Annotated in this window: 101 protein-coding genes, 1 pseudogene and 1 riboswitch (1 of these 103 running past the window's edge); of the genes and pseudogenes, 44 read left to right on the forward strand and 58 right to left on the reverse strand. The window is 60.3% G+C overall.

Annotated elements, in window-relative coordinates; all coding sequences use genetic code 11:
* Positions 1–56: 56 nt before the first annotated feature.
* The 12 genes from H6F58_RS11880 to H6F58_RS11935 all read right to left on the reverse strand — a co-directional run bounded on the left by H6F58_RS11880 (position 57) and on the right by H6F58_RS11935 (position 16,358).
* The gene (locus tag H6F58_RS11880; protein WP_146277809.1) at positions 57–731 is read right to left on the reverse strand and encodes a DedA family protein; all 675 of its coding nucleotides are present in this window, start codon (positions 729–731) and stop codon (positions 57–59) included.
* A 285-nt stretch (positions 732–1,016) separates the two neighbouring features.
* Positions 1,017–2,330 (reverse strand): thymidine phosphorylase, encoded by a 1,314-nt coding sequence (locus H6F58_RS11885; RefSeq protein ID WP_186468020.1) that lies wholly within the window; start codon positions 2,328–2,330, stop codon positions 1,017–1,019.
* Positions 2,331–2,373: 43 nt separating this feature from the next.
* On the reverse strand, positions 2,374–2,784 hold the full coding sequence (locus H6F58_RS11890; RefSeq protein ID WP_146277807.1) for a cytidine deaminase: 411 nt from the start codon (positions 2,782–2,784) through the stop codon (positions 2,374–2,376).
* Between the two features lie 9 nt (positions 2,785–2,793).
* Positions 2,794–4,038 carry an ABC transporter permease gene (locus H6F58_RS11895; protein ID WP_206693670.1) on the reverse strand — a complete coding sequence of 415 codons (1,245 nt, stop codon included), beginning with the start codon at positions 4,036–4,038 and terminating at the stop codon, positions 2,794–2,796.
* Positions 4,039–4,061: 23 nt separating this feature from the next.
* Positions 4,062–5,273: an ABC transporter permease gene (locus H6F58_RS11900; RefSeq protein ID WP_146277805.1), complete on the reverse strand. Its 1,212-nt coding sequence runs from the start codon at positions 5,271–5,273 to the stop codon at positions 4,062–4,064.
* On the reverse strand, positions 5,270–6,871 hold the full coding sequence (locus H6F58_RS11905) for an ABC transporter ATP-binding protein (protein WP_060700831.1): 1,602 nt from the start codon (positions 6,869–6,871) through the stop codon (positions 5,270–5,272). The genes H6F58_RS11900 and H6F58_RS11905 overlap by 4 nt, the downstream gene beginning before the upstream one ends.
* Positions 6,872–7,011: 140 nt before the next feature.
* On the reverse strand, positions 7,012–8,100 hold the full coding sequence (locus H6F58_RS11910; protein WP_146277804.1) for a BMP family ABC transporter substrate-binding protein: 1,089 nt from the start codon (positions 8,098–8,100) through the stop codon (positions 7,012–7,014).
* A gap of 286 nt (positions 8,101–8,386) precedes the next feature.
* Positions 8,387–9,583, reverse strand: coding sequence for an amidohydrolase (locus H6F58_RS11915; RefSeq protein ID WP_195181825.1), 1,197 nt, complete (start codon positions 9,581–9,583; stop codon positions 8,387–8,389).
* A 142-nt stretch (positions 9,584–9,725) separates the two neighbouring features.
* Entirely contained in the window at positions 9,726–11,297 is a 1,572-nt protein-coding gene (locus H6F58_RS11920; RefSeq protein WP_146277802.1) for a GMC family oxidoreductase N-terminal domain-containing protein, read from the reverse strand.
* 16 nt (positions 11,298–11,313) lie between these two features.
* On the reverse strand, positions 11,314–12,864 hold the full coding sequence (locus H6F58_RS11925) for an aldehyde dehydrogenase family protein (protein WP_195181826.1): 1,551 nt from the start codon (positions 12,862–12,864) through the stop codon (positions 11,314–11,316).
* Complete coding sequence (gene betT / locus H6F58_RS11930) at positions 12,857–15,082, reverse strand: choline BCCT transporter BetT (protein WP_195181827.1); 2,226 nt, start codon at positions 15,080–15,082, stop codon at positions 12,857–12,859. The genes H6F58_RS11925 and betT overlap by 8 nt, the downstream gene beginning before the upstream one ends.
* 160 nt (positions 15,083–15,242) lie before the next feature.
* On the reverse strand, positions 15,243–16,358 hold the full coding sequence (locus tag H6F58_RS11935) for a mannose-1-phosphate guanylyltransferase (protein WP_060700827.1): 1,116 nt from the start codon (positions 16,356–16,358) through the stop codon (positions 15,243–15,245).
* A 279-nt stretch (positions 16,359–16,637) separates the two neighbouring features.
* Between H6F58_RS11935 and sdhC the strand changes: the two genes are divergently transcribed.
* Genes sdhC through H6F58_RS11955 form a run of 4 tightly spaced genes read left to right on the forward strand, consistent with a single transcriptional unit; the run spans position 16,638 to position 20,094 of the window.
* On the forward strand, positions 16,638–17,018 hold the full coding sequence (sdhC, locus tag H6F58_RS11940; protein ID WP_075972411.1) for a succinate dehydrogenase, cytochrome b556 subunit: 381 nt from the start codon (positions 16,638–16,640) through the stop codon (positions 17,016–17,018).
* A gap of 3 nt (positions 17,019–17,021) precedes the next feature.
* Complete coding sequence (locus H6F58_RS11945) at positions 17,022–17,468, forward strand: succinate dehydrogenase hydrophobic membrane anchor subunit (RefSeq protein ID WP_060700825.1); 447 nt, start codon at positions 17,022–17,024, stop codon at positions 17,466–17,468.
* Positions 17,469–17,524: 56 nt separating this feature from the next.
* Complete coding sequence (sdhA, locus tag H6F58_RS11950; RefSeq protein WP_171918934.1) at positions 17,525–19,312, forward strand: succinate dehydrogenase flavoprotein subunit; 1,788 nt, start codon at positions 17,525–17,527, stop codon at positions 19,310–19,312.
* Positions 19,312–20,094, forward strand: a complete 783-nt coding sequence (locus H6F58_RS11955) for a succinate dehydrogenase iron-sulfur subunit (protein WP_060700823.1) — start codon at positions 19,312–19,314, stop codon at positions 20,092–20,094. Before sdhA ends, H6F58_RS11955 begins: the two co-directional genes overlap by 1 nt.
* Positions 20,095–20,159: 65 nt before the next feature.
* Here the strand turns inward: H6F58_RS11955 and H6F58_RS11960 are convergent, their stop codons facing one another.
* The 9 genes from H6F58_RS11960 to H6F58_RS11995 form a co-directional block, all read right to left on the reverse strand.
* Positions 20,160–21,233 (reverse strand): cation:dicarboxylase symporter family transporter, encoded by a 1,074-nt coding sequence (locus H6F58_RS11960; protein WP_348536396.1) that lies wholly within the window; start codon positions 21,231–21,233, stop codon positions 20,160–20,162.
* Complete coding sequence (locus H6F58_RS18230) at positions 21,230–21,574, reverse strand: cation:dicarboxylase symporter family transporter (RefSeq protein ID WP_244652563.1); 345 nt, start codon at positions 21,572–21,574, stop codon at positions 21,230–21,232. The genes H6F58_RS11960 and H6F58_RS18230 overlap by 4 nt, the downstream gene beginning before the upstream one ends.
* A 100-nt stretch (positions 21,575–21,674) precedes the next feature.
* A complete protein-coding gene (locus H6F58_RS11965) occupies positions 21,675–22,772 on the reverse strand; it encodes a tartrate dehydrogenase (protein ID WP_195181828.1) in 1,098 nt (365 codons plus the stop codon).
* A 114-nt stretch (positions 22,773–22,886) separates the two neighbouring features.
* Complete coding sequence (locus H6F58_RS11970) at positions 22,887–23,792, reverse strand: LysR family transcriptional regulator (protein ID WP_060700821.1); 906 nt, start codon at positions 23,790–23,792, stop codon at positions 22,887–22,889.
* A gap of 7 nt (positions 23,793–23,799) precedes the next feature.
* On the reverse strand, positions 23,800–24,303 hold the full coding sequence (locus H6F58_RS11975; RefSeq protein WP_060700820.1) for a 2'-5' RNA ligase family protein: 504 nt from the start codon (positions 24,301–24,303) through the stop codon (positions 23,800–23,802).
* Positions 24,303–25,319 carry a tryptophan--tRNA ligase gene (gene trpS / locus H6F58_RS11980; protein WP_195181829.1) on the reverse strand — a complete coding sequence of 339 codons (1,017 nt, stop codon included), beginning with the start codon at positions 25,317–25,319 and terminating at the stop codon, positions 24,303–24,305. Before trpS ends, H6F58_RS11975 begins: the two co-directional genes overlap by 1 nt.
* Positions 25,320–25,329: 10 nt before the next feature.
* Positions 25,330–26,169, reverse strand: a complete 840-nt coding sequence (locus tag H6F58_RS11985; RefSeq protein WP_171918940.1) for an exodeoxyribonuclease III — start codon at positions 26,167–26,169, stop codon at positions 25,330–25,332.
* A 95-nt stretch (positions 26,170–26,264) separates the two neighbouring features.
* On the reverse strand, positions 26,265–26,762 hold the full coding sequence (locus tag H6F58_RS11990; RefSeq protein ID WP_060700817.1) for a hypothetical protein: 498 nt from the start codon (positions 26,760–26,762) through the stop codon (positions 26,265–26,267).
* 69 nt (positions 26,763–26,831) lie between these two features.
* Positions 26,832–27,608, reverse strand: a complete 777-nt coding sequence (locus H6F58_RS11995) for a GAP family protein (RefSeq protein ID WP_195181830.1) — start codon at positions 27,606–27,608, stop codon at positions 26,832–26,834.
* A gap of 110 nt (positions 27,609–27,718) precedes the next feature.
* Here H6F58_RS11995 and H6F58_RS12000 point away from each other — a divergent pair, with 110 nt between their 5' ends.
* The gene (locus H6F58_RS12000; RefSeq protein ID WP_195181831.1) at positions 27,719–28,885 is read left to right on the forward strand and encodes a histidine kinase; all 1,167 of its coding nucleotides are present in this window, start codon (positions 27,719–27,721) and stop codon (positions 28,883–28,885) included.
* The gene (locus H6F58_RS12005; protein ID WP_146277792.1) at positions 28,882–29,550 is read left to right on the forward strand and encodes a response regulator transcription factor; all 669 of its coding nucleotides are present in this window, start codon (positions 28,882–28,884) and stop codon (positions 29,548–29,550) included. Before H6F58_RS12000 ends, H6F58_RS12005 begins: the two co-directional genes overlap by 4 nt.
* Here the strand turns inward: H6F58_RS12005 and H6F58_RS12010 are convergent.
* Positions 29,498–29,854, reverse strand: a complete 357-nt coding sequence (locus H6F58_RS12010) for a VOC family protein (protein ID WP_060700813.1) — start codon at positions 29,852–29,854, stop codon at positions 29,498–29,500. The genes H6F58_RS12005 and H6F58_RS12010 overlap by 53 nt on opposite strands.
* Before the next feature lie 32 nt (positions 29,855–29,886).
* Positions 29,887–30,786, reverse strand: coding sequence for a LysR substrate-binding domain-containing protein (locus tag H6F58_RS12015; RefSeq protein WP_146277791.1), 900 nt, complete (start codon positions 30,784–30,786; stop codon positions 29,887–29,889).
* Positions 30,787–30,909: 123 nt separating this feature from the next.
* Here H6F58_RS12015 and H6F58_RS12020 point away from each other — a divergent pair, with 123 nt between their 5' ends.
* Positions 30,910–32,295 (forward strand): MFS transporter, encoded by a 1,386-nt coding sequence (locus H6F58_RS12020; protein ID WP_195181832.1) that lies wholly within the window; start codon positions 30,910–30,912, stop codon positions 32,293–32,295.
* A gap of 45 nt (positions 32,296–32,340) precedes the next feature.
* On the opposite strand, the gene H6F58_RS12025 is transcribed toward H6F58_RS12020, so the two are convergent.
* The 5 genes from H6F58_RS12025 to H6F58_RS12045 form a co-directional block, all read right to left on the reverse strand.
* Positions 32,341–32,574 (reverse strand): SHOCT domain-containing protein, encoded by a 234-nt coding sequence (locus H6F58_RS12025; protein WP_146277789.1) that lies wholly within the window; start codon positions 32,572–32,574, stop codon positions 32,341–32,343.
* Between the two features lie 135 nt (positions 32,575–32,709).
* Positions 32,710–33,048 carry a TM2 domain-containing protein gene (locus tag H6F58_RS12030; RefSeq protein WP_171918945.1) on the reverse strand — a complete coding sequence of 113 codons (339 nt, stop codon included), beginning with the start codon at positions 33,046–33,048 and terminating at the stop codon, positions 32,710–32,712.
* A 94-nt stretch (positions 33,049–33,142) separates the two neighbouring features.
* Positions 33,143–33,814 (reverse strand): response regulator transcription factor, encoded by a 672-nt coding sequence (locus H6F58_RS12035; protein WP_195181833.1) that lies wholly within the window; start codon positions 33,812–33,814, stop codon positions 33,143–33,145.
* Complete coding sequence (locus H6F58_RS12040; protein ID WP_195181834.1) at positions 33,811–34,902, reverse strand: sensor histidine kinase; 1,092 nt, start codon at positions 34,900–34,902, stop codon at positions 33,811–33,813. Before H6F58_RS12040 ends, H6F58_RS12035 begins: the two co-directional genes overlap by 4 nt.
* A gap of 121 nt (positions 34,903–35,023) precedes the next feature.
* Positions 35,024–35,893, reverse strand: a complete 870-nt coding sequence (locus H6F58_RS12045) for a bifunctional methylenetetrahydrofolate dehydrogenase/methenyltetrahydrofolate cyclohydrolase (RefSeq protein WP_195181894.1) — start codon at positions 35,891–35,893, stop codon at positions 35,024–35,026.
* A 164-nt stretch (positions 35,894–36,057) separates the two neighbouring features.
* Here H6F58_RS12045 and H6F58_RS12050 point away from each other — a divergent pair, with 164 nt between their 5' ends.
* Positions 36,058–37,092: an NAD(P)/FAD-dependent oxidoreductase gene (locus H6F58_RS12050; RefSeq protein WP_195181835.1), complete on the forward strand. Its 1,035-nt coding sequence runs from the start codon at positions 36,058–36,060 to the stop codon at positions 37,090–37,092.
* Positions 37,093–37,101: 9 nt separating this feature from the next.
* Here the strand turns inward: H6F58_RS12050 and H6F58_RS12055 are convergent, their stop codons facing one another.
* Positions 37,102–38,958, reverse strand: a complete 1,857-nt coding sequence (locus H6F58_RS12055; protein WP_195181836.1) for a hypothetical protein — start codon at positions 38,956–38,958, stop codon at positions 37,102–37,104.
* Between the two features lie 216 nt (positions 38,959–39,174).
* Between H6F58_RS12055 and purU the strand changes: the two genes are divergently transcribed.
* Both purU and H6F58_RS12065 read left to right on the forward strand, forming a co-directional pair.
* Positions 39,175–40,017, forward strand: a complete 843-nt coding sequence (gene purU, locus H6F58_RS12060) for a formyltetrahydrofolate deformylase (RefSeq protein ID WP_146277783.1) — start codon at positions 39,175–39,177, stop codon at positions 40,015–40,017.
* 37 nt (positions 40,018–40,054) lie between these two features.
* On the forward strand, positions 40,055–40,573 hold the full coding sequence (locus H6F58_RS12065; RefSeq protein WP_146277782.1) for a gamma carbonic anhydrase family protein: 519 nt from the start codon (positions 40,055–40,057) through the stop codon (positions 40,571–40,573).
* Here the strand turns inward: H6F58_RS12065 and H6F58_RS12070 are convergent.
* The 5 genes from H6F58_RS12070 to H6F58_RS12090 all read right to left on the reverse strand — a co-directional run bounded on the left by H6F58_RS12070 (position 40,570) and on the right by H6F58_RS12090 (position 47,082).
* A complete protein-coding gene (locus H6F58_RS12070) occupies positions 40,570–42,219 on the reverse strand; it encodes an HNH endonuclease signature motif containing protein (protein WP_244652564.1) in 1,650 nt (549 codons plus the stop codon). The two genes, H6F58_RS12065 and H6F58_RS12070, sit on opposite strands and share 4 nt — an antisense overlap.
* A 63-nt stretch (positions 42,220–42,282) precedes the next feature.
* Positions 42,283–43,152 (reverse strand): AraC family transcriptional regulator, encoded by an 870-nt coding sequence (locus H6F58_RS12075; RefSeq protein WP_195181838.1) that lies wholly within the window; start codon positions 43,150–43,152, stop codon positions 42,283–42,285.
* Between the two features lie 71 nt (positions 43,153–43,223).
* Positions 43,224–44,429 (reverse strand): cystathionine gamma-synthase, encoded by a 1,206-nt coding sequence (locus H6F58_RS12080; RefSeq protein WP_195181839.1) that lies wholly within the window; start codon positions 44,427–44,429, stop codon positions 43,224–43,226.
* Entirely contained in the window at positions 44,426–45,730 is a 1,305-nt protein-coding gene (locus H6F58_RS12085; RefSeq protein ID WP_195181840.1) for an aminotransferase class I/II-fold pyridoxal phosphate-dependent enzyme, read from the reverse strand. The genes H6F58_RS12080 and H6F58_RS12085 overlap by 4 nt, the downstream gene beginning before the upstream one ends.
* A gap of 87 nt (positions 45,731–45,817) precedes the next feature.
* Positions 45,818–45,908: riboswitch (SAM riboswitch) on the reverse strand.
* A 232-nt stretch (positions 45,909–46,140) separates the two neighbouring features.
* Positions 46,141–47,082: a LysR family transcriptional regulator gene (locus H6F58_RS12090; protein WP_060700796.1), complete on the reverse strand. Its 942-nt coding sequence runs from the start codon at positions 47,080–47,082 to the stop codon at positions 46,141–46,143.
* A gap of 122 nt (positions 47,083–47,204) precedes the next feature.
* Here H6F58_RS12090 and H6F58_RS12095 point away from each other — a divergent pair, with 122 nt between their 5' ends.
* The 3 genes from H6F58_RS12095 to H6F58_RS12105 are packed head-to-tail and all read left to right on the forward strand — an operon-like array spanning position 47,205 to position 49,792.
* Positions 47,205–48,197 carry a DUF1852 domain-containing protein gene (locus tag H6F58_RS12095; protein ID WP_195181841.1) on the forward strand — a complete coding sequence of 331 codons (993 nt, stop codon included), beginning with the start codon at positions 47,205–47,207 and terminating at the stop codon, positions 48,195–48,197.
* A gap of 19 nt (positions 48,198–48,216) precedes the next feature.
* Entirely contained in the window at positions 48,217–49,257 is a 1,041-nt protein-coding gene (locus H6F58_RS12100) for a methionine synthase (protein WP_195181842.1), read from the forward strand.
* Positions 49,238–49,792 (forward strand): flavin reductase family protein, encoded by a 555-nt coding sequence (locus tag H6F58_RS12105; protein ID WP_195181843.1) that lies wholly within the window; start codon positions 49,238–49,240, stop codon positions 49,790–49,792. Before H6F58_RS12100 ends, H6F58_RS12105 begins: the two co-directional genes overlap by 20 nt.
* Positions 49,793–49,870: 78 nt before the next feature.
* Here the strand turns inward: H6F58_RS12105 and H6F58_RS12110 are convergent, their stop codons facing one another.
* Positions 49,871–51,136, reverse strand: a complete 1,266-nt coding sequence (locus tag H6F58_RS12110; protein ID WP_195181844.1) for a hypothetical protein — start codon at positions 51,134–51,136, stop codon at positions 49,871–49,873.
* Positions 51,137–52,063: 927 nt separating this feature from the next.
* Positions 52,064–52,921 (reverse strand): hypothetical protein, encoded by an 858-nt coding sequence (locus H6F58_RS12115; protein ID WP_195181845.1) that lies wholly within the window; start codon positions 52,919–52,921, stop codon positions 52,064–52,066.
* 266 nt (positions 52,922–53,187) lie between these two features.
* Between H6F58_RS12115 and H6F58_RS12120 the strand changes: the two genes are divergently transcribed.
* From H6F58_RS12120 to H6F58_RS12130, 3 genes and pseudogenes are all read left to right on the forward strand, one after another.
* Complete coding sequence (locus H6F58_RS12120) at positions 53,188–54,684, forward strand: serine/threonine-protein kinase (protein WP_195181846.1); 1,497 nt, start codon at positions 53,188–53,190, stop codon at positions 54,682–54,684.
* A gap of 572 nt (positions 54,685–55,256) precedes the next feature.
* A pseudogene (locus H6F58_RS12125) lies at positions 55,257–55,821 on the forward strand (recombinase family protein).
* Positions 55,822–55,952: 131 nt separating this feature from the next.
* Positions 55,953–56,642: a hypothetical protein gene (locus H6F58_RS12130; RefSeq protein ID WP_195181847.1), complete on the forward strand. Its 690-nt coding sequence runs from the start codon at positions 55,953–55,955 to the stop codon at positions 56,640–56,642.
* A 192-nt stretch (positions 56,643–56,834) separates the two neighbouring features.
* On the opposite strand, the gene H6F58_RS12135 is transcribed toward H6F58_RS12130, so the two are convergent.
* The 3 genes from H6F58_RS12135 to H6F58_RS17990 form a co-directional block, all read right to left on the reverse strand.
* Complete coding sequence (locus tag H6F58_RS12135; RefSeq protein WP_195181848.1) at positions 56,835–61,631, reverse strand: type ISP restriction/modification enzyme; 4,797 nt, start codon at positions 61,629–61,631, stop codon at positions 56,835–56,837.
* 79 nt (positions 61,632–61,710) lie between these two features.
* Positions 61,711–62,481: a protein kinase family protein gene (locus tag H6F58_RS17985; protein ID WP_206693665.1), complete on the reverse strand. Its 771-nt coding sequence runs from the start codon at positions 62,479–62,481 to the stop codon at positions 61,711–61,713.
* Positions 62,450–62,899 (reverse strand): hypothetical protein, encoded by a 450-nt coding sequence (locus H6F58_RS17990; protein ID WP_206693666.1) that lies wholly within the window; start codon positions 62,897–62,899, stop codon positions 62,450–62,452. Before H6F58_RS17990 ends, H6F58_RS17985 begins: the two co-directional genes overlap by 32 nt.
* 325 nt (positions 62,900–63,224) lie before the next feature.
* On the opposite strand from H6F58_RS17990, the gene H6F58_RS12145 reads away from it, so the two are divergent.
* Entirely contained in the window at positions 63,225–63,791 is a 567-nt protein-coding gene (locus tag H6F58_RS12145; protein ID WP_195181895.1) for a YdeI/OmpD-associated family protein, read from the forward strand.
* 278 nt (positions 63,792–64,069) lie between these two features.
* On the opposite strand, the gene H6F58_RS12150 is transcribed toward H6F58_RS12145, so the two are convergent.
* Positions 64,070–64,300: a hypothetical protein gene (locus tag H6F58_RS12150; protein WP_195181849.1), complete on the reverse strand. Its 231-nt coding sequence runs from the start codon at positions 64,298–64,300 to the stop codon at positions 64,070–64,072.
* Positions 64,301–64,432: 132 nt separating this feature from the next.
* Here H6F58_RS12150 and H6F58_RS12155 point away from each other — a divergent pair, with 132 nt between their 5' ends.
* Entirely contained in the window at positions 64,433–65,353 is a 921-nt protein-coding gene (locus tag H6F58_RS12155) for a 2-hydroxyacid dehydrogenase (protein WP_195181850.1), read from the forward strand.
* A 40-nt stretch (positions 65,354–65,393) separates the two neighbouring features.
* Entirely contained in the window at positions 65,394–66,926 is a 1,533-nt protein-coding gene (gene dgt / locus H6F58_RS12160) for a dGTP triphosphohydrolase (protein ID WP_195181851.1), read from the forward strand.
* A gap of 30 nt (positions 66,927–66,956) precedes the next feature.
* Here the strand turns inward: dgt and H6F58_RS12165 are convergent, their stop codons facing one another.
* Together H6F58_RS12165 and H6F58_RS12170 are read right to left on the reverse strand one after the other, a co-directional pair.
* A complete protein-coding gene (locus tag H6F58_RS12165; protein ID WP_195181852.1) occupies positions 66,957–67,988 on the reverse strand; it encodes an RNase H family protein in 1,032 nt (343 codons plus the stop codon).
* Positions 67,989–68,850: 862 nt separating this feature from the next.
* Entirely contained in the window at positions 68,851–69,069 is a 219-nt protein-coding gene (locus H6F58_RS12170; protein WP_195181853.1) for a hypothetical protein, read from the reverse strand.
* A 98-nt stretch (positions 69,070–69,167) separates the two neighbouring features.
* On the opposite strand from H6F58_RS12170, the gene H6F58_RS12175 reads away from it, so the two are divergent.
* Together H6F58_RS12175 and H6F58_RS12180 are read left to right on the forward strand one after the other, a co-directional pair.
* A complete protein-coding gene (locus H6F58_RS12175; RefSeq protein ID WP_195181854.1) occupies positions 69,168–69,422 on the forward strand; it encodes a hypothetical protein in 255 nt (84 codons plus the stop codon).
* Positions 69,395–69,733 carry a hypothetical protein gene (locus H6F58_RS12180; protein ID WP_195181855.1) on the forward strand — a complete coding sequence of 113 codons (339 nt, stop codon included), beginning with the start codon at positions 69,395–69,397 and terminating at the stop codon, positions 69,731–69,733. Before H6F58_RS12175 ends, H6F58_RS12180 begins: the two co-directional genes overlap by 28 nt.
* 55 nt (positions 69,734–69,788) lie before the next feature.
* Here H6F58_RS12180 and H6F58_RS12185 read toward each other — a convergent pair whose 3' ends face one another.
* Both H6F58_RS12185 and H6F58_RS12190 read right to left on the reverse strand, forming a co-directional pair.
* Positions 69,789–72,011, reverse strand: a complete 2,223-nt coding sequence (locus H6F58_RS12185) for an NADP-dependent isocitrate dehydrogenase (RefSeq protein WP_195181856.1) — start codon at positions 72,009–72,011, stop codon at positions 69,789–69,791.
* 219 nt (positions 72,012–72,230) lie between these two features.
* A complete protein-coding gene (locus H6F58_RS12190; protein ID WP_186468015.1) occupies positions 72,231–72,830 on the reverse strand; it encodes a TetR family transcriptional regulator in 600 nt (199 codons plus the stop codon).
* A 146-nt stretch (positions 72,831–72,976) separates the two neighbouring features.
* On the opposite strand from H6F58_RS12190, the gene H6F58_RS12195 reads away from it, so the two are divergent.
* From H6F58_RS12195 to H6F58_RS12225, 7 genes are all read left to right on the forward strand, one after another.
* Positions 72,977–74,443, forward strand: coding sequence for an MDR family MFS transporter (locus H6F58_RS12195; protein ID WP_146277759.1), 1,467 nt, complete (start codon positions 72,977–72,979; stop codon positions 74,441–74,443).
* A 157-nt stretch (positions 74,444–74,600) separates the two neighbouring features.
* The gene (locus H6F58_RS12200; protein WP_146277758.1) at positions 74,601–76,286 is read left to right on the forward strand and encodes a formate--tetrahydrofolate ligase; all 1,686 of its coding nucleotides are present in this window, start codon (positions 74,601–74,603) and stop codon (positions 76,284–76,286) included.
* Positions 76,287–76,396: 110 nt separating this feature from the next.
* Positions 76,397–77,155: a 5-oxoprolinase subunit PxpA gene (locus tag H6F58_RS12205; RefSeq protein WP_195181857.1), complete on the forward strand. Its 759-nt coding sequence runs from the start codon at positions 76,397–76,399 to the stop codon at positions 77,153–77,155.
* Entirely contained in the window at positions 77,152–78,750 is a 1,599-nt protein-coding gene (locus tag H6F58_RS12210) for a carboxyltransferase domain-containing protein (RefSeq protein ID WP_146277756.1), read from the forward strand. Before H6F58_RS12205 ends, H6F58_RS12210 begins: the two co-directional genes overlap by 4 nt.
* A 15-nt stretch (positions 78,751–78,765) precedes the next feature.
* Positions 78,766–80,505, forward strand: a complete 1,740-nt coding sequence (locus H6F58_RS12215) for a biotin carboxylase N-terminal domain-containing protein (RefSeq protein WP_146277755.1) — start codon at positions 78,766–78,768, stop codon at positions 80,503–80,505.
* A 52-nt stretch (positions 80,506–80,557) separates the two neighbouring features.
* A complete protein-coding gene (locus H6F58_RS12220) occupies positions 80,558–81,235 on the forward strand; it encodes a GntR family transcriptional regulator (RefSeq protein ID WP_195181858.1) in 678 nt (225 codons plus the stop codon).
* Between the two features lie 385 nt (positions 81,236–81,620).
* On the forward strand, positions 81,621–82,610 hold the full coding sequence (locus H6F58_RS12225) for an adenosine deaminase (protein WP_146277753.1): 990 nt from the start codon (positions 81,621–81,623) through the stop codon (positions 82,608–82,610).
* A 71-nt stretch (positions 82,611–82,681) separates the two neighbouring features.
* Here H6F58_RS12225 and H6F58_RS12230 read toward each other — a convergent pair whose 3' ends face one another.
* A complete protein-coding gene (locus tag H6F58_RS12230) occupies positions 82,682–83,491 on the reverse strand; it encodes a putative hydro-lyase (RefSeq protein WP_146277752.1) in 810 nt (269 codons plus the stop codon).
* A 12-nt stretch (positions 83,492–83,503) separates the two neighbouring features.
* Positions 83,504–84,724, reverse strand: a complete 1,221-nt coding sequence (locus H6F58_RS12235) for an NRAMP family divalent metal transporter (RefSeq protein ID WP_146277751.1) — start codon at positions 84,722–84,724, stop codon at positions 83,504–83,506.
* A gap of 425 nt (positions 84,725–85,149) precedes the next feature.
* Here H6F58_RS12235 and H6F58_RS12240 point away from each other — a divergent pair, with 425 nt between their 5' ends.
* From H6F58_RS12240 to H6F58_RS12255, 4 genes are read left to right on the forward strand one after another with little or no spacing between them, the layout of a single operon-like run.
* Positions 85,150–85,572, forward strand: coding sequence for a hypothetical protein (locus tag H6F58_RS12240; RefSeq protein ID WP_146277750.1), 423 nt, complete (start codon positions 85,150–85,152; stop codon positions 85,570–85,572).
* Entirely contained in the window at positions 85,572–86,324 is a 753-nt protein-coding gene (locus H6F58_RS12245) for an ATP-binding cassette domain-containing protein (protein ID WP_146277749.1), read from the forward strand. Before H6F58_RS12240 ends, H6F58_RS12245 begins: the two co-directional genes overlap by 1 nt.
* Positions 86,324–87,604: a hypothetical protein gene (locus tag H6F58_RS12250; protein WP_146277748.1), complete on the forward strand. Its 1,281-nt coding sequence runs from the start codon at positions 86,324–86,326 to the stop codon at positions 87,602–87,604. Before H6F58_RS12245 ends, H6F58_RS12250 begins: the two co-directional genes overlap by 1 nt.
* A gap of 35 nt (positions 87,605–87,639) precedes the next feature.
* Positions 87,640–88,197 (forward strand): hypothetical protein, encoded by a 558-nt coding sequence (locus tag H6F58_RS12255; protein ID WP_186468014.1) that lies wholly within the window; start codon positions 87,640–87,642, stop codon positions 88,195–88,197.
* Between the two features lie 89 nt (positions 88,198–88,286).
* Here H6F58_RS12255 and purH read toward each other — a convergent pair whose 3' ends face one another.
* Together purH and H6F58_RS12265 are read right to left on the reverse strand one after the other, a co-directional pair.
* Positions 88,287–89,957: a bifunctional phosphoribosylaminoimidazolecarboxamide formyltransferase/IMP cyclohydrolase gene (gene purH, locus H6F58_RS12260; RefSeq protein WP_146277746.1), complete on the reverse strand. Its 1,671-nt coding sequence runs from the start codon at positions 89,955–89,957 to the stop codon at positions 88,287–88,289.
* 97 nt (positions 89,958–90,054) lie between these two features.
* Complete coding sequence (locus H6F58_RS12265) at positions 90,055–90,831, reverse strand: DUF4303 domain-containing protein (RefSeq protein WP_146277745.1); 777 nt, start codon at positions 90,829–90,831, stop codon at positions 90,055–90,057.
* Between the two features lie 150 nt (positions 90,832–90,981).
* Between H6F58_RS12265 and H6F58_RS12270 the strand changes: the two genes are divergently transcribed.
* Positions 90,982–92,319, forward strand: a complete 1,338-nt coding sequence (locus H6F58_RS12270; RefSeq protein ID WP_146277744.1) for an MFS transporter — start codon at positions 90,982–90,984, stop codon at positions 92,317–92,319.
* A gap of 130 nt (positions 92,320–92,449) precedes the next feature.
* Entirely contained in the window at positions 92,450–92,947 is a 498-nt protein-coding gene (locus H6F58_RS12275; protein WP_195181859.1) for a hypothetical protein, read from the forward strand.
* A gap of 153 nt (positions 92,948–93,100) precedes the next feature.
* On the opposite strand, the gene H6F58_RS12280 is transcribed toward H6F58_RS12275, so the two are convergent.
* Positions 93,101–93,673, reverse strand: a complete 573-nt coding sequence (locus H6F58_RS12280; protein WP_195181860.1) for a TetR/AcrR family transcriptional regulator — start codon at positions 93,671–93,673, stop codon at positions 93,101–93,103.
* Positions 93,674–93,940: 267 nt separating this feature from the next.
* On the opposite strand from H6F58_RS12280, the gene H6F58_RS12285 reads away from it, so the two are divergent.
* On the forward strand, positions 93,941–96,961 hold the full coding sequence (locus H6F58_RS12285; RefSeq protein WP_195181861.1) for a glycoside hydrolase family 38 C-terminal domain-containing protein: 3,021 nt from the start codon (positions 93,941–93,943) through the stop codon (positions 96,959–96,961).
* Between the two features lie 83 nt (positions 96,962–97,044).
* Here the strand turns inward: H6F58_RS12285 and H6F58_RS12290 are convergent, their stop codons facing one another.
* Complete coding sequence (locus H6F58_RS12290) at positions 97,045–97,563, reverse strand: hypothetical protein (protein WP_146277740.1); 519 nt, start codon at positions 97,561–97,563, stop codon at positions 97,045–97,047.
* 169 nt (positions 97,564–97,732) lie between these two features.
* Here H6F58_RS12290 and H6F58_RS12295 point away from each other — a divergent pair, with 169 nt between their 5' ends.
* The gene (locus tag H6F58_RS12295; RefSeq protein WP_244652565.1) at positions 97,733–98,266 is read left to right on the forward strand and encodes a sigma-70 family RNA polymerase sigma factor; all 534 of its coding nucleotides are present in this window, start codon (positions 97,733–97,735) and stop codon (positions 98,264–98,266) included.
* 9 nt (positions 98,267–98,275) lie between these two features.
* On the opposite strand, the gene H6F58_RS12300 is transcribed toward H6F58_RS12295, so the two are convergent.
* Entirely contained in the window at positions 98,276–99,790 is a 1,515-nt protein-coding gene (locus H6F58_RS12300) for an SDR family NAD(P)-dependent oxidoreductase (RefSeq protein WP_195181862.1), read from the reverse strand.
* 61 nt (positions 99,791–99,851) lie between these two features.
* On the reverse strand, positions 99,852–100,421 hold the full coding sequence (gene purN / locus H6F58_RS12305; RefSeq protein WP_195181863.1) for a phosphoribosylglycinamide formyltransferase: 570 nt from the start codon (positions 100,419–100,421) through the stop codon (positions 99,852–99,854).
* Between the two features lie 108 nt (positions 100,422–100,529).
* Here purN and H6F58_RS12310 point away from each other — a divergent pair, with 108 nt between their 5' ends.
* The 6 genes from H6F58_RS12310 to H6F58_RS12335 all read left to right on the forward strand — a co-directional run bounded on the left by H6F58_RS12310 (position 100,530) and on the right by H6F58_RS12335 (position 107,486).
* On the forward strand, positions 100,530–101,060 hold the full coding sequence (locus tag H6F58_RS12310) for a maleylpyruvate isomerase N-terminal domain-containing protein (protein WP_195181864.1): 531 nt from the start codon (positions 100,530–100,532) through the stop codon (positions 101,058–101,060).
* A gap of 152 nt (positions 101,061–101,212) precedes the next feature.
* The gene (locus tag H6F58_RS12315) at positions 101,213–102,256 is read left to right on the forward strand and encodes a LacI family DNA-binding transcriptional regulator (protein ID WP_244652566.1); all 1,044 of its coding nucleotides are present in this window, start codon (positions 101,213–101,215) and stop codon (positions 102,254–102,256) included.
* Entirely contained in the window at positions 102,253–103,224 is a 972-nt protein-coding gene (locus tag H6F58_RS12320; protein WP_195181865.1) for an ABC transporter permease subunit, read from the forward strand. Before H6F58_RS12315 ends, H6F58_RS12320 begins: the two co-directional genes overlap by 4 nt.
* Before the next feature lie 6 nt (positions 103,225–103,230).
* Positions 103,231–104,214, forward strand: coding sequence for a carbohydrate ABC transporter permease (locus tag H6F58_RS12325; protein ID WP_195181866.1), 984 nt, complete (start codon positions 103,231–103,233; stop codon positions 104,212–104,214).
* Positions 104,215–104,270: 56 nt separating this feature from the next.
* The gene (locus tag H6F58_RS12330; protein ID WP_195181867.1) at positions 104,271–105,881 is read left to right on the forward strand and encodes an ABC transporter substrate-binding protein; all 1,611 of its coding nucleotides are present in this window, start codon (positions 104,271–104,273) and stop codon (positions 105,879–105,881) included.
* Between the two features lie 99 nt (positions 105,882–105,980).
* Positions 105,981–107,486 (forward strand): glycoside hydrolase family 32 protein, encoded by a 1,506-nt coding sequence (locus H6F58_RS12335; protein ID WP_195181868.1) that lies wholly within the window; start codon positions 105,981–105,983, stop codon positions 107,484–107,486.
* 127 nt (positions 107,487–107,613) lie between these two features.
* Here H6F58_RS12335 and H6F58_RS12340 read toward each other — a convergent pair whose 3' ends face one another.
* The 4 genes from H6F58_RS12340 to H6F58_RS12355 form a co-directional block, all read right to left on the reverse strand.
* Complete coding sequence (locus H6F58_RS12340; RefSeq protein ID WP_244652567.1) at positions 107,614–108,924, reverse strand: DUF6350 family protein; 1,311 nt, start codon at positions 108,922–108,924, stop codon at positions 107,614–107,616.
* Between the two features lie 84 nt (positions 108,925–109,008).
* Positions 109,009–109,818 carry an aldolase/citrate lyase family protein gene (locus H6F58_RS12345; RefSeq protein WP_195181870.1) on the reverse strand — a complete coding sequence of 270 codons (810 nt, stop codon included), beginning with the start codon at positions 109,816–109,818 and terminating at the stop codon, positions 109,009–109,011.
* Entirely contained in the window at positions 109,803–110,588 is a 786-nt protein-coding gene (gene hpaH, locus H6F58_RS12350; RefSeq protein WP_195181871.1) for a 2-oxo-hept-4-ene-1,7-dioate hydratase, read from the reverse strand. The genes H6F58_RS12345 and hpaH overlap by 16 nt, the downstream gene beginning before the upstream one ends.
* Before the next feature lie 132 nt (positions 110,589–110,720).
* Positions 110,721–111,407 carry a CE1759 family FMN reductase gene (locus H6F58_RS12355; protein WP_195181872.1) on the reverse strand — a complete coding sequence of 229 codons (687 nt, stop codon included), beginning with the start codon at positions 111,405–111,407 and terminating at the stop codon, positions 110,721–110,723.
* A 121-nt stretch (positions 111,408–111,528) separates the two neighbouring features.
* Between H6F58_RS12355 and kynA the strand changes: the two genes are divergently transcribed.
* Both kynA and H6F58_RS12365 read left to right on the forward strand, forming a co-directional pair.
* Positions 111,529–112,395: a tryptophan 2,3-dioxygenase gene (gene kynA, locus H6F58_RS12360; protein WP_146277729.1), complete on the forward strand. Its 867-nt coding sequence runs from the start codon at positions 111,529–111,531 to the stop codon at positions 112,393–112,395.
* Positions 112,385–113,263 (forward strand): PaaX family transcriptional regulator C-terminal domain-containing protein, encoded by an 879-nt coding sequence (locus H6F58_RS12365; RefSeq protein ID WP_195181873.1) that lies wholly within the window; start codon positions 112,385–112,387, stop codon positions 113,261–113,263. The genes kynA and H6F58_RS12365 overlap by 11 nt, the downstream gene beginning before the upstream one ends.
* On the opposite strand, the gene H6F58_RS12370 is transcribed toward H6F58_RS12365, so the two are convergent.
* Entirely contained in the window at positions 113,225–114,595 is a 1,371-nt protein-coding gene (locus H6F58_RS12370) for a CoA transferase (RefSeq protein ID WP_244652568.1), read from the reverse strand. The genes H6F58_RS12365 and H6F58_RS12370 overlap by 39 nt on opposite strands.
* A gap of 112 nt (positions 114,596–114,707) precedes the next feature.
* A protein-coding gene (locus H6F58_RS12375; RefSeq protein ID WP_195181874.1) for a transglycosylase family protein crosses the window boundary here: on the reverse strand, positions 114,708–115,343 show its 3' portion. The gene runs 111 nt beyond the window's last position; 636 of the gene's 747 nt are visible here — the last part of the coding sequence; the start codon falls outside the window, past its right edge; its stop codon occupies positions 114,708–114,710.

Below are 115,343 nucleotides of genomic sequence, written 5' to 3' on the forward strand. Positions count from 1 at the left end.
CTGTTGGAGTCTGGTGGGTTCAGACCGGTGTTACACCCTTGATTGCGAAGAGCCGGTTAACTCTCGTCGGTGCTTGGCGGCACCGTCTCGCGTGCTTCCTGCGCTGCGCGTTGCGCGGCCTTCTCAACGCGCAGGTGGTAGCGATTCAGCGCCCAGCTGACGATTCGGTCAATGATGAACCCGAGCACCACGGCGATCACAATCGACAGCCCGATGCCCAGCAGCTTGTTGTCATGCATCCAGTTGCCGGCCAAAGCGCCGATGCTCACCGAATAGGCGGCCCACGTCAGCACTCCGATGGTGTCGAAGAGCGTGAAGCGCTTGTGGCTGAATCCGGTGGCGCCAGCGGTGAGGTTCACCGCGACGCGGCCGATCGGAATGTAGCGCGCGGTGAAAATCAGCAGCGCGCCGGAGGTTTCAAGCTTCTTTTCTGCGTAGTGCAGTACTCGTTGCGCCCGCTTGCCACGCATCCACTTGAATCCGTGCGAACCGATGCTCCGGCCAATGGCGTAGGTGATCTGGTCCCCCAGCAGCGCTCCGGCGGCACCGAGGGCGCCGACCAGGAAGAGGTTCGGCGATCCTGAATGGATGCCTACTGCGGCGAGTGAAACCAGGAAGGATTCGCTGGGCACGATCGGGAAAAATGCGTCAATCAGGCAAAACAGGAACAAGAGAGGCAGCACCCACCATGCGCTGGCTGCCTGCGTAATGGCCTCGTTAACTAGTTCCATGTGGACTTGCATCTTCTTTCCCCAAAGCGCGTAGCGCGCTGCCTGTCCAACCATTTTCGCTCGAGCAGCTGCAGGGGCGCATCCTACTGATGTGGCAATGTGGACTTCTTTCTACCCCGACCTAGGTAGGAGCTAATCCTCCAACGATTGAACCGGGCCAGATGGTTCCCGGGGCATGTCTTGCGGACCTTGTTGCTTGTCCAGTTTCCTTCGCTTTCAAGGGCGGCAAATGCGAAAAGAACCGGGTCACCAGTGGTGATTCCCGGTTCTTCCCTGGAATATCAGTTACGAAGCGGCGATGCGATCGAGGATCAAGCGCATGTCCGGGCGGTCGTGCTCGGAGCCGATCATGATGGCTCGCTCTGCCAGTTCGATGGCGCGCGGCAGCTTGTCCGGGGTATCGGTCAGCAAGGTGGCGATCGGTTGGCCTCGGCGCACCAAGGCGCCCGGCTTGACGTGCAGGCGCACCCCGGCTCCGGCCTGGACGGTGTCTTCCTTGCGGGCCCGTCCTGCTCCCAGGGTCCAGGCCGCCAGCCCGATATCCATGGCATCCAGCTTGATCAGCACGCCTTCAGCTTCAGCCACCACGGTATGCGATTCCTTGGCCACCGGCAGCTTGGCATCCGGGTCGCCGCCCTGGGCGGCGATCATGGCCCTCCAGCTGTCCATGGCTCTGCCGTTCTTTAGCGCTGCACGCACATCAACGCCGTGAACGCCAGCGCCAGCCAGCATTTCAATGGCCAGGGCCACGGTCAGGTCGACAACGTCCTCGGGTCCGCCACCGGCGAGCACCTCCACCGATTCCTCGACCTCGATGGCGTTGCCAGCGGTCAGGCCCAGTGGCGTTTCCATATTGGTCAGCAGGGCGACAGTGTTCACCCCGGCATCGGTGCCGAGGTTCACCATGGTCTCGGCCAGTTCCCTGGCCATGGCTTCGTCCTTCATGAACGCCCCGGAGCCCACCTTCACGTCAAGCACCAGGCTGCCGGTGCCTTCGGCAATCTTCTTGCTCATGATCGAGGAGGCAATCAGCGGGATGGCCTCCACCGTGGCGGTGACATCGCGCAGCGCATAGAGCTTCTTGTCCGCCGGTGCCAGCCCGGCACCGGCGGCGCAGATGACCGCGCCGACCGAGGAGAGCTGCGAGAAGAGTTCTTCGTTGGACAGGTTGGCCCGCCATCCGGGGATGGCCTCCAGCTTGTCCAGGGTGCCGCCGGTGTGGCCCAAGCCGCGGCCGGACAGCTGCGGCACCGCAACACCGAAGCTGGCCACCAGCGGGGCCAGCGGCAAGGTGATCTTGTCCCCCACGCCTCCGGTGGAATGCTTATCGGTGGTCGCCAGCTTCTGGCCCGACGGGTTGGCTAGGGTGGAGAAGTCCATGCGTTCGCCGGAATTGATCATCGCGGCGGTCCATCGCGAAATCTCGCTGCGGTTCATGCCCTGGAAGTAGATCGCCATATTCAGCGCGGACATCTGCTCTTCGGCAATGACTCCGCGGGTATAGGCATCGATGGTCCAGTCGATCATCTCGTTGCCCAGTTCCGCGCCGTCGCGCTTGGCACGTATGACTTCCACTGCGCTGAATTGTTCGGTAGCCATTAGCGGCACCATCCGTTCTGCTTGTGGCCGGTGATCGCCGGCACTAGGCGTTGAGGTTTTGCGGCCCGAAAGCGTCAGGCAAAAGGTCTTCGATGCCGACGATTCCACGGGCGGTCTTGATCAGCAGGTTGGCTCCGCGGTGCTCGAAGAGGATCTGTCGGCAGCGCCCGCACGGGGTGATCAGTTCCAATTCCCCCTCGGCAAGCTGGCCGAAGCACAGGAAGTACTCCAGGGTTCCGCCGCCGGTGGCGAAAAGCTGGCCGATCATGGAGCATTCGGCACAAAGGGTGACGCCGTAGGCGGCGTTTTCGACATTGCAGCCGGAAATCATGCGGCCGTCGCTGGTCTGGGCTGCAGACCCTACACGGAACTTCGAGTAGGGCGCGTAGGCCTGAGACAGCGCGGCCGCAGCCGCAGCTTCAAGCTGCGACCACGGCGCGGTGTTGGCAGTCATCTGTACCGGTTATTCCTTCACGTAGGGTTCGCCCGCAGCTGCCGGCCCGCGGGAGCGCCCCACGAGTCCAGCCACCGCGAAGATGGTCACCAGGTACGGCATCATGGCCATGAACTGGCTCGGCACGGGGGTGCCGATGATGGTCAGGATGACCTGCAGGTTATCGGCAAAGCCGAAGAGCAGGGCAGCCAGGAAGGCGCCGATCGGGTTCCAGCGCCCGAAGATCACCGCGGCCAAGGCGATGAAGCCGCGGCCGCCGGAGATCTCCTTGGTGAAGGAGTCGATGGCCACCAGGGTGAAGAAGGAGCCGCCGATGCCTGCCACGATGCCGCCGAGGGTGACATTCCAGAAGCGGGTGCGGTTGACCTTGATGCCCAGGGTGTCGGCAGCCTTGGGGTGCTCGCCCACGGCACGCACCCGCAGGCCCCATTTGGTCTTGAACAGCCCGAACCAGACGATGAACACCGCCAGGTACATCAGGTAGCCGATGACCGACTGCTTGAACAGGATCGGTCCGATCACCGGAATGGCTGAGAGCAGCGGAATCTCGATAACCGGCAGGTGCACCGGCGAGTTGAAGAGCTCGGGATCTTCCTGCATCACGGTGGTGAACAGGAATCCGGTGATTCCGGAGACCAGCACGTTGAGCACCACGCCGACAATGATCTGGTTGACCACGTACTTGATGGAGAACAGCGCCAGCACCAGGGAGACCAGGGCGCCGGCAATGCCGGCGGCGATCAGGCCCAGGAACGCGTTCTTGGTCAAGGAGGAAACCAGTGCCGCGGTGAACGCGCCGCCCAGCAGCTGGCCTTCGATGGCGATGTTGACCACGCCGGCTCGTTCGCAGAGCACGCCCGAAAGGGAGCCGAAGACCAGCGGAACAGCCAGCACCACGGCGCCAGCGAGCAGGCTGGCCAGGGAAATGGTGCTGATATCGGCGCCGGAGACCACCCAGATCAGGAAGGAGAGCACAAAGAGGACTGCGGCGATGGCAACCATCCAGGTCGCCAGGGTTAGGCCCTTTTTGCGCTGCATCCAGGAGTAGGCAGCGATGCCCACGAGCAGCAGTCCGATCACGATGTTGCTGGCCCTGCCCGGGAACACCAGTTCCGGCAGCTCAAAAGCATCGCCGGAGCTGTTCAGCTGGAAGTGCGCGCTTTCGCTGTTGCCCAGCAGGCCGAAGCACAAGAAGACGATGACGGCGATCGCCGAAAGGATGATCGAGGTCTTCTTGCTAGGCAATACGCTCATTGCCGGTTGCAAGGTGGAAGAGGTCACTTGGCACCTGCCTGGGTAGTTTCTAGCTTGGGGCTGCGCTTTTTCTTCTTGCGGTTCATGCCGAAGATCGCCTTGACCAGTGGTGGAGCGGCGATGAACAGGACGATCAGCGACTGCACCACCGAAACGATGTCGATCGGGGTGCCGGTGGTGATCTGCATGTTCACCGCACCAGCCTGGAAGGCGCCAAAGAGCAAGCCTGCGAAGAAGGTTCCCCATGGAGTGGAACGGCCCAGCAGCGCCACGGTAATCGCGTCGAAGCCAAGGGATCCGGCGATGCCGCTGGTCAGCACCTTCTCGGTGCCGGCAACCTGGGCGACACCGGCGGCGCCGGCCAAGGCGCCAGCCATGGCCATGGCGATGATGGTGCTGCGGGCGACGTTGATGCCCGCGGTCTGCGCGGCATCGGGGTTATGCCCCACGGCACGGAATTCAAAGCCCACGGTGGAGCGCTTGAACATCCAGGAAACCAGGATGACCAGCAGGAGGGCCATCACGAAGCCCAGGTGCAGGCGGGAACCGGGGATGGAGGGGAAAACTGCCGTCGAATCCAGGATCGGGGAAATCGGGTTGGTTTCGCCCGGACGGCGGAAGGCCTGGGTGTTCATCAGGAAGTCGATGAAGTACACGGCCACGTAGTTGAACATGATCGTCAGGATCACTTCGTGGGCGCCGGTCTTGGCCTTGAGCAAACCGACCAGCCCGCCCCAGATGGCGCCGCCGATCAGGCCGAAGACGATCACCAGCAGCAGGTGCAGCCCCAAGGGCAGGTGCCAGGCGAACCCCACGTAGGCGGCCAGTACCGAACCGATGATGATCTGGCCCTGGGCACCGATGTTGAACAGGCCCGCGCGGAAGGCGACGGCCACACCGAGGCCTGCGCAGATCAGCGGGGTGGAGACCGTCAGGGTTTCCAGGAAGGGCTTGAACCCCTGGGCCGAGTTGTAGATGGCGCCGTTGAACAGCGCCACATAGCTTTCGGTCGCCGCGCGCCATAGCTCGGAGAGGAAGTCGGCAGGACGGGCGAAGAAGTAGCCGGCCGTTTCGGCGACCTTTTCGTCGGTGATGGCAATGAGCAATCCGCCGATCACCAGTGCCACGATCACGCCGAGCACCGAGACCAGTCCCGGGCCCTGGGTGATTTGCTTCAAGAGGTCGTTGCCCGGTTTGCCGGAGTCGGGAATGACCGGTGATTTTTTCTCGCTCACTGGCCTTCTCCTTCCTGGTTTTCGCTGTGCTCGCCAGCCGGTGCTGCTTCCACGGGCTCGTTATCTGACTTGGTAAATTCCGCTTGTTCGGCGGCTTCTTCGGCTGAAACGCCGGCCATCATCAACCCGAGGACTTCGCGCGAGGTATCCCCCGGCACGATCCCGTTGATCCTGCCCTTGTAGAGCACGGCGATGCGGTCGGCCAGCTCCATGACCTCATCGAGCTCGGTGGACACGATCATTACCGGGGTGCCTTTGTCGCGTTCGGCGACGATGCGGCGGTGCAGGAATTCGATGGACCCCACGTCCACGCCGCGCGTTGGCTGCGAGGCGATGAACAGCTTCAGCTCGCGGCTGAGCTCGCGGGCCATGACGACCTTCTGCTGGTTGCCGCCCGAGAGGCTGGAGGCCGGATTCAGCGCATTGTCGGTGCGCACGTCGAAGTCCTTGATCTGCGCGGCCGCGTTCTTCTTGATGGCATCCAGGTTCATCGAGATGCCCTTGCCGAAGGGCGCGCGGTCGTAGAGGTCCAAGACCAGGTTCTCCTCAATGGAGAATTCGGTGACCAGTCCGTGCACCGAGCGGTCTTCGGGAACAAAGCCGACGCCGGTGCGCAGCACCTGCTTGACGGATTTGCCCACCAGTTCTTCGCCGGCAAGCTTGACCGAGCCGCCGGTCACGGCCTGGGTGCCCAGGATGGCTTCGGTCAGTTCGGTCTGGCCGTTGCCCTGCACGCCGGCCACGGCCAGGATCTCGCCTTCGTGGATATCGAAGGTGACCGAGTTCAGCGTGGTCGTGCCTGCATGGTCAACGACCGTCAGGTCCTTGACCTGGAGCACTGCCTCGCCCGGGGTGGCTGGGGCCTTGTTCAGGTTCAGTTCCACGGCGCGGCCCACCATCAGGTTGGCCAGCTCGGTGGTGGAGGATTCCGGTGAGACCGAGTCGATGACTTCGCCGCGGCGGATCACGGTGATCACGTCGGAGACGGCGCGCACCTCGCGCAGCTTGTGCGAGATGAAGACGATGGAGGTGCCGTTGGCCTTGAGCTGGCGCATGATTTCGAGCAGCTCGTCGGTCTCCTGCGGGGTCAGCACGGCGGTTGGCTCATCCAGAATCAGGATTTTGGCCTCGCGCACCAGGGCCTTGATGATTTCAACACGCTGCTGCACGCCGACCGGCAGGTCTTCGACAATGGCGTCCGGGTCCACGTCAAACCCGTAGCGGTCCGAGATTTCGCGGATCTTCTTGCGCGTGACCTGGAGGTCCAGCACGCCGCCGGCCTTGGTGGTTTCAGCGCCGAGGGCAATATTTTCTGCCACGGTGAAGACCGGGACCAGCATGAAGTGCTGGTGCACCATGCCGATGCCGGCGGCCATGGCGTCGCCCGGACCGGAGAACTCGACGGGGTTTCCATCAAGCAGGATTTCGCCCTCGGTCGGCTGGTACAGACCGTAGAGCACGTTCATAAGCGTGGATTTTCCAGCACCGTTTTCGCCGAGCAGACAGTGGATCTGGGCGTCATCAACCAGCAGGTCGATATTTTTATTGGCGTAGAAAGAACCGAAGGCTTTCGAGATTCCCCGTAGTTCGAGTTTCACGATTCCACCATCTTCATAGTTCGTTGTGCGAGGTAGTTTAGCCCGATAGCCGCTTTGGCCTCTAGGCATTCATAAAGCGCGTCACCGGCCCGCCGGATGCCGGCAGGCGGTGACGCGCTGAATGAATTAGGTGCCAAAGCCTACTTTGGGCTTGCTGCCGATTCGACCTTCAGGTCACCGGAGATGATCTGGGCCTTGAGGGCTTCGATCTCCTTCTTGGTGTCCTCGCCGATGGCCGAGTCGAAGTCGTGGAACGGTGCCAGCGCGACACCTTCGTTTTCCAAGGTGCCGACATAAGGAGTAGCGTCGAATTTGCCTTCGGCATCAGCCTTGATGACGTCTTCTACGGCCTTGTCCATGGTCTTGACGACCGAGGTCAGCATGTATTCCTTGTAGTCAGGAGCGGTCAGGTAGCCATCGGAGTCGACCCAGATGAGCTTGGCCTTTTCGCCGCTCTTGTTGGCTTCGGCTACTGCAGCGCCAGCGCCCTTGCCCACTGGACCGGCAACCGGCATGATCACGTCGGCCCCTGCAGAGATGAAGTTCTTGGTGATCTGCTTGCCCTTGTCCTGCTTCTCGAAGTCGCCGGAGAAGGTGCCGTTCTGCTTCTTCTTGTCCCAGCCCAGCAGCTTCACGTTCTCGCCCTTGTCTTCATTGAACTTGGCAACGCCGTCGGCGAAGCCGTCCATGAAGATGGTGACGGTAGGAATCTGGATGCCGCCGAAGGTGGCAACGGTGCCAGTCTCGGAAGCAGCAGCCGCTGCGTAGCCAGCGAGGAAGGCCGCCTGAGCCGTGTCGTAAATGATCGGCTTGACGTTGTCGATGTTCTTCTCGTACTGGTTATCGACGATGGCGAAGTGCGAATCCGGGTTCTTTGCCGCTGCATCAGCAGTAGCGTCGGCCAACAGGAAGCCCACGGTGACGGTCAGGTTGCAGCTAGCGCCCATCATGCCCTGGAGGTTGGTGGCGAAGTCGGCGTTGGACTTCGACTCTGCTTCCTTGATCGTGATGCCCAAGTCCTTTTCGGCGTTCTTCAGGCCGCGGTACGAGGACTCGTTGAAGGACTGGTCGTCGAATCCACCGGAGTCCGAAACAATGCAACCGACGTAGTCCGGGTATTTGCCAGCTGAGCTGGACTCTTCCGGTGCAGCGCCGCAGGCGCTCAAAGCCAAAGCCGAGATGCCGAGCATGGCAGCTGCCACACCGGTCTTGCGCGATACGAAGCGCATCTATTCCTCCAAAAGTCGTGCGAGATCCTGTGGGAGATAAGACACCAGCTACCGTTGTAGAGCACCTTTGCCTGGGCTTTACGCGAGCACGCCTAAAGCCGTAGCTTCCCCATCGTTTCCATAGCCTATCGGAGATACGTCACAGGTAAAGACGATAAAGATTACAAACGGATAACTAAGCGGCCTCGAAACGGCAAGCGCTTAACGTCAAATCCCAAGTCACTCAAACAATTGAGAAAGTGTCAAAGACTAGTTAAAAAGTTTTGAGTTTACTGTGACCAACACGCTATTTGGCGTTGGCTTCGCGCACGGCCTGCATCGCCGCGGCGGTCATTATGCGCACGCCGATGCCAATGCAGGATTCATCTGGCATGTAATCGCCGCGGTGCAGGTCATAGGTCTTCCCGCCCGGAGTTCGCGTGCCCAAGCGCAGCATGGCCCCGGGAACCTTCTGTGTCATCCAGGCAAAATCCTCCCCGCCCATGGACTGCGGGGTCAGCTCGATCGCTTCTGCACCGAACTCGCGACGTGCGGCATCCTCGATCAACGCCGTCTCTGCGGGCGCATTCACGACCGGTGGAACGCCGCGCGTGTGCTGCAGCTTGATTTCCACGCCGTACGGAGCGGCAATCTGGCGCACCACATTATCCAGGAGCTCGCCGGCTTCGTACCAGATATCGCCATCCAGGCAACGCATGGTTCCGGCCAGGTATCCGGTGGCAGGGATCGCGTTGGGCGCGCTGCCGGCATGGATCTGGCCCCACACCACCGAGACCGCCGAGCGCACGTCGACTTTGCGGCCGAGCACTGCGGGAACCTGGGTGGCGATCTGGCTCATCGCAAAAACGATATCTTCGGTCAAGTGCGGCCGGGAGGTATGCCCGCCGTGGCCGTTGACCTCGATGCGGATCGTGTCGCTGGCAGAAGTGATGGCACCGATGCGGGTGCCGATATGCCCGGCGTCGATCCGCGGGTCGCAGTGCAGGGCCAATACCCGTGGCACCTCGTCGAGCAGCCCCTGCTCGATGACCGAGAGCGCTCCCCCGGGAAGCTTTTCCTCGGCTGGCTGGAAGATGACGCGAACCCGGCCATTGAGCAAGCCGGCTTCGTTGAACTTGCCCAGCGACAGGGCGACTCCCAGCATCACCGTGGTGTGGATGTCGTGGCCGCAGGCGTGGGCCACGCCCTCGACCAGCGAGCAATACTCAAGATCGGTTTCCTCGATGACCGGCAGCGCATCAATGTCGGCGCGGAAGGCGATCCGGATCGGCCCTTCGCCAATGTCCACATAGGCGCCGGTATTGGTCATCTTCTGGGGCGAGAGCCCCGCAGAACGCAGCCTTTCAAGGATGCGCTCGGTTGTCTGGTGTTCCGCGAAGGACAGTTCCGGGTTCCGGTGCAGCTCGCGCCGAAAGTCGATCAGCTGACCGATTAACGGCTCGGTGAAGTCGCTGACGGAGGCAACATTGTCATAATCATTCACGGTGGACACCTTTCGAAGATACTCGTCCAACAGCTGCAGATAACAGTTCTTCGTAATGTTTGGCCACAGCGCGAAACAGTTCGGAGCACGCAATCGGTGGTGGCCACCGGTTTCCCGATGGCCACCACCATTGTTTTGCGCCCTAGTTTTCGCGGATCAGCTCGGCACAACGCTCGCCGATCATCATCACCGTGATATTCGGGTTCACGGTCACCAGCTCCGGCATCACCGACGCATCAGCAACACGCAAGCCGCTGACGCCCTTGACCCGCAACTGCGGATCCAGCGGGCTCATCACATCATCCTCGGCGCCCATGCGCACCGAGCCTGCCGGGTGGTAAACGGTGTTGTGGGTGCGGCGCAGGTAATCGAAGATCTCCTCGTCGCTCTGCACATCCTGGCCCGGGAACTGCTCAACGCCGGCCCAGTCAGCCATTGGGGACTGGGCGACGATCTCGCGGGCCTTGCGGATGCCGAAGGTCATCACCCGCTTGTCGTGGCCCTCTGGATCGGTGAAGTAGCGCGGGTCCACCTTCGGCTTGTCGCGGAAGTCGCAACTGCGCAAGCGCACCGTGCCCCGCGACTTCGCATGCGTGACATTCGGAGTCAGGCAGAAGGTGTTCTCGCTGGTCGGGTAGCCCTGGCGCAGGGTATGCATATCGAAAGGCACCGAACCGTAATGCATCATCAGATCCGGGCGATCCAGCCCTTCCTCGGTGGGGGTGAAGATGCCGATTTCCCACCACTGGGTGGAGGATTCCACCATTGGCTTCTTCGCCTCCCACTGGATCACGCCTTCCGGGTGGTCCTGCAGGTGCTCGCCCACGCCCGGGGAGTCGACCAGCACCTCGACGCCGACCTCCTTCAGGTGCTCGGCCGGGCCGATGCCCGAAAGCATCAGCAGCTTCGGCGAATCGATGGCTCCGGCCGAAACGACGACCTCCTTGGCGGCATTCAGGGTCACGGTGCGGCCGAAAGCGCCATCCACCACGTCGACGCCGGTGCAGCGCTTGGACGCATCGAAGTTCAGCTTGCGCGCCTGCAGCCCGGTGAGCAGGAAGAAGTTCTCCCGGCCCTCGATCGGGTGGATGTAGGAGACCGAGGAAGAGGAACGGGTGCCATCTGGCAGGCGGTTGATCTGGAAGAAGTTCGCGCCGTTGATGACCGTCTCGTTGTTGTTGAACTTGGCGCGCGGGATGCCCGCCTGCTGCGCGGCATCCAGGATGGCCACGCCGCAAGGGTCGTTGGCCGGCACGTTCATCAGCTTGACCGGGCCCGAATCGCCGTGGTGCGGAGCTTCCGGTCCTGCGTCCTCATTGGTTTCCAGCTTCTTGTACAGGCGGTAGGCCATCTCGGCGTTCCAGCCGGTGGCGCCGAATTTTGACTCCCACTCGTCGATGTCCTCGCGCGGAGCCCAGAAGGCGATGCACGAGTTGTGGCTGGAGCAGCCGCCCATGACCTTGGCCCGGGCATGGCGCATGAAGGAGTTGCCGTTTTCCTGCGGCTCGATCGGGTAGTCCCAGTCAAGGCCCGATTCGAGCAGCTCCATCCACCGGTCAAGCTGCAGCACCTCGTCATAGCCGCGGTCATCGGGACCGGCCTCGACCAGCGCAACGGAAACGGAGGGATCTTCGCTCAATCGCGATGCTACTGCGGCGCCTGCTGAACCGCCGCCGACAATGATGTAATCGAAGTCTTTTTTGTCAATGCTCATTTTTCTCCCTTTCCCGCTACTTCTCGGCAAACCAGCCGGTAACCTGCGGGTTCAGATTCTGGTAGATGTGCTTTGCTTCCTGGTACTCGCCAAGCCCGGTAGGGCCAAGCTCGCGGCCGTTGCCGGACTGCCCAAAACCTCCCCATTCCGCCTGCGGCAGGTACGGGTGGTAGTCGTTGATCCAGATGGTGCCGTGGCGCAGGCGATTGGCGACGCGCTGGGCCTTGCCGGCGTCCTGGGTCCATACCGCGCCGGCCAAGCCGTAGACGGTGTCGTTGGCAATCTTGATGGCCTCTTCTTCGGTGGTGAAGGTTTCCACCGTCACGGTCGGGCCGAAGGCCTCGTCCTGGGCCACGCTCATGGAACCGGTGACCTGGTCGATCACGGTCGGCAGGTAGAAGTGGCCGGAGCCCAGGCCCGAGCCGTCCTCCTCGGTGGCCTTGCGCCCGCCGCAGCGCACCCGGGCGCCCTCGGCGATGCCGCCCTGCACGTAGGCGTCAACCTTGGCCAGGTGCTCGGCGGAAATCAGCGGCCCGGTCTCGGCCTGCTCATCGAACGGGCCGCCCAGGGTGATCTGCTCGGCCTTGCGCACCAGCGCATCCACGAACTTTTCGGCAATGCTTGCTTCGACCACAAGGCGGGAACCAGCCGAGCAGACCTGGCCCGAATGGACAAACGCGCCGTTCAGGGCGTTGTCCACGGCAGCGTCGAAGTCCGCATCGGCGAAGATCACGTTCGGGTTCTTGCCGCCCAGCTCCAGGGCCACCTTCTTGACCGTCCCGGCGGCCGCCGCGGCGATCTTCCGGCCGGTCACCAGCCCGCCGGTAAAGGACACCAGATCCACCTCCGGGTGCTCCGAAAGCACCGCGCCGGCTTCGGAACCCCGCCCGGTGACCAGGTTGGCCACGCCGTCGGGCAGGCCTTCCTGGCGCAGCACATCCATCATGAGCACCGCGGTGGACGGGGTCAGCTCGGCAGGCTTGAGCACAAAGGAGCAGCCAGCGGCCAGAGCCGGGGCGATCTTCCAGGCTGCCTGCAGCAGCGGGTAGTTCCACGGGGTGATCATGGTCGCCACGCCCACCGGCTCGTAGGCGATGCGGCTGAGCACATTGGCGTCATCCGCGTCGACGATCCGCCCGGCATCCTGCCCGGCTAGCCTTCCGAAATACTCGAAGCAGGCGATGATGTCGTCCATGTCGATCCGGGACTCGATAATCCGCTTTCCGCTGTCCAGGGTTTCGGCCAGCGCGAATTCCTCCTTGCGCTCGGCCAGCCGGGCCGCGACACGCAGCAGGAAGCGTCCGCGTTCCGGTGCCTGCACCGAGCTCCACACCCCCGAGTCGAAGGATTCGCGCGCCGCCTTGATGGCCCGGATGGAATCCGCTTCAGTCCCCTCGGAGGCCAGGGCAACCTGCTCGCCGTTGGCCGGGCAATGGATGGCCCGGGTTTCCCCTGAAGCCGACGGGCCGAAGCTGCCGCCGATGAAAATGGTCTCCCCGCTGGCCAGCAATTGCGGGTTGGGGCTGCCCTTGAGCTGCACCGAGCCCGAATCGAGAGTATTAGTCATTGAGGTTCTCCTTGATTTTTTCGTCGTCTTCGATTGCTTCTAGTTCCTTGTCCAGCTCATCGGCATCCGATGGCGGCTGGATCCGTGGCAGCATGCCGGTGTCAAAATCGCGTTCCCAGTCGGTCTTGGCGCATCCGTCATCGTTGATCTGGCTCTTGGAATCGTGCAGGTTCTGGTGGTGGATGAATTCCATATGCGTCTCGTACTGGTCCAGCACATCGGCGATGACCTGTTCCTGGGACAGCGACATCAGGTCGAACCCGTGGCTGCCTTCCTGATTGAAGGCTTCGAGCCGGAAGTAGACGTCGGCGCTGCTGGAGACGCGGGAATAGGTGGGCAGATCCATGCGCACCGGATAGACCTGGTACTTGAACGGCCGCTGGTCGGCGTGGGTCACGGCGACCAGGTCGATGGAGTTGAGCCTCAGCTCGCCCACCGGCTTGATCTCCAATTCGACCTCAACACCCTGGGCGGCGAATTCGTCATGGACATCGCGCAGGGCCGGCTCGATCACTTCCTGGATGTAGCGGGCGGTCTGCCGGCGTCCTGGATAGACCATCGTGCGCGACAGGCGCTGGCGCCAGTTGCGCTTGTCCCCTGCCGTGCTGCTGCGGCTGGTGAGCATCGCGTGCAGCGACTTGTCGTAGCTGTCGGCCAAGGCGGTCTCGACCCTCAGCGATTTGTACAGGCCCAGCATCACGAATATCAGGACCACGGAGAACGGCAGCCCCATGATCACCGTGGCACCCTGCAAGGTGGGCACTCCGCCGACCAGCAGCATGGCCAGCGTCAGGATGCCGATGGCCAGGGACCAGAACAGCCGGACCGGCTTGGAGCCATCTGCCTCGGAATCCTTCAGATGCGAGGTGAAGTTCGCCATCACCAGCGCGCCCGAGTCGGCGCTGGTGACGTAGAACAGCAGGCCAGTGAAAGTTGCGATGCCTGCCACCAGCGGCACGGCGGGATACTGCTCGAGCAGCGCGTAGAAGGCGCGTTCCGGGGTGTTCATGGCGATTTCGCCGAATTCGGTGTTGCCGTTGATGATCAGCGCCAGCGCGCTGTTGCCGAAGATGGAGATCCAGATCAGGATGAAGGCCATCGGCACGACCAGCACGCCGGTGACGAACTGGCGGATGGTGCGTCCGCGGGAAATGCGGGCGAGGAACAGGCCGACAAAAGGCGCCCAGGCGATCCACCAGGCCCAGAAGAACAGCGTCCAGCTGTTCAGCCAGGCATCAGGGCGGTCATAGGCGAAGGTATCGAGCGCCATGAACGGGAACTGGGCGAGCATGTCTCCCACGTTGCCCACCAGCGCGTCCATCAGGAATGCGGTATTCCCGGTCACCAGGATGTAGCCCAGCAGGACAATGCACAGCACCACATTCAATTCGGAGAGCCGCCGGATGCCCTTTTCAACACCGGTGAGCACCGAGATCGTGGCCATGACCACCGACAGCCCGATCAGGGCAATCTTCCATGCATTGCTCTCCGGAACGCCGAAGATGAAGTGCAAGCCGTAGTTCAGCTGGGCGACGCCGATGCCCAGCGAGGTGGCGATGCCGAAGATCGTTCCCATGACCGCTGCGATATCCACGCCGTGGCCGATGGCGCCGTTGATCTTCTTCCCGAAGATCGGGTACAGGGCCGAGCGGATGCTCAGCGGCATGTTGTGGCGGTAGGCGAAATATCCTAGCGCCATCCCCACCAGCGCGTACAGTCCCCAGCCGATGAGCCCGTAGTGGAACAGCGTCCAGACGAGCGCCTGGCGGGCGGCCTCGGCGGTGGCTCCGTCCCCGCGCGGCGGAGCCAGGTACTGGGTCACCGGTTCGGAAACCGAGAAGAACATCAGGTCGATGCCGATGCCGGCGGCAAAGAGCATCGAGGCCCAGGTGAAGAAGCTGAAGGTCGGACGGGCGTGGTCCGGTCCCAAGCGCGTCTTGCCGACCTTGCTGATGGCTACGAGAATGACAAAAACCAGGACCGAAACGACGACCAGGGTGTAGAACCAGCCCAGATTCTTGCCGACCCAGCCGACTAGGGCGTTGATCGCCAGATCGGCCGATTCCTTGTCGAGTATGGCCCACAGGGCGATGGCCAGCACGCCGGCCGCCGAGCCATAGAAAACTACCTTGTTGATCCGCGTGCGAGGTTCGACTTCATCCGACGAACTCCCCAGCGTCGGCCCACTGCGATCGCTTGACTCGTGTTTGATTGTCATGCCGCTTGACCCTAGCAACGACAACAGATCACATTCAAGGTATTGATATATCAATAATATATGTGCTTCATTTACAGCCATCATTTTTCAAAACAGAAAAATAACAGGTCAAATGCGCATTAGCCACCCGAAGCCTTTGGTGGATCCCGGAAGAAAATTCCTACAAAACGTCTTCGCGACCCTGTTCCTTAAGCCTTTCGACCGTCTGTTTCACCCGCTGCGCGTGCTCTTTTGTGGTCACCAGCAGCGCGTCAGCGGTATCCACCACCACCACGTCCTCGATCCCCACCAGGGCGATGACCCGCGGGCGATCCGAGTAGACCACGCCGGTGGCGTTATCGGCATAGACGCGCACCTGCTTGTCACCGAGGTTGATAATGCCCTCCTCGGCGCTGGCCTTGTTCAGGCGGCCGATCGCGGCGAAATCTCCCACGTCATCCCAGTTGAAGACACCGGGGATCACGGCTACATCGCCGGCAGCAGCGGCAGGCTCCGCCACCGCGTAGTCGATTGCGATCTTCGGCAGCCCTGGCCAGACTTCGCGCATGACCTGATCGCGGCGCCCGGTCTCCCAGGCGTCGGCAATCTTCATCAACCCAGCGTGCAGCTCCGGCTCATTGGATTCGAGGTGCTTGAGCATCAGGCTGACCGGGGCCACAAACATGCCTGCGTTCCAGAAGAAGCCGCCGGAGGCCAGGTACTTGCGCGCGGTATCCTCATCGGGCTTCTCCACGAATTCGACCACGCCGCGCGCGGTCGGCGCATTGGGCACGTCCAGCGGTTCGCCGGTGCGGATGTAGCCGAACCCGGTGGACGGATGGGTGGGGTGAATGCCGATGGTGACGATCTTGCCGGTAGCGGCAGTATGAATCGCTTCGCTCAGCGCAGCCTGGAACACTTCCACCGGCTCGATCACCTGGTCCGCGGCGAAGGACCCCATGATGATGTTGGGGTCGCGGCGGTAGAGGATGGCCGCGGCCAAGCCGATGGCGGCGGCCGAGTCGCGGGGCTCGGGCTCGAGCACCAGATCCTCGTCGCACAGCTCGGGAAGCTGGCTCACCACGGCTCCGCGGTGGGCGCGTCCGGTGACCACCATGATGCGCTCGCCTGCCAACGGCACCAGCCGGTCATAGGTGGCACGGATCAGGGTTGAGCCGGACCCGGTCAGATCGTGCAAAAACTTGGGAGCGGATGCCCTGGACAGGGGCCACAATCGGGTACCGACACCGCCAGCGGGGATCACGCCGTGGAATCTGGATAATAGGTCTGCATTCACGCATTCCAGACTAATTCATCCGGTGGATAATCCGTTCCATTGAAACCGGGCAACCAGTGGAAATAGGGAAGAAATCCATGCGGTATTACGGGCGAAAATTCAGCCTTTCAGCGCTTTTTCACTACTATTCGGTGAACCTCCTCACAGGAGCTCGACACGAAATAGATTGCAGTGCGCCAAGTGGTTTAGACTCGCACAAGGAACGCTCGCACAAGTGCGTCAAATCTCATTGTGTGCAATATACACATGCGCCGTTGCGAGCCTTGGAGGTTTAGTTCAGTGTCGAAGACTTCGTCAGGCACCCTATACCGCGGCCATGAAGGCATGTGGTCCTGGGTGGGACACCGAGTCACCGGTGTCGTTATTTTTCTCTATCTGCTGGTGCACGTGCTGGACACGGCGATGGTCCGCGTTGATGCCAACGCATACAACGCCATCATCAGCACCTATCAGACCCCGTGGATGGCATTGGGTGAAACCGGTCTGGTTGCAGCAATCCTCTTCCACGCATTCAACGGCCTGCGCTTGATCCTGGTCGACTTCTGGAAGCAGGGCACCAAGTACCAGCGCCAGATGCTCTGGGGCGTATTGATCCTCTGGGTTATCGTCTTCGCGGGCTTCGCCATCCGCCACCTGTCGATCGCATTTGGGAGCCACTAAGCCATGAGCGTTTCTATTCCTGCTCCGCGCAGCCAGCGCATTGATCCTAAGTACAACCGCGGCCCCAAGTCCCGCGGCAGCTTCGAAATGCTGGCCTGGCTGTTCATGCGCCTGTCCGGTGTTGTGCTGATCGTCCTGATCTTCGGCCACCTCTTCGCAAACCTCATGGTCGGAGAAGGCATCTCCGGCATCAGCTTCGGCTTTGTCGCCGGCAAGTGGGCTTCGCCAATCTGGCAGTTCTGGGATCTGGCCCTGTTGTGGCTGGCCATGCTGCACGGCACCAACGGCGTGCGCACCATCATCAACGACTACGCAGAGAAGCACGCAACCCGCGCTTGGCTCAAGGGCATCCTGTATGTCGCAACGATCTTCATCATCGTGCTCGGTTCCCTGGTGATCTTCACCTTCGATCCTTGCGTAGCTGGCAGCCAGCTGCAGCAGTGCTTGTGAAACTCCCCCGTTTCAGCCGATAGCCAGATAGATTTTTAGAAAAGAGAGCATCAAGAATGCAGGTACATAAGTACGACGTAGTCATCGTCGGTGCCGGTGGTGCAGGCATGCGTGCAGCGATCGAATCCGGTCAGCGCGCACGCACCGCAGTGCTAACCAAGCTTTACCCAACCCGCTCGCACACCGGTGCAGCCCAGGGCGGCATGTGCGCAGCACTTGCCAACGTCGAGGAAGACAACTGGGAATGGCACACCTTCGACACCATCAAGGGTGGCGACTACCTGGTTGACCAGGACGCAGCCGAGGTCATGGCCAAGGAAGCCATCGACGCCGTGCTCGACCTGGAAAAGATGGGTTTGCCGTTCAACCGCACCCCAGAGGGCAAGATCGACCAGCGCCGTTTCGGTGGCCACACCCGCGACCACGGCAAGGCCGCCGTGCGCCGCGCCTGTTACGCCGCCGACCGCACCGGCCACATGATCCTGCAGACCCTGTACCAAAACTGCGTCAAGCACAACGTCGAGTTCTACAACGAGTACTACGTGCTGGACCTGCTGATGGTTGAAGAGGATGCCTACCGCGAGGACGGCACCGCCTACAAGCAGAAGCGCGTCGCCGGCGTGGTCTCCTACGACCTGGCCACCGGCGAGCTGCACGTCTTCCAGGCCAAGTCCGTGGTCTTCGCCTCGGGCGGCGCCGGCAAGGTCTTCAAGACCACGTCCAACGCGCACACCCTGACCGGCGACGGCATGTCCATCGCCTTCCGTTCGGGCCTGCCGCTGGAGGACATGGAATTCTTCCAGTTCCACCCAACAGGCCTTGCAGGCCTGGGCATTCTGCTCACCGAGGGTGCACGTGGCGAAGGCGCCATCCTGCGCAACTCGGATGGCGAGCGCTTCATGGAGCGCTACGCTCCAACCATCAAGGACCTCGCACCTCGCGACATCGTGGCCCGCGCCATGGCCAACGAGGTTCGCGAAGGCCGCGGTTGCGGTCCAAACAAGGACTATGTCCTCCTTGACCTGACCCACTTGGAACCAGAGCACATCGAATCCAAGCTGCCTGACATCACCGAATTCGCCCGCACCTACCTGGGTGTGGAGCCATTCACCGATCCAGTGCCGGTGTACCCCACCGCTCACTACGCCATGGGCGGCGTGCCAACCAACATCAACACCGAGGTGCTGCAGGACAACGACACCGTCGTTCCAGGCCTGTTCGCTGCCGGCGAGGTTGCCTGCGTTTCGGTGCACGGCTCCAACCGCCTGGGCACCAACTCGCTGCTGGACATCAACGTGTTCGGCAAGCGCGCCGGTGTGGCAGCTGCCGAGTACTCCAAGACTGCCGACTTCGTCGAGCTGCCGGAGAACCCGGAAGCATTTGTCATCGACCAGATCGAAGGAGTGCTCACCGGCAACGGCACCGAGCGCGTTGCCGACCTGCGCTCGACCCTGCAGGAGACCATGGACGCCAACGTCCAGGTGTTCCGCGACGAGCGTTCGCTGAAGGAAGCACGCGACGTGATCGAGGACCTGCGCCGCCGCTACAAGAACATCAGCGTCCAGGACAAGGGCAAGCGCTTCAACCTGGACCTGCTCGAAGCCATCGAACTGGGCTTCCTGCTCGACTTGGCCGAGGTCATCACCGTTGCAGCCCTGCACCGCAAGGAATCCCGCGGCGGCCACTACCGCGAAGACTTCCCGGACCGCGACGACGAGAACTTCATGAAGCACTCGATGTCCTACCGCGATGGCGAAGCCGTCACCGAGGACATCAAGGGCATCCGCATGGAGACCAAGCCAGTGGTCTTTACCCGTTACCAGCCAATGGAGCGTAAGTACTAATGAGCACCGAACTGCCAGAACCAGCGTCAAAGATCGAGCTGAAGCCAGGTGTTGGCGGCGGCGGAGAAATCCCAAGCTTCGACATCACCCTGCGCGTTCGCCGCTACCTGCCAGAAGCCACCGCGGATGCCTATTGGGAAGACTTCAAGCTGACCATGTACGGCACCGACCGCGTGCTCGACGCCCTGCACAAGGTCAAGTGGGAGCAGGACGGCACGCTGTCCTTCCGCCGCTCCTGCGCCCACGGCGTCTGCGGCTCCGATGCCATGCGCATCAACGGCCGCAACCGCCTGGCTTGCAAGACCCTGCTCAAGGACCTGGACACCTCCAAGCCGATCACCGTTGAAGCCATCAAGGGCCTGCCCCTTGAAAAGGACCTCATCGTCGACATGGAACCGTTCTTCCAGTCCTACCGCGAGATCATGCCATTCCTGATCTCCAAGGACCACGAGCCAACCAAGGAGCGCTACCAGTCCGCCGAGGACCGCGAGCGCTTCGACGACACCACCAAGTGCATCCTGTGCGCCGCGTGCACCAGCTCCTGCCCGGTGTTCTGGACCGATGGCCAGTACTTCGGCCCGGCTGCGATCGTGAACGCCCACCGCTTCATCTTCGACTCCCGCGATGATGCCGGCGACATGCGCCTGGAGATCCTGAACGACAAGGAAGGCGTGTGGCGCTGCCGCACCACCTTCAACTGCTCCGAAGCATGCCCACGCGGCATCCAGGTGACCAAGGCCATCGCCGAGGTCAAGCAGGCAATCCTCTCGCGCACCATCTAGGAACGCAGAGCAAAGGCCCGAACCAGTTCAAACTGGTTCGGGCCTTTATTGCATCCCCGGGCTGCCTAGCGGATCACGGCTCCGGTCAGGGCCCCGGGTTGTGCCGGTCCTGCCCGAAGGCCCTGTGGCACGCGCACCGGCTCGGACTCGGCAGTCTCCGCCCCGGTTGCTTCCACAGCCTCCAGCGGCGGTACGTCTTCGCCATTAAAAACTGCTCGCACTCGCTCGATGTCCAAGGACTTGTCCCACCAGGCGATGAACAAGGTCGCCACCGCATTGCCGCAGAAATTCACCAGCGCCCGGCATTCGGACATGAACTTGTCGATGCCGAAGATCAGCATGATTCCGGCGGCCGGAATCGTCCCAAGGGTGCTCAGGGTGGCGGTCAGCGCAATGAATCCCCCTCCGGCCACACCGGCTGCGCCCTTGGAAGTCAAGAGCATCACCGCCAGCATGCCCAGCTGCTGCCCGATGCTCAAATCCGTATTGGTGGCCTGGGCGATGTAAACCGCGGCCAGCGAGAGGTAGATCGCTGCGCCGTCCAGATTGAAGCTGTATCCGGTGGGAACAACCAGGCCGACCGTTTCCTTCTTGACCCCGGCATGCTGCAGCTTTTTCATCAGCCCGGGCAACGCCGGTTCTGCCGTCGAGGTACCGAGGATGAGCAGCAATTCCTCCCTGAAGTGGCGCAGCATCTTGAAGATGTTCAGCCCTAGAAAGGCCATGATGCCGCCGAGGAAGAACACGACAAATACCAGCGAGGTTCCATAGAACAGGAGAATCAGCCAGCCGAGGCTGGAAAGCGTCTCCACGCCATACTTGCCCACCGCGAAGGCCATCGCGCCGAAGGCACCCAGTGGAGCGGCTTTCATGATGAAGTTCAAGACCTTGAAGATCACCGTGGTCAGCCGCTGCACCATCTCCAGCACCGGCTCCCCGATCTTGCCCACGGCGTTGATGGCGATGCCCACCACCACGGCCATGAAGATGATCTGCAGGATATCGCCCTCCACGAAGGGCGAGACCATGGATCCTGGAATGATGTGCGTGATGAATTCCCACCATTGCAGGTTTTGGCCCTGGTCGATCAGGTCGGCGGCTTTGCCGGAGGTTTCGATCTTTGCCGGATCCGCGTTCACTCCATCGCCCAGGCGGAAGATGTTGATGGCACCAAGCCCAGCACCATGGCGCAGATCGTGCCGATCTGGAAATATCCCAGGGCCTTGAGCCCGGTGGCGCCGACCTTCTTCAGGTCGGCGACCCCGGCGATCCCGCCAACGATGGTCAGGAACACGATCGGGCCAATGAGCATCTTCATCGCCTCGACGAAGGTGGTGCCTATCGGCTGCATGGCTTGCCCGGTGTCCGGCGCCAGCCAGCCAACGATAATCCCGGCGACAATCGCCATCAAGACCCAAAAATACAATTGCTTGTACCAGCGCTTGCGCACCGGCACAGTGTGCTCAGTGGTGTTCTGCATTATTCCTACCTCGTTGTTGGAAAGAGCTCGGCGTGGCTGTTCTATGGCGTGGCAGCCGGCCTCGACATGCTGCGGAGGGCCGGCGCCCGCGCCGGTGCTTCTAGACGGCGGCCAGGGTGCTGCTCAGCGCCTCGACAATCGCTTCGGTGACTTCGCTGGTGACCGAGGTGCCGCCGATGTCCGCAGTGAGCCTGCCGGCAGCAGTGGCCGCTTCGATGGCTGCTTCCAGGCGGCGGGCTTCATCGTCCAGGCCGAAATGCTCCAGCATCAGCGCGGCACTGGCAATGGCGCCGATCGGGTTGCAGATTCCCTTGCCGGCAATGTCCGGGGCGGTCCCATGCACCGGTTCGAACATCGAGGGGAAGCGGCGTTCGGGGTTCAGATTTGCGCTCGCTGCCAGTCCCAGGCTTCCGGACAGGGCTGAGCCCAGATCGGACAGGATGTCGGCGTTGAGGTTCGAAGCGACCACCACGGAGAGATCCTCCGGGTTCAGGATGAATTTGGCGCTCATCGCATCGACCAGCACGCTTTCGGTGCGCACGTCCGGGTAGTCGAGCGCCACGCGCTGGAAGACTTCGTCCCAGAGCACCATCCCGTACTGCTGGGCATTGGACTTGGTCACCGACGAGACCTTCTTGACCGTGCGGGTGCGGGCCAGGTCGAAGGCGAAACGAATGATGCGCTCGCATCCCTTGTCGCTGAACAGGGCGGTCTGCAGGGCGATCTCATTGCCCGGGCCACGCCCTGACAGGTTGCGCCCGCCCAGCCCGGCATATTCGCCTTCGCTGTTTTCACGCACGACGATCCAATCCAGCTCCGTGTCATCGGCCTTGCGCAGCGGGGAGGTCACCCCGGGCAGGAATTTCACCGGGCGGATATTCGCCCACTGGTCGAAGTTCTGCGTGATGTTCAGTCGCAGGCCCCAGAGGCTGATGTGGTCGGGAACGTTCTCCCAGCCCACGGCCCCGAAATAGATGGAGTCGAAGTCCTTCAGTGTTTCCAGGCCTGCCGGGTCCATCATCACCCCGTGCTCTGCGTAGTACTCGCAGCCCCAGGGGAATTCTGTCCATTCAAAGGCGAACTTGCCAGCGGATTGCCCGGCCATGGCGTCCAGCACTCGACGCCCAGCGGCAACAGCTTCCTTGCCGACTCCGTCGGCGGGGATTGAAGCTATCTTAAAGGTCCTGGTCGAGCCCATCGGTCTTTCCTCCTGATACAAAGTGTTCCGCGTCACAAGCGGCTTGGTATCAATTAGACCGGCGTGCTTCGAGTACGTCTAAGACCAGGATTGCATCCGCTGGATAGGCAAAACCTATATGGACTGTTCAGACACGGTATCGGCATAGGCGCCGGCAACACCGAGGAACGCTTGCGCCGCGGGAGTCAGGTCGCTCTTCCTGCTGACCAGCGCAACATGCAGTTCAGTGGCCGGCTCCAGGCGCGCAATGCGCAACCCCAATTTGCGAGCCAGGGGCGCCCACGAAATTGGGAGGATGGCATGCCCCGCTCCTGCCAGCACCAGGGGCAGGACCGAGCTTCGATGGGCCACTTCGGCGGCGATTTCAACATCAATCCCGTCGGCCCGCAAATCGTCGACCAGCGCGCGCATGAGCGAGCCACGCTGCGAAATGACAATCCGCTGGCCGCCCAAATCCGCGCCGGCAATCACTTCGCGGTCGCCAAAATCATCAATTTCGGGGTTGATCACCAATACCAATGGCTGGCGCTCGAGCTGCACGACATCCACCTCGGGCGCTGAGATGGGCTTGTCGGAACCGAGCAAGCCGATCTCGGCGCCGCCGCTTCGAACCGCGCTGATGACATCCTCCGCGGTGAAGGCCGCCGAGGTGCTCAGCGCGACCCGCGGATACTGCCGGGAGTAGCTGGCAATCAACGTGGTCAGCGGTTCAACAGCCGGCGAAGGCATGGCGGTGAGTTCCAGCCGGCCATGGCGCACGCCCTTGAGCGAAGCCATCGTTGACTGCGCCGCTTCCAGATCGCGCACTACCAGCCGTGCCGGGCCCACCAGTTCCTTGCCAGCGTCGCTGAGCAGGGAGCGCCGGCCCACCCGGTGGAAAAGCGGGACACCGACTTCGTGCTCCAGGGCCTTGATGGTCTGCGACAACGAGGGCTGGGCGATCATCAATTGCTCGGCAGCCCTGCTGAAGCCTTCGTAATCCACGACCGCCAGAAAATAGCGCAGCTGCCGAACGTCCATGTTCCTCCTAGCCCAGGGCGATGTCCTCGCTGAGGTTCCATTCGCCGCCGCGCGTATCAAAAAGCTGCACCTGGTCGGCCTCGAAGGCCATCTGCACCTGGGCCAATCGGGCCTGCGCGGCATCCAGCTGCTGCGCCGGCACGTTTTGCGCGATGGTCAGGTGCGGATGGTAGGCGAAGCCCGATTCGTGGCGCAGCGCATCGCCCAGCAGCTGCCGATGCAGCGCCCAGCATTGATCGGCCCCGGAGAGCAATGGCAGGTACACCACGTCGCTGGCCGGGCGGAAGGTGCGCGCCGCGCCCAGCTCGATGGTGAACGGCTTCATGCCCGAAGCCACCTGGCGCACCTGCGCGGCGGCCTTCTCCCAGGTATTGAGGTAGGACCCGGAGACCAGGGTGATATGCGGGGCGATCGGCTCGGTGGCCGCTCCCCCGAATTCCTGGCGCCACGCGCGCAAGGCATCCCGGTGCGGCTGCGGCACCGGGATCACTACGCCCAGGGTGTATTCCATCAGATTCCCAGCGGCGGCAGGAAGCCGACCTTCTGGTAGACATCGGCCACGGTCTTCGAGGCCACTTCCCGCGCCTTGGCCGCACCGGCCAGCAGCAGGCGGTCCAGCTCGGCCGGATCGTCGAGCAGCTCCAGGGTGCGGGTGCGGATCGGGGTCAGCCGCTCGACCACGGCGTCGGCCACGGCCACCTTCAGGTGCCCGTACATCTTGCCTTCGAACTCGGTCACCAGTTCCGGCACGTGCTTGCCGGTCACGGCGGCCAGGATGTCCAGCAGGTTCGAAACGCCCGGCTTCTCGGACCGGTCGTAGGCCACCACGGAGCCGGCATCAGTGACCGCGGACTTGATGCGCTTGGCGATCTGCTTCGGGTCGTCCAGCACATTGATCAGGCCCGCCGGGGACTCGGCGGACTTGGACATCTTGGAGGTCGGGTTCTGCAGGTCGTAGATCCGCGCGCCCTCCTTGGGGATGAAGGCCTCGGGCACCACGAAGGTTTCGCCGAAGCGGTGGTTGAAGCGCTTGGCCAGGTCGCGGGCCAGCTCCACGTGCTGGCGCTGGTCATCGCCCACTGGCACGCCCTGCGGCTGGTAGAGCAGGATGTCCGCGGCCATCAGGATCGGGTAGGTGAACAGCCCGACGCTGGCGGCATCCGCGCCGCCCTTGGAGGACTTGTCCTTGAACTGGGTCATGCGGCTGGCTTCGCCGAAACCGGTGATGCAGTTGAGCACCCAGGCCAGCTGCGCGTGCTCGGGCACCTGCGACTGGACGAACAGGGTGGACTTCTGGACGTCGATGCCGCCGGCGATGTACTGGGCGGCGGTGACGCGGGTGCGGTTGCGCAGGTCTTCGGGATCCTGGGCCACGGTGATCGCGTGCATGTCCGGGATGAAGAAGAACGAATCGTGGTCGTCCTGGGTCTTGACCCAGTTGACCAGCGCGCCCAGGTAGTTGCCAAGGTGCAGCGAATCAGCCGATGGCTGCATGCCGGACAGGACGCGGGAACGGGTTGCTTGCATGGGAATCCTTCTAGAACTGGTAGTCGACGACCAGCGGTGCGTGGTCGGAGAAGCGCAAATCGTAGGCCGAGGCACGGTCTACGTGGGACTTGATGGCCTTGCCGGCAAGGGCGGGCGTGGCCATGTGGTAGTCAATGCGCCAACCGGCATCGTTGTCGAAGGCCTGCCCGCGGAAGGACCACCAGGTGTAGGGGCCCTGGGTCTCTCCGGCGAGCTCGCGCGCCACATCCTTGTAGCCGATTTCCGGCCCGAAGAAGCCGTCGAAGTAGGCGATCTCCTCGTCCATCACGCCGGCGCGCTTATTGTGGTTCGGCTTCCAGTTCTTGATGTCCTTTTCGGTGTGCACGACGTTCAAATCGCCCACCACCAGCACATGGTCCTTCTCGTTCTTCAGCTCCACCAGGCGCACGTTCATGCGCTGCAGGAAGCGGTACTTGTCTTCCTGCTTCTGCGTGCCCAGCTCGCCGGAGTGCACGTAGGCGGAGACCACGGTGAAGATCTCGCCGTTGACTTCGAAGTCCGCTTCCACCCAGCGTCCGGCGTCGGCGAAGTAGTCCTCGCCGATATTTTCGCGCACGGCCACCGGCTGCGTGCGCGAGAGCACGGCCACCCCGGCCCGTCCCTTGTCCTTGGCCTCGGCATGCAGGATATGCCAGCCCTCGCCGATCAGCTCGCGCAGGATCGCATCCGGTGCGCGGACCTCCTGCAGGCAGAGGATGTCCACGTCGCGGGCGGCGATCCAGTCGGCCATATTGCGCTTGTAGGCGGCGCGAATGCCGTTGACGTTGACCGACGCGACGCGCAGTGCGCCGGCGTCCTTGCTCAGAATTTCCACGCTGGTAGGTATCACCTAACCAGCTTACAAAATTCTGCGCCCAATTACGCGCTGTTCGCCCCTGCGCCGGGGCAAACAAAAAGGGCAACGCATGTGCGTTGCCCTCGAAGCTAGTCGATGATTTCGCCGTCCATCGGCGTGGCCGGCTTGATCATGTCCCGCGCATTGGCCGCGGTCATCTGGATTGTCTCCAGCGCCCGGTCGATCATCGCCTCGGACTCGGGGCCCTTGGCCTCGCGCTGCTCGGAGACCACCCGGGCCTGGACCTGGACGATCTTGAACGAGTGGTCCAGCTTCATATCGCGCTGGCTGGTGGATTCATCCACCACAACCGTGCCGGACTGGGCCCGCGGGGTGGCCGCGGCGGTCGCCTCGCGCAGCGAGTTGTTGATCTTCTCGGCCCCGCGCTTGAGGCCAAACATCATGAAGGCGGCCAGCAGCAGCCAACCGGCGGAGATGACGACAACAAACCAGCCGACGATCTCATTGGAGTTGGCGGCGAAGACTACCGCCACCAGAAGAACGATGACCATGACGGACATTGCCAAAGTTGAGGCGTTGAGGGTGACTTTTTTGCCCTGCTTCGCGCTGCTGCCTAGAGGTTCCATAGCACCAATTCTCGCACCACCTGCCCACCGCAGGCCAATTGGCGGCCCGCGCTTTCGCCCACAGCGTGGCTAGCCGAACAAGCTGTGCAGGTCCTGCCCGGAAAGCGATGCGCGAATCAGCAGGAATCCGCCAATGCCCACCACCCAGCCCAGGGTTTCCTGGGCGTAGGCGCCTGCTTTGTCCCCGAGCTTTTGCATCCAGAGCTCGATCCGTGCGCCGGCCAGCGCGCGGGCTGACACCAGCAGCAACGCCGGGACGATCATGACCAGGCAGTAGCCAGCCAGCGCCGCCAGCTGCAGGCCGGCACTCCAGCCGGTGCCCTGCATGACGCCCACCGCGGCCAGGTAGGGCAGCATCGTGGGAAGCTCCAAGAGGCCCGCGAACAGGGCCAGGGCGATCAACCCGGTGCGGGTATCCAGCGCTGCGCCCACCCGGCCTCGCAAGCGGCGCGGCAGCGGTGCCGATTCGGAAGCCGGCTCCAGTCCCTGGGCTGGCCCTCCGGCAGGCGCCTTGGCCTTCTTCCGGGCGCTGGCCTCTTTTTGCGCATCGGTGCGATAGGACAGCGCCCAGATGATCATCATCGCACCGGCTGCCACTGCGGCCAGCCTGGAGAACCGGTGCTCGAAGATCCCCGGATCGACCAGCACCAGCCCGCTGCGCAGCAGCACCCCGACGACCCAGTAGAAGACCGCGATCACCCCGAGATAGACCAGCACCTTGACGATGGCCTCGCGCCGCCCGCGCAGCAGCAGCCACAGCGGAATGACCAGGGTGCCGATGCTGGTCGAGTCGATCAGCGCCAGGATGACCAGGGAAAGTTCGGGATTGCCCGTCATGATGTCCATGGCTTCCACTGTTCCGCGGTTGGCTGCCTCGCGGTATCGGCCGGTGGGCTGGGCATTCTCCTCCTTAAGGGGGATACCCGGTGGCTAGCGGATCGGGGATGCTTGAAAGCATGAACTTCATTCGGCGGATGGGCAGCGGCGACAAGGAGCCGGAGGTCGCCGGCACCTACCTGGTTCTGGTCGTCATCCTGCATCTGGCCGGCGTGGCCAATTCGCCGTTGATCCCGGCCAGCGGCGTTGAATGGATCCTTCTGCTGCTGCTTGGCGCGGGCGCGATCCTCATTCGCCGCCGCTGGCTGCTGCCCAGCACCGTGGCCTTGGCGCTGTGCGGGCTGGGGATGCTCGCGGTGGGAAGCATCGGCGGCTATTTCCTGGTCTTTGAATGCATTTTCGGGTCGTTCCTCCTCGGGTCGGCCCGGGTCCGAACCGTGATGTTCTTCACCTTGGCAGCAGCTGCCCTGTCGCTGGCGATCGCCAGCTGGCTGGCGACGCGGAACCTGCAGGAGGTGGTGCTGAGCCTGTTCATGGCCGGCTTCGTCCTGTTCATCCCGATGCTCTGGGCCGAGAATGTGCGCACTGCCAAGGAACTGGCCAGAGCTGAATCCCAGCGGGCGCACGCCCTGCAGACGGCGGCCATGGCGCGTGAAGACCGCCTGGTGGCCGAGCATCATGCTGCGCGGATCGAAGAACGCACCGCCTTGGCCCGCGAGATGCATGATGTGCTTTCGGCCAGGTTCTCTTCCATTGCCTTGCTTTCCGGGGCGCTCTTGCCCGCCGCCTCCCACAGCGCGCGAGGCCCCTTGCAGAGCATCCGCGACGAGTCCGTTTCAGGCCTTGAGGACATGGCGGGCATGGTGCGCATGCTGCATCAAGGCGGCCAGGCATTGCAGGCGCGCATCGAGGATCTGCCCGCAGTGGCTGCGGGCTTCGGCGAGCCGGTGCGCTGGGAGTACCGGGTCGAGGATCCGCAGCGCTTCAGCCCGGCGGTGCATACCGCCGCGCACCGCACGGTGTCCGAGCTGCTGGTCAATCATGCCAAGCATGCCCCCGATACGCTCTTGGAACTGAGCATCGTGCAGCACCACGGGTTGAGCATCGTGGCCAGGAACAGGATGCCCGGTGCGCCGGGATCGGATGCGCCGGGGGCCGGGATCGGCCTGCGCAATATCCGCACCCGCGTGGCAGCCCTGGATGGGCGGTTTGCGCTGCGCACCGGCGACGTGTTTGAAGCGCGGGTCGAATTCCCCGAGATCGCGCAAGGAGCGGCGAAGCCATGAAGGTCCTGATTGTTGACGACCACGCCACCGTCCGCATGGGCATCAGGCTGGTTTTGCAGGCCGCGGAGGATCTGGAAGTGATCGGCGAGGCGGCCGATGGGCGATCGGCCATCTCCATGGCCAAGGCCCTGTCCCCCGATGTCATCCTGATGGACCTGCGCATGCCGGTGCTCGATGGCATCGAGGCGACGAAGGCGCTGCATGGGTCCTGCGCCGTGGTGGTGCTGACAACCTTCGACGACGACGAGTACCTTTTTGGCGCGCTGCAGGCCGGGGCCCACGGCTTTTTGCTCAAAAGCGCGCAACCGCAGGCGATCATCATGGCCGTGCGCGCGGCCGGCCGGGGTGAATCGGTGCTGGATCCCCAGGTGACCTCGCGGATCCTGGCCCGTGCCCTGGCCCCGGAACCCGCAGGGGCGAAGCTGCCCGAGGGGCTGACGGCGCGCGAACGCGAAGTGCTCGACGGGCTGGCTCAGGGATTGAGCAACCCGCAATTGGCCCGGCGCCTGGGCATCGGGCACAGCACGGTGAAGACGCACGTTTCGCAGGTGCTGGCCAAGCTCGGGGTCTCCACCCGGCTTCAGGCGGCAAGAATCGCCTTCGCGGCCGGTGCTACCAGCTCACCAGGCAGAAGGGATGATCCTGCGGATCCAGGTAGACCCTGAAGGTCTTGGAACCTTGGCCGGTGGCTTTGGCCCCCAGGTGCAGCACCTGCTCCTCGGCCAGGTCCAGGTCGGCGACTTTCACGTCGATATGGGCCTGCTGCGGGTGGATGTGCCCGGGCCATTGCGGTGCGACATAGGGGCTGACGGCTTGGAATGCGAGCGCCGGGTGGTCCGGGGCGTCGCCGATCGACACCCAGTCCGGCTCGTTGTCGATGCGTACCATCCCAAGGAGCTGTTCGTAGAATTCGGCCAGTGCATCGGGGTCTTCGCAGTCGAAGACCATGGCCTGCCATGTGCCAATCATGGCCCCATTATGCGCTCGGGTTCCGCCCGCGTCTACCAGGACTCAGCCATTGCGCAGATACAGTGGTCGATCAGCGCCTGCACCCGGGCGGGAATGCGCACCGAGCGCGGGGTGATGGCCACCACCGCGTTGGAATAGTTCGGCGCCTTCAGATCGCGGTAGGCCAGCGGCCGTCCCTCCACGGAGACCGCGGCGTTGTTCGGCCGGCGCATCAGCAGCCCGTAGCCCAGCCCGCGCCCGACCATGGCGGAGACCAGGATCATCTGCGGGACGGCCGCGGCGATTCTGGGTGACAGCCCCTGGGCGGCGAAGAGCTGCATCTGGTGATCAGTGCTCGGCTCCGACTCGTACATGATCAGCGGTTCTGGCGCGAGGTCCGCCAATTCCAGCGGCCGCTTCAGCTTGGCCAGCCGGTGTTCGGGGTGCAGCACCACCTGCATTTCGGTGCGGTAGACCTGCTGCTTGTCCAGGTCCGCGGGCAGCGAGAGGTCGTAGACAAAGGCGACGTCCAGCTCCCCGTTGCGCAGGGCGGGCAGCAGCTCGTCATGGGTGCCCACGCGCACTTCGAGCTGCACTTCGGGGTGGTCGAACCCCTCAAGCGTGGCCGGGATCAGGTGCGGGGAGAGCGAGGCAAAGCATCCGAAGCGCACCGGCCCGCGCAGCCTGCCGCCGGCCTGCGGGAAGGTGGCGCCCAGTTCCCCCACGTCGACCAGGATTTTCCGGGCCATCTGCGCGAAGTGATGCCCGGAGGCGGTGAGGGAAAATCCGTGGGCCTTGCGGCGCAGGCACAGGCTCTCCCCGGCGAGGCGCTCGATCGCGGTAATCGCCTGTGACAGGGCCGATTCGGAGATCCGCAATTCGCTGGCGGCCGATCCAAGCGTGCTGTGCCCGGGCAGCTCGGCCATGATTTCCAGATGGCGCATCGAATACATAAGCCCGCCTTCAGAAGTTCTGCAGATATTTGAAGTTTACCTTACCTGTATCGGCTGTCACACTGAAGTGATCCACAACCCAGGGGCGAGCGGCAGCTGTGCCCCGCTCGCAAGGGAAGCTACATGAGAACAGCACACGCCGCCAAGGCGAACCAACGACGCGTCGCCTTCGCCACCGTCATCGGCACCACCGTGGAGTGGTACGACTTCTTCATCTATGCCACCGCCGCCGGCCTGGTCTTTTCCAAGCTCTTCTTCGAGCCGGCCGGCCAGGAGATCGCGCTGCTGATCTCCTTCGCCTCGGTGGGCCTGTCCTTCCTCTTCCGCCCGCTCGGCGCGTTTTTGGCCGGGCATTTTGGCGACAAGATCGGCCGCCGGGCCATGCTGGTGCTCACCCTGGCCCTGATGGGCGCCTCCACCACCCTGATCGGCGTGCTGCCGACCTACGAAACCGCTGGCCTGTGGGCGCCGGTACTGCTTCTGCTGCTGCGCATCCTGCAGGGCATTTCGGCCGGCGGCGAATGGGGTGGCGCCGTGCTGATGGCCGTCGAGCACGCGCCCGATGGCCACCGCGGCCGCGCCGGCTCCTACCCGCAGGTGGGCGTGCCGCTGGGCATGCTGCTCGCCTCGGGCACCATGGCGCTGATGACCGGCGTGATCTCCCCCGGCGAGGCCTTCATGGCCTGGGGCTGGCGCGTGCCCTTCCTCGTCTCGATCGTGCTGATCCTGGTCGGCTACTTTGTCCGCCGCGCCGTGGACGAGTCCCCGGTCTTCGAGGAGATCGCCGAGCACAAGGCGCAAACCAATGTGCCGATCCTGGTGCTGTTCAAGAAGCACTGGCCGCTGGTGATCGTCGCGGCCCTGGTGTTCGCCGGCAACAATGCCGCCGGGTACATGACCACCGGCGGGTTCTTCCAGTCCTACACCACCAACCCCGAGGGCCCGGTCGGCCTGGAACGCACCGACGTGCTGGTCGCGGTTGCCTTCGGCGCGGCGATCTGGCTGGTCATGACGCTGGTGGCCGGGCTGCTGGCGGACAAGATCGGCCGCAAGCGCACCTACCAGCTGGGCTTCATCATCCTGGCGATCTCGCTGTTCCCGGTGTTCGCCCTGGTGAATTCCGGCTCGCTGGGCCTGCTCTACGTGGCCTTCGGGCTGTTCTCCATCGGCCTGGGCCTGACCTACGGCCCGCAGGCGGCCCTGTACTCCGAGCTCTTCCCTGCCTCGGTGCGCTTCTCCGGGGTCTCGATCTCCTACGCGATCGGCGCGATTGTCGGCGGCGCCTTCGCCCCGACCATTGCCCAGGCCCTGGTGCAGGCCACCGGCGGCACCACCGCGGTGGCCGTGTACCTGCTGATCGTGGTGGCAGTGTCCTTCATCGCGGTCAGCCTGATTCGCGATCGCTCCGGCATCGACTTGTCCTTCCGCAACCAGGCCGAGCAGGAAGTGGGAGCGCTGATCTTCGACAAGCGCGGCGCGGAAGCGGCCAAAACCACCCAGGACGCCTGATAGACAGCCAGGGCCCGCTCAAGCGGGCCCTGGCTTTTCTGGCGGCTATTTCCTGGTGCGCAAGACCTCAAGGCGCTGCCGGTACTCGGTGTCGTCGATCTCCCCGCGGGCGTAGCGCTCGCGCAGGACGCCCTCCGCGCTGGCCGGTCCTTGATGCCGGCGGCGCTTGAAGGAGAAGATCAGCAACCCGATCACCAGGATCCAGAAAATCGGGAAGAACCAGAACGGGCCGGGGCCGTAGCCCCAGGCGTGCGCTGCGATTGCCAGGGTCGGGATCATTGTGGAACTCCTTGGTAGATGTGCGGGACCTCGCGTCCCATGCATCCACTCTCCCGCTCCCGGCGCTTGGGCACATCCGCTCGGGGAAGGCACTTTGATCGAGCGGCGTACTCCCCCGGGCAGACTGCCGGTACGCTATGCCATGTAACGGGTGGTGCCGCGCTGGTTGATGCGCTGCACCGTGCCGGGGATGGTGAAAATGTCGATAATCAGCAAGATCCACAGCACGCCCAAAGGCACCCAGCCGATCAGGATGAAGGTGGTGGCCCAGCCGATGACGCCCAGCGCCAGGTACACGATGCCCGCGGCTACCTGGCCGAGGTAGAACTTGTGGATGCCCAGCTGGCCAAGGAAGAACCACAGCACATAGGCCAGCAGGGTGCTCTTCTGGTTCACGATCACGATGTGGTTGTTGATCTGGATGGGCTGCTGCTCATAGGGGCGTTGCGGCTGGCCGCCAGTATTTTCCGTCATGGGTACCTCGCTAAATTCTCTGTGCTGCGTGCGATGATGCATTCACCACCACTTTATCCGACAACTTGAGAATTGCGTCCCAATCCGGAGTGGGTTACGCGTTGCCCAGCGCTTCGCCGGGGGTGATCAGGCCGGATTCGTAGGCCAGCACCACCAGCGAGGTGCGATCGCGCACCCCGAGCTTGCCGATGATCCGCGAAACATGGGTCTTGGCGGTCAGCGGGGTGATGAAAAGTTCCGCCGCGATCTCCGCGTTGGTTTTCCCGGTGCCGATCTGCACTAGCACTTCGCGTTCCCGGGCGGTCAATTCGGCCAGGCGCGGATCGGCGGGAAGCTTCTTCTGGATCCCGGTGGCGACCTGGCTCAGCAGCGTGCGGGTGACGCTCGGCGAGAGCAGCGAATCGCCTGTGGCCACAATGCGCACCGCCTCGATCAGCTGCGCCGGCTCGGTGTCCTTGACCAGGAACCCGCTGGCTCCGGCGCGGATCGAATCCAGGATGTACTCTTCGAGCTCGAAGGTGGTCAGCATGATCACGCGGGTGGGCAGCTCGGCTGTGATCTGTGCGGTCGCGGAAATCCCGTCGCCGTGGGGCATGCGGATATCCATCAGCACGATATCCGGCTTCGTGGCGCGCGCCAGCTGCACCGCCTCCGTGCCGCTGCCTGCGGTGCCGAGCACCGTCATGTCGGCTTCGGCTTCCAGCAGTGCGCTGAACCCGGCGCGAATCAGCGACTGGTCGTCGACGATCAAGACCCCGATGCTCATGATGCCTCCTGGGGTGCCGGGATCAGTGCGGTGATCCGAGTTCCGGTGGCGCCGGGCAGGTTGCCCGCGCTGAGAGTAACGGTACCGCCTAGGGCCTGAACACGTTCGCGCACCCCGCGAAGGCCGTTGCCTTCTTGTGCACCGCGCAGGCCAATCCCGTCATCGGCCACGCTCACCTGCGCCCGCGTTTCGGTGAGCTGCACGGCGACATCGACCCGGCTGGCCTTGGCATGGCGCACGACGTTGGTCAGCGATTCCTGCACCACCCGGTAGATGGTGTTCTCCACTGCGTCATCCATCCAGGCAGGTTCGCTCTGCGGCGCCGAGTAGTGCGTTTGGAGGCCGGTGAGCTGGGCGAGCAAATCCGGCACCTGTTCCAGGCGCTGGCTGGGTATGCGCGGGGCGTCTTGGCGGAGCACCGAGAGGACCTCGCGCACGTCGTTCAGCGACTGAGCGGACCCGGCTTTGATGTTGGCCAGGGTTTCGAGCAGCTTGGCCGGATCGGGATCCTTTTCGGCCAAATGCAGGGCAACCGAGGCCTGCACGTTGATCATCGACAAGGAATGTGCGACCACGTCGTGGATGTCGCGGGCGATCACCAGCCGTTCCTGGTCGGCCTGGTGCTTGAGCTGCTCGGCTTCGGCGCTGCGGCGCTCAATGCGGCGCAACCTCCCGGCCCGGGCAAGCTCCGCACCCAGCAGGAGCACCACCAGCCAGATCAAGCTGAACAGCGGCGGGGACCCTCGCCACAAAAACAGCCCGGCGACTCCGGCGGCAAAGGCGGCGGCAGATCCCCATGCCCACCACCGCGCCCCGGAAACCAGGGCCAGCACCAGGGCGATTGCCATCGACACGGCGAAGGGGCCCGCCGGGAAGCCGGCGGCCACGTAGCCCAGGGCGACCGCTGCACATCCGGCCGCCGTCAGCCCGGGCGCGCGCCGGCGGAAAACCAGGATCGCCGGCCCGGCCAGCAGCAGCAGCACCGCCGCGGCACTGAGTTCTGCGCCCTGGCGCCACGAAGCCATATGCGTGCCGATGACCTGGATGACGGCGACGGCCACGGGGAGGAACAGCGGTCGTCTTCTCATAGAACCGAGAATACTCCGGCGGGCCGGGCCGGGACATGCGGCCGGCGGGGCAGGTGCGATACTCCCGCGGGAGTACGGCAAAGCCCGCGTCCACAGAGCGGACGCGGGCTTGGCCTGCGGGCTAGCGGGCGTTGCGCTCGGCAGCCTCGACCACATTGTTCAGCAGCATCGCGCGGGTCATCGGGCCCACGCCGCCCGGGTTCGGGCTGATCGCGCTGGCCACTTCGGCGGCGGCCGGGTCCACGTCGCCGGTGACCTTGCCATCCACGCGGGAAACGCCCACATCAAGCACGATCGCGCCGGGCTTGATGGCGTCGGCCTTCACAATATGCGGAACGCCGGCGGCGGCGATGATGACATCGGCCTGGGCGAGCAGTTCGGGAAGGTTGGTGGTGCCGGTGTGCGCCAGGGTGACGGTGGCGTTCACGCTGCGGCGGGTGAGCAGCAGGCCGACCGGGCGGCCGATGGTCACGCCGCGGCCCAGGACCAGCACGTGCTTGCCGTTAAGGTCGATATCGTGGCGGGCCAGCAGGTCCACGCAACCCAGCGGGGTGCACGGCAGCGGCGAGGTCATCGGGCGGTTCACGTTGGCCACCAGGCGGCCGAGGTTCATCGGGTGTAGGCCGTCGGCATCCTTGGAGGGATCCATCGCCTCGAGGATCACATCCTGGTCGATGTGCTTGGGCAGGGGCAGCTGCACGATGTAGCCGGTGCAGTCCGGGTTCTCGTTCAGTTCGCGGACCTTGGCGAGCAGCTCGTCCTGGGTGGTTTCCTCGGGCAGGTCCACGCGGATGGACTCGATGCCGACCTCGGCGCAGTCCTTGTGCTTGCCGCCCACGTACCATGCGGAGCCTGGATCGTTGCCGACCAGAATGGTGCCCAGCCCGGTGGTGTGGCCCGCAGCCTTCAGCTTGGCGACACGTTCAGCCAGTTCCTGCTTGATGGCGGCCGCGGTGGCCTTTCCGTCGAGAATGCGTGCGCTCACGCGTATCCTTCCGTAGGCGCCTCGTTCCCAAGGCGGGTGGTGTGCGGACCCAGGCGCGCGGCTCGCACAATTAGCTCCCCGGTGGTTACCCACCTAACGCCAGTCACGCGTTCCAGTGTAGCGAAAATGCCCTCAGGAATGATCTTGTAGTGCGCAGAGTTACCTTTAGTGTGTACTCGACAATTGTGATCGGCGCCGGGCAAGCCGGGCTCTCAGCCGCCTACCATCTGGCCAAGCGCGGCGTGGACTTCCTGGTGCTCGATGCGAACCCCGGACCCGGTGGCGCGTGGCAGAACCGCTGGGACTCCCTGACCCTGGGCGCCACCCACCATATCCACCCGCTGCCCGGCTTCCCGTTGGAGGACCAGGACTCCACGAGGCCTGCCTCGGGGGTGGTCAAGGAGTACTACGGCGAGTATGAGCGGCGCTTTGCGCTGCCGGTGCGGCACTCCACCACAGTCACCTCGGTGCAGCGGGTGGACGAGCACTTCGAGGTGCACGCCGATCAGCTGTACACCGCGCGCACCCTTATTAACGCGACCGGGACCTGGACCAATCCGTTCTGGCCGGTGTACCCCGGGCATTTTGACGGGCTGCAGGTGCATACCAATGGGTTTGCCTCTCCTGCCCAGTTTGATGGGAAACGAGTCCTGGTGGTCGGTGCCGGGGCCAGCGCCACGCAATTCATCGTGCAGCTGCGCGAGGCCGGGGTCGATACCCTTTGGTCCACTCGGCGAGCGCCGGATTGGCGGGAGTTCACCGGGGCGGAGTGGGGACTGGAGGTGGAGCGCCAGGTCAACGAGCGCACCCGGGCAGGATTGCCGCCCAAATCGGTGGTCGGAACCACCGGGCTGGCGCTGACCGAGAAGATGCGCGCCGGGACCGCTTCCGGGGCGCTGGTCTCGCGCGGGAAGATCGCCCGGCTGGAATCGGATGCGGTGGTCTTTGCCGACGGTTCGCGGGAGAAGATCGACGCGATCCTCTGGGCGACCGGCTTCCGCCATGCCCACCGCCACCTGCGCGACCTCAAGCTGCACACCGAGTCCGGCGGCATCCTCATGGACGACGATGGGGTTTCCGCCACCGCGATGCCCGGGATCTTTTTTGTCGGCTACGGGGCTTCGGCCTCCACACTCGGAGCTACGCGGGCGGGCCGAAAGGCCGCACTGGCGGCGAGCAAGTTCCTGACCTCGGTGGCGGTATAGCCTGCCGAGTTACTTCTTGCTCACCTTGGTGACCACGGTGGTGTAGCCGAGTTTCGATGCGGTCACCCGCACGCTCAAGGTCTTCCGGGCATCGGCTTGCACTACCTTGTAGCTTGGCTTGGTGGCCTTGGGAATGCTCTTCCCCGAGCGCATCCACTGGTAGGAGATCTTCACGTTCTTCGTGCTGTAGCTGCCTGCCGTAGCTTTCAAAGTCTTGCCCGTGGATTTCTTTCCGGTCATCACCGGCTTCTTCAAGACTTTCAGCTTGGCGGCTGCGATCTTCCCGGTCGCAGTGCTGGTCACGGTCTTGGTGGTGTAGTTGGTCTTGGCATAGGTCACCGAGACCGAGATCCGTTGGTTCAGATCTGCCGGTTTGAGCGTGTAGGTCGTTGCCGTGGCGCCCTTGATCTTCTGGCCGCTGCGCAGCCACTGGTACTTAGTGGACTGGGCGGCTGGAGCCGCTGTGGCGGTCTTGGCGGTGAGCTTCGAACCGACTTTTGCGGTTCCGGAGACCTGAGGCCTGGCAACGGTGATCATGCCCTTGACGACCTTGACCGCGGTGCTGTCCGGCAGCCATACCGATTCTCCGTCCGCCGCGTGCAGAGTTGCCCGCACGGCGATCTTGCGGTTGGCATAGGACTGGGGTGGGGTATAGGTTTTCGCGGTAGCCCGCGGAATCTCGAATCCGTCGACTAGCCACTGATAATGGCGTGTGAACTCCGGGAAGTATGCGCCGTCGAGGGAAGCGGTGAGCTTCTCTCCCACGACCTTGCTGCCGCTGATCGTGGCCTTGGCGATCGAGGCCACTGTCGCGGCAATCGGCGCGCCGTACGTCATCGTCCCCTGCGCCGAGGGGACCCATACTTCGCCGTTTTGACGAACTTCTTTCGTCTCAAAATTCAGCGCGATAACTTTCTTGGAGTCTTCGCGCACCAGCTGGTAGCTCTCTCCCACGGCACCGGGGATCGGTGCCCCGTTGCGGGTCCACTGCAGGGCCGTGTATGGGTAGTTGCTTATCGGTGCCAGCAGATCATCTCCCACTACCGCCGCATCGTGTCCCTCCAGCGACGGGTTCCTGTTCAGTGAAATACGGCCAAGCTTCACGGTATCGCGCACGCCCACGTGCCAGCCTGCCGCATAGCTGACAGACCTCAGGTTCTCCTGGCCCGGGATCACTGCCTCGAAATCGTTGAGTTCTGCCTTCAACCCCGCGTACCCGGCCTTGTTCGCGGTGAAGCCTGTGGGGCTGATCTGGCCCAGGATACGTACACTGCTGTATTCCCAAGGTTTGAGCATCGTTCCATCTACGGTGATCAAGGGTTCGATCTGCGCGCTGGCACCGACCTTTAGCTCGATGAGCGGCCTAGTGTAGCTGGCGAGATCCAGTACTTCGAGATTGGTCAGGTCCTTGGCCCAGCGGTAATCGGTCGAACTCGTTGCCACCACTTCAAGTTCCTTCAGGCCCGATAGCTGGCCCAGCCCAGCCAGTTGCACCTGCTTCCCCTTAGGGAAGACTATGGACAGCGATTCCAACTCCGGCAATTTGGCTAGTTCCGGGATGATTTCCTGTGGAGCCTCGCTGATCCGAACCGATTGCAACTGGGGGTTTGCAGCTAGGACTTCCAACCCACCGAGCGTCTGCTCCTTCTGGGTGTCGACGCCAATCCACTGGATATTGCCGGTCATTGGCAGGTCCTGCAACGATGTCACATTCTTGCATGACAGCCCCACGACGACACTGGCGGTCTCATCCGTGTGTTCGAAGCAGTCTGTAGAGCTGATAGCACCGTGGGCCGGGGGCACGAGCCCGGCGAAAACCAAGGCGGCGGCGCCTATAACCGAAGTAAAACGATGCAGCAGCCTCATGTGTTTCCCCAAGCGTGAAAAATACCAGATTTTATAGACATCATGTCATAGCTCTGCCAAGTACGAATTATTGATTCGCAGGATGCCTTTGAGGACGCATCAAGCACTGCCATTGGGTGCGGAATGTGGTTGTTGATCGCTTTTTCGCGACGCATGACTGTGTAACGCCATCGCGACGAATGTGCGTGCAGCGCGCCAGCCGGTTAATCTCAATGCATGAACAATTTCATCGTCACCCTCTCCTGCATCGACCGACCCGGCATCGTCCACGCCATTTCCGGAGGTCTGCTGGGTGCCGGTTGCAATATCACCGAGTCCCAGCAGTTCCTCTCGCCGGAGACCGGCACCTTCTTCATGCGCATCGAGGTCACCACTGAGCAGTCGCTGGTGCAGATCCGCGCGGGGCTCGCACCAATCCGCGACGACTTCCACATGTCCCTGCGCGTGGCTGACGGCGCCAAGCGCACCCGCACCATGCTCATGTGTTCCAAGGCGGGGCATGCGCTCAACGACCTGCTGTTCGCCCAGCGTTCCGGCACCTTGCCCATTGATGTGCCGGTGATCGTTTCCAACCACCTTGATTTGAAGCCGATGGCCGACTTCTACGGCGTGGAATTCGTTCACCTGCCGGTGACTAAGGAGAACAAGTCGCAGTCCGAGGCCGAGCTGCTCAAGCTCGCCGAGGACTACAACATCGAACTGGTGGTGCTGGCCCGCTACATGCAGATCCTCTCCGACTCGCTGTGCGAACGGATGGAAGGCCGCGTCATCAACATCCACCATTCCTTCCTGCCATCCTTCAAGGGTGCCAAGCCCTACCACCAGGCCTATGCACGTGGCGTGAAGCTGATCGGCGCCACAGCGCACTACGTGACCGCCGATCTGGATGAGGGCCCGATCATCGACCAGGAAGTCACCCACGTCTCGCACACCCGCACCGCCGAGCAGCTAGTTGAGCTGGGGCGCAGCGTGGAGGGCCGGACGCTGACCCGTGCGGTGCAGTGGCATGCCGAGCATCGCGTAATGCTCGACGGCCAGCGGACCATCGTCTTCTCATAACTCGCACCGTGCCCCCTCGACAATTAGAGTGGGTGGCATGAGCCACATTATTACTATTGACGGGTCGACCCCGCAGGTCGCCGAGAACGTTTTTGTCGCCCCCACCGCCGTGCTGAGCGGGGACGTGGTGCTGGAGACTCGGGCCAGCGCCTTCTACGGGGTTTCCGTGCGCGGCGACTCGGCTCCGATTCGCGTAGGTGAAGGCACCAATTTGCAGGACAACGTGGTGCTTCACGCGGATGCCGGTTACCCCTGCACGCTGGGCGCCGGAGTGTCGGTCGGCCACTCGGCAGTAGTGCACGGCGCCACCGTGGGCGACGGCTGCTTGGTGGGCATGAGTGCCACCATCATGAACGGCGCGGTGATCGGCGAGCAGTCGCTCGTGGCCGCCGGCGCGCTGGTGCTGGAAGGCACCCAGGTCCCGCCGCGCTCGCTGGTGGCCGGCGTTCCGGCCAAGGTGCGCCGTGAACTCAGCGATGAAGAGGTTGCAGGGTTGAACGTCAACGCCGAGCATTACCTCGAATTGGCGGCCAAGCATTTGGCTGCGAACTCCTAAGCCGCAGCGAACTCTACGGCCATCAGCCCCGAACGCCACTGGGTTGTCATCCGCTCAGCCAGTGCTTCGGCGGCCAGCGCTTCAGTTGGGGTCATGAAGTAGGTATTGATCCTTAGCCGTTGTTCCGGGTCGAGCTCCCTAGACAGTAGTACCAGGGGCCGGCTTCCGGAGACCTTGACGGTCCTAAAGAGTCCGCAGTGCCGGCCGATGTGGTGGATCGGGCAGTTCAGGTCTGCCGAGGCGATGTCGGTGCGCCCGCCCTTCTCCCACGGATCCAGATGGTCGAGTTCGCATCGTTCGGCGGGCATGCTGCAGCCAGGGTAGGAGCAGCCTCTATAGGCGGCGCGGATTGCCCGGCCTTGGGCCTTGGAGAAGAGCCGCTGGGTGCGGCCAAGGTCCAAGGGCAGAGAAGTGCCATTGAGCACCAGCGGGTAAACACCGGCGGTACAGAGTGCGGCTCGTGCTTCACCGGGGGTGAGGGGCAATCCGCTGGAAGTGACAGCAAAGTCCTTGAGTTGCTGTTGCATCTTTTCCCAGTTCAACACGATGCTGACCTGCGCTGCGGGCGGTGTTGACATACCGGAACCGGTGGGAGAACTTCCCATCAACAGAGTTAGCAGTCCCAGTAGCCGGCGGCGTTCGGGCTTCATGTCTTCCCACGGTTTGTGTTCATCCGGTCTCGGCGAACTTGGCGATGTTTCCGGTGGTGCTGATTGCTCCGGCTCGGCGGGTCCAGAACGGTTCCCGCCCTTGGCCCAGTCTGGCATCGACTCCTCATCGTCCCAGTCGCTCCCCGGTTCCCCGGTGAAATGAGCTTCGGCGTCCTTCAAGTGCTCGCGGTTACCGGCCACGGTAGCCGGATTGTCCATCTTGGCGAGGTAGGCCTCGATAAAAGCCGCCTGAGAAGGAAGTAAGCGCAGCACATATTCGACCAGGCCTTGGCGCATGCCGCGTCTAAAAATTCCGATGCACTCAAGCAGGGCCTTGATCGGGCGTTCGCCGGATTTCACCTCGGCTATGAGCGCGTTAATGTGTTTGCGTGCGGACTTCGGTTCGGTGCGCAGGAAAGCCAGTGCGTCGGCTTGGAGTTGTTCTTTCTTTTTACGCCCGGCTTTGCCCTCGCCCAGATCTTTGCGGGCTGAATGCAGTTTCGTGGCCGTGGCAGCGACCGGGCGTGGGTCGACGTCAGGATCCATGAATTGTTCGGCGAGCTGAGGCAACCACGGGGCGATGGGTTGACCTGCCTCATTCACCCCGCCAATCAAGCAGTCGGCTTGGATCAGGCGGGACGAAGCGGTGGCCCGTGGAATATCCAGCCAGTCCTGCAACAACCCGGAGGCACTATTAAAGTGGGTGCGGCCGGCGGTGGTGTGGCCGCGGGCTGCCTCGATCTGCTCGATCGTGGGGTTGGTGCCAGCGTCGGTGATGGCTTGGAACGATTCGCGGTCAATCTTGTGGGCACCGGTGCGGCGCAGCGCGTGGGCAGCCTGGATCTGCGCGCGGGTTTGCTGCTGTCCCAGGTGCTCGGTGAGCAGTGCAAAGTAGGCGGCGTGGCCGGCGGGCAGGTCGCCGGAAAGCACAGCCGTGGCCGAGGCAACGAGCCGGGCCGCCTCGGCCAGATCCTTGAGTGCTTGTGCTGTGCTCATGGGAACGAGCATGCCCCGCAGAAAAGGATCCGCGGGGCATGCAATGACGGTGTGTGGATAAGGCTAGCGGTCGGCCTCCACCGGCAGCCAGAGCTCGCAGGTCGCGGTGCTGAAATCAGCGGCCCGATCGAGCACGGCGACAATGGACGGGCCGGGACGCAAACGCCACGGATTGGACGGGAACCACGCGGTGGCCGTGGAGGCCCAGAGCTCCTGCAGCGCCGCCGGGTAGGGGCCCGACACGCTGAATACCGCCCAGGCCCCGGCTGGAACCTGGATGGAATCCAGGTCCTCGGGCACCGGGGCGTCGGCTGGCACCGCAACTCCGTGCAGGTAGGTCAGCTCGCTGCCTTCGCGGTAGTCCGCATCGACCTGGTCGCTGACCTGCAGCAAGCCGGCAGGATCGGCGGCCGACAGCGCCTTGAGCCGGGCATGCTCGGCCACCGGTATGGAGGCGATGTGCTCCTGGATGTGCGGGTTGGCCCCGTGGTGGATCAGCGGGACGCGTGCGGCGTATCCGATGAGCTTGAAGTTTTCTCTTTGCGCTATTCGTGCATCCATGGGGCGTTTCCCTTCGACGTTCAGGCTGAACCTGATGATTGGCTGGCTTCGAAGGGGGCCGCCATTCTCGCGGATTTCACCCACGGATGCGCCATGCACGGACCGGATGGCCCGGCCGAAAGCTTCGGCCGAGCCGTAGCCGTAGCGGATCGCGATAGCTAAGAGGTCATCCCCGGCGAGCAGGTCCGCGGCGGCCAGGGACATGCGCCGGCGGCGGATGTATTCGGAGACCGGCATGCCGGCCAGCGAGGAGAACATCCTCCGCACGTGGTATTCGGTCGTGCCTTCGCCGCGCAGCAAATCCGCGAGGCTGATCTCGGCGTGCAGGTTCGCCTCGATATGCTCGACGAGCCGATTGAGAATTCCGATCATGTTTCCACCCTTCCCCAATTACTATTCCGTGGAGAAGGGGCGCGCCGCCCGATTATTGCGGTTCGATGCGATCAGGCGTTTTCCAGGGCCTTTTCGCGCACGGTGCTCACAGGCCGGGTGGCCCGGGCGGCGGCCAGGCCGCGTTGAAGATCGGCGATCAGATCCTCGGTCTCTTCGATGCCCACCGAGAGGCGGACCAGGTTGGCCGGGATTTCCAGCTCGGTGCCGATCAGCGAGGCGTGGGTCATTTCTCGCGGATAGCAGACCAGGGATTCCACCCCGCCCAGGGAGACCGAGAGCTGGAAGTACTCCATGGATTGGGCGAAGGCGCGGGCGGCGGCCTCATCTTCCAGGGCCAGCGAGACGATCCCGCCAAAACCGCGCTGCTGGCGGGCGGCCAGCTCGTGCCCGGGGTGGGATTCCAGTCCCGGGTAGTAGACCCGGGTGACTTCGGGCTGCGCATCGAGCCAGCGGGCCAGGGTATCGGCCGAGGCGCAGTGGCGCTCCATGCGCAGGCCCAGGGTTTTCAGCCCGCGGGCGGCCAGGTAGGAATCCTGCGGGCCGGCCACAGCTCCGCCGGCGAACTGCTGGTAGCCCACCGCTTCGGCCAGGGTCTGCCCGCGGAAGATGTGGTCGGCCACGATCACCGCGCCGCCGAGCACATCGGAGTGCCCGCCAATGTATTTGGTGGTGGAGTGGACCACCGCGTGGGCGCCGAAATCCAGCGGGCGCTGCAGATAAGGAGTGGCGAAGGTATTGTCCACCACCAGCAGGGCGCCATGCTCGCGGGCGATGTCCGCCCAGCCGGCCAGGTCGGCGATGCCCAGCAGCGGGTTGGAGGGGGTCTCCACCCAGAGCAGCGCGGTGTTCGGGCGCACCGCGGAGCGCACCGAATCCAGGCTGGTGATATCCACCGCCGAAGAGGTGATCCCCCACTTGCTGTGCAGCTTGGAGATCAGCCGGTTGGTGCCGCCGTAGCCGTCGGCGCCCAGGATGATGTGGTCGCCCGGTTCGAGCACCGCGCGCAGCAGCGCGTCTTCGGCGGCGATGCCGGAGGCGAAGGCGAAGCCGGCGGCCCCGCCTTCCAGGGCGGTGAGCTGGTCCTGGAACCCGTCGCGGGTGGGATTCGAGCCGCGGGAGTATTCATGTCCGGAGCGCAGCACGTTGATGCCGTCCTGGATGAAGGTGCTGGTCTGGTAGATCGGCGGCACGACCGCGCCGGTGTGCGGGTCCTTGTGCTGGCCGGCGTGGACGGCCTGGGTGTTGAAGCCGCTCATGATGCTCCTTGGGTTTGCGGGGCCAGGGCCTTCTCCAGTGCGTGGTCAAGGGCCTGGGTGAGATCGGCGAGCAGGTCGGCGGGGTCTTCCAGGCCGACCGACAGGCGCAGGGTGGCGGTGTTCAGCCCGGCGGCGGCCAGCTGCTGCTCGGAGAGCCGGCAGTGGGTCATGGTGGCCGGGTGGGAGATCATGGTGCGGGTGTCCCCCACATTGGCGGCCAGCGAAATCAGTTTCAGCCCGTCGATCAGCGGGGAGACCAGCGTGGGATGGGCCAGCTCGATGGCCAGCACGCAGCCGGTGCCCTTGGGCGTGATCTTCTTGGCCAGCTCGTGGCTCGGGTGGGTGGACAGCGAGGGGTGGTGGATGGCCACAATGCCCGGGTGCGCCAGGAGCTCGCCGATCAGCGTGGTGACGCTGCGCTGCACATGTGCGGCGCGCACCGGCAGGGTTTCGATGCCGGCGAGGATCCCCTGGGCGCTAGCCGGGGCGAGGGTCGGGCCCAGGTCGTGCAGGAATTTGGAGCGCACCAGCATCGCGTAGGCGGCCGATCCGTGGCGCTCAAGCAGCGAGGTGTTGTTCAGCCGCACGCGCGGGGCGGCGATCTGCGGCCAGCGGGCGGCGTCGGAGAAGTCGAATTTGCCCGAGTCCACGACGATCCCGCCCAAAACAGAACCGTGTCCGGCCAGGCCCTTGGTGGCCGAGTGCACCACGATGTCCGCGCCGAAATCCAGTGGCCGCACATTCAGCGGGGTGGCCAGGGTGTTATCGACCACCACCGGGATGTTGTGCTCATGGGCGATGGCCGCGATGGCGGGAAGATCGGCCACGGTGCACAGCGGGTTGGAGACCGACTCCAGGAAGAACGCCCGGGTGTCTTCCTCGATGGCCCCGGACCAGGCGGCCGGATCGGCCTGGTCGACAAAGCTGATGCGGATGCCGAAGTCGGCGAAGGTGTCGGTGAACAGGTCCACGGTGCCGCCGTAGAGCGAGGAGGAGGCCACGATGTGCTTGGGTCCCTGGGTCAGGGCCAGGAGGGACAGGGCTACCGCGGACTGGCCGGTGGCGGTGGCTACCGCCTGGGCGCCGCCTTCCAGCGCGGCCACTCGCTGCTCGAGGATCGAGACGGTGGGATTGCCGGTGCGCGAGTAGGTGAAACCGGCCTGGCGCAACGCGAACTTCTCGATCGCTTCGGCATGCGACTGGAATTGGTAGGCTGCGGAATTGTGCAGTGGCGGCAGCATCGGGCGGAAGTCTCCGCTCGGGCGATATCCGGCGTGGACCGCGTCGGTTCCTTGGCTCATAGCTCCTCCTCGTTCTCTGCGAGGGAGTGCACCGATAGGCATCGTGTGGCAACACGAAGCACATCACGCAAAAGCGCGTTCGGAACTGCTCCATCGTTCCTGGCATTAGCACCTTTCGGTTTCCCGATGGTTGCTGCGACGTCAACGAGCCAGATCTCTTAGTCGCTCTTGATGGTTTGTTGTTCTTCCATGGTTGGCCACGGGCCGCAAACGGCGCAAGCGCCATCGGGCGGCCAGCTTCATACAAGGCCGCCAAGCTTCATATGTCGTGAACTTGTCATGATGACGCGGTGGCTGGCACCACTTTATGACGCATCACTTTGAGCAGAACCTGCGTGATTTCAAGGTTTTTGCCGAAGTTTATGACGATAGACCGGTACTCGATGACCGGGAGTTACGCCGTGGGCGGCTCAGCCGAGCACCTCGACCCCAAAGCTGGCGACCACCGCACGGACTTCTTGCAGGTAGCGCTGGGCCTGGTCGGTCAGCGGAATGGCTGCGTGGTCAATCCAGCCGATCTCGATGCGCTCCTCGATCGCCAGCGGGATGGCAACGATGGAGGGATCAAGCTCGTCGCTGATGATGCCGGTGGAGATCGTGTACCCGCCCAGGCCGATCATGAGGTTGAAGATGGTGGCGCGGTCCGAAACCTGGATTTCGCGTTGGCTGGAGCGCGTGGAGAGCACCTCCTCGGCGAAGTAGAAGGAATTATTCGCGCCCTGGTCGAAGGTCAGCCGGGGCAGGTCCTCGAGGTCTTCGAGGGTGACCTGGTCCCGGGTGGCCAGCGGGTTGCTGCGCGAGATGAAGATGTGCGGATCAGCCAGGAACAGCGGGTGGAAGGCCAGCCGGGATTCGCGCAGCAGCTTGTCGATGACCTTGCGGTTGAAGTCATTGCGGTACAGGATCCCGATGTCGCTGCGCAGGGTGCGCACGTCCTCGATGATCTGTTCGGTGCGCGTCTCGCGGAGCGAAAACTGGTACTCCTCGGCGCCGCTGGCCTGGACCATCCGGACAAAGGCGTCCACCGAAAATGAGTAGTGCTGGGTGGAGACGCCCAGCAGGCGCCTGGCGGAGGGCCGTCCGAGGTAGCGGTGCTCCAGCAGCTCCACTTGCTCCAGGACCTGCCGGGCGTAGCCAAGGAATTCTGCTCCTTCGGCGGTGAGCGTCACTCCCCTGGCCGAGCGCACCAGCAAGGTGCGCCCCACCCTCGATTCAAGCTCCTTCATCGCCGCCGACATGCTGGGCTGCGCGACGTAAATCAAGTCGGCGGCAGCCGAGATGGACCCCTCGGAGGCTACCGCCACGAAATAGCGCAGCTGCTGCAGTGTCAAGCCATTTGTTCCCTGAACCATAGCCAGAGTCTATATGAATCCATAGTTATATCGAGTTACCTGATATCAAGAATCACCCTGCATGATTGACGCAACGACTTCCCCTCGGCCTGCCCAGGCCTCCCAAATACAGATTGGCCATCATGGCAGACGAATTGAATTTCAGCATTAGCACCACCAGATTTGACGAGAATTACTCCCCTTCGGCGAATTCGCGCACCACGACAAACTTCGCTAATTTGGCACGCGGAGAGCGCCGCGAAGAGAACTTGCGCAACGCCCTGACGATGATCAACCGCCGGTTCAATTCCTTGGCTCACTGGGACAATCCCCAGGGCGACCGCTATTCTCTTGAATTGGAAATCATTTCCGCAAATGTGCATTTTTCTGCCGATAATACCGACCAGCAATTTCCTCTTTTAGAAGTGCTTGAAACCACGATCGTGGATAAACTCACCGGCACTCGGTCCCAGGGCATGGTCGGCAATAATTTTTCTTCTTATGTCCGCGATTACGACTTCAGCGTTGTGCTCCCAGCATCGTGTAATGACAGCGGATCTCCGGTGCTTCCCGAAGATTTTGGTGATCTCCATGGACAGCTCTTCCAGCATTTTTTGAACTCACAGGCATACCGTGAGCGTTTTGCCCAGCTGCCGGTGGTCTGCATCAGCGTCTCCACCTCCAAGACTTATTTCCGCACTGGCAACAGCCATCCAGTGCTCGGCTTGGAATACCAGCAGGACGAGAACTCGCTCACCGATGCGTACTTCGGCAAGATGGGCTTGAGCGTTCGCTACTTCATGCCGCCGGGTGCCGTTGCGCCACTGGCCTTTTACTTCCGTGGCGACCTGCTCAACGATTACACGAACCTGCAGCTGATTAGCCTGATCAGCACCATGGAGACCTTCCAGAAGATCTACCGCCCGGAGATCTACAACGCCAATTCGGCAGCGCCCTCCGTGTACCACCCGAGCCTGGGCGCCGAGGACTTCTCCCCTACACGCGTTTTCTACGACCGCGAAGAACGAGCCCAATTGGGCAGGATCCAAGGCAAGTTCACCGAAGAGCATTTCATCACCCCAAATCGCCAACTGCTCGATCAGTGGTCCTCCTCCTACCAGACTCCCGTCGCCTAAGACTCCGAAAGATTCCTCAATGACTTCACCACTTATCCCCGCGTCGATCGTTGGCAGCCTGCCCAAGCCTTCGTGGCTTGCCGAACCTGAAAAGCTATGGTCCCCATGGAAGCTTGAAGGCGATCAGCTGCGCGAAGGCCAGCAAGACGCCATGCGTGCTGCGGTCCTCGAGCAGACTCAACGCGGCATCGACATCATTAGTGATGGCGAACAGACCCGTCAGCACTTTGTCACCACGTTCATTGAGCACCTGAGCGGTGTTGATTTCGAAAAGCGTGAGACGGTGCGAATCCGCAACCGTTACGACGCGAGCGTGCCTACCGTCGTTAGTGCCGTAGAACGTGAAAAACCGGTTTTTGTCGAGGACGCAAAGGCCATTCGTTCATTCACTGACAAGCAGATCAAGTGGACGTTACCTGGCCCGATGACCATGGTGGACACGTTGTATGACGCTCACTACCAGAGCCGTGAAAAGCTCGCTTGGGAGTTTGCGACCATCCTGAACCAGGAAGCGAAAGAACTCGAAGCTGTTGGTGTGGATGTTATCCAGTTTGACGAGCCAGCCTTTAATGTCTTCTTTGATGAAGTTGCTGACTGGGGCATCGCAGCGCTGGAGCGTGCTTGCGAAGGTTTGAAGGCAGAAACCGTTGCGCACATTTGTTTCGGTTACGGCATCAAGGCCAATAACGATTGGAAGGCCACTCTTGGCGCTCAGTGGCTCCATTATGAGAAGTCCTTCCCACTGTTGCAGGCTTCAACCATTGACACCGTTTCTTTGGAATCTCACCATTCCAACGTGCCGCTTGAAGTAGTTGAGATGGTTCGAGGCAAGAAGGTCATGCTCGGTGCCATCGACGTGGCTAATGATGCCGTAGAGACTCCCGAGGAAGTAGCACAGACCCTGCGCAACGCACTCGAATTTGTCGATGCCGACAAGCTGATTGCCAGCACCAACTGCGGCATGGCACCTTTCCGCCGCGATGTGGCGCTGGCCAAGCTCAGCGCGCTGAGCGCTGGCGCCGGCATCCTGCGCGAGGAGCTTGTTGGTGCACGCGTCTAAAGTGTCGGATTCCGCGACGCCCTCGTTGCCCGCGGAAGACTTCAAAGCAGTCTTTCGTGGGCACCCGGGTGGGGTCAGTGTCATTACTGCCGATGCTGGCCAGGGCCCAGTTGCCCTCACCGCAACATCGGTTGCCTCCATCAGCGTTGATCCGCCATTGCTAGTCTTCTCAATTTCGGCTCACTCTTCTGCCTCTGACGTACTCTCTCGCGCTCAGACGGTCGTGGTTCATTCCTTGGATGTGCATGACATTGAATTGGCAAAGTTGGGTGCTACCAGCGGGGTAGATCGTTTTGCGCAGGACCAGACATGGACTCGATTGAGCACCGGAGAAACGGTCTTTGATAACGTGCGCGCTTGGGTACGGTGTGAGGTTGTGGAACGCATCCAGGCAGGGACCTCAACGGTCATCGTGGCTCGCGGACTGCAGTCACACATTGCACGCGACTCCCAACCGGGCGAGCTTGGTGACGCATTGGTTTACCACAACCGTTCGTGGCACCACTTGAATGCCGACTCGCATCTGGGCCACTGATACACAAATAGCTGACGCTGGGAACCACCCGTTGGTGGTTCCCAGCGTCAGCTGCATGGGACCGTATATCGGCTTAAGCTACTTCGCAGAAGTCTTGCGTGAGCGCGCAATAAATACCATGCCGCCAATGGCTAGCAGTATCCCAACCCCAGCAGCCCAGAAACCATCAAAACCTGTGTTGGCCAGTGCAGGCGCTGAGGCCTCAAAAACCGCTACGGGTTCAGCGGACTTGCTTGCCTTTTGCGCCCTGGTAACGATTGCCTTGCCGATTGAACCTGCGGGCTTGATTTCAGCGTCAGCAACGGGTTGTTCGCTTTCTGAAACGTCAGGTTCGTTCACAGTTTCGGAGCCACCAGTTGAACCACCCGTCGTTTCCGGTGTAATCCCCAAGTACATTTCGAGGTAGTACGCACGTAGCTCAGGATCATCGGCAAAGACTTCTTCAAGGAAAGCCTGAAGATCAGCTGCATCTTCATCGGTTTCTATACTGTCAGCGATGATTGGCAACAACTGCTCGATGAACTCAAGGCCAGCGTCACTGCGGAAGTACTCTTCCCACTGGGAATCATCCCATTCAAGACTGTCCTGTGGGAGGGTATCGAGGATTAAGTCCCAGAAGGCTTGCTCCTCCTCGGAGAGTTCAAAGTCATCCTCGACGGGGTACTCTTCCTCTAGGAGTTCATTGAGCTGTCGAAAGTACTCTTCCCCAGCCTCGGTCTCGGCAAATACTTCCCATTGCTCGGCGCTCCAGTCTTCAGAACCTTCAGGCAAGAGGGCATTGATTTCGTCCCAGCGGTCATCGTTGGAAACTAGACCAAAACTGGTTGATGATTGCTTCGGCGATTCGGGGAGTACGGTAGGCACACTCTTAACTTCCGGATTAACGGATTCCGATTCCTCCTGCACCCGAGCTGGCGTCGGTTCGGTTACTTCTGAGACTGGCTCGGACGCTGGGGCCTCATTTGAGTCCTCAATCTGAGCCTCACTGGCTTCGTGGGTGGCCTTGTCCGACATACTAACTTCAGCAGTGAGCTCAGATGTAGCTTCAGATTCTGCCGAAGCAGCTGATTCCGTCACCGTAGGTTCTGATTCTTCGGACGCATCGGAATCGCCAGCAGCAGCCGAAGACTCAGCTGGAAGAATGCTTTCCTCGGATTCAACAACGTTTACTACAGGAGACTGAGACACAACCGGTTCCGTCTGCGCGTCCGCTGACGTTGATGATTCCGCTGGAGCAGAGACGACCTCCTCCGAAATCACTTCTCCATTTGCTGCAGGGCCGCTAATCACCAATCCCGTGATCAGTGCTGTCGACATTGCCACCGCGCTTAATTTAGTTTTCAATTTTCCTGCTTCAAAGAGTGCGAATCGGCACAAAAACCTCACAACAGAATAAATTAGCGATTATCGCTAAAGTCGTTCTGTCCCGTGCCGAAGAATTGATGATTAGGAATAATGTAGCTCATTACCCGAAGATTCACCAAGAAATCTTTTCACGTAAAACTCGTTTCCTGCGATCCTAGTCAACCAAGGAATATTCGAGATCACTGTTATCTCCTTCTCATGCCTAGTGGGCCACGAGCAAGGTCTCGACCACCGACTAAAAATCTGCCGGAATCTGAGGCTCAATAGAATCCTTTTCACGGGGGAAGATCGACTTGGTCAGCAGTTCTGACTCTGTAATCCTGAACGACATTTCAACCCTCCATTGATCGTGATAAGAACTGATTGCTGAGACCTTGTTATCGCTTTGGAAGCTGGACGGTGCGGCGTTAGCAGAGAGCAAACAAGAAGCCATGCGCGCAGCAATGCTTGATCAGACCCGCCAGCACTTCGTCACCACCCTCATTGATCCTTATACGCACGCCTTTAACGATCGTTAATGACACACTCACCCGGCAGGTTGGGTGAAAATCCTCGACAGTTGAAAACTCAACATATTTTCATGGTCGTATAGTCTCATTGCTCAGTGCCATAAACTTTGCACCGAAACAGTAGCTATTCCACGAGCATTGACACATTTAGACTCAAGAGACACCTCCTCAGATACGCCAGAGTCTCCAACGGCGACCAAGAAACACAACTCCAACTTGACGCACTGGCTAAAGCCAGGTGGTCTCGCATCTTCGCCAGCACACGAACGGGCCGGCCACGCTCATAATTCGCTACGTGAAGCGGGTGCCTAGCTCGGAAAGCACACTGTTCAATTTGGTTTTGGAAGAGCCTGATTACACAGGAACCCTTCGCAACTTTCGGTCGTTCTAGGCCTTGTCACCAGTTACTACGCTTACTCCAACGTTCTTTAAGGACATTAGCCTCCGACAAAACAGATAATTTAGTTGTCTTTTCTGGCGGCCAGACAGACTGGCTTAAAAATGGGAAAAGTAGATATCGCACCGCGGCTGGATGATGCCAAAGGTCGGGACAAGCAGCCGCGCCCATCAACATCAGGATCTCTTCTTTATTTGCTAAAGAGCTAAAATTACCGATAGTAGTGCCCACATGGGTCACGCCAGGGGCCCTAACCTCTGCCAGATTCCGTGGAATTCGCACCTTACGTTCTCGTGGATACGCAATGCTCCCATACCCCGATAATGTTGTGATGACAGATGGAATCGTCGGTGATAAATTGATCGCTTCCGCTACGATGCTGCACCACAAGTGACCATCACAAATATTGTGAGTTTCGACGTCTCCACCGACAACGCGAAAAGCGCCATCTGTCATCTGCTCAACGAAATCTATCCGCATCGCCCGTTCGGTCTCCGACAACCTAACGCTGGAGTTGGCAATTTGAATAAACGCCGCGTGAAGGCCTTCGTCTACGAGCAGAGTCTCCACCCAGGTTGCACCCCTCCCACTCACTAAAGAAATTTTCTCAATTCCTTCATTTTTTCGACGTGAGGGCGTGGAAGAGTCCCGAAAATTATCGTGAAATCCACCGTAAACATCGTCTAGATCTTCGAGCAATCTAGCACGATTATTCTCACCAGATATGGCGCAAGAAACAGCTCGTTTTATGAGATCGAACTGATGCCCAGCGCCATGGCAGTAACAATTGCAGCTAGACAATCGCGCACGCTCACATGCCGAGTTATGCTCTTCAAAAAGGTGAATCTTTGCAGTCAATTCCGACTCCAGATCGTTAAAATGAAAATTCTTATGTCACTTATGAATCATCATACAACTTTAGATTTTTTTCAACACTACCAAAATAGCCTGTTTTCACGGCATCGAAACAGCTTTAACTGATGCAGATTTGTCAGAAAAATTTAGTGGCATCGCAAAAACGGCCGTTATCTCCAGTGAACAGTTCTGCCTTATGACTCCCGAAAGAAATCTCGGTTCTTCCCCTGAGCGCTCTGATTGCCCACGCCCATTGGTAAGCTCCCTTTATGACAGGTACATGGGATGAGAAAGATAACAAAGATCCTTGGGCAATATCTCCCGATAGGTGGCAAGCTGGTAAAGAATGGGAACCTCCCGCTTCCGCCCCTGCAAGATGGGGCGGATGGGAATCACCCGCGGAAAAAGCTTGGGATCCATGGGGCTTCCTGCAGCCAGACACCGACGAGGGTTGGAGTCAACAAACCTCTCAGTACACTAAAAAGCACTTGCTCGCGCGGCACGGACAAGGAGAAGTTTGGCTTGGCGAGTTGCCCGGGACTGAAAAGAAGTTTGCAATAAAGTACCTGCTCACAAATCCCGGCGAATCGATCGATAAGGTCACTATTCGTCGATTCGAACGTGAAGTAAGGGCTCAGTCCACGTTGGATCATCCGGGCATCATGCCGGTCGTTTATTCTAATTTCGATGAGGAACCACCGTGGTTTGTCATGCCGTTGGCGTTAGGATCACTGCGAGATTTTTTCAAACAAATAGCCCCAAACAACGTATCTGCCAAGTTGCCAGAGATGCAGGCAGTGACGCTGATCCTGGAAGTCGCGGAAGCTCTCTCCTATGCTCATAAGGAAGGCGTCATCCATCGAGATGTAAAACCCGAGAATATCCTCAATCTCGACAATAAGTGGGTTCTGTCCGACTTCGGACTATGCAGGGATCACACATCCAATAGCACAACCTATACGCAGGTAGGTGCCTTCGGTACCTACGAATATATGGCACCCGAACAGTACACCGACGCCCACAATGCCACTGCTGCAGCCGATATTTTCGCTATCGGTAAAGTGTTCTTTGAATGTCTCACAGGGGTTCTTCCTTACCCAACCCCAGACATGACTTTGGTGCCGCCTCTCTTCAAGTACATAATCACGAAGTGTCTAAATTCTGAGCCAACTGGTCGGTACGTTTCGGTGGAAGCATTCATTAACGACCTTCAAGCGTTGATGAACTCTCAAAACGATCTAGCACTACCAATTGATCATGCCCAAAAGCTCTCAGCTGCTGTACTCGCCGGAGTTCCTCGCGCAATTAGCCAACTTACTCAGTTCGTCCTAGCTAACTCAGCCGACGAAATTTTCTTAGGCAATTTCCTCCCCTCCGTAGTGCCTCCCGTAATGGCAGCAATCCAGCATGAAAACCGAAACGCCTTCGCTCAAATCGTCCGCGCGTTTGATGAGGTCTGTGCGGGGGATCATCCATTCTCGTGGACAGACTCGGCCGCACGCTTCCTTGAAAGTATCTTCCGAATGTCCAATGACCCCGACATACGACAGATGGTCGTGGCTCGAATTCTTCGACTAGGAACGGAGCATAATCGCTGGGCAGTTCGAGACATCTACGTCAACATCATCAAAGACATCTCATTTGCTCCTGAAGTGCTCATGGTGGCAAACCAATTGGCGGAATACCCCGAAGGGGCAGCCTTTGTACGCCAAGTGGCGGAAGGGATTTCGTTGCCCCTTCGGATTCAGCAGGTCCTAGCGGCCTAAAAGCGGCAGGGCTGACCCACTAGAGTCTGCCCTGCCTAATTGATTCGTCTAACCAGGCACTCCCGAGAGGAATAGCAGGCGACTAAGAAATTTCTAGGCGAGTATTTTTAGTACTCTGCTGAACTCGAAACTCGGCTACGCGTTTCAGCTATCTTTGAAACTTCAGTCTCCCGAAACTTTCTCCTCGTTGTTCTTTTGACAGCCCATTGACCAGTAATGACGGGCGAATGCCCATCGAGCTTTAGCATGGCGTCTTGTCGCTCGTTTCTGATGATCCGAACCTGCTATATCCGTCAAACCGCTAGAATCTGTGTTTCAGAAGCAGCCTGGACGGCAATAAGTAGGCGATACGGCCGTCTAATCAAATACCTAGACCGTATTCCTGCACTAACATTCGAGGTCGCCAGCCCGCGTCTCACTTCCAATTAGTTGCAAGACGTCGCATCGAGCACTACTCCCCCACGGAGAATCCGCGGAATCTCAATGGTCCAAAAATCTCGCAACTATGTGTCGCAACCAAGAACATAGAATCATGTCTACACCAATAGTTGCGAGACACTCTTGAAGTACCAATGACGAAACTGATTGGCTTCGCCCACGTATCCACCCATGCCCAAGATGCCGACCGGCAAGTCTAGGACCTCCTCGGCGCTGGCGTCCGCTGCGATGATCTCTGCATCGACCACGGCCAGTCCGGAGCACTTGCCAAACGGCCGGGGCTGAACAAAGCACTCGAACGATACTCTGGTGATTACGACCTTGAATTGACTAGGACGCTCCACTCAGAAGATGCTCGACCTCGCGCAAGAACTTCGTGAGCGCCATGTCGGGTTACGGGTGCTGAACCTTTGCGGCGGAGACGTTGAGACCAAAACACCCATGGGCGCCATGGTCTTTACCGTCATGGCTGCCCTGGCCCAGATGGAGTTGGAGATCAAGCGCGAACGCATCACCGACTCCGTAACCAAACGCCGCACCACTGGCGACGATCTCGAAGGCCGGCGTCTGGGCTTCACCGAATCGCAGATCCGCCCCGCAGCGAAGCTCATCCAGACCGGCGAACCGGCAACCCAAGTCGCCAAGGACATGGGGATGCGCCGTGCCACCCTCTACTGGCGGATCAAAGAGCTTCCGTAACCACCCGTTAACCAGTCAGGGTTACAGCGCCTTTACCCTTGCTAAGCGTTTTAACGCATGGGCAACTCGTCGGAGCAACAGACTATGCTGACCAACGAACGGTACAACCCTTCCAAGACTGGAGCTGGAGCTTGACCAGAACAAGAAAGACCACCGCCGAAGTTGTAGACCTCCTACGCAATGGCAAGGGATTACCCACTGCTGCAGAGGTCGATAACCACGCTATCTGGTTCTACCCTCGGCACTGGCTGAACCGGTGGGACGAAAACATGCCGGATGTTCCTTCCATCCTCCAAAGCGGAGAAAAGGACAGCAAAGGTCGACTGACCCTGAGCCGAGGCGACCTATTCGCTCTTGGTAACAAGGTGAAAACTGCACAAGATGCGGTCAACTTCTACGTCGCGGTCTGCTCATGGGGCGCCGGCGCCAAAGCCCGCGATATCTACCGTCGAATTCCAACATTGAGCGAACCAGACGTTGGGGAAAAACTCCTCGACGGAATCATGCTCGCCCAAGACCCGAACGTCGAAGCAGAAGAAGCCTACCGATCCTTCTGGACAAGCAACCAGTACAAACTCAAAGGTCTCGGCCCAGCCTTCTTCACCAAGCTTTTGTACTTCACAGCCGGCCCCACAGATAGCCAGAAAATGCGCCACCTCATTCTAGACAAAAAGGTTGCAGCTTCCATCGGCTGGCCCGACAAAGCCTGGTGGACTCCTTCGGAGTATGGAAACTACCTAGAACTCATCAACAACGTCGTGGAACACCTGCCCGAAGCAGAACGCTCCGACTGCCTCGAAATGCGCTTATTCAAGCCATAGTGCTGCTCAAGGACTCTTACCGAAAACGCTATGATCCCAGTTCTGGGCCACGAGCTTTCGGTTCAGAGTTCCGGGAAAACGAATACGTTGAAAAACCGTCGTTCGAGCGATCGCTCGAACGACGGTTTTCTTCATCCCGAAAACGATCATTTTCGGACTGAACAGCCCTCTCCAAAATGTGGTAAATGAAGTTTAGTCGAGCTTCAAATCCGGAAGTTCTACGACGATGCGATTGGTTTCCAAACTCAACGCCACGATCCGTCCGATGAGGTCGATAATGTACCGGGGCTGTTCGTGCTCCCGCGACCAGTCGTTGGGGTCATTAACGATGCCCGACGCCCTGTCTGTTTTCACCTGATAGCGTTCTAAAATCCAGTCCAGACCCGAGCGGGAGCCGAGCATGTATTCCTGAGCGTCCAACGGAATGCCTTCGATGTCGATGAACGGATTGAAACGAATTTTGGTTTTGTCCCAGGCTCCGGCTTTGCCGCCGTACTTCATCTTGGTCACTGCGAATCGCTCGTAGTCGTTCTCCGGTGCTCCCGGTAAGACTGTCTCGTCCAGCGGATATGGGGTGATGTCCTCATAGTTGATATGCAAGTCAGCCAACTTGCGTCCAGCCTGCACAAATTTAATGAACTGTTCCATTCCTACGACCAGTGGGATACGTGGCAACTGCTTCTTAAGATCAGCTGCGTAGCGTTCCCGATATTCCGGCGAATGCAGTAGACCGTAAACGTAGTAAAAGATATCGTCCTTAGTCACCTGCTCACCGTAGGAAGACTGGTACTCGGACAGGGCCCAGTCCGTGATGTTGTCCCGCTGCTCTGGCTCGTCGAAGAGAGTGCCGGATGCCGGTTCGGCATAGGAATACCTAGCAAAGAACTGCCCACCCTCGGAACCGTAGAAGTTTAGATCTGGGATTTTGGCGGTGGCTAGAACACTGAAATCCTTCTTTGCGCCCGCCCCTAGCACGTAAAATCCCTTGTTCTCGTGCTCTTGGCTCGGGAAGAATCTCGGAATTACAGAGCCTCGCTCCAGAATCTTCGAATTCCCCGTCAAGAAAATCGAGTTAAAGGGACGGTAGTGAGCAACTCTGGTAAGACTCTTCTGAGTCGCTAAAGTTTTCTTCTTGGCAAATAGTGACCTCAGACCAGCGGACCAGCTGATACTCCGGGGATCGTTGGATACATTATCGGCTATAGGCGATGGACAACCTGCAGCTGCCCAGCGTTGCAACTCATCATTGTAGCTCTTGGTCAAAAGAGAGACAGAATTGCCAAGTTTCTCCCGTGATGAGTTGTATACCCATGAATCACGAGCGGTGCCGAGACCCGTACCACCAGTAACAAAAATTTTATTCGTTGTTGGTGATTTTCGATCAAATAGCGTCGGGTAGGTGGAGTATCTGTTATCTCGTTGGTTAATCCAGTCTCCTTCAGAGTTGGGGACAACGATTTCCCAGTCAAGGGTTCCGAGATACGACTCTTTAACCAGCTCTAGTTTTTGTTTGCGATTGAGATAGTCCCCGATGTCCTTGTAGCGTAGCACCGACTCATCCACTCGACCGGGACGCTTGATCAATAACAAGACCGCCACAGTATTTCGTGATCCCGACTCAAAAATCTTGCCCCCTTCTTTGCGACTCTGCTCCCCTGCAGTGCGCTGGTTGCCGCGGAGGTTGTAGACGTAGATTTCGTGAAATTCCGTCATGAGAGTCTTGCGCAGCCCGTCAGCAGTGTTTCCATCGATGTACCCACCGTTGGAGACATAACAGACAACACCACCGTTCTCGGACGTCAAGACTCGATCGGAGGCCCAACGAATAGCGCGGATGTAGGAATCATAGAGCGAGTTCTTCAGAGTCGCAGTGGACTGCGCCGCATACGTGCTACGGATCGAGTCATCCAGCGTTGGGTATTTCTGGTTTGCATTGTTGTCGTTACCGCTGGTCTGTCCCACCGAGTATGGAGGGTTGCCAATGATCACCCGGATATCCAGATTGTTCTGCTCCGTGACGCGGTCGCTGTTTCTCGTGAACACCTTCGTGTCCAGCACGTCGCCGTCCTCGGTCATCTGGAACGTATCGGTCAGTACGATCCCATCGAACGGCTCATAGCCGATCGTTGTCTGGTCGTGCCCATACTCAGCAGTGTTCTTTTGCTGCAGCGCGTGGAAGGTAGCTTCGATGTTGATCGCCGCGATGTAGTAGGCCATCAGCAGGATCTCGTTCGCGTGCAGCTCCTGCGAATACTTCCGCAACAAGTCCTGCGGATCGATCAGCCCGGACTGCAGCAACCTGACAATGAACGTACCGGTGCCGGTGAACGGGTCCAGCACGTGGACACCCTCATCGGTGATCGAGGCACCGAAGTGTTCTTTCAGCGCGTCGTTGACCGCGCGCAGGATGAAGTCCACGACCTCCATCGGGGTATACACAATCCCCAGGGACACGGCCACACGGGGGAAGGCGAGCTTGAAGAACCGCTCATAGAGCTCGGTAATGATCTTCTGCTTCCCTGCAGCATCGGTAATACCCTCGGCCCGAACGCGCACTGACCGGTAGAACTCTTCTAGGTGCGCGGTTTCCGAATCCAGATTGTAGGCGTCCAAAAGGGTGAGCATGGAGTCCATGACCTTGGAGACCGGATTGTGCCCAGCGAAGTCATAGTCCTCGAAGAGTGCGTTGAATACCGGCTTGGTGATCAGGTGCTGCACCAGCATGTCCACGGCATCGGCGCGGGTAATCCCGTCGTTCAGGCTTCCGCGTAGCCCGTCGAGGAACACCGCGAATTCCTCAGCTGGCCTAGGGTCAGCCCCGTCCAGGATGGTGTTGATGCGGGTAACTTGGCGGTCGGCAATGTCCTTGACGTCCTTGGCCCAGTCTTCCCAGTACCGGCGGTCACCGACCTTCTTGACCATGCGTGCGAAGATCGCGTTCTCCCACTCGGCCGCATTAGCCATCGTGAACAGTGCCTCGGTCGCCCCTGGATCGTTCTTGCCCTCGGTGACGTTCTCGGTGCCGTCGCCGCCGATACCAATCACGTCGATGGTCTTGTTGGCTTTCTTGTCCAAATCGATCTTGTTGATCATCGCTTCGAACCGGTCATCGTGGGCCCGCAGCGCCTGCAATACATCCCAGACAACCTTGTACTTCTTGTTATCGTTCAACGCGGTCGTCGGGTCCTGGGAGGCCGGTACCGCAATGGGCAGGATGATGTACCCGTATTCCTTGTTCGTGGCGGCGGACTTGCGCATCACGCGGCCCACGGACTGTACTACGTCTACCTGCGAGTTGCGCGGGTTCAGGAACAGCACCGCATCCAACGACGGCACATCCACGCCTTCGGACAGGCATTTGGCATTGGTCAGGATCCGGCATACGTCCTCTCCGGAATCCGTCTGCAGCCAGTCCAAGCGCTGCGAGCGGGCCAGCACATTGAATGTGCCATCCACGTGCTCAGCTTCCAGCTTCAGCTTCGACGCTCCCTCGGAGCGGTTCACCAAAAGTTCCCGGCCGACCTTCTCGAACTGGTCAGCGATGGCCTTGGATTCCTTAATGTTCCTCGCGAATGCGACCGCGCGGTGCATCGGATTGGTGTCGGTGATCGACAGGCGTTCACCATTCACGCCACGCTTGGATAGCCCGTTCCAGCACCCTACAATGCGGGCCACATCATCCAGGTTCATGTCCCCGTCGTTGGCCAGCAGGTCTTGGAAACTAGTCGCCACTGATTCCTCGTCAACGGCGAGGATCAGCACCTTGTAGTCCGCCAGGTGCCCCATTTCGACTGCCCGGCCGAATCCGAGGTGGTGGAACTCCGGGCCATAGGTGGTCTCGTCGTCCATGGAGTAGACGGCTACCCCGTCCTTGGCGGCCTTGTTCTTCGAATCCTCTACATAGATCCGCGGAGTCGCCGTCATGTACAGCCGCTTTGCAGCCTTCAGGTACTCGGGGTTGTGGACCCGCACGAACGCGGAATCATCAGCACCGGGCTGTGAAATGCCCGTGGTGCGGTGCGCTTCATCGCATACGATCAAATCAAACTCCGGCAACCCCAGTTCTTGGGCTTGGTGGATCACATCGATCGACTGGTACGTGGAGAACACCACCGTCAAAGTCTCCTGGCCGGTGGAGATCTTGTACCGGTTCACCAGCTTCACAGGGTCCGTCGAGGCTGGGAACCCCAGGTCATGGACTGCCATGTCTTCGTTTTGAGCTCGGCCGACCGATGCATCGGAGCAGACCGCGAACGGCCGCAATGGTACATCCGCCTGGGCTGTCCATTCATTGAGAGTCTGTTGCAGCAGAGCAATCGAGGGAACAAGGAACAGCACGGATCCGCCGACTGGCACCTGTTCTTCGACGAGTTTCAGCGAGGTGAAGGTCTTGCCGGTGCCGCACGCCATGACGAGCTTGCCCCGGTCGTGTAGCTCGAATCCCTTGGTCACCGCGTCGATGGCTTCTTGCTGGTATTTGCGTGGCTGCTTGCCGGGCAGCTGCACCATGACTTCGGGCTGTTCGGGGTTGAACAACGACCAGTCGATGGTGGATTGGGCGAAGTCCTGCAACCGGATCCGTTGGATGGGTTTGGACTGATCGAGCAGGGCAGCTTCTGCGTGTTTGGCCCACAGGTCAGTGGTGGACACGATCATGCCTTGGGCGAAGGGGGCTTTGCCCAGTTCGGTGAAGAACGAGTCAATAGCCTGTTTGGGAAGCGTTCTAGCCGGGTCGTAGAACTTCGCCTGGATCCCTACCAGTTCGCCGGTGTAACGGTCCTCGGCGACCAGATCAATACCGGTGTCAACGAGTCCGTTGCGGTCTGGCCATTCCTGCCACAACCAGACATTGGCGAATTGGTCCGCGTATTTCGGCTCAACCTGCAAATACCGTTTGAGCAGACGTTCGAACTTTGACCCTTTGTCTCGCTGGCTCGTCGCGGAAAAATAGAGGTCGTCGAAGACATCGGCAAAAGTCTGAACAGTCATACCTCCAATTATCGCCAGTAGGAAAGCGAAACATGGAATTGACAGCTTTGCAGACGAATGTGGCTGACCTTCAGCCCTGTTAAGCCTCGTCTCCAGAACCGGAAATTGAATGGGCTGGAACATCAAGATTCTCTACATCCGCAATCAGTTCAGACACTGAGGGATAACGTTGTTCCAGATCGTGCGCCACACATTTTTGAACAATTCGGTGCATTTCATTGTTTCCCGTGGCTATCGATTGACGACCAGTGAAAATGAAGGAGAGAACATGACCTATCGAATACATCTCGTTCAGAATGCTGTAGTCTCGGAAGCTCTCTAGCATCGGGTCACGGATGGTTCCACGCATTTCCGTGTGAGTACGGGTAAACGCAGAATCTTGCTTCTTGACCAGGCCGAAGTCAGAGAGCTTGACGAGGACCGCACCGCTTTCGTACACCTTCATCAGAACATTCTGCAGACTGATGTCTCGATGCAGCAGTTCTTGACTATGGATGTAGCTCATGCCGTAGAGGAACTGCAGTGCGATCCGCTTCCGAGTAGAAAATTGCAACGTGCCGTTGCGTTTGGAGATGTACTCGCGGAGAGTTGCGTCGCAGTGTTCCATTCGGTATTCGTTGCGTGAATCGTCGAATTTGTAGACCTCTAGAATGTAGGGGAAGCTGAGTTTCTTCATCACGTCGAATTCCTGGCGAAAACGTTCCAAGTCTCTTTCATCAGCTTCTCGTTTAGCGCGTTTGATTGCGAACCTGATGCCGTAGTCAGGATCCACATAGGAGTAGACATCGGCGTAAGAACCGTTGCCGATCATCTTTGGTTCAATAGGCTCCTGTTTGTTTTTTGAGTTCAACCAAAGCGTTCTCCGTAAATACACGGTCGTACTTGATGAGCTCAATCGGTTCGAAGCCTTCCGGGACAGCACTGCCACCGCTATAAGATAGCCAAGGTCTGCAGCGCTCAATCGCTTTCTGATAACCGGTATCCAGGACGATGTCTACGCCGGCACGCTTCAATGTGTAGAGGTCGTTCTTCAAGTCCTTCAATAAATCGAGCATGGCCCTGCTCCTGTCAGCCCAGTAATGACCGGTGGTTTCTGCGCGTCCGTTGATCTCAGCAAGATGCTGGTTCAGTCCCTCATGGAGCACTGCAAACATATGCTCCCACCGAGAACCTTTATACAGGCGCACGAACTCTTGAGAATCAGGCCTCTCCTCATACTTTGCATCAATGTCTTGCAGCATGAACTTGATAGATTCCGCGTTCACCATTGCCCCATTTCTGTTGTTTGTCTCCTACCTTGCCAGAGTGAACCGACATTTCAGACGCTAAACGAAACGTAGACTACGCAATGAATAATGAGGTTCTTATCTGTCGGCAAACTTATCTGCACTCGCCCTATAGAGCATAAGTTCCACCATTTAGTGCGGCTGTGAAGATTGATCAAGTACCAGTTTGCAAGCTGATGAACACAACAGAGCGAGGCACAAGAAAGTTTCAACCAGCACGTTCGAGTGGTCCCTGCCTCTATGGTTTTAATGCGATTAACTCTAGCTTCACTCGCGCCAAGCGCTCGTGGCCAGCACAATAGTTGCCATGGACTATGAAAACCCGCTGATCCTCAAAGATGTTGCCGCATGGCGCGCCTGGCTCGATGAAAACGAAGAAACCAGTGACGGGGTGTGGCTGCTCGTAGCAAAGAAGGGAACCACCGAGCCGACCTCTCTGAAGGTTGCCGACGCTCTACAGGAGGCCCTGTGCAGCGGATGGATCGACGGCCAGCGGCGCAGCAACGACGAGAAGACGTTCCTGCAGCGATACACTCCGCGACGCAAAGCCTCTGTCTGGTCCGAAAAGAATACGCAGTTCGTCCAAAAACTAATCGAGCAAGGCAGGATGCGCCCTCGCGGACAAGCGGAAATCGATAAGGCCAAAGCAGATGGCAGGTGGGACCGTGCCTACCAGGGGCAGGCCACTGCACAAGTGCCCGAAGACTTACAGCGTGCTCTAAACGCGAATCCGACTGCCAAAGCCGCTTTCGAAGCGCTGAAGTCCCAGCCGCGCTATCACATTCTGCACCAGCTGATGATTGCCAAGACCGATAAGACCCGATCGGCAAGACTGGAGAAATTCGTTCGGCAGCTGTCCGAAACATCAGGCTAAGGTGAACAAGCCAGATTCGCCCTAGATCTTTTCTGCAACCAAACGCGCGGATGGCTACGCACGATGAAACAGATACAAGAAACTCATCACAACCATTTCGCATAAAAAGATCAAGGTCTAACTCACAGGGAAGCGACGATCTGCTGCCCCGGTCAGAAAGCAGCTGCCGATCCCGTTGGCCCCAACATCGTACGCCAGCAGCGTCAAATCAGCGATTCGCCAGCCAGCCACATACCCCTGATTCACTCTCGGAGGCGGTGGAGCGTGGAGAACAACTACTAATCGATTGCAGGAATTTCTTCTTCGCTGCTGTTTTGCAGTACGGCGGATGCCTCCCGCTTCCTATTCAGCGCCTCGGTGATCATGCCCCCGCTGACCTGTACCGCGCCGGCGATCGCCAACAGCGCGCCGACCAGCGGGTCGACGAATAGCCCGACGAGGCCAAGGACGAACACCGTCCAGCCAAGCCCCATCAGTATGGTTGTTCCGACGATCCCTTTGTGAGTCATGGGTTCAGTCTACTAGGTATTTGATCTTCAATCTGGACTAACTGATGCGGAGTAATGAGTAGGTCACCAGATTCTCCATCCCTGTCAGCCAACGGACACAATAGTCATAGCACCCGAAAGGACATTCTTCTTATGGCATTACGTGTATTGCTCCCCTGGCAGGATCTCGTCGACCGGCTGCAGCTTCCGGGAATCGAACCGATCCTCTGGCATATCAATGATGACCCGAACGACGCTCCACCGGCCGACGTGCTGGTTACCGAACGTCCGAGCAATCCGCAGCTGCGTTCCAGGGTCTCCCGCATCAAGGGGCTGAAGCATGTCCACCTGCTCTCCATTGGATACGAGTGGGTTCTGGAGCATCTTTTTGAACAAGTGTCATTGACCAATTCCAAGGGCGCCGTGGAAGACGCCACCGCAGAACACTGCCTCGCTCTGGTCCTCTCATCTCTGCGCCAGCTGCCGCAGGTCGGCCAGCAGCAGCGCGAGCGGCAGTGGACCAGGACGTGGACCAGCTCGCTGCACGGGTCAAGGGTAGTGCTCCTCGGTGCTGGTGGAGTAAGCAGCGAAATCCGTTCGCGGCTACTGCCCTTCAAACCTGCCGAGCTAACGTCCTTTGCTCGTACCGAACGAGTCCATGAGCAGGGCTACCCCATTTATTCTCTCGATAGGCTCTGGACTTTTCTTCCCACTGCCGATGTGGTGATTGTTGCCCTGCCACATACCCCGGAAACCGAACAGCTTATCGACGCCGAATTCCTCTCGGCAATGAAAGACAGCTCGCTGCTGGTCAACGTGGGACGCGGGCCCATCGTCGACACCGATGCCTTGTTGTCGGAACTGCAAGCCGGCAGGCTGCACGCGGCCTTGGATGTCACCGATCCCGAGCCGCTGCCGGCAAATCACGCGCTGTGGAGCGCACCGAATTGCATAATCACCCCGCACATGGCCGGAGACACTGGACAGTTCATCTCGCTGTTCTCAGAACTGGCAGTGAACCAGGTCATCGCCTTTGCACACGGTGAAGAACTCGCCAACCAAATCATCAATTGACTCGGCCTTGAGCAGTTGATCCCCTAGGCTAGTTCCTACGATGGATACCAGAGTAAAAACGCATCAGTCAGGCGGCCGTGACCGCGCTATCGTCGAGCAGAACCGTGCGGGCGACGATGAGTTTCGCGTTGATGTGGAACGCATCCGTTTCTCGCCCTACTTTTCGCGCCTGTCGTCGGTGACCCAGGTAATCCCGCAGGGTGGTTCCGGAACCCTCGTGCACAACCGCTTGACGCATTCCCTCAAGGTGTCGGCAGTCGCGCGCTCCATCGCGATCAATTTGAGATCAACCGATGAAACAACTAGGCGACTTATCTCCGACTTAGGTGATTGCGACCCCGTAGTTGTTCAGGCAGCGGCCGCCGCACACGACTTGGGACACCCGCCGTTTGGGCACCTCGGCGAACAGGAGCTCGACCGCGTGGCCCGCAATATGCTGGGTCTTCCAGATGGGTTCGAAGGTAACGCCCAGAGCTTCCGCATCCTCACCGCACTCGACAGCTGCGGAGCGACCCCACGCGGAATGAACCTTACGCGCGCAGTGCGAGCAGCCGTGTTGAAGTACCCGTGGACTCGCAACGAATGGCGCTCCAAAGGCCCTATCGCCCCTGAACTGCTCCCCCGCGGAGTCGGCACGGATCCAGCCGCTGGCGCCATGAAGTATTCCGCATACGATATTGAAGCCGCAGAAATGGCAGATGTCTTGTCGGTATTCCCCGGAATCGCCCAGTACCAGCAGACGCTGGAATGTTCCGTGATGGATATTGCCGATGACATCGCCTATGCAGTGCACGACCTCGACGACTTCTACCGAGCAGGAATCCTGCAATACACCAGCGTGTCAGCTGAACTGCGCGCTTGGCTGGAACATGCCGTTGCCTTCAAGATTCTGAAAACCTCGGAACTCGATCAGCGCCAGCCTGGCCATGCACTAGAACTCACCTGGCGCCGGCTCGTCGCGAAGGACCCTTGGATCGCCAACCCTGATGCCTTCCGCGACTCGGTGCAGCGAGTGGGGCATGATCTGGTTGACGGACTTTTGGCAGTTCCCTACGACGGTGGGCTGCAGGCCGATCGCGCGGTCACTGCTTTCACCCGGCGGTGGATCGACCGCCTCCAAGAATCGGTCACGGTTGATCGCACCCCCATTGTGCGCAGCGGACACATACGCCTCAGCGATGAAGCCTGGCACGACGTGGTTGTGCTCAAATTTGTGCACTCGCGCTTCGTTCTGGATCGTTCAGACTTGGCGGTTTATCAGCGGGGCCAAACCAGAATTATTCGTTCCCTGGCAGAGGGTTTTAGCACCTGGCTCAACGACCCTGACGACGCCGGCCGCGCCCCTCGCCGCCTATTAGATTCAGTGGAGGCCACCACAGAGGAATACCGGCAATTGCGGGAGACAACCCCTGAATTATTCTCGCAAGCCGGGCCAAACGAGATTCAACGCCTGGGCCAGGCGCGCGCAATCGTCGACTACATCGCTTCGTTTACGGACGCCCAGGCAGTGTCTCTGAATTTGCTTCTGACCGGCACCTCCGACAGCCTCTGGGAAGCAGGTCGCGGACTATAGGGACCACGGACCGGTGCGCAGATCATCGCGTCAAACGGCCAGGGTGAGCCCGGCAAGTTCTTCCGCAATGATCATTTGCATCAGGGAATGCGTCTGAGCCGGATCGATACCGGCATTAAAGTGGCGTGCCATCAGGACAGCCATCCGGTCGGCAGCCTCGTTATAGCAATTTCCGTTGTGCCCACGCACCCACACAGCTCGAGTACTTCCTTTGCGGCGGGCTATCGCAATTTCGATTGCCGCATGATGCGCTTGTCTGCCTTGCAGTTTTCCACTCGCAATGTCATTTATGGAGCTCACCAAGACTTGGCTGTCGCTGAAAATTGCAAGATCGGAATCCGCAGGGGCGTAACGCAAGGCTAATAATGCGCCCGTGGTCTCCGCCATTAGTGGATTACGCGAGAAATTCTTTGGTGAAATCTGAGTAGCCCAATGCCCTTGCATGGTCACCATAGCTCCTGCCCCACGGTCTTTTCCGTGGTGCGGCAACGAACCATCCGTATAGGCAACGACAGCATCGCGCGAACGGTACGATTCAATGCGAGGTGCCAGCGCGTCCCGGCTTGCTTGCGTCGCTTGTTCCAGATTGACTCCAAAAAGCCACGACGGATTCACGCAGAAGACAGGATTGGACGATAAATCGTTCAGCCCGAGGCCATCGCGATTTGAAATCAGAAGATCAATGGAAGCAGGGGTAGCGATCCGGCTTGTTCGCGTGAATTCGGCAATTGAATCCAGAATCGCTGTCCCCAACTCGCCAGTTCGGCATGTTCCCGAGAGTGTAACCACGGGGAGAAGGCCGTTGTCGCAAAGAGTCACAGCAAAGTCGAAATGCAGGCCACGTTCACTGCGTTGGGCCAAGTGCCCATCAAGAACTACAGCGGAAGAAAACGGAACGTAGGAATGCTTAGATCCCGAGTCATCGCGAGTGTATGGCACCCGCTCTACAACAGCGAGAATACGCGTTGGCTGAATCTGGCGTTCGGCTGACCTGAAACGCCGCACCCCATCAGGGTCGAGAACAATGGAGATTTGAGATCCCGGGAAATGGGCAGGCATCATTCCTCCTTGCACGACTAAAAGGCTTGGGAACGATAATACTGACAACATCCCACAAATTGGTTTTCCGAGCGAAAATAATGGATTGCTTTATCAAATAGTTACCTTTCTCAGAAGGCAATGCAACAGGAATCCACTTCGAATGATCTTAATTTCCCGATGAGACCTCATTTACCAGGTGGTTAAATTCATCGGCCGTCACTCATTTTCATGAGCAACGGCCAACGGCATCCATCGGACGACTAGAGTCTAAAATTTAGAGACCCAGGCTGCGGATTAGTTCTACCAGGGTTGCAAGGAGATCACTCAACATCAAATTACCTCATTCATTCTAGTCATGTAGTTATTTCGCGTCGGCCTGAGTAGCTCATCCCGACATTTAAGACACTAGTACAAAAACACATCGACAAAGGAATATTTAAACAATATTAGAAATTTTTTACATGGAAGTAATGAGCACTTTACAAAAGTTTTCTTGAACGAGTCGCACGCACATGCTACTGATCAGTAACGATTTGGATGCGTTCTCACGGGTGAAGCAATGGAACTAAATGCATTTTATGGTGGAGTGATCCATCGATTGTTCTAGCTGTGCCTCCAGCTATGCGCACTTGACTACTCCTGATGGCTATGAATATTGCGCGATCAGGAAAGCGAAATGCCCATCACCGACCTCAACAAATTCAACAGGTTGAGACACACCCCAAATTCAAGTGTTGCTTTTCCGTGTCCGCAAATCAGCGCTTCGGAACCATCTGCCAACGCAATGGCCCCCGTGCTGAACGACAACAATCGTGGAACAGATGGATGATGACCTAACCAGCAGGAAAAATGCGAGGCAACGAAATTCTTCCAAGGCAAGTTTTCAAGCGGCTACTCCGAAGCCTCTCGCGGATTCGGCATCCAGGCCCTCGGCCAAACCTCCGATGAGCTGTTTACCTACTAGACAGGCCAGAATGCACTGCATCCGGACAAGACCATAGCTGGCCATTATTGCTTCCTGGATCTCTGCAAGGAACATGGGCATGCTGCTTTCACGGAAGTGGCAAAGAAAAGCAGCCCACCGCAATTGCTTCAGCAGCATAGCCCCATCCAAACTAATTGAATCGAGCTACTAAGGATCTACAGCTCTCAAGGTCTCGGACTACCAAGCTGGGACAGACAATCCAAGGACTTTTGAATATGATCGCGTTGCCCGCAGGTTATAAATTGATCGAAAAACTCAAGACATTGATGCACCCCACGGCCTTGGCCAAGCAGGAAATCTATATTGTGTACGGCAAACAACCCAGTCCTTATCCCGATTTGAGCTTCATCGACCCGATTATTGCGGTCATGACCAGCGAGCAGGATTGCTATGCGCTGGAAAACTGCACATTGGCATCATCATCAGCTGGGAAACCAGAACGGTGCAGGACGATGAAAAACCGGCTTTGAAAAACGGTGACACCATTTACCTCACCCACTCGTCATTGCTCCCGTACATGGTGGACAGTTCCGGGAACGACGTCTTCGGGATCGTAGAATCCCCTAGTCCAACCGCCGCATATCGTAATCGAAAAACAGCACAGCAGAAAGCTCCGGATTTCTATCTGCAGGAAGTTGTCATCGGTGAAGTCAACCCGCAAGGCGCTGGAAAAATCTTGGACTTAGCCCTGCGATTATCAGCGGCTAGACCGGCAGCGGGTGATTTGGTGGAACCGCTCATGGCGTTCGGTTCAATTATTCGAGAAGTTCGGCCGCATTAAAGCCACTGGCCCCAATCCTCGTCGAGGATTGGGGCCAGTGGCTTAGCTATAAGGACTACTTGGTCAGCAGTTCCAGAGCCTTGTTCAGGGTTGCGCTTGGGCGCATAACAGCTGAAGTCTTGGCTTCGTCTGGACGGTAGTAGCCAGCGATATCCACGGCCTGGCCCTGGACCTCGGCGAGCTCGGAAACAATCGTTTCCTCGTTCTCGTCCAGAGCCTTGGCGACTGCGGAGAAGGCCTCAGCCAGCTGAGCATCCTTGTCCTGCTTGGCCAATTCCTCTGCCCAGAACTTGGCCAGGTAGAAGTGGCTGCCGCGGTTGTCCAACTCGCCAACCTTGCGCTTAGGCGACTTGTCTTCCAGCAGGAAGGTACCGGTTGCGGCATCCAAGGTGTCAGCCAGAACCTGTGCACGAGCGTTGTCGTTGTTCACTGCCAGGTGCTCGAAGGAAGCACCCAGGGCCATGAACTCGCCCAGCGAATCCCAGCGCAGGTGGTTTTCGTTCACCAGCTGCTGCACGTGCTTCGGAGCCGAACCACCGGCGCCGGTCTCGAACAGGCCGCCGCCAGCCAGCAGCGGAACGATCGAAAGCATCTTGGCCGAGGTGCCCAGTTCCAGGATCGGGAACAGGTCGGTCAAGTAGTCGCGCAGCACGTTGCCGGTCACCGAGATGGTGTCCTCGCCCTTGCGGATGCGATCGATGGAGTACTGGGTCGCCTCGACCGGGGACAGGATTTCGATGGTCAGGCCATCGGTGTCGTGTTCCTTCAGGTATTCGTTGACCTTGGTGATCAGCACGGCGTCGTGTGCGCGCTTCTCATCGAGCCAGAAGACAGCAGGAGTCTGCGAAGCGCGAGCGCGGTTCACGGCCAGCTTGACCCAGTCGCGGATGGCAACGTCCTTGGTCTGGCAGGTACGCCAGATGTCGCCGGCGAAGACCTGGTGCTCGATGAGCACGGTGTCGTTCTCGTCGACGATCTGCACGTGGCCGTTGGCAGCCAATTCGAAGGTCTTGTCGTGGGAACCGTATTCCTCGGCCTTCTGGGCCATCAGGCCGACGTTTGGCACGGTGCCCATGGTGGTTGGGTCGTAAGCGCCGTTGGCACGGCAGTCATCGATGACAACCTGGTAGATGCCTGCGTAGGAGGAATCCGGCAGAACGGCCAGGGTGTCTGCGGTATCGCCCTTGGCATCCCACATCTTGCCGCCCAGGCGGATCATTGCCGGCATGGAAGCGTCAACGATGACATCCGATGGGACGTGCAGGTTGGTGATGCCCTTGTCGGAATCGACCATGGCAACTGCCGGGCCTTCTTCCAGGCCCTTGGCGATCAGCTTCTCGACGCCGGCGCGAACCTCGTCGGACAGTTCATCCAGGCCGCCGAGGATGGCAGCAAGGCCGTTGTTGGCGTTCAGGCCTGCAGCAGCCAGCTCGTCGCCGTAGGTGTCGAAGAGCTCGGAGAAGTAGGCCTTGACCACCTGGCCGAAGATGATTGGGTCGGAAACCTTCATCATGGTGGCCTTGAGGTGGGCCGAGAACAGCACGCCCTCTTCCTTGGCGCGGGCCACGGCGTTCTTCAGGAACTCGGACAGGGCCGCGACGTGCATGACGGTGCCGTCGATGACTTCGCCTTCAAGAACCTTGAATGGCTTCTTCAGGACCTTGACTTCGCCGTCTTCGCCGACGAAGCGGATCGAGATGCTCTTGTCCGCATCGATGACGACGGACTTCTCGTTCGAAGCGAAGTCGTCAGCGCCCATGGTGGCGACGTTGGTCTTCGAATCCGCGGACCATGCGCCCATGGAGTGCGGGTACTTGCGAGCGTAGTTCTTGACGCTCAATGGTGCACGGCGGTCCGAGTTGCCCTCGCGCAGCACCGGGTTCACGGCGGAGCCCTTGATCTTGTCGTAGCGCGCGCGCACGTCGGTCTCTTCATCCGAAGATGGGTTGTCCGGGTAGTCAGGCAGTGCGTAGCCGGCAGCCTGCAGTTCGGCGATAGCGGCCTTGAGCTGCGGGATGGATGCCGAGATGTTTGGCAGCTTGATGATGTTCGCTTCTGGGGACTTGGCCAGATCGCCAAGTTCAGCTAGGGCATCGGAAATGCGCTGCTCTTCGGTGACATAGTCAGGGAAGGTAGCGATGATGCGGCCTGCGAGCGAGATGTCGCGGGTCTCGAGCTCCACGCCTGCGGTCGACGCGAAGGCCTCCACGATTGGCAGGAACGAGTGAGTCGCCAGCATTGGCGCTTCGTCGGTGTGGGTGTAAATAATCTTGGCCATAGGTGTGGCGTCTCCCTGAACGTCGTGCGGAAGCGGGGTTAACCGCCCTGAACTCAACGTTCCAAATCTACCCGATTTTGCTCTGCACCACACTTCCACGGCATGCGAATAGTTCTTGGGAACCCCAATTTTTCCCCGAAATGCCGGGATGAATAGCGTGGGAGCAGTTTGTCACATTTAAGTTAATCTGCCATAACTCAATCTCGTTTTACGTGCTGCTCAGGGTCCCGGGGTGCCGATAGCGGAAATCTGCAGCATTTCATGAACCGACTGCTCGAAGAATTCCGAAGGCGCCGCAGCACTGCCAGCCCTTTCGGCCTGGGTGAAGCACTGCCAGGCAACGCGCCAGGTTGATGCGACCATCTCGGCGATCAACAGGGACTGCATTTGCGTCACCAGCCTTCGCTCGGCCAGCGATCTGCTCAGCTCGATCACCAGTTCCTGCTCCCTGCTGGTAGCGATCAACAGGAGCTTGGGATCCGAGATCATCAGGCGCGTGACACGGCGGAACTCGTGCTGCTCGATTTCCGCGGAAAAATGATCCCGGCACACCTGGAGAAGGGATTGGAAAATTTCCGCCGGCGTTGCGCCCGGGGCAGGGGCAAAGCCCATCAGTGCAACAACCAGCTCGCCCTGCCCGGGGACGATGGCCGATTCCTTGGAATCGAAATAGCGGAAGAACGTGCGATCCGAGATGCCAACACGCTGCGCAATTCGCGCCACTGTTGTGGCCTCCAGCCCGAGCTCTTCAACAAGATCCAACGCTGCCGCTTGAATCTTGCGCGAGGTCTCTGCCTTGCGCTGATCCCGTATCCCCATGCAGTCCTCCATAGCTGTAGCTTCTAGCGATCGTCTCATAAGCGGGAAGGAAAGTAGTTTCCTGTCACACTCTGACAGTTTTCCTTACGAAATTGTGTCACTCTATGACACTATTTGACAGTTGAGAACTCCAGGAAAGAGGAAAAGTGACGTCAGAACCCACAAAAACAGAGGTCCACGCTTCACCACCACCTGCGCCTCAAGCGGCGCTCAGCACCAAGCAGCTCACCGGAATCATTGCGGCGCTCGCCTTGGCAGCCTTCATGATGATCCTGAACGAAACAGTGCTGACGGTGGCTCTGCCGGGAATCATGGCCGATATGAGCATCACCGCGGCCACCGGGCAGTGGCTCACCACCGGCTTCTTGCTGACCATGTCGGTCGTCATTCCCACCACCGGATTCCTGCTGCAGCGGTTCAACCACCGACCGCTCTTCATGTTCGCCATCATCAGCTTCCTGGTGGGCACGGTCATCGCCGTCATCGCTCCGAGCTTTGCCTTCTTGTTCGTTGCGCGCATCATCCAGGCACTTGGCACGGCCATCATCCTGCCTTTGCTCATGACCACGACGCTCTCGCTGGTTCCGGTCCACAAGCGCGGCACCATCATGGGCCTGAATTCCATCGTCATTGGCGTGGGTCCTGCGATCGGTCCCACCGTCTCGGGTGCTGTGGTGCATGCCTTGGGATGGCACTATATCTTTGCGATGATGCTCCCCATTGCAGCGTTGGTCCTGGTCTTGGGCATCATTTTCTTCAAGGTTCCCTCCAGTGCCCGCAACATCCGAGTAGATGGCGCTTCGGTTGCACTCTCCGCGCTGGCTTTTGGCTTCCTGGTGTACGGCATTTCAAGCATCGAGCATGCCTCCACCAACCCGGCACTGACTATTCTCAGCTTCGCCATTGGCCTGGTATCGCTGGCGATTTTCATCAAGCGCCAGCTGTCGCTGACCAGCACCGGACGCGAGCTGCTCAACCTCTCCGCGTTCAGCTCGCGTGGATTCGCCTTCTCGATCGTCATGATCATGATCGCCTTTGGCACCCTGCTCGGCTCGTTGATGATCGTTCCGTTGCTGCTGGAATCGGGCAAGGGCATTGACTCGCTAAAGATCGGCATGATGCTGCTCCCCGGCGGTGTTGCCCAGGCGATTGTCTCTCCAATTTTCGGACGCATCTATGACAAGCGCGGTCCACGCCCGGTTTTGATCCCTGGCGCAATCATGCTCGCTGCTGGCCAGTGGCTGTACACCCTGATCAACGCCGAGACCGAATTGTGGATGTTCATGATCACCCACATCGTCTTCTCCATCGGCCTGGCATTGCTGATGACCGGGTTGATGTCCTCGGCCATGGCTTCGCTGGATCCACGGCTCTTCGGCCACGGTTCGGCCATCTTCAACACCGGTCAGCAATTAGGCGGAGCCATCGGCACCACCATTTTCGTCACGGTGATGTCTGTGATCTCGAAGGCGAAAATCGATGCTGGCACCGGGGCTTCCGAGGCCCTGTTCTCGGGGGCCCATGTGGCGTTCATGATCGGCGCAGTGCTGGCAACAATCGGGATCTTCTTCGCTTGGTTGATTAAGGGCCCGGTACCCGCGCAGCGTCGATAGAACCCGTTGGGCTTGGGCAGTTTCTCCGCCGGTGCGCAGGCCACGTTGCCCGGGCAGCGGAACCCCTGGTGATAGCTTGAAGGCATATCGAGGAATACCAGATTTCTTGGTCTTCCTCAGCACCCCGGATCGCCGGGGCCAGCAGAGAGGACGCAGCATGGCAACGACGCCAGAGGCCGACATGAGCGATCTAGCGATCGCCTCGCGAACAGTGCTCAAGCCCATTTCGGAAATTGCGGCGGCCGCGGGGATCCCCGAGAGCGCGGTGGAACCCTACGGCCGCTACAAGGCCAAGGTTGATCCTTCGCTGCTGCCGGGAAATAGCGCACGCCGCGGGCAGGTGGTTCTGGTCAGCGGGATGTCCCCGACTCCCGCAGGAGAGGGGAAAACCACCATGGTGGTGGGCCTGGCCGATGCCTTGGCCGCCACCGGGGCGAAGACAATGATCGCCCTGCGCGAGCCCTCCGTAGGCCCCAGCTTCGGCATGAAGGGCGGGGCCACGGGCGGAGGCCAGTCGCAGGTGCTGCCCATGGACGAAATCAACCTGCATTTCACCGGGGACTTCCACGCCATCACCAGCGCCAATAACTTGCTCATGGCGCTGGTGGACAATCACTTGCACCACGGAAATCAGCTGGGCATCGACCCGCAACGCATTACCTTCAAGCGCGTCCTGGACATGAATGATCGCGCCTTGCGCACGGTGGTGATCGGCCTGGGCGGATCCACCGACGGTGTTCCCCGCGAAACCGGATTCGAGATCACCGCGGCGTCGGAAGTCATGGCGGTCTTCTGCTTGGCCACCGGGCTTGAGGATTTGCGCGACCGGCTCTGCCGCATGACCATCGGCTACTCCTATTCGAAAAAACCGGTGACAGTCGATGATCTGGGGGCCGCAGGAGCATTGGCCTTATTGCTCAAGGATGCCATCAAGCCAAACCTCGTCCAGAGCATCGCAGGAACCCCTGCGTTTATCCATGGCGGGCCGTTTGCCAACATTGCCCACGGCTGCAACTCCGCCATTGCCACCAACACCGCTCGATCGCTGGCTGACATCGTGGTGACCGAAGCAGGCTTTGGCACCGACCTCGGGGCCGAAAAGTTCATGGACATCAAGGCCCGCTATGCCGGCTGCGCCCCGGCCGCCGTGGTCATCACTGCGACGATTCGTGCGCTGAAAATGCACGGCGGGGTATCCAAGGAAGAGCTGGGCGACGAGAACGTCGTCGCCGTGCGCGCCGGATTGCCAAACCTCGCCCGCCATGCCGCGATCATCAAGAAATTCGGCATTCCGCCGGTCATCGGCATCAATCAATTCGCCAAGGATACCCAGGCCGAGCTCGAGGTTGTCACCGACTGGGCTGCCGCGAACGGCATCGCCTGCGCGGTAGCGGATGTCTGGGGCCAAGGCGGCGCAGGGGCCGGGGCCCTGGCCGAGACAGTGCTGCGGGCCATCGAGTCGCCTGCCGATTTTGACTACTTGTACTCGCTTGATCAAACAGTTGAAGAGAAGATCCTGGCCTTGGCGCGAGAGATCTATGGCGGCGAGGGCGTTGAGTATTCGGTCAAGGCCCACCGCATGCTGGAGCAGATCCACGCCAATGGCTGGGACCGGCTGCCGGTCTGCATTGCGAAAACGCAGTATTCCTTCTCTGATGATCCCCAGCTGCTGGGCGCTCCGAGTGGATTCAGGCTGCAGATCCGCGAGCTGATTCCCAAAACAGGCGCTGGCTTCATTGTTGCGATTACCGGGGCGCTGACCACGATGCCGGGCCTGCCCAAAGTCCCGGCAGCTTTGCGCATGGATGTCGACGGGGAGGGGAAAGCCGTAGGCCTGTCCTAGGCAAAGCCGCACAAGGCTTGGAATCTTTCGAAACCTTTCCCAGATTGTTGAACAATTATCGAAAGTAGGGCATTCTTTTACCAAGACATGTTCACGAGACGGGGATCACAATGCCATTCATAGACCTGAATTCCGACGTAGGCGAATCTTTCGGCAATTGGAAAATGGGCGATGACGCCGCCATCTTCACCTCCGTCTCCTCTGCAAATATCGCTTGCGGTTTCCACGCCGGAGACCCGAGCACCATCGCGCAAACCTGCCGCGATGCCGTCAGCGCGAACGTCACCATCGGCGCGCACGTAGGGTACCGAGACCTGGCCGGCTTCGGCCGCCGCTTCCTGGATTGCTCGGCTACCGAGCTGGCTGACGACGTCCTGTACCAGCTCGGAGCATTGCAGGCTTTGGCTCGCAGCGCCGGTGCAGAAATCAAGTACGTCAAGCCCCACGGCGCCCTCTACAACACCATCGTGCATCACGAGGCACATGCCCAAGCGGTCATTGATGCGATCAAGGCCTTCGGCACGGACCTTCCGGTTTTGCTTTTGCCTGGCTCGCTCGCCCTGCAAAAGGCAGAAGCCGCCGGGCTGCGTGGTGTTGCCGAAGCTTTTGCCGACCGCAATTACAACCCCGATGGAACATTGGTATCCCGCCGCGAAGCCAACGCAGTTCTGCATGACGCCGAAGTGGTCGCCGCCAACATGATCCGCTTGGCCACCGAAGGCACCATTGTCGCGGTGGATGGCACCACCATCACCATGCCAGCCGAAAGCATCTGCCTTCATGGCGATACCGCCGGAGCAGTTGCCATGGCTCGTGCTGTGCGCAGCGGCTTGGAAAGCGCCGGCGTGCAGATCCGGAGCTTCGCGTGAGCATCCGCGCCATCCACCGGGCAGGCTCGCAAGACCTGCTCATCGACCTCGACTCGCTTGACGCGGTCTTGGCGCTAAATGCCGCTTTGGAAGCTTCTCCCCTGCCCGGACAGCGCGATCTCTTGGCTGCCGCTCAGACGGTGCTGCTGAAGTTCGATTCGGGGCACAGCGCCGAACGCGCCATGCAAGCCCTGCCAGGACTTGCAGTGGCCTGTGCAGTTCGCACCGCGGGCAAACTCGTTGAAGTTCCGGTGCATTACGACGGCGAAGATCTTGCCGTGGTCGCCGAACTGACCGGGCTGAGTGTCGAAGCAGTGGTCAATGCCCACACAAGCCAGACATGGCGCGCGGTATTCGGCGGATTTGCTCCCGGCTTTGCCTACCTGCTCGGTGAAAACCAGGAATTGAATGTCCCGCGCCGGGACACCCCGCGAACCAAGGTCCCGGCCGGAGCTGTGGCCCTGGCAGGCGAGTACTCGGCTGTTTATCCCCGCCAATCCCCCGGCGGCTGGCAGCTGATCGGACATACCGACCTGCACATGTGGGACCTGCAGCGCGAAAATCCTGCATTGATCAGGCCGCAGGATACCGTGCAGTTCGTCCCGGCTACTGAGAAGTTGTCGGTGAGCCAGGCGCCCGCTGCACGAGTCGAAGAGCCAGAGCAGACATCTGGCGGCGGCCTGAAGATCATCGATGCCGGCCTGCAATCCCTGCTCCAGGACGCCGGGCGCATCGGCTACGGAAACCTCGGAGTTGGCGTGGCCGGGGCCGCGGACCCCACCGCCTTCCGCCAGGCCAACCGGCTCGTGGGCAACCGCATGGACCAGGCGGCCATCGAGAATCTGGGCAGCCGCATCACAGTCGAGGCCTGCGGGGACCAAGTCCTGGCGCATGCCGGAGCACAGGCGCAGTTGTGGATCACTCCGGCGGAAGATGACCAGGTGCGCACCACCCGGCAGGTGGCCAGCAACGCTCCTTTTGCGCTGCTGCACGGCGAGCGCCTGAGCGTGGAGCCCGGCGGCCAAGGCTTGCGCAGCTACCTTGCGGTGCGTGGCGAGATCACGCTCAACCCGGTGCTCGGTTCGCTGTCTACCGATACGCTGTCCGGAGTCGGTCCCGATCCCCTGGTTTCCGGATCCGTCATTCCGGTCCAACAGCCTTCCGTCGGGCACATTGTCGGCAATCCCCAGCCGAGCACTTTGCCGGTTCCCGATGACCGGGGCGTATATCAGCTCAGGGTTCTGCCCGGTCCGCGCACCGAGTGGTTTGGCCCCGCGGGGTTGAAGCAGCTGGCAGAACAGCTCTGGGACGTCACCAGCGAGTCGAACCGGGTAGGCATCAGGTTGTCTACCGGGGACCAGCCGTTGCAACGCGTCCTAGCCGGCGAACTGGCCAGCGAAGGCGTCGCCCGAGGCTCATTGCAGGTTCCGCCTTCCGGCCTTCCCGTGCTCTTCCTCGCTGATCATCCGGTCACCGGCGGCTACCCGGTGATCGCCACGGTCATCTCCGAGGATCTCAGCGCCGCGGCCCAGCTTCCCCCGGGAAGCAAGATCCAATTCGTCCTCCAGCCCCCAGCCGCTTTGACGGCCAAATAACTTCCAAGGATTGTCATGAAAAAGGTTCTCATCGCCAACCGCGGCGAAATCGCAGTCCGCATTGCCCGGGCGGCCACTGACGCAAATATCGCCTCGGTAGCTATCTACTCCGACCCGGACGCCGACGCGTTGCATGTGCGGCGTGCCGACGAGGCCTACCCGCTGCACGGTTCCACCGGGGCGGACACCTACTTGAATATCGAGAAGATCATCGCGATCGCGAAGCGCTGCGCGGCCGACGCGGTCCACCCGGGCTATGGCTTCCTCTCGGAAAACGCCAGCTTTGCCCAGGCGGTCATTGACGCCGGGATGAAGTGGATCGGCCCCTCGCCTCAGGCCATTGAGGACCTGGGCAACAAGGTCACTGCACGGCAGATTGCCGTTCGCGCCGGCGCACCATTGGCTCCTGGCACCGATGGCCCTGCCGAAAATGCCGAAGAAGTTCGTGCCTTCGCCGAGGAATACGGTGTTCCTGTGGCCATCAAGGCCGCCTTTGGTGGTGGCGGCCGTGGCATCAAGATCGCGTATTCACTCGATGAGATCACCGAGGCCTTCGAGTCGGCCACCCGCGAGGCCACGGTAGCCTTTGGCCGGGGCGAATGCTTCGTGGAGCGCTTCCTCTCCAAGCCCAGGCATGTCGAGGCCCAGGTCCTGGCTGATGCGCACGGCAATGTTGTCGTCGTTGGCACCCGGGATTGCTCGCTTCAGCGCCGCCACCAGAAGCTGGTGGAGGAAGCGCCAGCCCCGTTCCTCAGCGACGAGCAGCGTACCCGCATCCACGAATCCGCCAAGGCGATCTGCAAGGAAGCTGGCTACGTCGGCGCCGGCACCGTCGAATATTTGGTGGCCCAAGACGGCCTGATTTCCTTCTTGGAGGTCAATACCCGCTTGCAGGTGGAACACCCGATCACCGAGGAAACTGCTGGCGTGGACCTGGTGGCGGAGCAGTTCCGCATCGCTGATGGCCTGCCGATGTCCCTGGGCGAGGACCCAACGCCCCAGGGCCATGCCTTTGAATTCCGCATTAATGCCGAGGATCCTGCCCGCGGGTTCCTCCCTGCCCCGGGGACGGTAGAGCGCTTCGAGCCCCCAACCGGCGCCGGGGTGCGTATCGATTCCGGCGTTCGCAGCGGTTCTGTCATTCCGCCGTTCTACGACTCGATGATTGCCAAGCTGATTGTCCACGGCGCCGACCGCAACCAGGCCCTGCGCCGGGCACGCTTGGCGCTGGATGAAATCACCATTGCCGGCGTGCCCACAGTCCTGCCTTTCCACCGCGCGGTCATTGACCATCTGGATTTCGCCGGAGACCAGCTGAAGGTCTACACCACCTGGATCGAGGATGAATTCCTCAATGAAGTCGAGGCCAGCGACCAGATGGATCTTGACCAGCTGGATACCAGCCGGGAAACGATCACCATTGAGCTGGATGGCAAGGCTGTGCAGCTTGGACTGCCCATGGCTCTCACCAACGCGTTGCGCAACCCGTCGGGTGCTGGCGCCATGAATTCGGCGCAGGCTCAGCAGGCTTCCGAGCACGATGCGGCCGCGGTGCTCAGCCCGATGGATGGCAACCTCGTCCGGTTCGCTGTCGAAGATGGCCAGGCCGTTTCCAAGGGACAAACGGTGGCCGTGGTTGAAGCAATGAAGATGGAGTCTGCCGTAGCGGCTCATCGCGATGGCGTTTTCACTTCGGCGGACCTTGAGATCGGGGCTGCGGTACGGCGTTCCGACGCGTTGGGCAGCATCCGGTAACCGAGTTGGCGCTTGTTCCTTTTCCAGCATCGAGTTGGGATAAATTGGACTAATGAACTCCAGCAGCAGTGTCTCCGCGCTTCCGGCCAAAGCACCCCATGCGCATAGCAGTGTGTGGGCCGCGAATCTTTTGCGCACCCGAATCGCAGAAGGCGAGTTGTTGCCCGGAGACAAGCTGTCCGAGCAGTCCTTGGCGGAGTCGCTGGGGCTTTCGCGCAATACCTTGCGTGAAAGCTTCACCCTGCTGGACAGTGAACTGATCATCACCCGAATCCCCAACCGCGGGGTTTTTGTTGCGTCGCCGGATGCTGATGATGTGCGGGAAATCTACGCCGTGCGCCGCACCATTGAGCCGGCTTGCCTGGCGTGGGGCCCGGAACTGGATTTGGAGCAGCTGGGCACAATCATCGTTGAAGCGCGCGCCGCCTTGGCTGCCGGGGACATACCTCGGATGGCCAGCGCCAATCAGGCCTTCCACCAGCAACTGGTTCGTTCCTCGGATAGCAGCTTGGTCCAAGAACTCATGGGCCGAGTACTGGCACGGATGCGCCTGGTCTTCCATGCGATGAGCGATGCCCCGGATTTCCACTCGCACTATGTGGAGCAAAATGCCCGCTTGGTGGAACTGCTGCGTGAAGGCCGACGCGATGAAGCGGCCTCGGCCCTGCGGGGATACTTGGACAAGGCTGAAGCAGAGTTGCTCGAACACATCAACAGGGCAGCAGAATAGCCTCAACGCTCGTTGCACCTCCGTGTCGGTCTTGCGATTTCTGTCTCACCGACAACATGGTCATTGAGATCCTTCAGGCTTCGCTTTGCCTGATCCACCGTCGTTGCACTTTACCGACGAGATCTGAATGGCATGGTGCGAACAGACGAATCAATCGCTGCTATTCCGCTACATTTAGCGCCTCTTGAACCTTGCAATGGGTTCATTTCGCGGATGGGTCATCACGATGAAAATCCAAGGGTATTCATCTGCTAAGTTGGCTGCACGTTCGAAATTCCGACCTGCCTGCACCTAGCTTGCCAGCGTATGGTTTAAGGCAATCTTGCGAGTTCCTGCCTAGTCCAGTGAACCCGCACCCAATAGCCGTTGCTGAAAGGTTCCGCCCGTGAACTTGCCCGTTGCCGAATTGCATATCCATCTCGAGGGAACCCTGGAACCCGAGATGATCATGTCGCTGGCCGCAAAGCACTCGATAGAACTTCCCTACAGCTCAATTGACGAGCTGCGGGCACAGTATGAGTTCAGCAATTTGCAGTCGTTCTTGGATCTGTTCTACGCCAATATGCTGGTGCTTCGCACCCGCGAGGATTTCCACGAAATCACCATGGCTTATTTGCAGCGTGCACATGCCTCAGGCGTGCGCCACGTGGAATTGTTCTTCGATCCCCAGGCCCATGTTGAACGCGGCATGGACCTGCGCGATGTCATCGCAGGAATTCGTGACGCACTGGGCGAAGCGCAGGATCGCTGGGGAATCTCGCATAAGCTCATTGCCTGCTTCTGGCGCCATGCACCGGCCAGCGAGGCCTTGGAGCTGCTGCGCCTGATGATTGCGGAGAAGCACGATATCGACGGCATCGGGCTGGACTCCTCTGAACTGGGTTTCCCGCCGGAGCTCTTTGTCGAAGTTTTCGACCTGGCCCGCGAAAGCGGTTTGCACGTGGTCGCCCATGCCGGTGAAGAAGGCCCCGCAGACTACATTTGGCAGGCCCTGGACCTGCTCAAGGTGGAGCGCGTGGATCACGGCATTCGCTGCCTGGACGATGAGAAGCTGGTGCAGCGGCTCGTTGCAGAACAGATGCCCCTGACAGTCTGCCCGCTCTCGAATATCCGGCTGCGCGCGGTGGTTACGATGGCCGATCACCCGCTGCCATCCATGCTTGAAGCGGGCTTGAAAGTTTCGGTGCATTCCGATGATCCTGCGTATTTCGGCGGCTACATGGACGCCAACTTCGCTTCCCTCATGGAGACCTTCAACTTCAGCACCGGGCAATTGGCGCAGTTGGCGCGCAACTCCTTTGAATCATCATTCATAGATGAGACTGCGAAACGAGAGCGCCTGGCCGAAGTAGAAGCTTGGGTTAATCAGCGCTAGGCAAGGCTTGCAGTTTAAATGAGTGCTGCGGTGTACTTCCCAGAAGGGGTGAACACCGCAGCACTTTTTAGCTATGGCACTTGATACTGCGAATCCTTGATGTCGGTGATCAGCATGTGGCCGGGCGCGTGGCCGATGGCCAGCGACGGCTTCGACTCCATGACAGCTGCTTGTGGCGTGACGCCGCAGGCCCAGAAGACAGGGACACTACCTGCCGGAATTTGAACAGCGTCACCAAAGTCCGGCTTCGACAGGTCGCTGATTCCTAGTTCTCCTGGGTTGCCGATATGCACCGGCGCTCCGTGCACCGCTGGATACCGGGAGGTGATCCGAACGGCATCAGCGACTTGGGAAGCGGGTATGGGCCTCATCGACACCACCATTGGACCGGAGATAGCCCCGGCTGTGGTGCTCCGCGTAGTGGTCTTATACATGGGAACGTTGACGCCCTGGTCAATGTGCGCGACGGAGATTCCGTTGTCCATCAAGGCTGATTCGAAGGTGAAAGAGCAGCCGATGATGAAGGTGACCAAATCTTCGCGCCAATACTCGGTCAAGTCGGTGGGTTCAGCGATCTTCACGCCATTTTCGTACACCACGTACTTCGGAACATCGGTTCTGATGTCCCCTGAAGCAAGCAGTTCACTGGACACTTCCCCCGCTTCAAGCACGCCCAGCACCGGGCAGGACTTGGGGTTGCGCTGGGCGAAGAGCAGAACATCAAATGCCAGCTCTCGCGGCACGATCATCAGGTTCGCCTGCGCATACCCGGCGCTGATTCCCGCCGTGGGAAGCACTTGGCCTTTGCGAAAAAATTCTCGCGCTTGCTTCGGGGACAATGCGGCTCGTTGGCCCAAGTCCAGGTCTTTGATGTTTTCCATTCTCTTGCCGCCTTAGGCCTGCCAGAGCGCGGCCAGGCCGGTCAACGAGTTCCATCCGAGGAACACGCTCAGCAGCCAAGCCAGCACGCCCACGAGCAGCAGGACCTTCGGATACTGGTAGCCGCTCATGAGGTCCCTGCGTCGCCAGGCTACCCATAGCAGAACTGCGAAACCGACAGGCAGGATCAGGCCGTTGAATGCGCCGGCGAAGATCAGCAGGGTGGCTGGTGCCTTGCCCAGGAACAGGTAGATGACGCCGCAGACCGCGATGAAGGCGACGGTGATCAAATTGCGGGTGCGTTCCGAGGTGGTTCGCTTGGTAATAAAGGACACCGATGTGTAGGCCGCACCGATAACGCTCGTCAGGGCCGCTGCCCAGAGGATGATGCCGAAGGCGCGAATGCCGATGTCGCCTGCGGCGTGGCCGAAGGCTTCGGCAGCCTTGTTGTCGCTGGCCAGAACCACGCCGCCGGCAACAACGCCGAGGATCGCCAGGAACAAGAGCACTCGCATGACGCCGGTGACGATGATGGCCAGGATCGAAATGTTGGAAATTGATTTGACGTGCTCAATGCCGCTGGTGCCCGAATCAATCATGCGGTGGGCGCCAGCGTAGGTGATGTAGCCGCCAACGGTGCCACCGATGAGGGTGGTGATAATCAGGAAGTCGATCTTCTCAGGCAGGACCACGTTGCGCAGGGCTTCGCCAACAGGTGGGGCGGCCACGATTGCTACGTAGAGCATCAACAGGATCATGATGGCACCGAGCAGCACGACAATCCGGTCCAAAGCCATTCCGGCTTTCTTGGACAGGAAGATCAGGATTGCGACGACAGCCGAGATCGCTCCGCCAATCTTGGCATCCACACCGAGCATCGCGTTGACGCCAAGACCGGTACCGGCGATGTTGCCGATGTTGAAGACCATGCCTCCGATGAATACAAGGACTGCCAAGAACCAGCCCACGCCGGGCAGAACCTTATTGCCAAGTTCCTGGGCGCGCATGCCGGTAACGCCAATGACGCGCCAGACGTTCAGCTGCACCGCGATATCAACGAGGATCGACACGACAATGGCGAAGGCGAAGGCTGCGCCGATTTGTACCGTGAATTCGGTGGTCTGGGTAATGAACCCGGGACCGATAGCGCTGGTGGCCATCAAGAACATGGCTCCCAGCAGGGCGGTGCGCCGCGCCTTGGGGCTCATTTCAGTCTTTGACTCAGGAAGTGCCATGGTGACGTTCCAATGCGATAGTGGTGACAGCTGTCACAGAATCAATGTAACGCACAAGACATTACAGGTTGTTGAACAACCTTGGCAAGATGTTGTTGAACAATTTTATGTTTCGCAAACTCCACCCCTCTCAGATAGACGCGCTCAAAGTAGGATTCATCTGCCATTCCTTGCGTTACTCGCTCCGGATGCAGGTATTGTCGCAGTCCTGAAAATCCGCATAACCACCACTCCCTATTGACTCAGAAAACACTGAACTCAATGCGGCCATTACTCGAATTAGACATAGTGCTACATGAAATCAAACCGGATTAGATCGTTACGATAACTGGTTTAAAATGCCTCTGATTTGAGATTTTACTGCACACCGTTTATAGTTTTTTGACGTGCGGTGGGGGCTGCAACTAGAAAATACGGGATATATCATGAAATTTAGAGGAAAACTCTCACTAGTAACCACACTTATTGCTGGTCTGGTTATCATCCCCGCGGCACCGTCATTGGCCGAAGGATCATGGAGTTCATCCATCACCAACGCTCTCACCGGATTTTCGTCTCGTAGCTGGAACGACCAAAATACTGATTCCGTAGCAACCAAAACAACTTTCAAAACTTGCTCAGAAACTTGGGGAACGCCAAAAAGCGTCGGAAGCATTACCGTAGCACTGGTAGATCATCGAGGCGCGCTCCTCCCGGCAAAAACAGTTTCTACGAAGACCACCAAGGGATGCGGTTCAGTAAACTTCGGTGACCGCAAAAAGAGCACCTATCACTTTACAATCAAGAAAATTGCTGGCCTATCCTCCGGAGTAAGGCTCACTGCCAAAAAGGTCACGCAAACGTACTAATGAAAAAACTGAAAATCACGAATCTGTCTTTTTCCTACACTGGCGGTGATCCGCTCCTCGACGCGGTGAGCATGGCTTTCAATTCAGGGAAGACAGCTATCCTCGGACCAAATGGTGCAGGAAAAACGACACTCTTATCCTTGCTGGCAACTGCTCTGCACGCTAACACCGGGATCGTCGAACTTAAGCATGGCGCAGGATCAGTACAGTTTACAAACATTCGGGCGTATCGCAAGCACGTAGCTTGGTTGCCGCAAGACTTTGTGCCCGTTGAAGGTCTTTCGGTTGAAGAACATGTTAGGTACTCGGCGTGGCTCAAAGGTGCCAGTCGGAAAGAAGCCAAGTCCGCCGCACCTATTGCGCTGGAACAAGTCGGTCTCACTGAGATGGCAATGCATAAGGCAACTGCGCTGTCTGGCGGCCAGCAGAGGCGGCTCGGTTTAGCTGGCGCGTTGGCGCACGATGCTTCTGTCATCTTGTTAGATGAGCCTACGGCGGGATTGGATCCTAATCAGCGTGAAAGATTCCAGAAAATTCTGCAGGGCATGGATCCGAAAAAGATTGTTCTCGTATCAACTCATCAGACCGAGGACATAGACGGAACCTTCGACTCGGTATTAGTTTTCGATCAGGGCCACCAGAAATTCCACGGCTCAGTTTCTGAATTCATGCAGCTCGGCGGCGACCAGCACGTTGACCCGCGTGATCGAATTCGTGCGGCTTACGGACAGCTTGTAATGGGTGAACGCTGATGCTCCCGCTGAAAAAACGTCCGTCGTTGTGGCTGATGCCAATCTTCTTGATTGTAGCTCTCGTCTATTTGTCCAGCTATACGGATATGGATTCCGTCCTAGGCAACGGTCCTGCCGCAGTTTCAGGAGCATCAACCACACTGTTATTCTCTTGCCTTCTGGCCTCGATCGGTTCCTCGCTAGAGTCCAGCCGGGAAAGAAGTAGCCGAGGAGTTCTTGAACTTTCGTCGCGCGGCTACTCAGCACGCATTTTTGACAGGCTATGGCCAACTTTCTTGGCCGCGTCTGTGATTCAGATTGTTATCGTTGTCTATCTGCTAGTCCCATCAGGACAACTATTTGAGCCGAAACTCTGGCTAGTAGTCGTCGGCTATCTGTTGGCAATTCTTGCCCATTCAGCCTTTGGCTACTTGCTTGGGCAGTGGCTACCAGGACGATTCGCAGTTCCATTGGCGCTGGTGTTGAGTTATCTTTTCCTTGCGTTTACCGGAACATCAGATTATTTCCCTATTCATTACCTAGCCGGCATGACTCTAAACGGTTGCTGCATGGCTGCTCAATCGTTGGATTATCGTGCGGTGTGGACGCTGATCGTATTTTCGTCGCTCATCTCAATTGGTTTTTTGGCGTTGGCTGGAAATAGCAACCCTTTGGCGAAAAAGAAAATTTCCGGTCGGGCAAGCAAGGGCAAGTATGCTTTGGGATACTCATTTATTGTGTTCGCGCTAGTGGCTGGACTTTCGATATCTAGCCCCCTTGATGGCACTCCGGTAGTCAACGATGCAGCTGAAGATTTCACATGCACGGGCCACCGTCCCAAGGTTTGTCTCAACGAGGTCCAGCGCTTTGGAGGGGACCGAAGTGAGTTGGTGGCGCAAAGCGTAAGAATCCTCTCTGACTTAGGCTTCCCCGAAGCAGACAGAGTCACCGCGGAACGCAATGATGATGCCAAAGTGGTCCAAACCGGCGTATTGGTCACGTCATTTGAACCTTGGTACACCGATGATCAAGTCGTTTACGCTGCTGCGAGCTCCTACTCGGCGGAAGTCCTCAACCACTTGTGCGACAACGACGATTACGACAAGCAATACGCGGCATTTGAAGTATTGCAGGATTGGAGCACGGCGTACGCGCTTAGATCGGTACTGGGTATTGATACCGAATCCAGCAATCAGAAGCTCAGGAGCATGTCACCGCGGCAGCAGCAAGATTGGGCTCTGACTACTTATGAACAACTTTCACGGTGCGAAGTTCCGCAATTGCCGAAGGGCTCTAAATGATTCTGGCCTTGCGTACCCGGGGAATTGTTCTATGCATGGTCAGCGCAGTACTTTGCGGTGCAGCGGCCGGAGTCTTTGGCCAACAATTTATTGCAATACCCTTTTTGGGTTCTTTATTCATGCCTACGCAAATGCCCGCTCCGGTCATTCCGTCCTTAGTGCTTAGCATCATCCTCGGTGCGAGCATTCATGGATCCCATTGCCGCTGGATGCTCTCGTCGGTGCGCAATATTTGGGCGCATTCTATGGGGTTCGCAGGCGCAATGCTGGTCATTGCGTCCGTCGTCTGCGCGCTGGCTGTCGCCCTGGCCGGGGGCGGGCAATTCCCAACCCTCGTTTTTGTTAGGGATCTAGCGACCCTGATGGCATTCTGGCTTGTGGGAATATTGTTCGGAATGGGCGCAACTGCAACGGTAGTGCCCGTCGCCTACGTTGCACTCTGTTCAGCCTTCGCCCGCAGCAAATCCGGAGAGTACTTTCCGTGGGCCTGGATCATGCAACCGCATCCGTATTCTTGGCTGGGGCTCATCTCGATTGGTGCAGGTATCGGTATTGCCTTGTTGCTCATCAAACGCAGGAGACCCCTGCGCTAGAAATATGATGCTTTCCGAAGCAAAAGGCCCAGGCTCCGAATCCTTTAGGAATCAGAGCCTGGGCTTTTATGGCGAACCGCTGTTACTTCCTAGTGGAAGAAGTGGCGTGCTCCGGTGAAGTACATCGTGATGCCGGCTTCGTTCGCAGCAGCGATGACTTCCTCATCGCGCACCGAGCCGCCAGGCTGCACAACAGCCTTGACGCCGGCATCGATCAGGATCTGCAGGCCATCAGCGAATGGGAAGAAGGCATCCGAGGCAGCCACGGAGCCCACAGCACGCTGCTCCGAAGCAGCGCCGTCAGCATTCTCGGCACCGCCGGCAGCATCCGCGCCCGACTCGACCTTCACACCGAGGGTGTTGGCACGCTCAACGGCAAGCTTGCAGGAATCGATGCGGTTGACCTGGCCCATGCCAATGCCGACCGCTGCGCCATTGCTGGCCAGCAAGATGGCGTTGGACTTCGCTGCACGCACCGCGTTCCATGCGAACTCCAAGTCAGCAAGGGTTGCCGCGTCAGCAGCCTCGCCCGCAGCAAGGGTCCAGGTCTCTGGCTTGTCGCCTTCGGCGTCGATCTTGTCGCCTGCCTGAACCAGCATGCCGCCGGAAACCTGGCGGAACTCGTTCTTGTTCCGGTCGTAGCCTTCTGGCATCGCCAGCAGGCGGATGTTCTTCTTCGCCGAAAGGATCTCGACGGCTTCAGCTTCGAAGTCCGGTGCGATAACGACCTCGGTGAAGATGCCCTTGACGGTCTCGGCCATTTCCTTGGTCACAGTGCGGTTAGCGGCAATCACGCCGCCAAAAGCGGAGACAGGGTCGGTAGCGTGCGCTTTGCGGTGCGCGTCGGCAATCGGATCGGCAGCATCGTCGGAAGCCACGGCAACGCCGCAGGGGTTGGCGTGCTTCACAACAGCCACCGCCGGCTTCTCGAAATCGAAAGCGGCACGCAATGCGGCGTCGGCATCAACGTAGTTGTTGTAGCTCATTGGCTTGCCGTGCAGCTGGTCAGCCTGGGCGATGCCGGCTGGCGCCGCTTCGTCAACGTAGAGCGCTGCCTGCTGGTGCGGGTTTTCGCCGTAGCGCAGCACGGCCGAACGCTGCAAGGCGACGCCTGCGTAGGCTGGCCAGTCGATGACGCCGTCGCCATCTTCGTCCAGGAACTGGCTGGCAGTCCACGAAGCCACCGCGGTGTCATAGGCTGCGGTGTGGGCATAGGCCTTGGCAGCAAGACGCTGGCGGGTCTTCAAGTCGAAGCCGCCATCAGCAGCTGCGGAGATCACCTGCGGGTAGAAGGCCGGGTCGACAACGATCGATACCGCTGCATGGTTCTTGGCAGCCGAGCGGACCATGGCTGGACCGCCAATGTCGATCTGCTCGACAACTTCATCCTGGGATGCGCCGGAAGCAACGGTCTGCACGAAGGGGTAGAGGTTGACGACCACCAGGTCGATCTGCTCGATGTCCATCGAGGACAGGGTGTCCATGTGCTCGGAAACGCGGCGGTCAGCAAGGATGCCGCCGTGGATGCGCGGGTGCAGGGTCTTGACGCGGCCGTCGAGCATTTCAGGCGAACCGGTCACCTGCTCAACCTCGGTCACTGGAATTCCAGCAGCGGCGATCTTCTTGGCGGTGGAACCGGTGGATACCAGCTGGACGCCTGCAGCGTGCAGTCCGGCGGCCAGCTCCTCCAGGCCGGTCTTGTCGTAGACGGAAATCAGTGCGCGGCGGATGGCGACTTTGTCCAGGACGGTCTTACTCACGAAATTTTTCTCCCGGCGGTGAGAATGAATGGGGCGGGCAGCACACAGGCCACCGCCCTCATTCTAGCCAAGTCCTTGCCCGATTTTTCAGTTCGTGTCATTCCCCTTCAACGAGCGCGGAGAGCTGCGGGAAATACTTGGAAAGCTGCTGGTCAGTCAGGCAAAGCCGCAAGAGCTTCTCGGCATGGTCCTCATCAGCGACGTAGCAAACAAGATCAGCGGGGGTGCGCTGCTGGAGCTCTTCGCGCAGTGCCTTGGCTACGGCCACCAGCGTGCCGTAGTAGCGCTTGATGGTCGGTTCCCACCCCTCGCGTGATGCAAGGCCGGTCATCGCATCGGACCACAGCGTTGCCGCCGGATCCTCGCATAAATCAATAGCTGACCAGTGCCAATCGCTTGGCTCCCACTTATCCGAGTAGAAGCTTTCGGCGTCATCGGCCTCCAGGCCTTCTTCGAGCGAGGCAAGAACCTGGTCAAGATCGTCTTCTTCGACGCCCTCTTGATCTTCGTCGTCGAGGTCCTCGTCGTCAGCGTCGGAAATCACAATGGAGTTTTCTTCCAATGTGACTTCTTCGGATTCCAACGGGCTATCCACCCGGGCATCCGGGCGGTCCTCGTAATCGGCTGGTTCATCGGCGTCCTCGCCGCGTTCCACCAATTCTTCGCGGGATGCCGTGGCACGGTCTCTTTCGAGGGCCTGTACTGAGTTCAGCGCGAGCAGCGGCATCGCGATGCTCTCGCTTTCCTCCGTGCTGACCCCGTGCAGGGCAATGGCATAGAAGTCTTGGTCCGGGTGTCCAGCAATCACTTCCGTCGCGTGCCGAAGGGCGGTCACCCGTATCGCCTCTTCGAGAGCGGCCCAATCTACTCCCATGCCCAGAGATTACTCCCTCCCCCGCGCTGACAACAGGTCTTGACGTGGCCAGCAAAGAAGCGTAGAGAGCTACGGACCTGAAATGGTTTTCGGCTATGCTTCGACGCGGTACACACTCACTTTTGCTCGCACTGAGAAAGGCGCCGCACCGTGTCTTCTGCACTCCCGCCCTCGGGCACGACCATCGTGCAAGAACTACCCTTCAAGTGGACGGTCCAAGGCGCCATTTTCATCATTGGCGGCCTGGGGTTCATGTTCGATGCCTGGGATGTGACATTGAACGGGGCCTTGATCCCGCTGGTTGCCCAGGAATGGGGCCTGGAACGTCCCACCGCGGCGCTGCTGGGCACCTCCAACTTGGTGGGCATGGCCGTGGGCGCCTTCTTGTGGGGCGGAATCGCGGACAGGTTCGGGCGAAAAAACGCTTTCAGCATGACTTTGCTGATGTTCGCGGTGTTCACCGTCCTGGGTGCGCTGTCTCCGAACTTCGGGTTCTTCGTCGCATTCCGCTTCCTCGCCGGCGTCGGGCTGGGCGGTTGCATTCCGGTGGACTACGCCCTGGTCGGCGAATTCACGCCAGCCAAGTTGCGCGGGCGGGTTCTTACCGCCATGGACGGGTGGTGGCCGATTGGCGCCGCGCTGTCCTTCTTCGTCTCGGGCTGGGTCATGGCCACCGCCGATAACTGGCGGCTGATCCTGGCCGTGATGATCCTCCCGGCGTTCATGGTGTTCCTGGTCCGGCGTTCCGTGCCTGAATCCCCGTTGTATCTGGCGGCCAAGGGACGAGAGGCGCACGCGCGCGCCGTCATTGACCAGCTGGTCGAGCGCACCGGCGCCACGCCGCGCGAGTACATCATCGAGCAGCCTGCCGCCGAGCGCCCGGCGCGCTGGTGGGAGCAGGTTGTGGCGCTCTGGCGCTACTCCTGGAAAATCACCGCGACCAGCTGGCTGCTGTTTGTCACCGTGCTGCTGGTGTACTACCTGGCGCTGACGTGGCTGCCCTCAATTCTCACCGAGGCCGGCATGGCCCAGTCGGCCTCCTTCTTCGCCACCGCTGTCATGGCGCTGATGGGCTTGGTTGGCGTGGCGGCCGCGGCCTTGCTGGTGGAACGCGTGGGCCGCAAATGGCTCTTGGCGATCTCGGCCCCGCTCTCAGCAATTGTGCTGATCCTGGTGGCGCTGAACTTGCAGGTTCCCTCGGCGGCCGTGGGATGGGTACTGGTCTTCGGCGTTATCGTCCAGGTGGCCATCCCGGTGCTGTATGCCTACGTTTCCGAGCTGTATCCGACCGAGCTGCGGGCTAGCGGATTCGGCTGGGCGTCGACCATGTCGCGCTTTGCTGCAGGCTTCGGCCCGCTGCTCTTTGCCGCGCTGTGGCCGGTGATTGGCCTGCCCGGGCTCTTTGCCGGAGCAACGGTGCTGGTCGTCATCGCCGTGATTTTCATGGCCAAGTTCGCCCCCGAGACCAGGGGCCGGGAACTGGGCTAGGCTGCCGCGGCGCAAAGCGGCCACAGTGTCCTGTCGCCCATACAATTGGAGGACTACACCTCTTCAGCAGATAGATCGTCGCAGCATCTTTGGCGGTAAGCATGGCGAAGCACAGCGACGGGAACATTCAATGAACTTTGACCAGAAGCACCTCAAAAACGACGGATTCACTGGCTTCCGCTCCATCTCCTCGCTGGAAATCAATCGCATCCCGCAGCGCCAAGGGATATTTGCCGTGCTGGCACCCAGAGGCTTTGAGCCTCGGTTCCTCAACCGCAGCACCGCTGGCACATTCAAGAAGAAAAATCCGTCGCTCAAGCCTGACCAGCTGGCGAGCGAATGGGTCGATGGCACCGAGGTCCTGTATATCGGCAAGGCTGGCCCCGGGAGCCAGGGAAACCGCGGCTTGCGCCGGCAGATCCAGGAATTTGTCGATTTCGGGCAGGGCAAGCCGCCGGGGCATTGGGATGGCCGGTTGATCTGGCAGCTGGCTGGTTCTGCGAAGCTCTTGATCGCCTGGAAAGAGCTGCCCGCTGAAGAGCTGAACGCTGCGTTAGCTGCATACCACGAGAATTTTCACGCCAACTTCAACAAACTTCCCTACGCCAATCTGGTGCGGGCGCGATGACCCGACAAGGAGCCAAAAAGCGCCATCGTTTTCGGTGGTTGCGGGAAAACTGGGATGAGCTGATCGGGCGACTGCCCGATCTTTTCCAGCACTGACCCTGAAGCGGTCGGCAGGCCAGCAGCCCAGCTCTGGCCGATTTGCGCTCTCCCGGTTTTACGCGAGAACCGCCACGGCTTTTGGCTTGAAGCCGTCCAGCATGAGCTGAACTAGTCTTTCCTGAAGCTGAGGGGCTTGATCCTTGAAGGGCCGTGGCAAGGGCCGGGTGGCTGCGCCGATGGCGGTTACCAGCTCTACTCCATTGAGATCTTCACGCACCAGATCGTGGCCCTTGGCCAGCTCGAGGACCCGGCTCACCGCTTGAGCGCATTCCCGTTGCGCCAGCAGCACCCGCTCGCTCAACGCCGATGGCAAGGCGGCCCCGAGCGCTTCGCTCAACGCGCCGAGATTCAGCTTGACCAGGTTCTCCAGGAATTCGGTCCAGGCCTGGGGTTCCCCATGCAAGTTCGACTCGGCGCTGATGGCGGCAACCAGAATTTCTTGCAGAGTCGTGACGGTGACTTCTTCAACCAGTTCGGCCCGGGAAGCGAAGTTGCGGTAGAGAGTTCCGATGCCCACATTGCTGTGCTGGGCAATGAGGTCCATTGCAATGGTGGCGCCATGCTGGGCGAAGAGCTCCCGAGTTGCACGGAGAATCGTCTCGCGTCGTTGCAAAGCATCTGAGCGCATTAGATCTTTGAGCCTTCCACTTCGGATCCCGGACGGCATGCTGATATCGCTCTGCCGATGCAAGGACCTTGGATCGATTGCCTGATTGGCGTAGTCCAAGCCATGGCGATTTTTCCAGAAACGGAAAGTGCCGGCTACGGTCCCAAGCCAATTGCCAGAAAACTTTCCCCACTCTTCAAATAAATAGCTGTTTCATCAGTGATTTTCGGTAGTCTGGCAGGGAACCACCCCGCTGATTTTCGGGGTAGCACCCTGGGAAAGGCAGCAATGCACGACGACAACTCACTGACCACCGGTCGAGTCAAACGAGTACTGCAGGAGCGTGTCCTGCCTGCCATCTACTCCCAGTCGGTTCCCCTGAACGTGTCGTGGCATGAGCTTCCCGGCGAACCAGTCACCCCTCGCGAGGGGCTGGCCCTGGAATTCTCGCCAACACAGGTGGGAACCGGATGGGGTGCCGCGTGGGGCACCACGTGGTTCCACCTGCAAGGCACGGTTCCCGCCAGCTGGGCTGGGCGCCGAGTCGAAGCAGTCATCGACCTCGGCTTCGATGTGAACATGACCGGCTTCCAATGCGAGGGACTGGTCTATCGCCCGGACGGCATCACCATCAAGGCGCTGAACCCGCGCAACCAGTGGGTGCCGATCGCGGAATCTGCCGCTGGCGATGAAGTGGTCGATTTGTACCTTGAAGCCGCATCCAATCCGGTGCTGCTGGACCACCACCCGTTTCTGCCAACAGAGCAGGGCGATATTCTCACCTCCTCAAGCCGCAAGCTCTACACCACCCGCCGCATGGATCTGGCAGTCTTCGAACCAGCCGTCCATGACCTGGCACTGGATCTCGAAGTGCTGCTGGACCTTCAGGAGCAGTTGCCCCAAGGCCCCCGAAAGATGCAGATTCTCCAGGCCCTGGATAACTCCCTGGATGTTCTGGACCTGCAAGACATCACCGCCACGGCGCAGCGCGCCCGTGGCGAACTCGCCGGGGTGCTATCCGCACCCGCCGAGCACAGCGCGCACCAGATCTCGGCGATCGGGCACTCGCATATCGACTCAGCCTGGTTGTGGCCGCTGCGGGAAACCATCCGCAAGGTTTCGCGCACCTGCTCGTCCATGGTTGAGCTGCTCGGCGATGAACCCGAATTCCTCTACGGCATGTCCAGCGCCCAGCAGTACAAGTGGCTGAAGACCCACCGCCCCGAGGTGTGGGACCGGGTCAAGCAGGCTGTTGCCGACGAGCGCTTCCTGCCGCTGGGCGGCATGTGGGTCGAGTCCGATACCGTGATGCCCTCCGGCGAATCGCTGGTTCGCCAATTCCTGTATGGCCAGAAGTTCTTCCGCGACGAATTCGGGGTGGCCTCCAAGGGCGTGTGGCTGCCCGATTCCTTTGGCTACTCCCCTGCACTGCCTCAGCTGATGCGCCGCGCCGGCTTCGAGTGGTTCTTCACCCAGAAGATCTCGTGGAACCAGCAGAACAAGTTCCCGCATCACTCCTTCGATTGGGAAGGCATCGATGGCTCGCGCATCTTCAGCCATTTCCCTTCCATGGACACCTACAATTCGCAGCTTTCCGGCGAGGAAGTGGCCAAGGCGTCCCGCCAGTTCCGCGAAGCGCGCGTTGCCAATAATTCCATCGCCCCGGTGGGGTGGGGTGATGGCGGAGGCGGCACCACCCGCGAGATGACCGGCAAGGCCAAGCGCCTGGCCAGCCTCGAGGGCAGCGCCCAGGTGCGCTGGGAACACCCCAATGACTTCTTCGATCGGGCCAAAGCGGAGCTTCCGAATCCCCCGGTCTGGGTGGGCGAGCTCTACCTGGAACTGCACCGTGCCACGCTGACCAGCCAGCACCAGACGAAGCAAGGGAACCGCCGCACCGAGCAATTGCTGGTGGAAGCCGAATTGTGGGCCGCCACCGCCGCCGCATACACCGGCGCCGAGTACCCCTACGACCAGCTGGACGAGCTCTGGGAAACCGTGCTCCTGCACCAGTTCCATGACATCCTGCCCGGCACGTCCATTGCATGGGTGCACCGGGAGGTCGTGGCACGCTACGCCCGGGTCGTCGAGCAAGCCGAGCAGCTGATCCAAGAAGCCCAGCAACGGCTGGCCGGTACCGGATCCGCGCCCATCACCTTCAACTCGGCAGCATTCACCCGCAACACGCTGGCCTTCGGCGAAGCCAAGGCGCTGGACTCCAGGCCCGCATCCCAAGTACTGGCGACGGCCGCCGACGGCGGCTACGTTCTTGATAACGGCGTGATCCGCGTGGTGATTAATGCCCAGGGCCTGATCACCTCGGCGGTGGATTTGGCGACGGGACGCGAGGCCATCGCGCCGGGCCAGGAAGCCAACCTCTTGCAGCTGCACCAGGACTTCCCGAATATGTGGGATGCCTGGGACGTGGACAAGTATTACCGCAACCAGGTCACCGATCTGCGCGATTGCGACTCATTGGAGCTGGCCTCGCGCGAGGACGGCAGCCAGGTCGTCATCATCCGCCGCAGCTTCTCCAAGTCCGCCGTGGTGCAGGAACTGTCGTTGGCTCCCGGCGAGCGCACCGTGCAGATCTTCCAGAGCACCGATTGGCATGAGGCGGAGAAGTTCCTCAAGGTGGCCTTCCCGCTGGATGTGCGCGCCGAGCAGATTGCCGCCGAAACCCAATTCGGCTATCACAAGCGGGTGACCCACGTGAACACCAGCTGGGAGGCCGCGAAGTTCGAGACCTCCATGCACCGTTTCGCCCTGGCTGAGGAACCCGGCTTCGGGGTCGGGGTGATCAATGATTCCATTTACGGTTTTGACGTCACCCGCGACGCCAAGGACGCCCAGGTCACCACCACGATGCGCCTGTCCTTGCTGCGTGCTCCGCGCTTCCCGGATCCGCAAACGGACCAGGGCCTGCAGACCCAGCGCTATGGCCTGGTCGTTGGCGCGGATATTGCCGCGGTGACCAGGGCCGGAGCCTTGCTGAACAGCGCCGAGCGCACCGTCAGCGGTTCCCGGCCCGTGGCTCCTTTGGCGAGGATCACCGGCGAGGGGCTGGTGGTTTCCAGCGTGAAGCTGGCCGCTGATCGTTCCGGCGATCTGCTGGTGCGAGTCTACGAGTCGCTGGGCCGCCGTGCCCGCGGCGAGCTGCAGCTCAACGTCCCGGTGGCCGCAGCGACAACGGCGAGCTTGCTCGAAGATCCGCTGGGTGACGGCGCGATCGGCCTCGACGACGGCTCGCTGCCGTTGGCGCTGGGCCCCTTCGAGGTGCGCACCCTGCGCTTCAGCCTGGCGCAATAGCCCGCAGGCGTGAGGGGCCAGGATCGGCACGCGGCTGCGTGCCAATCCTGGCCCCGTTCTTTCCCTTGTCTGGCTCCCGCTGCCTACTGGATCATCGTGCCGTCCGGGGCCACCGCGTACCAGACCCCGCCCACGCCCTGTCCGGAGGTATCCCCGGGCTTGGCGTCCTGGGCGAAGGTGTACAGCGGCATGCCGTTGAGCGTCAGCTGCTTTTGCCCGTCGGGGCTTTCGATGACGTTCACCTCGCCGGAAACCCCCTCCAGCGTCGGGTCATCGCTCGTGGTGGTGGCAATCGGCCACTTGGCCAGGCAATCCCCGGTGCAGGCGCTGGTTGTGGTGTTTGGCTCATCCTTGGTGAAGTAGTACAGGGTCATCCCCTGCGAATCCACCACAACATCGCCCAATTCTGTTGCCGCCACCCCAAGATCCACCCCTGAGGATGATTCCTGAGGTACTGGGCTGGTGCTTTCCCCGCCTCCTCCATACATGCCGCCGGTTCCGCCCTCCGATCCGCCATCGCCCGAGCAGCCTGCCAGCAGCAACGCGGTGCCGAACAGCGCGGCCACCCCGGCCGCGCATTTTTTGCCATTCTTGATACCCATGATCCGATCCCCTCTCGAAAGCTGGACCCACCTCAAGCGTGGGCATTCAGCCCCTACCTTGTAGGACGCAGGGAATCCCCGCCAGGTTCACCGCCGGGAGAGAATCTTGCCCATACTTGGGCCATGGATGTACCACGTGCCGCCCTGGCGTGTTCCGGGACCTAGCGCCTTGTCCCAGCCAAGACCAGGCGGAGCCAAGGCGCCCCGGGATGCCCAGCTGGTGTCCGAGATCTACCGCGAGCATGCAGATGCCCTGCGCCGCTTCGCGTTGCGCGGGTACTGCAGCCGGGAAGAAGCCGATGACGTGGTGCAGGAAACCGTGCTGAAAGTTTGGAAGGCCGCACCGGTTATCACCGGGTCGCTGCGCGGCTACCTGTTTGCAACGGCGCGGCATGTCATCATCGATGAGCATCGCCGGGCCGCGGCGCGCATTCATGCCGACCTGCTGGGCGATGCGGATCCCGCAGCTGCCGGAGCCGAGGATGGCAATGTCCAGGTTCTGGACCGGCTGCTGATGCAGCAGGCGCTGATGCGCTTGAGCGCCGAGCATCGGCTCGTCGTGCTGCATTTGCACTTTTTCGGTTCCACGGTGGCCCAGGCAGCCCATGACCTGCACATTCCCGAAGGCACGGTGAAGTCCCGGGAGCACTATGCCCTGCGCAACTTGCGCGCGATCCTGGCAGAAATGGGCGAAGAACCGTGAATCAGCGGCCTACCAGGGCGAAGGTTCGTAGTCCTTGAGGAAGCAGCCGTAGAGATCGATTCCGCGTTCCCCGTCGACAATTGGCTGGTAGACCCGCGCTGCCCCGTCGATCAGGTCCAGCGGTGCGTGCCATCCTTCGGCGACCATGCGGACCTTGGAGTCATGTGGCCGTTCGTCGGTGATCCAGCCGGTGTCCACCGCACTCATCAGGATGCGGTCGGTTGACAGCATTTCTTCGGCGCTGGTGCGGGTGAGCATATTCAGCGAGGCTTTGGCCATATTGGTGTGCGGGTGCCCGGCGCCCTTGTAGCGGCGGGAGAACTGGCCTTCCATGGCCGAGACGTTCACGATGTACTTGCGCCGTGCATCGCTGGCGGCCAGCGCCGGGCGCAAGCGGGAAGCCAGCAGGAAAGGCGCGGTGACATTGCACAGCTGCACTTCAAGCATTTCCAGGGCATCCACGTCGCCCAGAATTTGGGTCCAGGAATTTTCGGTGACCACGTCGGGGACCAGTCCGCCGGCATCGATGGCGGTGCCTGCGGCAATTCGTTGAAGCGAGGCCGATCCGGCTTTCATGGCCAGTTCGGCCAGCTTCTGTGCGTCGTAGCTGCCCAGCGGTGCCGGAGCCAGCAATGCGGAGTCCTCCAGCCTGAACGCGCTGGCCAGGGCCTTGGGATGCTCGGCGGGCGGGTTGGCTTCGCCCCAGAGTTCCGGGCCGCCATGGCTTGCGAGCAATTCGCGGCTCAGCGGCTGCTGCTCGGATTCGATCAGGTGCTGGTAGGAGTTGGTGGTGCGCCGCACGGTCTGGGCGGCGTTGTTGATCAGGATGTCCAGCGGGCCTTCGGCGGCCACGCGGTCCGCCAATGAGATCACCTGCGCCGGGTCGCGCAGGTCGATGCCGACAATCCGCAACCGATGCAGCCATTGCCCGCTGTCCTCGATGGAGGCGAAGCGCCGGGCCGCGTCCTTGGGAAAGCGCGTGGTGATGGTGGTGTGCGCCCCGTCGCGCAACAGGCGCAGGGCAATATGCATCCCGATTTTTGCGCGTCCGCCGGTGAGCAGCGCGCGCTTGCCGCTCAGGTCGGCGCGGGCCTCGCGGCGATCGCGTCCGGCCGCCGCGCAGTCTGGGCAGAGGTAGTGGTGGAAGGCATCCACGGTGGTGTAGCGCTGCTTGCAGATGTAGCAGCCACGGGGCTTGCGGAATTCTCCGGCGCTCTCGCCCTGGGTGGGCGTGCTCAGGTCCAGGCCCAGGGTTTCATCATCCAGGCGCTGAGGTGAACCGGTGGCGGTGCTTTCGATCAGTGCACGGTCCGCGGCACTGATTTCCGCGCGCTTCTGCGACTTGCGGTAGCGCTTGGCGGCTTTGAACATGTTGCTGGTTGCACGGCGCACCGCGATATGGCGCTGGTCATCGGAATCCAGCTGGTGCACCACCGACAGGACCTTCAGCGCGGTGGCCAGTTCCGCGTCGGTGAACAGTTCGGTGGGTGCAGCCGTTTCGGCCTGGGGTGTTTGCTCAGTCATCTCGACATCAATTTTACGCACCTTGACGGCTCGCCCTCCGGCGCCAGTACGAGAGGGTAGGCTACTTGTCCTGTGCCAGATCCGCGAGGGTGGCAATCAGCAGGCGGCGCTCCACAACCTTGATGCGTTCATGCAGGGTCTCTTCGGTGTCATCATCGTCAATGGCCACCGCTTCCTGGCGCAGGATCGGGCCGGTGTCCACGCCGGCATCGGCAATGTGCACGGTGCATCCGGTGACCTTCACCCCGTAGGCCAGCGCATCGCGCACTCCGTGGGCGCCCGGGAAGGACGGAAGCAGGGCCGGGTGGGTGTTGATATAGGTGCCATCGAAGGCATTGATGAATTCTTCGCCGACGATGCGCATGAAGCCGGAGGACACCACATAGTCCGGCGCGTAGGAAAGGCACTTTTCGGTCAGCGCGTGGTTCCAGTCCTTGCGATCCTCGTAGTCCTTGAAGTTCACCACGAAGGTTTCGATTCCGGCCTGGGCCGAACGTTCCACGCCGAAGGTATCGTGCTTGTCGGCGCCGACAGCGGCGATCTCGACGTTGGGCAGTTCGCCGGCCTGCACCGCGTCGATGACTGCCTGGAGATTCGAACCGGTGCCTGAAACCAAAACCACAATGCGCATGGGCTCAATTCTACGGTTCGCGGCGGCTAGTTATTCATTCGGCACCAGATTGTTGCTTGCCCCGGTCGCAAACTGGCAAGGCTGCCGGGCAGGGTGGAAGATGAGCCCATGAGCGAAATTGTTCCGGATCAGAAGAATTGGACCTTTGTCCTGGAATCGGTTTGCCCGCAGTGCCGATACGACGTCCGCGCGGTAACTCCCGCGGACGTCATCGGGCAATTGCCAGATGGCGTGGAACGCTATGTGGCGGCACTGTCCAGGCCGCAAGCGCGGGTGAGGACCAGCCCCGCGCGATGGAGCGATCAAGAGTACGCCGCCCACGTGGCGCAGATGCTGGAGATCATGAATGGCCGGCTGGATCTGATGCTCCAGCACGATGACCCCACCTTCCCCAATTGGGATCAGGACCAAGCCGCAGCCGAAGGCAACTACAACGCGCTTGAGCCTGATGACGTCGTCACGCGGCTTCGGGATGCGGCAACAAAGTATGCGCAGAAATTAGGCAGCATCGATGAGGCGTCCTATTCGCGGCGTGGACTGCGCTCGAATGGCTCGGCGTTTACCGTGGAGTCCTTGAACCAGTATGCGTGGCACGATTTTGTGCATCATTTGTGGGATTTGGATTCCAGCGCCAGCTAGCCGCGCTCCGGTGCGCTTGGCCTGCGCGCGCCGAAGCAATGGCGCCAGTGAATTTTCTTGAATTCCGCGTTGACCAAGCCTGTGACCCGTGCTACATTTTTCTCTTGTTATACGAATAACTAATAAGCATCACTCAACAGGGAGACGGGTACATGGTTAGAGCCAAGCCTTCAGCCGGGCCCACAATGCACGACGTGGCCGCTGCCGCAGGCGTATCCCAGGCCACCGTCTCCCTGGTGTTGAATTCAGCGCCAGGCTCGCGATTCTCCGCCGATACCCGGCAACGGGTGTGGGACGCGGTTGAAGAACTCGGCTACCGCACCAACGCCCACGCCAAGGTGCTTCGCGAAGGCGTGTCAGGCATGATCGGCTTCATTGGCGACACGGTGGCAACCTCGCCGTTCGCCGGAGCGATCATCGAAGGCGCGCAGGAACGAGCCTGGGAAGAGGGGCTGCTCCTGCTGACCATCAACACCGGCGGCGACAAAAAGCTCGAAGCCGCTTCGCTGGATACTATGCTGTCCTACAAAGTCGCAGGCGTGGTCTACGCGGCAATGTACAACCGCTACCTCGAAGTGCCCAAGGCCCTGGCCGGTGTTCCATCGGTAGTCCTGAATGCCCAGGACAAGGACGGAAAGCTGCCCAGCGTCGCTCCGGATGAAGTCCGGGGCGGATACACGGCAACTCGAAGGCTGATCGAAGCTGGCCACACCCAGATCGGCATGATCAATATCGAGACCCTGGAGAGCGGGCTTCCGGCCGCCGTGGGACGCTTTGAAGGCTACCGGCAGGCCATGGCCGAAGCAGGATTAGAGGTCGATCCCTCATTCATCCGGTTTGGCGAGGGCGGTGAAACCCATGGATATGCCTACGGCATGGAACTGCTTGGCGCTTCGCGTCGCCCGACGGCTATTTTCTGCGCCAACGACCGCACCGCATGGGGCGTTTACCAGGCCGCGGCAGAGTTGCAGATTTCAATCCCGGGGGATGTTTCCATCATCGGGTTCGACAACCAGTCAACACTTGCCCCGTTCCTGCGCCCCGGCCTGACCACTCTTGAATTGCCCTTCGCCGCCATGGGCCGGCAGGCGGTGGATTTCCTGCTCCAGGGAGCCCAGCCCGATGGCCAGGTCAAGCTCATGGACTGCCCGCTTATTGAACGCTCGTCGGTATCGCACCCCAAGGAGAAGCCTTGAGTCAATCAAAACCTGCCGCACCCAGGCGATTCGCCAAGACCCCCGCAAAGCGCAGGGTCCCCTTGTCGCTCACGCTCAAAAAAGTGGTGTCAGCGTGGCAGTTATACGTATTACTAGTACCTGCTATCGCCTATATCGTGATTTTCAAGTATTGGCCGATGTACGGTGTGCAGATCGCTTTCAGGAACTACAATCCTGCCGACGGCTTCACCGGCAGCCCGTGGGTTGGCCTGCAGCACTTCATCAGGTTCGTCAATTCATACCAATTCACCCAGGTTCTGGAAAACACGGTATGGATCGCGGTGCTCGGACTTCTGATCGCCTTCCCCGTGCCCATCATCCTGGCCCTGCTGGTCAACGGCTTGCAGAGCGAAAAGTTCAAGAAGTTCACCCAGACCGTCCTGTACTCCCCGGCCTTCATCTCCACCGTGGTGGTTGTCGGCATGATGTTTGTCCTGCTCTCGCCGCGCTCGGGCTTGATCAACAATGCCATTCAGCTCACCGGCGGAGAGCCGATCTTCTTCATGGGCTCCCCGGACTGGTTCCGGCCGATCTACCTGATCTCGGATATTTGGCAGACAGCTGGCTTCTCCATGATCGTGTACCTGGCCGCATTGGCCGGTATCGACCCGGCACTGCACGATGCCGCCAAGGTTGACGGTGCCACCAAGCTGCAGCGCATGCGGCACATTGACCTGCCGGGCATCATGCCCATGGTCACGGTGCTGTTCATTCTGGCCATCGGCAACTTGCTGAATGTCGGATTTGAAAAGGCGCTGCTGATGCAGACCCCGCTGAACCTGGCAAACTCCGAAATCATTCAAACCTACGTCTACCACGCAGGCCTGCAACAGGCACAGTTCAGCTACTCCGCCGCCATCGGCCTGTTCAATTCCATCCTCAACCTGGTGTTGCTGTTGATCTTCAACCGCGTTGCTCGCCGGGCCAACCAAGCAACCTTGTGGTGATCTCCGATGTCATTAAAAACGCTCCCTGCAAAGACCGTTCCTCCCCGAGGAGAATCGCCGGCTGCGGCTGCCCGCCGGTCCGAGGGCAAGTCGAAGTTCCGCGCCTTCCGCGACAGGTACGCTGACCGCACCTTCACCATCGTGGCCACCACGATCCTGCTCCTGTCCATCATCGCCGTGATCTACCCGCTGTACTTCATCGTGATCGCCTCCATCAGCGATCCCAACGCAGTGTATGAAGGCAGGGTCTGGCTCTTCCCCTCCGGAGTCACCTTCGAGGGGTACCAGCGGATCCTCACCGATGGACGGATCTGGTCCGGCCTGGCCAACACCATGATCTACACGGTGCTGGGCACCGCGATCAGCGTCAGCACTATCCTGTGCGGCGCCTACGCGCTGTCCCGCAAGGATCTGCCGGGCCGCAAGTACCTGATGCTGCTTTTTGTCATCACCATGTTCTTCGACGGCGGCCTGATCACCAAGTACCTCGTGGTCAAGGATCTGGGGCTGCTCAACACCGTGTGGGCCGTGGTCCTGCCTGGCGCCATCGGCGTATGGAACCTGATTATTGCCCGTTCCTTCTTTGAGAACACCATTCCCAATGAACTGCGGGAAGCGGCACAGATGGATGGCGCCAATGATTTCCGCTTCTTCTTCCAAATGGTCCTGCCGCTGTCCAAGCCGTTGATCATGCTGATGATCATGGTCCATGTGGTGGCCAATTGGAACTCCTTCTTCGATGCCTTGATCTTCCTCAACGACGACTCGAAGTATCCACTCCAGCTGGTGCTCAGAAACATCCTCATCCAATCCGATGTTTCCTCAACGGGCACGACCGGAGGCGACATAGCTTCCTACGCTGCGGCCCAGCGCATTGCCGAACTGACCAAGTACGCAATGATCGTGGTCTCCAGCCTCCCGCTGATGATCGCCCTGCCGTTCATGCAAAAGCACTTCACCAAGGGCATGATGATCGGCGCAGTCAAGTAATCGTTCTTCCCCCCTCTCCCTCACCGGGCACAGGCCCAATCAGAATAGGAACCACCATGGCACTTAATCGCCGACATGCAGCTGCGGCTGCAGCGCTAGCCGGGACATTGATGTTCACCGCTTGCGGCGGAGGCAGCTCCGACGCTCCGGAAATTGAAGATTCTTCAGCAGACTACGGATTGAACGACACCGGCCTGCCCCTCGTTGACCAAAAGCTGGACTTGACCTTCTCCGGCTCCAAAACGGCGCTGGCCCCTGACTTCAACACCATGACCGTGGTGAAGAACTGGGAAAAGGACACCAATGTGCACATCAATTGGGAGAACCTCCCGGAAACGGTGTTCCAGGAAAAGAAGAACCTGATCCTGGCCGGTGGAGACCTGCCCGATGCCTTCTTCAACTCCGGGCTCACCGATTCAGAAATCGCCACCTATGCAACCAGCGGAACCCTGATTCCGCTGGAGGGCCTGATCGAAAAGAACGCGCCAAACCTTTCGAAGCTGCTCAGCGAACGCCCTGACATCAAGGCCGCGATCACCTCATCCGATGGCCACATCTACTCGCTCCCGTCCATCGAGGAACTCGGGCTGGTCCAGTTCCCCAACCAGTTGATCGTCAACACCGCGTGGCTTGAGAAACTGGATATCCCGATGCCGAAGACCGTGGAAGAATTCCACGATGCGCTCAAGGCCTTCAAGGAAAAGGACGCTTCGGGCACCGGCAAGACCATTCCCCTGAGCTTCATGCCAGGCTCATGGTGCGCCGATATCGTTGATTTGATTGCGGCGCTCGGCGGCATCCCGGACAACGCCGATCACCGCATCGTCCAGGACGGCAAGGTCATCTACACCCCGACCCAAGAAGGGTACAAGAAGGCCATCGGGACCCTGCACGAGTGGTACAAGGAAGGCCTGATCGACCCGGAGTCCTTCTCGCAGGACGACAAGGCATACCTCTCCAAGGGCAAGGCCGCCAAGGAAAACCTCGGTTCCTTCGTCTGGTGGGAAATCCCTGAAATGGTCGGCGCCGACCGCGCCAAGGACTACGCGATTGTTCCAGTCCTGGAAGGTGTCGACGGGAAGCGCATTTCCAGCCAGTCCAATAACCAGGAAATCGCCCGTGGCGCCTTCGCCATCACCAACGTCAACAAGTACCCGGCAGCTACCATGCGCTGGGCCGACCACCTCTACGATCCCATTGAATCGGCCCAGGCCAACTGGGGACCAATCGGCGTGACCCTGAAGAAGGACGAAAAGACCGGCTTGCTGGTGCAGATCCCAGCGGCCAAGGGCGAGAGCGAAGGCGAGCGCCGCCAAAAGGTTGCGCCCAGCGGACCGAAGGCCAACACCGCTGAAAGCTTCAAGACCGTAGTCGCTCCGGAACCGCGTGCCGCCGAACGCCAGAAGGTGGTCAACGAGTTCTACAAGCCATTCGCCGGCAACGATGGATACCCGCCGGTCCCGCTGTCCAACGAAGAGCTGCAGGAAATCAGCACCATCGAAACCGATGCCGCTTCACTGGTTGAGCAGAACGTCGCCAAGTGGATTGTCAGTGGCGGCATTGACGGCGAATGGGACGGCTATGTCTCGCAGCTGCAGAACATTGGAGTCGACCGCATGGTCGAGGTCTACCAGCAGGCCCTGGACCGCTACAAGTCCAATTCCTAATTCACCGATGACAAGCCGGGGCCGGATGGAACCTTGAAATTCCGTCCGGCCCTTTGCTTCAGAACCTACCGAACCAGCACAGAATTGAGCTTGTTTCCCATGACTGCTTCGACCGCCTCAACGGCCGAAAAGTACCGCCCGGCTCTGCACTTTTCAGCGCAGAACACCTGGATCAATGATCCCAACGGGCTGATCTACCACGATGGCGTCTACCACCTGTATTTCCAGAACAATCCGCACGGCAATGTCTGGGGGAACATGTCCTGGGGCCACGCGACCTCGGAAGACCTCCTGGCTTGGACCCACCACCCGGTGGCCATTGCCTGCGATGAGAATGAAGATATCTTCTCTGGCAGCATCGTTTTCGACCGGGACAACAACAGCGGCCTGGGCACCGCCGGCACAGCCCCGTTGGTTGCTTTTTATACCAGTGCCTACAAGCCGGGACATGCCCGCCACGGCATCCAGGCCCAGTCCATCGCGTACAGCCTTGACGGCGGCTACACCTGGATGAAGCATGGGGGAAACCCGGTCATCGACCGCGGCTCCCCCGAATTCCGCGACCCGAAGGTCTTCCGCTATTCCTCGGCGGGTGCCAGCTACTGGGTCATGGTGGCGGTTGAAGCGCAAGACCACCAGGTGCTCTTGTACAAGTCCGAGAACCTGCTGGACTGGGAGTTCCTGAGCACCTTCGGACCGGCGAACGCCACCGGCGGCGTATGGGAATGCCCGGACCTGTTCGAGCTGCCTGTAGACGATGACCCCACCCGGACCAAGTGGGTGCTGATCGTGAACTTGAATCCTGGCGGACCCAATAAAGGCTCGGCGGGACAATATTTTGTTGGCCATTTTGATGGCACGACCTTCGCTTCGGAGTCCACGGTGTCCGAGGTGCGCGGCGGCGGGCCCCTGTCCGAATACCAATGGCTGGACTGGGGCCGCGACTACTACGCGGCAGTGTCCTTTGCCGATGTTCCTGACGGACGCCGGTTGATGATTTCCTGGATGAACAACTGGGAATACGCCAACCAGATCCCCACGTTCCCTTGGCGCAGTCCGATGTCCCTGGCCCGCGAAGTTTCGCTGCGCACCGTCCATGGGCGCCCGCGCTTGGTGCAGGCTCCAGCATTTGATCCGGGCCAGGAGCTGGAGTCCACGGACCGGTTCACCCAAGAAACGCTGCAGGTGCACGATGCCGCGCTGAGGCTGGACCAGGCCGAAGGAGCAGTCCAGCGCATCGAGCTGTCCATCGATCCCGGAACGGCAGCTGAAGTAGGGCTGGTTGTTCGCGGAGGTGAGAACCAGGGGACGCGCATCGGAATCAACATTGCGCAATCCCGGCTTTTCGTGGACCGCCGGAACTCCGGGGAATCGGGCTTCCACGAGGCTTTTGCCTCATTGGACACGGCCCCGTTGCGCCCCGCCAATGGACGTTACGAGTTGACCATTTTTGTTGACCACTGCTCCGTGGAAGTCTTCGCCCAAGGGGGCCTGGTGACGATGACGGAACTGATTTTCCCCTCGCCGCTGAGCACTGGCCTTTCGGTGTATGCTTCGGGTGGCTCGGCGAGTTTCCATGATCTGAGCGTTGTCCGCTTCGACTAGTCCCGAGGGCAGTTTCTTCCGTTTCTCAACTCAGGCCGTGCTTTGGGTGCAAGAAACGATCAGTTGAACGCGGGATTCCGTGCTGGAGCTGGCGGAATTTTTCCCTCGGGGTTCCGGTGCCGGGCGGCTAGCCTTCCAGTACCGGGTCGGTTTCAAATAGCGGAGCAATCAGGTAGCCGATGGCAGTGCCCACGCCAACCTGCAAGACCAGGGCGCCGGCGGTGAGCCATGGGTTGGGGCCAAGGTCGACCAGCCGGCCAATAGCCAGGGAGCCGGAGGCCAGCCACGAGCCAATCAGGCTCAGGGCAGCGGCAACAATACCGGTGAACAGCGACAGGCAGGCCGTTGAAAGACCCAAGGAGAGCATGTTGAACGGGATGCGGCGGGCGAACCAATCTTCCAGGTGGTTCTCTCCCCCGCGCAAGAAGTACCAGCCGGCCATGATGCCCGCAGCCACCGGCAAAAGCAGGAACAGCCACTGATGGGACATCTCGCCTGTCGGAAGTGAAGCCAGCATGGGAATCGAAGGCAGCGGGCCGACGGTGGTTTCCAGCGTCGACAGGGTGCTCCCGGTGCCAAGGGTGAATCCGCCACCGCTAATCCAGGACAGGACCCAGAAGACCCCGTTGGGAATCAGGGACAGCTGCACCAGGGTCAGCGCGGCCGAGCCGATCGGCCCCGGCCGCAGTTCCTGGTATACGTTGGCGACTTCGGTCCAGTGCAATCCCAGATTGATGGTCAGCAGCAGGCCGCTGATGCCAACGGCAGCGACATAGCCCAGAAACCCGGCCACGATCACGTGCCAGACATAGGATCCGGCCCAGCGGCGGTGCGGGGAAATCCGCTGGATATAGGCGGCCATGTCGACGCCGAAGAGCCGGGCCCAGGACCCTGCCTCGCGTCGCGCGCCGATGATCAGCCCCAGCGCCGCAATGACCAGCGGGATGAACGTTGCGGCCAGCACGTTGACTCGCCCGTAGCTGTTATTGGACAAGGAACCCACCGCAGCGCCGATGCCGCCATAGGCGATGAAGGCGCCGAGCAGCCCCTGCCACAACTGGTCGGTGTAGGAGGCGCGGGCAATGCGCCGCCCGGCACGCAGGCAGAACAGGAACGGCAATAGCGACAGTCCCAGCGGAATGAGCGTGACCCACCCGGAGACGGATGCCGGGTCGGCTTCCGGCCCGAGGTTCAGCAACTCCACCGGGACCCCATGAATCAGCAGCCAGGCAAATCCGGCAAACTGCAAGATGATGTTGAAGGAATCTTCCAGGAACCCGCCGCTGAAGTACACAGCGACCAAGGGCAGCATGATCAAGGCCAGGCAGAACACGACCGATTGCAGGATCTCGAACACGCCCTGCAACGCCAGGGGCATTGGCCAGCCATTGCGCAGACGCAACATCACGGCCTTCATGGGTTTCTTTTCGCGACTCATCACTGTCAATGTTGCCACCATTCAGCGCGCCCTGTGCCCTTCGACGCGCAACCTTGCCCTGGGCGATTGCCCAGAACCAGCGCTTTAGTAGCTCTTCGGTGCTGGTGCCTGTTCTCCGGAATTGAAGCTCGCGGCCAGCGCCTCGGTGGCACGGGCCAGCAACGCCACATCTGCGCCGACTCCGACAAAATCAGCTCCCGCATCCATGTACCTGCGGGCGCTGTTCTGGTCGAAGGCATTGACCCCTGCGTATTTGCCCGCAGCCTTCGCGGCGTTGATGGAAGTGATCACTGCGGCCACCACGTCGGGGTGGTTTTGCTGGCCGATGACACCCATCGAGGCTGCCAGGTCGGAAGGCCCGATGAAAATGCCGTCGACGCCGTCGGTTTCGACAATTTCCTGGACGTTGCGCACGGCTTCGTCGGCTTCGATCTGCACCATCAGGGTGATGGTTTCATCGGCTCGGGCCAGGTAACCGTCAATGCGGTTCCAGCGTGCCGAACGTGCCAGCGCCGAGCCGACACCGCGCACCCCCTTTGGAGGATACTGGCAGGCAGCCACAGCCGCTGAGGCCTGTTGCGCATCATTAACCATGGGAATAATCAGCGACTGCGCGCCGAGATCCAGGAACTGCTTGATGACAACCGGGTCGTTTACCGCCGGGCGCACCACTGGCACCACAGGGTAGCTGCGCACGGCTTGGAGCTGCGCCAGGATGTTCTGCAGGTCGTTCGGAGAATGCTCGGCGTCGATGAAAACCCAATCGAATCCGGCTCCGGCGCAAATTTCGGCAATCAAGGGCGAGGCGGAGCACACCCAAATGCCGGCCAGCGGGCGGGCGGCATCTTTCAGCGCATCCTTGAGCGATGGATCCGGTTCTACTCGAAATGGCATGTCACAGTTCCCAGCGGTCCGTAGTCGGCAAAAACAGTGTCGTTGGCGTTCACCCACATTGGGCGGGTGAAGGATCCGGCAAGGATCAGTTCTCCTGCCTTGAGCTTGTCGCCGTGCGGGGCGATCTTGTTGGCCAGCCAGTACACACCGGCGGCGGGGTGATTGAGCACGCCAGCAGCCACGCCCGTTTCTTCCACGGTCTGGTTCTTGAACAAGATGCCCGAAACCCAGCGCAGGTCCACGGCGTCGGGCTTCACGGGGTTGCCGCCAATGACCATGGCGCCCATGGCGGCGTTATCGCTGATCGTGTCCACGATGGTGCGCCCTTCCATCTCGATGCGGGCATCGAGAATTTCGAGGGCGGGAATCACGTATTCGGTAGCTTCCAGCACATCAAAAATGTTGGCGCGGGGGCCTTCGATGTCCTTCTTGAGCTTGAAAGCCAGTTCCATTTCCACGCGGGCACCGGTGAATTCGGAGAAGTTGAACGTGGCCCCGGAGTCGTGGACCATGTCGTCAAAAATGATTCCGTAGTCAGGTTCGGTGATGCCGGTGGCCATCTGCATGGCCCGCGAGGTCAACCCGATTTTGCGGCCCACCAGTACCCGGCCGGCGGCCTCGGAGCGCTGGCGCCAGAGGTTTTGCACGCGATAGGAGTCTTCTACGGTCATTTCCGGGTAGCGCGCGGTGAGACGCGGCACCGGAGTTCGCGTTTCGCCGGCCTGGACCAGCTCATCGGCAATGGCCGTGATTGTTTCCTCGGATAGCATCGGCGCTGCACCTTTCACTTCAGTTCAAACCAAGGTGAGCACCCACCGACCGACTCAATGAGATGGCTCACGTTTCTTGATCGTACCCAGCTTCTGGGTGCAGGGCACATCGTACTAACATTTCCGGCCCTGCTAGCTGCCCGATGCCTTCACATTGGCCAGCAGCTCTTCAAAGGGAAGCGAGGTCATCTCGTCGTTCGGATCTGCAAATTCGCTGACCGACGGGGCGATCGAGCGGGTATCGCCTAAAGCAGCATCAGCCTCGAAGCGCCCGTCAAAAGCGCCGAGGGCCAGTAGCACTTCGCCGGCTGCCCGGCGAGCGCGTTCAGCCAGGGTTCCGGCGATGCCTTGCCCGCCGAAGTCCTCAGAGGCCGCGAAGACCGACGTCGGCATGACGTTGGCCCTCAGGTAGCTGAAAATCGGGCGCATTGCATAGTCGATCGCCAGCTGGTGGCGCTGGGTTCCTGCCGTTGCCGCGAGCACCACCGGCTTTCCATCCAGCGATTTGGGATCGAGGATGTCAAGGAATGACTTGAACAGGCCAGAAATCGATGCGGTGAATACCGGGGTGACAGCGACCAGGACGTCTGCATTGATGACGGCATCAATCACGCGCTGCAGGCTGGGGGCTGCAAAACCGGTGAGCATGTTGTTGGTGATGTCGCTGGCATGCTCGCGCAGTTCAATGTTGCTGACATCAGCCTGGACGCCTTTCGATGAAAGCTTTGCTGCGATGCTTTCGCCAATTTGCCGCCCCAGCAAGGAAGAGCTGGAGGGAGAACCCAAACCACCGCTGATCACTACAACCGACTTGCTCATTGCTGCCGCCCTTTCGATTTTTATATGCGTATGCATGTTTCAACCCAACGGCTGCCAATTGTATTCCCGATCCATATTTTCAATATTGTGACGATGGTAAGAATATTGATATGCTGATGCCATGAGCAGCCAGAAGCCACAGACCGAAAACCAGCGCGACATCGAAGAGGGCGTCCGCACCGATTTCAGGAACACCATGTCCTATGGCAGCTATCTGGACCTGGACCGCGTGCTCTCCGCGCAGCACCCGGTCAGCGTGCCCGAGCATCACGATGAAATGCTGTTCATCATCCAGCATCAGGCCAGCGAGCTATGGCTCAAGCTCATGCTCCACGAGCTGCTCGAAGCCCGGCGGCTTTTGGGCCTCGACGACATCGGCAAAGCACTGAAGTGCCTGGCCCGTGTGAAGCACATCCAGAAAACCCTGACCGAGCAATGGTCGGTCCTGGCTACTTTGACGCCCCGGGAATACGCGCAGTTCCGCGGCTTCCTCGGCTCTTCCTCCGGATTCCAGTCCTTCCAATACCGCGCTGTTGAATTCATCCTGGGCAACAAGCACGAAGGGATGCTCAAAGTCCACGAAGCAGATCCCAAGGCCCACGAGCTGCTGGCCAAGCTGCTCCACGAACCAAGCCTCTATGACGTTTTCCTGGCGGCGCTGGCCCGCCGCGGATACCAGATCCCCGTGGAGATCCTGTCGCGGGACCTTACCAAGCCGTGGACTTTCCAAGAAGCACTGGTGCCAGTGTTCAAGGAAATCTACGAATCCGAAGAAACCGCGTGGAGCCTTTACCAGGCTTGCGAAGACCTGGTTGACGTTGAAGACAATTTCCAAGCCTGGCGCTTCCGCCATCTGCGCGTTGTCCAGCGCACCATCGGCTTCAAGCGCGGCACCGGCGGTTCCTCGGGGGTCGATTTCCTCAAGCGCGCCCTGGATCTGACCTTCTTCCCCGAGCTTTTTGCGGTGCGCACCGAAATTGGCAACTAGCACCCCGATATCGGCCTTCAGCCTCGACGACTTCGAGGCCCGCACAGGCAGTGCCACATCCATCATCCGAACCATTACCGGACTATACCTGCGCCACCGGCGAGCCCCGATTCCGCGAACGCACGTTGTCGAGCTGGCTACAGCGGCGGGAATTTCCACGGCAGCAGCGCAGACTGCCATTTCCCGCCTGATCGACAAGCAGGTGCTGGAGAACGGCACCGATTCGGCCCTGCGCGTACCGCAGATGGCCCAGGCGATGTTCGAACGCGGCAGCCGCCGCATTTTCACTCCCCGGCAGATGTCCGCCATGGACCCGTGGTGCCTGGTGGCCTATTCCCTGCCGGAAACCCTGCGCCCGCTGCGCCATCAGATACGCAAGCATTTCCTGCAGCTCGGCGGCGGACTGGTGGCTGCAGGCTTGTGGATCTTTCCGGAATATCTGCGCGAAGAGGTCGACGCGGCCTTGGAAGCGTTGCATGCTCGAGCGCAGGCAACGATCTTCACAGTTCAGCAACCGCACTTCCCCGCCACGGCCCGCGAAGCCGCCGCGCAATGGTGGGACCTGGAACAGCTTGGCTCAAGGCATCAGCAATTCCTTGAAACTACCGCCGGGCTCAGCGCGGATCAGGCAGATCCGGCCGAGGCCTACCGGGGCTACGTGGGCATGATTGACGCTTGGCGCGCCCTGCCCTACCTTGATCCGGGACTTCCCGATGGCATGCTGCCAGAGGCTTGGCCAGGCAAGCAAAGCAGGCAGCGATTCCTGGCGTTGTCGAGCGCCTTGAGGCACCCCGCCCAGCAATTTGCCGCTTCAGTGCTCGGCCACGGGCTAAAGCCAGATCGGTTCATCCTGCCCGTAGGCCGGTGACGCTGCGCGGTAGTCAAGCAGATGCCCATCGATGAGAAAAGGCGTCAGCGCATACTCCAGCTCGCCATAAGAGCTTGCCATCCGCCCGGTACGAAGATCTTCCAGTTCCTTGTCCGGGATTTCCGGTGCCCCTAGCGCGAAGAGCGCCTCCGCCGTGCGCGCGAGGGAAAAGCGCACCAGGCCAACGCCACGGCTCTCTGAACGAGCATGAACCATGGCGATGACAGCCGCAGCCAGGCCGTATCCCGTTGCGTGGTCCAAGGCTTGTACCGGCAAAGCGCCAGGTTCACCACGCTCGGTGCGATAGGCATCGGAAATTCCGCAGGCAGCTTGCACAATGCTGTCGAAGCCCCGGCGGCTGGCCCACGGGCCCTCATAGCCCCAGGCATCAAGTTCAGCGATGATCAGCTCTGGATACTTCTCCTGCAGGCTCTGCGGGTCCAGGCCAAAACGGCTCAGTGCCCCTTGCCGGTACCCGGTAATCAGCACGTCAGCCCCCTCCAGCAGGCGAGCCATGCGCTCACCATCAACTGGTGACGACAAATCCAGCAAGCAGCTGCGCTTGCCGAAACCGGTATCAACATGCTGCGCCTGCAGCTCCGGCAGCTGCGGGGCATCTACGCGTAATACTTCTGCGCCAAAGGCGGCCAGCGTCCGGCTCGCGGTCGGTCCGGCAATAACGCGCGTCAGGTCCAGGACCCGCAGGCCTTCCAGTGGCCGGTTGGCACCAGGAGCGTAGCTCCAGGCCTCGTTTCTGTTCGCCTCATGAAGCGTGAATTGTGCCCATGCACCACGCTTGGCCGCCTGGCCTACAGCGGATCCAGCCCAATCGGCACGAGTCTGCACTGCCGCGGCCACACCGCCCGAAGCCACGATGAGCTCTTGGGCTTGTACCGACGAGAGCCCTGCCAGGGATTCGCGAAGGCCGCCACCGACCGAAGCCCCCACAGAATGCAATAGCCTTTGTTCATGATGCGGGTAATTCGCGTGAGTTCTTATCCAACCATCACCCGTGCGATAAAAGCCCGAGTGCTCGGCGAAGCCCTGGGATTGTTCGCCATTGATCCGCAGAAGGCTTGAAGAGCCAAAGGCGGCTGCCACTTGATCCGACTGGATGCCCACATCCAGTCGGCCTGCGCTGAGCGAGTGCAGCGCTGCAGCTACCAGGCCAACCGACCCCAGCGCGAGCTGCTCGACATCCAGCGGTCCGTTCCACCACGATCGAGGCCCTTGCATCTTGACCGCCATCGGAAATTCAAGCACCCCGGATTCGACAAAACCGCCACCGAGGATCTTTTCGGTGGTTTGCCCAGCATCATCGGTTGTTCGCATGCCACCAGCGTACTGCGCATTTTTGCTCCCCATGCACAGGTGCGTTAAATGCAGCTAGGTCCACAGGGTGCCAATTGGCACTCTGCGGACCTAGCTTGCTGGTCTAGCGAAATTAGTTCGCTGGAACGTTCAGAGTCTGGCCAACCATGATCAGATCTGGGTTGCTCAGCTGATCGTCGTTCAGAACGAACAGGCCGCGCCAGTCGTCAACACCAAGCTGGTCAGCAATCTTGGCCAGGGTGTCGCCGGACTTGACGGTGTAGTTCTTGCCCGAGTCGGTGACATCAATGTTGAACACTGGCGCCTGTGGAGCCGGAGCCGCGTGCTTGCCCGAGGTGCTTGGAGCAGCCTGCTTGGTGGACTTGACCGAGTTGCTGCTCTCGGAAACCTGTGGAGCGGCCTGCTTGGTCTGGGTGGCCTTAGGAGCAGCCTTCTTGGTTTCGGCAACCTGTGGAGCGGCCTGCTTGGCCTGGGTGCTCGACGAGGAATCGCTCGAGGATCCACCGGTTGGGGTTCCGCTGATGCCCAGTTTCGCGGTACATGCTGGCCATGCGCCCCAGCCCTGCGAAGCCTGGATCTTGGTTGCGATGCGGATCTGCTCGGCCTTCGAGGCCTGGTTTGGCATGCCGGAGCCGCCGAATGCCTTCCAGGTCGACAGCGAGAACTGCAGGCCGCCGTAGTAGCCGTTACCGGTGTTGATGGACCAGTTTCCGCCGGACTCGCACTGAGCCAGCTTGTCCCAGGTGCT

It is taken from the genome of Glutamicibacter sp. FBE19, assembly GCF_015524875.1.
In the GTDB taxonomy this organism is placed as follows: domain Bacteria; phylum Actinomycetota; class Actinomycetes; order Actinomycetales; family Micrococcaceae; genus Glutamicibacter; species Glutamicibacter halophytocola.

What these genes read in the sequence shown, in the direction of transcription:
- H6F58_RS11880 (WP_146277809.1), bottom strand. Translation starts at nt 731, where the DNA reads ATGGAACTAGTTAACGAGGCCATTACGCAGGCAGCCAGCGCATGGTGG.
- H6F58_RS11885 (WP_186468020.1), bottom strand. Translation starts at nt 2,330, where the DNA reads ATGGCTACCGAACAATTCAGCGCAGTGGAAGTCATACGTGCCAAGCGC.
- H6F58_RS11890 (WP_146277807.1), bottom strand. Translation starts at nt 2,784, where the DNA reads ATGACTGCCAACACCGCGCCGTGGTCGCAGCTTGAAGCTGCGGCTGCG.
- H6F58_RS11895 (WP_206693670.1), bottom strand. Translation starts at nt 4,038, where the DNA reads ATGAGCGTATTGCCTAGCAAGAAGACCTCGATCATCCTTTCGGCGATC.
- H6F58_RS11910 (WP_146277804.1), bottom strand. Translation starts at nt 8,100, where the DNA reads ATGCGCTTCGTATCGCGCAAGACCGGTGTGGCAGCTGCCATGCTCGGC.
- H6F58_RS11920 (WP_146277802.1), bottom strand. Translation starts at nt 11,297, where the DNA reads ATGAGCATTGACAAAAAAGACTTCGATTACATCATTGTCGGCGGCGGT.
- H6F58_RS11925 (WP_195181826.1), bottom strand. Translation starts at nt 12,864, where the DNA reads ATGACTAATACTCTCGATTCGGGCTCGGTGCAGCTCAAGGGCAGCCCC.
- betT (WP_195181827.1), bottom strand. Translation starts at nt 15,082, where the DNA reads ATGACAATCAAACACGAGTCAAGCGATCGCAGTGGGCCGACGCTGGGG.
- H6F58_RS11945 (WP_060700825.1), top strand. Translation starts at nt 17,022, where the DNA reads ATGAGCGTTTCTATTCCTGCTCCGCGCAGCCAGCGCATTGATCCTAAG.
- sdhA (WP_171918934.1), top strand. Translation starts at nt 17,525, where the DNA reads ATGCAGGTACATAAGTACGACGTAGTCATCGTCGGTGCCGGTGGTGCA.
- H6F58_RS11955 (WP_060700823.1), top strand. Translation starts at nt 19,312, where the DNA reads ATGAGCACCGAACTGCCAGAACCAGCGTCAAAGATCGAGCTGAAGCCA.
- H6F58_RS18230 (WP_244652563.1), bottom strand. Translation starts at nt 21,574, where the DNA reads ATGCAGAACACCACTGAGCACACTGTGCCGGTGCGCAAGCGCTGGTAC.
- H6F58_RS11965 (WP_195181828.1), bottom strand. Translation starts at nt 22,772, where the DNA reads ATGGGCTCGACCAGGACCTTTAAGATAGCTTCAATCCCCGCCGACGGA.
- H6F58_RS11970 (WP_060700821.1), bottom strand. Translation starts at nt 23,792, where the DNA reads ATGGACGTTCGGCAGCTGCGCTATTTTCTGGCGGTCGTGGATTACGAA.
- H6F58_RS11975 (WP_060700820.1), bottom strand. Translation starts at nt 24,303, where the DNA reads ATGGAATACACCCTGGGCGTAGTGATCCCGGTGCCGCAGCCGCACCGG.
- trpS (WP_195181829.1), bottom strand. Translation starts at nt 25,319, where the DNA reads ATGCAAGCAACCCGTTCCCGCGTCCTGTCCGGCATGCAGCCATCGGCT.
- H6F58_RS11990 (WP_060700817.1), bottom strand. Translation starts at nt 26,762, where the DNA reads ATGGAACCTCTAGGCAGCAGCGCGAAGCAGGGCAAAAAAGTCACCCTC.
- H6F58_RS11995 (WP_195181830.1), bottom strand. Translation starts at nt 27,608, where the DNA reads ATGGACATCATGACGGGCAATCCCGAACTTTCCCTGGTCATCCTGGCG.
- H6F58_RS12000 (WP_195181831.1), top strand. Translation starts at nt 27,719, where the DNA reads ATGAACTTCATTCGGCGGATGGGCAGCGGCGACAAGGAGCCGGAGGTC.
- H6F58_RS12005 (WP_146277792.1), top strand. Translation starts at nt 28,882, where the DNA reads ATGAAGGTCCTGATTGTTGACGACCACGCCACCGTCCGCATGGGCATC.
- H6F58_RS12010 (WP_060700813.1), bottom strand. Translation starts at nt 29,854, where the DNA reads ATGATTGGCACATGGCAGGCCATGGTCTTCGACTGCGAAGACCCCGAT.
- H6F58_RS12015 (WP_146277791.1), bottom strand. Translation starts at nt 30,786, where the DNA reads ATGTATTCGATGCGCCATCTGGAAATCATGGCCGAGCTGCCCGGGCAC.
- H6F58_RS12020 (WP_195181832.1), top strand. Translation starts at nt 30,910, where the DNA reads ATGAGAACAGCACACGCCGCCAAGGCGAACCAACGACGCGTCGCCTTC.
- H6F58_RS12025 (WP_146277789.1), bottom strand. Translation starts at nt 32,574, where the DNA reads ATGATCCCGACCCTGGCAATCGCAGCGCACGCCTGGGGCTACGGCCCC.
- H6F58_RS12030 (WP_171918945.1), bottom strand. Translation starts at nt 33,048, where the DNA reads ATGACGGAAAATACTGGCGGCCAGCCGCAACGCCCCTATGAGCAGCAG.
- H6F58_RS12035 (WP_195181833.1), bottom strand. Translation starts at nt 33,814, where the DNA reads ATGAGCATCGGGGTCTTGATCGTCGACGACCAGTCGCTGATTCGCGCC.
- H6F58_RS12040 (WP_195181834.1), bottom strand. Translation starts at nt 34,902, where the DNA reads ATGAGAAGACGACCGCTGTTCCTCCCCGTGGCCGTCGCCGTCATCCAG.
- H6F58_RS12055 (WP_195181836.1), bottom strand. Translation starts at nt 38,958, where the DNA reads ATGAGGCTGCTGCATCGTTTTACTTCGGTTATAGGCGCCGCCGCCTTG.
- purU (WP_146277783.1), top strand. Translation starts at nt 39,175, where the DNA reads ATGAACAATTTCATCGTCACCCTCTCCTGCATCGACCGACCCGGCATC.
- H6F58_RS12065 (WP_146277782.1), top strand. Translation starts at nt 40,055, where the DNA reads ATGAGCCACATTATTACTATTGACGGGTCGACCCCGCAGGTCGCCGAG.
- H6F58_RS12070 (WP_244652564.1), bottom strand. Translation starts at nt 42,219, where the DNA reads ATGAGCACAGCACAAGCACTCAAGGATCTGGCCGAGGCGGCCCGGCTC.
- H6F58_RS12075 (WP_195181838.1), bottom strand. Translation starts at nt 43,152, where the DNA reads ATGATCGGAATTCTCAATCGGCTCGTCGAGCATATCGAGGCGAACCTG.
- H6F58_RS12080 (WP_195181839.1), bottom strand. Translation starts at nt 44,429, where the DNA reads ATGAGCGGCTTCAACACCCAGGCCGTCCACGCCGGCCAGCACAAGGAC.
- H6F58_RS12085 (WP_195181840.1), bottom strand. Translation starts at nt 45,730, where the DNA reads ATGAGCCAAGGAACCGACGCGGTCCACGCCGGATATCGCCCGAGCGGA.
- H6F58_RS12090 (WP_060700796.1), bottom strand. Translation starts at nt 47,082, where the DNA reads ATGGTTCAGGGAACAAATGGCTTGACACTGCAGCAGCTGCGCTATTTC.
- H6F58_RS12095 (WP_195181841.1), top strand. Translation starts at nt 47,205, where the DNA reads ATGGCAGACGAATTGAATTTCAGCATTAGCACCACCAGATTTGACGAG.
- H6F58_RS12100 (WP_195181842.1), top strand. Translation starts at nt 48,217, where the DNA reads ATGACTTCACCACTTATCCCCGCGTCGATCGTTGGCAGCCTGCCCAAG.
- H6F58_RS12120 (WP_195181846.1), top strand. Translation starts at nt 53,188, where the DNA reads ATGACAGGTACATGGGATGAGAAAGATAACAAAGATCCTTGGGCAATA.
- H6F58_RS12135 (WP_195181848.1), bottom strand. Translation starts at nt 61,631, where the DNA reads ATGACTGTTCAGACTTTTGCCGATGTCTTCGACGACCTCTATTTTTCC.
- H6F58_RS17990 (WP_206693666.1), bottom strand. Translation starts at nt 62,899, where the DNA reads ATGGTGAACGCGGAATCTATCAAGTTCATGCTGCAAGACATTGATGCA.
- H6F58_RS12145 (WP_195181895.1), top strand. Translation starts at nt 63,225, where the DNA reads ATGGACTATGAAAACCCGCTGATCCTCAAAGATGTTGCCGCATGGCGC.
- H6F58_RS12150 (WP_195181849.1), bottom strand. Translation starts at nt 64,300, where the DNA reads ATGACTCACAAAGGGATCGTCGGAACAACCATACTGATGGGGCTTGGC.
- H6F58_RS12155 (WP_195181850.1), top strand. Translation starts at nt 64,433, where the DNA reads ATGGCATTACGTGTATTGCTCCCCTGGCAGGATCTCGTCGACCGGCTG.
- dgt (WP_195181851.1), top strand. Translation starts at nt 65,394, where the DNA reads ATGGATACCAGAGTAAAAACGCATCAGTCAGGCGGCCGTGACCGCGCT.
- H6F58_RS12165 (WP_195181852.1), bottom strand. Translation starts at nt 67,988, where the DNA reads ATGATGCCTGCCCATTTCCCGGGATCTCAAATCTCCATTGTTCTCGAC.
- H6F58_RS12170 (WP_195181853.1), bottom strand. Translation starts at nt 69,069, where the DNA reads ATGCTGCTGAAGCAATTGCGGTGGGCTGCTTTTCTTTGCCACTTCCGT.
- H6F58_RS12175 (WP_195181854.1), top strand. Translation starts at nt 69,168, where the DNA reads ATGATCGCGTTGCCCGCAGGTTATAAATTGATCGAAAAACTCAAGACA.
- H6F58_RS12185 (WP_195181856.1), bottom strand. Translation starts at nt 72,011, where the DNA reads ATGGCCAAGATTATTTACACCCACACCGACGAAGCGCCAATGCTGGCG.
- H6F58_RS12190 (WP_186468015.1), bottom strand. Translation starts at nt 72,830, where the DNA reads ATGGGGATACGGGATCAGCGCAAGGCAGAGACCTCGCGCAAGATTCAA.
- H6F58_RS12200 (WP_146277758.1), top strand. Translation starts at nt 74,601, where the DNA reads ATGGCAACGACGCCAGAGGCCGACATGAGCGATCTAGCGATCGCCTCG.
- H6F58_RS12205 (WP_195181857.1), top strand. Translation starts at nt 76,397, where the DNA reads ATGCCATTCATAGACCTGAATTCCGACGTAGGCGAATCTTTCGGCAAT.
- H6F58_RS12215 (WP_146277755.1), top strand. Translation starts at nt 78,766, where the DNA reads ATGAAAAAGGTTCTCATCGCCAACCGCGGCGAAATCGCAGTCCGCATT.
- H6F58_RS12220 (WP_195181858.1), top strand. Translation starts at nt 80,558, where the DNA reads ATGAACTCCAGCAGCAGTGTCTCCGCGCTTCCGGCCAAAGCACCCCAT.
- H6F58_RS12230 (WP_146277752.1), bottom strand. Translation starts at nt 83,491, where the DNA reads ATGGAAAACATCAAAGACCTGGACTTGGGCCAACGAGCCGCATTGTCC.
- H6F58_RS12235 (WP_146277751.1), bottom strand. Translation starts at nt 84,724, where the DNA reads ATGGCACTTCCTGAGTCAAAGACTGAAATGAGCCCCAAGGCGCGGCGC.
- H6F58_RS12240 (WP_146277750.1), top strand. Translation starts at nt 85,150, where the DNA reads ATGAAATTTAGAGGAAAACTCTCACTAGTAACCACACTTATTGCTGGT.
- H6F58_RS12245 (WP_146277749.1), top strand. Translation starts at nt 85,572, where the DNA reads ATGAAAAAACTGAAAATCACGAATCTGTCTTTTTCCTACACTGGCGGT.
- H6F58_RS12250 (WP_146277748.1), top strand. Translation starts at nt 86,324, where the DNA reads ATGCTCCCGCTGAAAAAACGTCCGTCGTTGTGGCTGATGCCAATCTTC.
- H6F58_RS12255 (WP_186468014.1), top strand. Translation starts at nt 87,640, where the DNA reads ATGGTCAGCGCAGTACTTTGCGGTGCAGCGGCCGGAGTCTTTGGCCAA.
- H6F58_RS12265 (WP_146277745.1), bottom strand. Translation starts at nt 90,831, where the DNA reads ATGGGAGTAGATTGGGCCGCTCTCGAAGAGGCGATACGGGTGACCGCC.
- H6F58_RS12275 (WP_195181859.1), top strand. Translation starts at nt 92,450, where the DNA reads ATGAACTTTGACCAGAAGCACCTCAAAAACGACGGATTCACTGGCTTC.
- H6F58_RS12280 (WP_195181860.1), bottom strand. Translation starts at nt 93,673, where the DNA reads ATGCGCTCAGATGCTTTGCAACGACGCGAGACGATTCTCCGTGCAACT.
- H6F58_RS12285 (WP_195181861.1), top strand. Translation starts at nt 93,941, where the DNA reads ATGCACGACGACAACTCACTGACCACCGGTCGAGTCAAACGAGTACTG.
- H6F58_RS12290 (WP_146277740.1), bottom strand. Translation starts at nt 97,563, where the DNA reads ATGGGTATCAAGAATGGCAAAAAATGCGCGGCCGGGGTGGCCGCGCTG.
- H6F58_RS12300 (WP_195181862.1), bottom strand. Translation starts at nt 99,790, where the DNA reads ATGACTGAGCAAACACCCCAGGCCGAAACGGCTGCACCCACCGAACTG.
- purN (WP_195181863.1), bottom strand. Translation starts at nt 100,421, where the DNA reads ATGCGCATTGTGGTTTTGGTTTCAGGCACCGGTTCGAATCTCCAGGCA.
- H6F58_RS12310 (WP_195181864.1), top strand. Translation starts at nt 100,530, where the DNA reads ATGAGCGAAATTGTTCCGGATCAGAAGAATTGGACCTTTGTCCTGGAA.
- H6F58_RS12315 (WP_244652566.1), top strand. Translation starts at nt 101,213, where the DNA reads ATGGTTAGAGCCAAGCCTTCAGCCGGGCCCACAATGCACGACGTGGCC.
- H6F58_RS12325 (WP_195181866.1), top strand. Translation starts at nt 103,231, where the DNA reads ATGTCATTAAAAACGCTCCCTGCAAAGACCGTTCCTCCCCGAGGAGAA.
- H6F58_RS12330 (WP_195181867.1), top strand. Translation starts at nt 104,271, where the DNA reads ATGGCACTTAATCGCCGACATGCAGCTGCGGCTGCAGCGCTAGCCGGG.
- H6F58_RS12335 (WP_195181868.1), top strand. Translation starts at nt 105,981, where the DNA reads ATGACTGCTTCGACCGCCTCAACGGCCGAAAAGTACCGCCCGGCTCTG.
- H6F58_RS12340 (WP_244652567.1), bottom strand. Translation starts at nt 108,924, where the DNA reads ATGAGTCGCGAAAAGAAACCCATGAAGGCCGTGATGTTGCGTCTGCGC.
- H6F58_RS12345 (WP_195181870.1), bottom strand. Translation starts at nt 109,818, where the DNA reads ATGCCATTTCGAGTAGAACCGGATCCATCGCTCAAGGATGCGCTGAAA.
- hpaH (WP_195181871.1), bottom strand. Translation starts at nt 110,588, where the DNA reads ATGCTATCCGAGGAAACAATCACGGCCATTGCCGATGAGCTGGTCCAG.
- H6F58_RS12355 (WP_195181872.1), bottom strand. Translation starts at nt 111,407, where the DNA reads ATGAGCAAGTCGGTTGTAGTGATCAGCGGTGGTTTGGGTTCTCCCTCC.
- kynA (WP_146277729.1), top strand. Translation starts at nt 111,529, where the DNA reads ATGAGCAGCCAGAAGCCACAGACCGAAAACCAGCGCGACATCGAAGAG.
- H6F58_RS12370 (WP_244652568.1), bottom strand. Translation starts at nt 114,595, where the DNA reads ATGCGAACAACCGATGATGCTGGGCAAACCACCGAAAAGATCCTCGGT.